Source organism: Rhodanobacter sp. FW101-FHT13A11 (assembly GCF_058790335.1).
On the sequence record NZ_JBYTCN010000004.1, the window covers coordinates 57,672 to 167,157 of the forward strand.

Below are 109,486 nucleotides of genomic sequence, written 5' to 3' on the forward strand. Positions count from 1 at the left end.
ATGGACTTCTTCGGCGGCTTCAACGGCACCGGCGCCTACAGCCAGCAGCAGGCGACGCCGCGCCTGCGCCAGGCCTACATGGACCTGACCAACCCTGAAACCGGTACCACGGTGCGCATCGGCCAGCAGTGGGACCTGATGTTCCCGATCGACAACTCGCCCACCTCGCTGGCGCACATCGCGTTCCCGCTGGGCTTCGGTTCCGGCTACGGCGGCTGGCGCTTCCCCGGCGTGGTGGTGATGCAGGACATCAACCACGGCAGCACCGGCGCGCAGTGGCGTATCGACGTGGCGGCGTTCGAGGGCAACTGGAGCGGTCCCGGCAACAACATCAACTACCTCACCGCCGGCAACGCCGGTTTCCGGCCGCAGATCGAGGCGCGGCTGCACGTGCAGGACAAGAACTGGCTGGCGTACTTCGCCGCTCACTACAGCAAGGTCGACCTGCGCGGCGTGGATGGCAACGCGCCCACGCCGATCCGTTCCGAGGTGACCAGCGTGGGCTACGAGGTCGGCGGCCAGTGGAAACCCGGTCCGTGGACGTTCAAGGGGCTGGCCTATGCCGGCAATGGCCTCGGCGAGATCTTCGGCGCGATGTCGCAGTTCGGCGACATCAGCGAGCGCGGCGGCTTCGTGCAGGCCGGCTACAGCTTCACGCCGAACTGGAGCCTGTACGCGTTCTACGCGTACAGCAAGCCCGACAGCAAGGACGTGATCACCTGGATGGGCCATGGCGCGACCGGCCTGCTGCGCAACCGCCAGGCCGCATTGAGCCTGCAGTACACCGCCGGCTCCTACGACCTCAGCGCCGAATGGATGCACGACAAGATCGACTCCACCAGCAACGGCACCGACCGCAAGACCACCACCGGCAACCAGGTCAGCCTCAACGCGCTGTATCGCTTCTGAGGTTCATGGCGGCGTGCCTCGGCACGCCGCCGCCCAACCTCCCGCGAGACCGGGAGGATGACGAGGTGCGGCCCGGGGCAAGGGACGGTCCGCACCTTCCGACTTCTCCCCAGGGTTCCGGGCAGAGGCAATTCACTTATTTCGGGAGGGGAAACACATGGCCACCAATGCCATCGACGCCATCGGCAGCCGTGCCGACAACGCGCTCGACGTCAGCCACAAGCGGGTGATCCTGGCATCCAGCCTGGGCACCGTGTTCGAGTGGTACGACTTCTACCTGTACGGCTCGCTCGCCGTGATCATCGGCCACCAGTTCTTCTCGGGGTTGAACGAGGCGAGCCAGCTGGTGTTCGCCCTGCTCGCGTTCGCCGCCGGCTTCGCGGTGCGCCCGTTCGGTGCGCTGGTGTTCGGCCGGGTCGGCGACCTGGTCGGGCGCAAGTACACGTTCCTGATCACCATCGTGATCATGGGCCTGTCCACGTTCTTCGTGGGCCTGCTGCCCAGTTACGGCTCGATCGGCATGGCCGCGCCGGTGATCCTGATCGCGTTGCGCATGCTGCAGGGCCTGGCGCTGGGCGGCGAGTACGGCGGCGCGGCCACCTACGTGGCCGAACACGCACCGAAGGGCAAGCGCGGCCTGTACACCAGCTTCATCCAGATCACCGCCACCTTCGGCCTGTTCCTGTCGCTGCTGGTGATCCTGGGCTGCAAGTGGATGCTCGGCGACAAGTTCGACGACTGGGGCTGGCGCATTCCGTTCCTGCTGTCGTCGCTGCTGCTGGCGGTGTCGGTGTACATCCGCCTGCAACTAGCCGAGTCGCCGGTGTTCAAGCAGATGAAGGCCGAGGGCAAGCAGTCGAAGGCGCCGCTGACCGAGTCGTTCGCGCGCTGGGGCAACCTCAAGCTGGTGATCCTGGCCCTGCTCGGCGCCACCGCCGGCCAGGCCGTGGTGTGGTACTGCGGCCAGTTCTACGCGATGTACTTCCTCGGCAGCACGCTGAAGATCGATGCCACCACTACCCAGCTGATGATCGCCGCGGCGCTCGTGATCGGCACGCCGTTCTTCGTGTTCTTCGGCTGGCTGTCGGACAAGATCGGGCGCAAGCCGGTGGTGCTGGCCGGCTGCCTGCTCGCCGCGCTGACCTACTTCCCGATCTTCAAGGCGATCACCCACTACGGCAACCCGGCGATCGAGGCGGCCAGCGTGACGGCGCCGGTGCGGGTGCAGGCCGATCCCGCCGGCTGCAGCGTGCAGATCGACCTGATCGGCAAGAAGGTCTTCACCAGCTCCTGCGACGTGGCCAAGAGCTACCTGGCCAAGCGCGGCGTGCCGTACGAGAACGTCGTCGCCGCGGCGGGCACGCCGGCGGTCGTCTCGATCGGCGGCCAGCAGTTCCCCTCGTTCGAGGGCGGCGCCCTGTCCAAGGCCGATTTCACCGCCCGCAGCAAGGCCTTCGGCGACAGCGTCGGCAAGGCGCTTGCCGCGGCCGGCTACCCGGCCAAGGCCGATCCGGCGCAGACCAACAAGCCGATGCTGGTGCTGCTGCTGACGATCCTGGTGCTCTACGTGACGATGGTCTACGGGCCGATCGCCGCGTGGCTGGTGGAGATGTTCCCCACCAAGATCCGCTACACCTCGATGAGCCTGCCGTACCACATCGGCAACGGCTGGTTCGGCGGCTTCCTGCCCTCGGTGTCGTTCGGCATCGTCGCGGCCACCGGCAATTTCTACGCCGGCCTGTGGTATCCGGTGGCGATCGCCGCGATGACGTTCGTGATCGGCATGCTGTTCGTGCGCGAAACCAAGGACGTGAACCTGCACGACTGAACCCGCGTGTGCCACGGGGAAACGCAGCGGCCCGCGCCGCTGCGTTTTCCTTTGCCGCCATGGGCAGGATGAACCGTCAGGCGCGCTTGACCAGGCCGATCACCACCAGCAGCACGATCGCGCCAATCATCGCGTAGACGATGCTGGTGAGGATCGGGCCGCCGAGGCTGAAGCCGACGCCCAGCGTCGGCAGCAGCCAGCCGGCAAGAAACGCACCGATGATGCCGACCACGATGTTGCCGAGCAGGCCGAAGCCGAAACCACGGACGATCATGCCGGCGAGCCAGCCGGCGATCGCGCCGATGACGAGGAATATGATCAGGCCACTTGCCGTCATCGTGAACTCCCGTTTGGACAAAGGGGCAGGGTCGACGCGTCGTCCACCCAGGTCGCGGCCAGCGTGGGGGAGCCGGTGTGCAGCGATCGTGACGGATATGGAGGCATGATGTCGGTGGCCACGTGGCAAGCGACGGATATGGGAAAACCTGCGTGAAGGCGGCAGCAAGCTATGTCCATGGTGCCAGCCCGCAACCGTTGCTGGGCGACACCGTGGGTGCGCTGATCGACCGCATCGCCGCCGCCTATCCCGAGCGGCCGGCGCTGGTGGTGCGCGCGCAGGGCGTTCGGCTGAACTACCGCGCGTTCCATGCCGCGGTGGAGCGCGCGGCCGCCGGCCTGCTGGCGCTGGGCCTCGAGCGCGGCGACCGCGTCGGCATCTGGTCGCCGAACCGCGCCGAATGGGTGCTGCTGCAGTTCGCCGCGCCGAAGGCCGGGCTGATCCTGGTCAACATCAATCCGGCCTACCGCACGCACGATCTGGAGTATGCGCTGAACAAGGTGGCTTGCCGCGCGCTGGTGCTGCCGCGCCGCTTCAAGACCTCGCACTACCTGGACATCCTCGCCGAACTGGCGCCGGAACTGGCCGCCGGCGCGCCGGGCGAGTTGCACGCGGCGCGGCTGCCTGCGCTGCACGAGGTGATCCTGCTCGACGACGAGCCGGCGCCTGGCACGCGCGGCTGGCGGCAGCTGGTGGAGCTTGGCGATGCCGCGGCGCTGGCGCATCTGCACGCGACCGAACGCGAACTGGGCTTCGACGACCCGGTCAACATCCAGTTCACCTCCGGCACCACCGGCGCGCCGAAGGGCGCCACCCTGACCCACCACAATATCGTCAACAACGGCTGGTTCATCGGCGAGGCGATGCGCCTCACCGAGCACGACCGGCTGTGCATCCCGGTGCCGTTCTACCACTGCTTCGGCATGGTGCTGGGCAACCTCGCCTGCGTCACCCATGGCGCCTGCATGGTGATTCCCGGCGAGGGCTTCGACGCGCTGGCCACGCTGGAGACCGTGGCGGCGGAAAAGTGCACCGGCCTGCACGGCGTGCCCACCATGTTCATCGCCGAACTCGAGCACCCGCGCTTCGCCGAGTTCGACCTGTCCAGCCTGCGTACCGGCATCATGGCCGGCTCGCCGTGCCCGATCGAGGTGATGCGGCGGGTGGTCGGCGAGATGCACCTGGGCGAGATCACCATCGCCTACGGCATGACCGAGACCAGCCCGGTGAGCTTCCAGACCGTGCCCGACGATCCGCTGGAACGCCGCGTCGACAGCGTGGGCCGGATCCATCCGCAGCTGGAGGTGAAGCTGGTCGACGAGCGTGGGCGCATCGTGCCGCGCGGCATGCCGGGCGAACTGTGCACGCGCGGCTACTCGGTGATGCTGGGCTACTGGGAGGACGAGGCGCGCACCCGCGAGGTGGTCGACGAGGCGCGCTGGATGCACACCGGCGACCTCGCGGTGATCGACGCGGACGGCTACTGCCGCATCGTCGGCCGGCTCAAGGACATGATCATCCGCGGCGGCGAGAACGTGTACCCGCGCGAGATCGAGGAGTTCCTGTACGCCCACCCGAAGGTGCTCGACGTGCAGGTGTTCGGCGTGCCCGACGCGAAGTTCGGCGAGCAGGTGTGCGCGTGGATCCGACTGCGCGAAGGCGTCAGCGCCAGCGTGGCCGAGATCCAGGATTACTGCCGCCACCACCTCGCCTACTACAAGGTGCCGCACTACGTGCGTTTCGTCGATGCCTTCCCGATGACGGTGACCGGCAAGGTGCAGAAGTACCTGATGCGCGAGGCGATGGCCGCCGAGCTGGGGCTGTAGGAGCGCACCCTGTGCGCGATGCTCTTGGCCCGATTGACCTCAAAGCATCGCGCACAGGGTGCGCTCCTACCCGTCAGTACCTTACCGATCCGGGCGTTCGTGCTTCAGCGGCACCTTGCCCTCGCGCAGCCGCTTCAGGTCGTACTCGGACAGGCTGTCCCCGCGCGCGCTGCCGGCGATGCGCGCCTGCACGAAGGCCAGCGTGGTGGCGAAGACGCCGATCAGCCCGACCAGCAGCCAGAAGCCCCAGGCGCCGGCGCCGTGGCGGGTGAAGCACAGCATGAACGCGAACACGGTAAAGGCGAACAGCAGCCAGCGCATGAAGTAAGCCCCGACAGGTGAAAGCGCGCCGCCGGCAGCGGCGGACGGCCGCATCATAACGTCGCCATGGCGCGTCCGGCGCGCGCCGGATCACGCCGCGAAAAGATGTCGCGGCGACTGAGACGTCGCCGCGCGACACTGCTCCGATGGATCGCTCCTCGCCATTGCCGACCTCCCCGGAACAGCTCCCCGCGACGCGCCCGCTCAAGGGTCGCGGCGCCGCCTCCAATCCGGAAGGCCGCTTCGAAAGCATCCGTCACCAGGCCGAGGACGACGGCTGGCAGGGCGCTCTGCTGGACGAGGATGCACCGCGCCCGCGCACCGAGGTCACCGAGGAGCGCGCCAAGAGCGTGATCACCCGCAACGACTCGTCCGACATCGCCTTCGAGCAGGCGATGAACCCGTATCGCGGCTGCGAGCACGGTTGCATTTATTGCTTCGCGCGGCCCACGCACAGCTACCTCAACCTCTCGCCCGGGCTGGACTTCGAGACGAAGATCCGCGCCAAAGGCAACCTCGCCGAGGTGCTGCGCGTGGAACTGGCCAGGCCGGGCTACCGGGTCAGCCCCATCAACATCGGCAGCAACACCGACCCCTACCAGCCGATCGAGAAGAAGTGGCGGCTGACCCGCGCCGCGCTGGAACTGCTCGCCGAATGCCACCACCCGTGCACCATCGTGACCAAGAACGCGCTGGTCGAGCGCGACCTCGACATCCTGCAGCCGATGGCGCGCGAGAAGCTGGTGCAGGTGTTCGTCTCGGTCAACTCGCTGGACAACCACCTCGCCGCGAAACTCGAGCCGCGCGCCAGCGCGCCGCACCGGCGGATCCAGGCCATCGCCGCGCTCGCCGCTGCCGGCGTGCCGGTGGGCGTGCTGGCGGCGCCGATCATCCCGGCGCTGAACGACAAGGACATGGAAGCGGTACTCGAACGCGCGCACGAAGCGGGTGCGCGCTGCGCCGGCTACACCACGCTGCGCCTGCCGTGGGAACTGAAAGCCTTGTTCCGCGAATGGCTGGCCCTGCACGTGCCGCAGCGCGCCGAACACGTGATGAGCCTGGTGCGGCAGATGAACGGCGGCCGCGACTACGACAGCGACTTCCGCACCCGCATGCGCGGCCAGGGCGTGTTCGCCGACCTGCTGCGCCGCCGCTTCGAAGTCGCCTGCCGCAAGCACGGCTTCGTCCGCGCCCGCGAACTCACCCTCGATACCTCGCGCTTCGTGCCGCCGCGCAAGCCGTCGCCGCAGGGCGAGTTGTTCTGATGTTTGCCGATCAATCGATCTCGACACCGCGGTAGAAGCGCTTGTGCGCCAGCGCCAGCATCGCCCCGTCTTCATGAGTGTCGCCGTAGGCGTAGCACTGGTCGTAGGTGGCAAGGTCGTGGCGTTCGCACACGCGGCGAGCCTTTTCCTCACCCACACATTGGGCACCGTGGTAGCGGCCGGTGAGGCGCCCGGCGCGAGTTTCCATCGTGGAGCAGATCAATTCCAGGCCGTGCTGCCTGCACCACGGCGCGAGGTAGAAGTCGAGGCCGCCGGATACCAACACCACGATGTCGCCCTGCGCTCGATGCCAGGCGGTGCGCTGCATGGCTTCGGGGCGAAGCAGACCGGGCAGGAACTCGGCGGCGAAGCGTTCGCCGGCCGCATGGGCGTGCGCGGCCGGCACACCCCGGAAACCGAAGGCGGCGACGTGATGGCGGATGCGCGTGCCGGAGACAAGGCCCAGCTTGTAGCCGGCCAGCATCGGCGCGAACAACGGTGCGCCCAGCGCTCGTCGCAGCGGCGTCACTGCGCAGCGCATGAAGTCGCCGAAGGTCTCGCGCGTGGTGATGGTGCCGTCGAAGTCGAACAGGGCGAGGTTCATGGGATGTCGTCCGTGGCGTTGAAACCGGCGCCGATGGCAGGGAGGGAGGCGACTGGCCCGCGCGATGCGACCGCACGTCCACCCCTCCCGGTGGGAGACGGACACCGGCGTCTACTTGCTCGCCGGCAGGTACTTCGCGAACCACGCCAACGCCCGCTGCAGCACGTCGCGCTGGTGCGCGGGATCGACGAAGTGGTGGCCTTCGTTCGGGTACACCACCAGCGAGGTCGGCACGTTCTGCGCGCGCAGCGCATGCCACATCTCGAACGACTGCGGCGCCGGGCATTCGGCGTCGCGGTCGCCAACCACGATCAGCATCGGGGTTTTCACCTGCTTGATGAAATTTATCGCCGAGCTCTTCGCGTACACCGCCGGGTCGTCGTAGACGCTGGCGCCGAAGAACGGCGGCATCCACTGGTCGATCAGGTTCTGGCCGTAGTAGCTCTGCCAGTTCGAGATGCCGGCGCCGGCCACCACGGCGCGGAAGCGCTGCGTCTGCGTGGGCGCGAACATGCTCATGAAGCCGCCGTAGCTCCAGCCGGTGAGGCCGAGCCGCTGGTCGTCCACCGGGACCTTCTTCTCTACCGCGTCGACGCCGGCGAGGAGGTCGCGCAGGTCGCCGTGGCCGAAGTCCTTGCGGTTCGCCTGCACGAACCGCTCGCCCTGGCCGAAGCTGCCGCGCGGATTCGGCATGAACACGAAATAGCCCAAGGCCGCCAGCGGCGCGCCGCCGTAACCGACGCCGGGCCAGCGCGGGATCACCGCGCTGGACGGGCCGCCATGCACCACCACGATCATCGGGTAGCGCTTCTTCGCGTCGTAGTTGGCCGGATACAGCAGCCAGCCCTGCACGTGGAAGCCCTCGTTGTTCCACTCCACCGATTCGGCCTTGCCCCAGGCCGGTTTCAGCGCGGCGTTGAGCGCGGTGACCGCCGGCGGCGGCGTGCGGTCGAACGCGCCGGCGTGCACTTCGGCGGCGGTCGCGTAGGAGCTTTGCACGAACGCGATGCGCTTGAGGTCGGCCGACAGCGACATCGCCATCGACGCGCTGCCGTCGCCGATGCTGGCCGGCACCGTGAAGTGCACACCTTGCTGCTGCGCGCGGTCGCCGGTGACGGCGTAATCCGCCAGCTGGCTCTGGCCGTTGCTGACCTGGCTGACCAGCAGCGATTGCGGCCCGCTCCAACGCAGCCACACGGGCGTGACGCGGATGCCGGGGGTGAGTTCGACCGGCGTGCCGCCATCGGTGGCTGCCGCGTAGATGTCGCCGCCGGTGGCGCCCTGGTCGCTCATCAGGCCGCCGATGAAGGCGATCCGCGACGCATCCGGCGACCAGCGCGGCAGGGCGATCTGCAGGCCATGCAGCGAGCCGCTGGCGGCGTCGGCGGGATCGACCAGCACGCCGGCGTCGGCGCCGGGTTGCGCCGGCTGCACGTAGAGCTTGGCGATCCACCAGTTGTTGTCGCCCGGCGGCGGCGCGGCGGTGTAGGCGATGCGCGAGCCGTCCGGCGACCAGTCGAATTCGTAGGCGTACAGGCTGGCCGGCGTGAGTTCGTGCAGCACGCCACTGGCCATGTCGAGGCTGGCCACGCGCTGCACTTCCACCCCGCTCACGCCGATCTCGCCGGCGGCCGGCTTGGCCGCGGCCACCGCGCTGGCGTGGCGGGTGGCGCCGGGCACGTAGAGGAAGCCGAGCGACTTGCCGTCGGCGGTCCACTGCAGCGAACGCACGTAGCCTTGCAGCTCGGCCAGCCGCGCCGGCGCGCCGTTGCCGCGCGTATCGGCGAGATAAATGGCGTTCTGCATGACCTTGGTGCTGGTGAGGTCGACGTGGCAGTTGGCGATGAAGGCGAGGTGGCGCGAATCGGGCGCCCAGGCGATGCCGGATTCGGCGCACTCGCCCGGCTTGGCCGCGGCACTCACGCGATGCGCATGGCGACCGTCGGCGTCGGCCCGCTCGATCGCCGGCTTGCCGTCGCGCTCGATCACCCACGCCAGCTGCTTGCCGTCCGGCGAGATCGCCACCGCCTGGATCGACTGCGCCTTGCCCAGCTGGGCCAGCACCTGCTCGATGCGCGGGTCGACCGCAGGTGCGGCGGCGAAGGCGGCCGGCGCCAGCGCGAGGGCCAGCAGCAGCAAGGGAGCGGGCAGGTACGCGCGTTTCGACATGGGGGGATTCCGGTGTGGGGAAAACCCGACGCTACAGCCCGGGCATCATCCGCGCCAAGTGCGGGACGGCACGGCCGGCCGCGCTCAGCGCGCGGCGGTGGCGGCGGCCTGGCGCGTTGCCGTCAGCGCGGCGAGCTTGGCGCGGATCGCGGGGATCGCCGCCAGTGCGGCCTTCTCGCCGGCCAGGATGGCCTGGTTCTTCTGTTCGAAATCGGTGGGGCCGATGCCGCGCAGGTCGGGCCGGATCACCACGTCGGCGCGCGCGCTTTCCTGCGCGGCCAGCTGCCGGCCCATGATGGCGATGGACTGGCCGACGATGCCCACCATGCCTTGCGGGTTGCTGCCGTCCGGCGCGGCGGAGATGTCCACCGCGATCACGAAGTCGGCGCCGAGCTGGCGCGCCGCATCGATCGGGATCGGGCTGACCACACCGCCGTCGACGTAGTGCTTGCCGCGGATCTCGACCGGCTCGAACACGCCGGGAACCGCGGACGACGCGCGCACCGCGCGGCCGGTGTCGCCGCGCACGAACATCGTGCGCGCGCCGGTTTCCAGCTCGGTGGCCACTGCGGCGAACGGCAGCTTCAGCTGCTCGATCGGCTGCCTGTGCAGCAGCTGGTTGACGTAGTCCTGCAGCGCCTGGCCCCGCACCAGGCCGCCGGAAAACAGCCGCACGTCGCGGATCTTCGCCTCGTCCAGGCCGAACGCGGTCTGCTGCAGCGCGAACGGATCCATGCCGCTGGCGTACAGCGCGCCGACCACGCTGCCGGCGCTGGTGCCGGCGACCACGTCCGGGTGGATGCCACTGGCCTCCAGCATCTTGATCACGCCGATGTGCGCGAAGCCCTTCGCCGCGCCGCCGCCGAGCGCCAGGCCGATCTTCAGCTTCACCGGCGCCGGCGCCACGACCGGCGGTGGCGCGGGCTTGCTGGCGTGGAAACAGGCGCTCAACAGGAGCGCGGCAAGCACCGGCAGCAGGCGATGGAAGGGCATGTGGTGGTCTATTGGGAAGAGAGTGGTTGCGAGTCTATGGCTGGAACGTGGCGCTGACAGGGCACAGGACAGGCCGCGTTGTTGCTTTGGCTCCTGCCCCTGCTTGCCCCAAAGGGACTTCCTTAGGTCGCAGGGGGAGGCAGGCGACTGAAGGGAGTCCTTCAGGTGAGGGGGTGAAGCTTTTGATCTTGGCTCGAGGCGAAGAGCGACCCCACCCCAACCCTCCCCTGCTTGCAGGGGAGGGAGCAGAACTAGAGAGCAAAACGTCAGCCCAGCGCGCCGTCGGCCTCCCGGTGGTAGTGCGTGGCCAGCTCGACCTCCTGCTTCGAGCCGAGGAACACCGGCACGCGCTGGTGCAGGCCGGTCGGCTGCAGTCCCATGATGCGCTGGCGGCCGGTGGTGGCGGCGCCGCCGGCCTGTTCGACGATGAAGGCCATCGGGTTGGCCTCGTACATAAGGCGCAGCTTGCCGCCCTTGTCGACGATCTTCGCGTCCAGCGGGTAATAGAACACGCCGCCGCGGGTCACGATGCGGTGCACGTCGGCCACCATCGAGGCAACCCAGCGCATGTTGAAGTCCTTGCCGCGCGGGCCTTCCTTGCCGGCCAGCAGCTCGCCGATGTAGCGCTGCATCGGCGCCTGCCAGTGGCGCTGGTTCGACATGTTGATGGCGAACTCGGCGGTCTGCTCGGGAATGCGGATGCCGCGGCGGCTGAGGATGAAGCTGCCGACCTCGCGGTCCAGCGTGAACTCGTGGGTGCCGTGGCCGAAGGTGAGCACCAATACGGTGGACGGGCCGTACACCACGTAGCCGGCGGCGAGCTGGGTGGTGCCCGGCTGCAGGAAGTGCTCGGCCTTCGGTTCGGTCACGCCGTCCGGGCAGCGCAGCACCGAGAAGATGGTGCCGACCGAGATGTTCACGTCGATGTTCGAACTGCCGTCCAGCGGGTCGAACAGCAGCAGGTGCTGGCCCTTCGGGTAGCCGTCCGGGATCTGCTGCGGGTCTTCCATCTCCTCCGAGGCGCAGGCGGCGAGGTGGCCACCCCAGGCGTTCGCCTCCAGCAGGATCTCGTTGGAGATCACGTCCAGCTTCTTCTGCGCCTCGCCCTGGATGTTCATGCTGACGGAATCGGCGGTGCCGGCCATGCCCAGCACGCCGCCCAGCGCGCCCTTGCCGGTGGCCACGCCGATGCGCTTGCAGGCGCGCGCGACCACTTCGATCAGCAGCGAAAGTTCGGCGTTGATGTGGCCGGCGCGGCGTTCCTCGATCAGGAACTGGATCAGCGAGACGGGTTTCATGTCGGGTCCATGGCAAGAGGAAGCGCCATTGTCCCGGCTCCGGCTGAACGGTGCCAGCCCGGCGGCCCGCGCGCCCGCATCCGGCCCGGCTGCTGACATCACGTTGGCAGCAAGAGGTGGGCAAGCTGTACCTCCATAGCGGAGGGACACGACATGCGCGACACGGTTTATTTCCTGGTGTTCGACGGCTTCGCCGACTGGCAGGCCGCGCTGGCACTGTGCGAGATCCGCCGGCCCGGCGACTGGCAGGTGCAGGCGGCGGGCTTCTCGATGGCGCCGGTGGTCTCGATGGGCGGCCTGAGCGTGCAGCCCGAGCTGTCGCTGGCCCAGCTCGACCCCCGGCGCGCGGCCTTGCTGATCGTGCCCGGCGGCCACCTGTGGCAGCGCGGCGAGGGTGCGCCGGCGGTGGCGGCGATCCGCCAACTGCACGCCGCGGGCGCGCCGGTGGCGGCGATCGACAGCGGCGTGCTGGCGCTGGCCCGCGCCGGCCTGCTCGACCATTGCCGCCACACCGGCAACTGGAACGGCCAGATCGCGGCCCAGGTGCCGGGCTACGCCGGCGCCGACCAGTACGACAGCGAGGTGCTGGCGGTCAGCGACGGCGGCGTGATCAGCGCCAGCCATCTGGGCAGCGTGGAGTTCGCGCGCGAGGTGATCCGTACGCTGGACCTGTACAGCCCCGGCGACCGCGAGCACTGGTACCGCCTGTTCAAGCACGCCCAGCTGCCGCCGTGGTGCGTCGGCGAAGCCGTGGCGACGGCATGAGGAGCCCATCATGAAACCGATGCTGCAACGCGTACTCATGGCCTACCGCCCGCTCTATCTCAACGGCCTGCTGCTGGACGGGCAGTACAAGCTGCCCAAGGCGGCCCCGGCGGATGCCGCCGGCACCCCGCGTGCGCGCCGGCGCAGCCTGCTGGCCGCGCTGACCCACATCGTCTTCCACCCCCGCGGCCAGTGATGCCCGGGACCCGCCACGACGACCGGGCGCCGGCGCCGTACCTCCGATTCCGACCACGCCGACCCACGGGGTTTTCATGATCATCGACCACATCAGCCTGCCGGGCAGCGACCTCGCCCGCAGCTGCGCCTTCTTCGGCCAGGCGCTGGCCCCGCTGGGCATCGCCGTGGTGAAGGAATACCCCGGCGCGATCGGGATGGGCCGCGACGAGCCGGAGTTCTGGCTGGTCGAGGGTCCGGCTGCACCGACCCCGCTGCACGTGGCCTTCGTCGCCGGCAACCGCGCGCAGGTGGATGCCTTCCACACGGCCGCGCTGCTCGCCGGCGCCAGCGACAACGGCGCGCCGGGCCTGCGCACGCACTATCACGCGAACTACTACGCCGCCGTCGTGATCGGCCCGGACGGGCACAACATCGAGGCGGTCTGCCAGCTTCCGCAGGACTGAACCTCCACCTCGGCCAGGAGCACCCGGCATGGACACGACACCCCGCGTCACCTTCTTCCATTCGCCACAGAGCCGCTCCGCCGGCACCCGCGCGCTGCTCGAGGAACTCGGCGTCGACTACGACCTGCACGTGCTCAACCTGAAGGCCGGCGAGCAGCGTGGGCCGGCGTATCTCGCGGTCAACCCGATGGGCAAGGTGCCGGCGATCCATCACGGCGGCGCGCTGATCACCGAACAGCCGGCGGTGTTCATCTACCTGGCCGATCTCTACCCTTCGGCAAAACTGGCACCGCCGCTCGGCGACCCGCTGCGCGGGCCGTACCTGCGCTGGCTGGTGTTCTACGGCTCGTGCTTCGAGCCGGCAGTGCTCGACAAGGCGATGCAGCGCGAACCGGCACCGCCCTCGACCTGCGGCTACGGCGACTACGGCACCATGCTGAAGACGCTCACCGACCAGCTCGAACGCGGTCCCTGGCTGCTCGGCGACACGTTCAGCGCGGCCGACGTGCTGTGGGGTACCGCGCTGAACTGGACGGCGATGTTCAAGCTGGTGCCGGAGTTGCCGGTGATCCGTGCGTATATCGATCGGGTGCTCGCGCGCCCGGCGATGCAGCGCGCCGCGTCGAAGGATGCCGAACTGGCGGCCACGCAGGCAGCCTGATGCCGATCGGGCTCGGTGCGATGAGTCGTGACATTCGGCGCTGTTCGCCGCCGCCGGTCTCGGCGATGATGCACGGATGCGTCGAGCCGATCGCCTGTTCCTCATCATCCACGCCCTGCGTGGCCGGCGCACCGCGCTGCAGGCGCGCTCGCTGGCGCAGACGCTGGGCGTGTCGCTGCGCACGGTGTACCGCGACGTCGCCGACCTGCAGTTGTCCGGCGTGCCGATCGAGGGCGAGGCCGGCGTGGGCTACGTGCTGCGCAAGGGTTCGGACATCCCGCCGCTGATGTTCACCGCGAACGAACTCGAGGCGCTGGTGGTCGGCACGCGATTCGTGCAGGCCTTCGCCGGCGACAGGCTGGCCGGCGATGCCCGGGCGGCGCTGCTGAAGATCGAGGCGGTGCTGCCGCCGGAGCTGCGCGAGCGCGCCGCGCGCACGCGCATCTATGCGCCGGTCTGGCGCGACGAGTACAAGCTCGCGTTCGCCGCCCGCATCGACCGGCTGCATGCGGCCATCGAGGCGCGCCGGGTGCTGCAGCTGACCTACAGCGATGAAGGCGGCAACGTCAGCCGGCGCGAGGTCGAGCCGCTGTGCCTGGCCTTCTGGGGCGGCAAGTGGACGCTCGGCACGTGGTGCCGGCTGCGCGAGAATTTCCGCAATTTCCGCCCCGACCGCATCGACGAACTCGCCGAGACCGGCGAGGTGTTCGCCGACCGGACCGGCCGCAACCTGGACGCCTACCTGCAATCGATGCGCGGCTACTACGCCGGCATGGAATAGCCGTCCGTCCGCGCAGAAACTTGCGCGGCGCAGCGGGCTCTTATCGGCACGACCCGGCTCGGGTACGCTCGGCGGCACGGCATCTGCCCGGAGGAGTCATGCCATGTCGTCAGGCCTGCGTCACCCGTTGTTGTCGATCGCCCCGGCCAAGCTGCGGCCGACCCAGCTCACCGTAGGCCAGGCCGAGGTCGCGGGCAAGCGCGCGGAGTGGGAAAAGCTCGGCAGGAAGAAGCGCAAGGAGCTGATCCAGCAGCACTGGTTCCCCGGCGTGCTGGGGCCGAAGCAGCGCGTCTACATCGTCGATCACCATCACCTCGGGCTGGCCCTGCTGGAAGAGGGGGTGAACAGCGTGCCGGTGATGATCCAGCGCGATTTCTCCTGGCTGGAGCCGGACGTGTTCTGGCGCACGATGGAGTTCAACCGCTGGGCGCATCCGTACGACCAGCACGGCACCCGCGTCGACTACGCCGCGATCCCGGCCAGCCTCGCCGAGATGGCCGACGATCCCTACCGCACCCTCGCCGCGCGGGTGCGCACGGCCGGCGGCTGCGCGAAGGACGCCACGCCCTACGCGGAGTTCCTGTGGGCGGATTTCTACCGCCGCCGCCTCAAACTGCCGGGCGGCAAGGTCGGCGCGAAGGTGCTGCAGCAGGCCCTGCTGCTGGCGCACAGCCATGACACGGCGTACCTGCCGGGCTGGAGCGGGCTGATCGAATGAACGCGGGCCCGGCACCTGCGTCCGCGGCGGGTTCCACCTTCGGCGTCGATGTCCTGGCCGGCGTGTCGATCGCCGGCCTGCTGCTGCCCGAGGCGGTGGCGTACTCCGGCATCGCCGGGCTGCCGCCGCAGGCCGGCGTGATCGGCCTGTTCGCCGGCCTGGCCTGCTACGGCCTGATCGGCCGCAGCCGCTACGCGGTCGTCTCGGCGACCTCGTCCTCGGCGGCGGTGCTGGCGGCGGCGACGCTGGCGCTGGCCGGCGGCGACGGCGCGCAGCGCCTCGTCACCGCGGCGATGCTGGTGGTACTGGCCGGCGCCAGCTTCCTGCTGGCCGGGGCGGCCCGGCTGGGTGCGCTGTCGAACCTGATCGCGCGGCCGGTGCTACGCGGCTACGCGTTCGGCCTGGCCTGGGTGATCGCGGTGAAGCAGCTGCCGCACGTGTTCGGGGTGTCCACCCGGCACGGCGATGTCGCGCGGGTGCTGGTCGAACTGGTCGAACAGTTCCGGCAGTGGCAACCGGCCGCGATCGCCGCCGGCGCGGCCGCCCTCGGCCTGCTGTTCCTGTGCGGGCGGCTGCGGCGGCTGCCGGGCAGCCTGCTGGTGATCGTGCTCGGCATCGCCGCCTCCGGCTGGCTGGCCGGGCAGGGCGTGGCGCTGGTCGGGCCGGTGCATCTGGCCCTGGCGTGGACGGCACCGGCCTGGCCGGACTCGTCGCAGTGGCTGCCGAACGTCGAGCTGGCGGCGGCGCTGATGCTGATCCTGTACGCCGAGTCGTACAGCGCCATCCGCAGCTTCGCGCTGAAGCACGGGGACGAGGTGCGGCCGAACCGCGACCTGGTCGCGCTCGGCTTGGCGAATGTCGTCTCGGGCCTGTTCCACGGCATGCCGGTCGGCGCGGGCTACTCGGCCACCTCGGCGAACGAGGCGGCCGGCGCGCAGTCGCGGCTGGCCGGGCTGGTGGCGGCGGCCACCGTGCTGCTGCTGGTGTTGCTGTTCCTGCGCTGGATCGAGCGCATCCCCGAGCCGGTGCTGGCGGCGATCGTGATCCACGCGGTGAGCAAGTCGTGGCGGCTGGCGGTGTTCCGGCCGTACCTGCAATGGCGGCGCGACCGGCTGGTGGCGCTGGCCGCCGTGCTGGCCGTGCTTGCCCTGGGCGTGCTGAACGGCCTGCTGTCCGCGATCGCGTTCAGCCTGGTGCTGCTGCTGCGCCAGCTGGCGACGCCGCGGATCAGCGTGCTCGGCCGGCTCGCCGACAGCCACGATTTCATCGACACGAAGCAGCACCAGGCGGCGCGCGAGCAGCCCGGCATGGTGATCCTGCGGCCGGAGGAACCGCTGTTCTTCGCCAATGCGGAACCGACGCTGGCGCTGGCGCGCGAGCGGGTCGGCGAGCGCGGCGGCATCCGGGTGGTGGTGCTCAGCCTGGAGGAGTCGCCGGACCTGGACGGCACCACCGTGGAGGCGCTGGCGGATTTCGCCGCCTGGCTGGAGGCTCGTGGGATCGCCCTGCGCGTGGCACGATTGAAGGATGCCGTGCACGCGCTGCTGCTGCGCGCGGCCTTGCCCCAGCTGCCGCCCGCGGCGCTGGCCTATTGGAGCGTGGCGGATGCGGCCAAGCCGCCTGCCACGCCGTCACCGGCGGAAGGAACGGATTCGTGAGCATGGCAACGAGAATGGCGTGGCTGGGCCTGGGCGCGCTGGTCCTGGCGGTGCCGGCATGGGCCGGGCAGGACGCGGCGGCCCGCTTCCGGCAGATCTACCAGCAGGAATGGAGCTGGCGCAGCGCGCAGTCCGGCGTGCTCGCCTCCGGCGAGGCGCAGCCGAACGCTGGCCGGCTGGACAACGTCGACGCGGCCAGCCAGCAGCGCCGGCTGGACTACTGGCAAAAGGTGATGGAGCGGCTCGGCGCGATCGATCCGCAGCAGCTCTCCGCCGAAGACCAGGTCAACTACGCGGTGTACCGCGCGCAGATCCGCAACCTGCTCGCCGCGCAGCGGTTCAAGGCGTGGCAGATGCCGTTCAACAGCGACTCGGCGTTCTGGTCGGACATCGGCTACGTGCTGGGTGGTGACCGCCTGCGCACGGCCGACGACTACCAGCGCTACCTCGACCGGCTGGACCAGATCCCGGCCTATTTCGACCAGCAGATCGCCAACATGCGCGCCGGCCTCAAGCGCGGCTTCAGCGTGCCGCGCGCGGTGCTGCGCGGGCGCGACGCGTCGATCGCCGCGGTGGCCGAGCTGAAGGATCCGACCCGGAGCAGTTTCTACGCGCCGTTCAAGCAGTTGCCGGCGACGATCCCCGCCGACCAGGCGCAGGCGCTGCAAGGCCGGGCGCTGCAGCGGATCCGCGACGAGGTGATCCCCGCCTACGCGAAGCTGCTGGCGTTCTTCCGCAACGAGTACGTGCCGCGGGCGCGCACCACGCTGGCGGCCGAGGCGCTGCCCGACGGCAAGGCCTACTACCGCCAGCAGATCCGCGAGTACACCACGCTCGAACTCGACCCGGACGAGATCCACCGCATCGGCCTCGAACAGGTGGCGAAGATCCACGCGCAGATGCTGGAGGCGATGCAGGACACCGGCTACAAGGGCAGCTTCGCCGGCTTCCTGAAATTCCTGCGCACCGACCCGCAGTTCCACGCGAAGACGCCGGACGAACTGCTGATGCGCAGCGCCTGGGTGGCCAAGCAGGTGGACGGCCAGATGCCGCGCTACTTCGGCCACCTGCCGCGCGCGCACTTCACCATCCAGCCGGTGCCGGCCGACATCGCGCCGTACTACACCTCCGGCCGCGGCGGCGCCGACGTCTACCTGGTCAACACCTACGACCTCGGCTCGCGGCCGCTGTTCAACGTGCCGGCGCTGACCCTGCACGAGAGCTATCCCGGCCACGCGCTGCAGCTGGAACTGGCCGACGAGCAGCACGACCAGCCCGTGTTCCGTCGCAACGGCTACATTTCCGCCTACGGCGAAGGCTGGGGGCTGTACTCGGAATACCTCGGCAACGAGATGGGCATCTACCACACGCCGTACGAGCGCTTCGGCTACCTCACCTACCAGATGTGGCGCGCCTGCCGGCTGGTGGTCGACACCGGCGTGCACCACCTCGGCTGGACCCGCGCGCAGGCGATCGACTACCTCACCGTCAATACCGCGCTGTCCGCGCGGGAGATCGCCAACGAGGTGGACCGCTACATCAGCTGGCCGGGCCAGGCGCTGTCGTACGAGCTGGGCTACCTGAAGCTCCGCGAGCTGCGCGCGAAGGCGGAGCAGGCGCTGGGCGCGAAGTTCGACCTCCGCCACTTCCACGACACCGTGCTGCAGCTGGGCTCGGTGCCGCTGCCGGTGCTGGAGCAGCGCATCGGTCGCTTCATCGCCGAGGGTGGCCCGGAGCCGGACTACGGCTGCGACTGCGCGAAGGCGAGGGGCGTTTCAGGGCATTGAACCCGAAGCGGCGGCTCGCTGGCTTTTACTACATCTATGAAGTAATATTTCACACAACTTCACAGGGAGAGCGAGTGCCATGGCTGCTCATTCGACCCGCATCACCGAAGCCGCGCCACGGTATGCAGCGCCGGATACGCTCGCCGACCCGGCGCTGCGCGCGTTCTTCAAGCTTGCCGAGCACTGGAAGCTGCGCATCGCCGACCAGCGCAAGCTGCTCGGCGACCCGCCGGAATCGACCTTCTACAAGTGGAAGCGCCAGCAGGGCGGCGCCCTGGGGCGCGACACGCTGGAGCGGATCAGCTACCTGCTCGGCATCTGGAAGTCGCTGCAGATCCTGTTCCCCGACCCGGCCCAGGCCGATGCCTGGCTGCACAAGCCGAGCACGGCGCCGCTGTTCGGCGGCCACTCCGCGCTGGAGCGCATGCTGTCGGGCAACGTGGCCGACCTCTACGTGGTGCGCCAGTACCTGGACGCGCAGCGTGGCTGAGCGGCGCCGTGTCTCGCGTCGCACGCGGCGATACGTTTATCAGCGATGCTGCAACCCCTGTAGGAGCGCACCCTGTGCGCGATGCTCTTCGTCACGCCGCGAGAAAGGCATCGCGCACAGGGTGCGCTCCTACAAGGGCTCGCACAGCCCATGGAGAGCCGATGACGAGCGATCTGCCACCGCTGAAACGCATCCGCTGGAACCAGGCGTTTCGCATCGTACCCAGTCGGTTTCCGCCGATCGGCATCTATGACCGCGTGGCTGATCCGGCCGATCTCGATGCGGTGTTCGCGCTGGAGGCGATGACCAACCCGCGTCTGCGCCAGGAAGCCGGCGTACTACGCCAGGTGCCAAAGGAGCGGCGCCTCAGTGGGCCCGGCTCGACCCCGGTGATGGCCGTGTTCACCCATCTGAACCCGGAGGGCAGCCGCTTTTCCGACGGCACGTGGGGCGTGTTCTACGCCGCGCATGACGTGGCCACCGCGGTCGAGGAAACCGTGTACCACCGCGAGCGCTTCCTCGCCGCCACCGCCGAGCCGGCCTGCGAGATCCAGATGCGCTGCTACCGCACCGGCGTCGACAGCCGGCTGCACGACATCCGCGGCGGCTGGGTCGCCGCGCACGATCCGGACAGCTACGCCGCCAGCGTCATGCTGGCCCGTGAACTGCGGGGCGCCGACTCCAACGGCATCGTCTACGACAGCGCACGGCATCGCGGCGGCGAATGCCTGGCCGCGTTCCATCCCGACGTGGTGGCGCCGTGCGTGCAGGCGCAGCATTTGGTCTATCGCTGGAACGGCGCGCGCATCGCGCAGGTGCTGTCGGTTTCGGAATTGCCGCGGCCGCGCTAGCCTGCGGGCGGAACCGACGAGGCGAGCCGATGAAGATCCCGCGCAAACTGCTGCTGATCCTGTTGCTGTGGCCGTTGCTGGCGGCGGCGCGCGACAACCGCGAGAACGACCACGCGCAGTGGAACGCGGAGATCGCCGCGTTCCAGGCCGGCGACCAGGTACATCCGCCGCCGGCCGGCGCGGTGCTGTTCATCGGCAGCTCCTCGATCCGCATGTGGACCTCGCTGGCCGCGGATTTCCCGCGGGTGCGCACGATCAACCGCGGCTTCGGCGGCTCCGAGATCGACGACGCCACCTTTTTCGCCCAGCGCATCGTGGCGCCGTACCACCCGCGCGCGATCGTGATGTATGCCGGCGACAACGACCTGCAGGATGGCGACAGCCCGGCGCACGTGCGCGACGACTTCGCCGCCTTCGTGCGCAAGGCGCGCTCATTCGATCCCGGCGTGCCGATCGCGTTCATCGCGATCAAGCCCAGCGTGGCGCGCCGGGCGCTGCTGCCGAGGATCCGCGAGGCGAATGCGCTGGTGCGCCAGTATGCGGCCACCCAGCGCGGTGTCGCCTATCTGGATGTGTTCACGCCGATGCTCGGCAAGGACGGCAGGCCGCAGTCGCAGTGGTTCATCGCCGACGGCCTGCACATGAACCGCCAGGGCTATGCGCTGTGGGTCGAGGTGGTGAAACCGTGGCTGGACGCGACGCTGCGCTGACCCGGCGGCTCAGGTATCCGCGTTGGTGGCCCAGCCCACGCGATCGCCGCGAGTGAACACGCGATCGCCGCCCAGCACGTCGCCGGCCGCATGCACGGGCTGTTGCCTGAGCTTCGCGTAGATCGGCGTGAAGTCGGGATGCGTCGCCTCGAACAGCTGCTCGAAGCTGTCGATCACGAAGTAGGTCTGCTGGTAGGTGTCGATGCGGTAGCGCGTGCTCATCACGCGCTCCAGGCCGAAGCCGATGCGGTTCGGCGAGGGCGAGTCCAGGCAGTAGATCGACTCACCCTTGGAGCTGACGATGCCGGCGCCGTAGATGCGCATGCCTTCGCTGGTGTTGATCAGGCCGAACTCCACCGTGTACCAGTACAGCCGAGTGAGGTTCATCAGCGCCTCGGGGCCGATCGCGAACGCCTTCATGCCGCCGCGGCCGTAGGCCTGCATGTAGTCGGCGAACACCGGGTTGAGCAGCAGCGGCACGTGGCCGAACAGGTCGTGGAACAGGTCCGGTTCGCTGAGGTAGTCGAGCTGGTCGGGCTTGCGGATCCACCAGCTGACCGGGAAGCGGCGGTTGGCCAGGTGGTCGAAGAACACCTCGTCCGGCAGCAGGCCTTCCACCGCGACCAGCTCCCAGCCGGTGCTGGCGCCGAGCACCTTGTTCAGCTCGGCGAACTTCGGGATGCCGCCGTCGCCGAGGCCGAAGCGCTCCACGCCGGCCATGAACTCCTTGCAGGCACGCCCGGGCAGCAGCTCGCGTTGGCGCTTGAACAAGGTGTCCCACACCTCGTGGTCGGTCTTGCTATAGCTGGCCCATGGCTGCTCGACCACGCCGGTGGCGTACACCGGCACGTAGCCGCGGTCGGTCTGCTGATGTTCGACTTTGCGTGGCGTGTCCATGGGCTCGACTCCGGTGCGGCTTGGGGCAAGCCACAGCATACGGCGGTTTCGTCGCAGCAGGGTTGTTTTATTGCCTTGATTCGCCGGTTTAATGCACTATTCTTGCATCTGATAACGAAGCAATTGAGGTTTATTGCGCATGACGATGCTCGACCGTACCGACCTGCGCATGCTGGCCGTGCTGCAGGGCGAGGGCCGCATCACCAATGCCGAGCTGGCCGAACGGGTCAGCCTGTCGCCATCGGCGTGCCTGCGCCGGCTGCAGCGGCTGGAGGCGGACGGAGTGATCACCGGCTATGCCGCCCAGGTCGACCCGCAGGCGGTGGGGCTGGGCCTGCAGGCCTTCGTGCGCGTGCAACTGGTGAAGCACGAGGCAGTGGTGATCGAGCGTTTCGTCGAGCGCGTCAACGGCTGGGACGAAGTGGTGGCCTGCCACGCGCTCACCGGCGACATGGACTACCTGTTGCACGTCCACGTGGCCGACCTCAAGGATTTCTCGCGCTTCCTGCTCGACCACCTGCTGAACGCGGCGGGGGTGGCCGATGTCAACTCCAGCTTCGTGCTGCGCACGGTGAAGCGCTCGCCGTCGCTGCCATTGGCGCAGCTGGAGCGCTGAAGCTCAGGCGGCCTCGACGACCGGGATCAGCGGCGCGCCGTCGTGGCGCCGACGGATGCGCAGGGCGAGGAAGGCGGCAACGACGCCGGTGGCGCCGGCAATCACGAAGGGCGTGAGATAGCTGCCCAGCTGCACGCGCAGCACGCCGGCCATGAACGCGGCCACGGCGGCGCCGACCTGATGGCCGGCCACCACCCAGCCGAACACCACTGGCGCGTCGCGCTCGCCGAACGCATCGGTGGTGAGGCGCAGCGTGGGTGGCACGGTGGCGATCCAGTCCAGCCCGTAGAACACGCCGAACAGCGACAGGCTGTACAGCGAGAAATCGGAGTACGGCAGATAGATGAGCGATAGCCCGCGCAGGCCGTAATAGGCGAACAGCAGCTTGCGCGGATCGACGCGATCGGTGAGCCAGCCCGAGGCGGTCGTGCCGAACAGGTCGAAGATGCCCATCATCGCCAGCAATCCGGCCGCGCGCACCTCCGGAATGCCATGGTCGCCGCACAGCGCGATGAAGTGCGTGCCGATCAGGCCGTTGGTGGTGAAGCCGCAGACGAAGAAGGTGGCGAACAGGTACCAGAACGCGCCGCGCCGGCTGGCCCGCCGCAAGGTACCCAGGGTCAGCGCCAGCAGGTTGCCGCCTGGCGCCCCGGCGTCGGCCGGCTCGTCCGGACCGGCGCCGTAGCGGGTCAGGCCGATGTCGGCAGGCCGTTCCGGCAACAGCCACAGCACCAGCGGCACCAGCGCGGCACAGCAGGCGGCGATGGTCAGCACCACCGTGCGCCAGCTGGCGTACTCGGCGATGGCGGCCAGGCCCGGCAGGAAGATCAGGGTGCCGGTGGCGGTGCTGGCGGTCAGCAGGCCCATCATCAGGCCGCGATGGCTGCTGAACCAGCGGCCGACCACGGTGGCGCCGAGCACCACCGCGACGCAGCCGGTGCCGGTGCCGGACAATACGCCCCAGCTCAGCAGCAACTGCCATGGCCGGGTCATCGCGGCGCTGCCGGCGGCCGCCAGCGCCATCATCGACAGCGCGCCGAGCAACACGCGGCGGATGCCGAAGCGCTGCATCAGCGCCGCGGCGAATGGGCCCACCAGCCCGTACAGCAGGATGCCGACCGCGGCGGCGGTCGAGATGCTGTCCCGGCTCCAGCCGAAGGCACGGCCCAGCGGCAGCATCAGCACGCCCGGCGTGGCGCGCATGCCGGCCGAGACGAGCAGGGCGAGGAACACCACGGCGACCACCACGAACGCGTAGTTTTGGCCGAAGGGCCGTGAGCGGGGTATAGTCATGTTACCGACCGGTACGGGCAAGCGCGCAGCTTACGTACCGATCGGTAACATTGTCAACAGGCCAGGCCATGTCCCGTCGTTCCAAATCCGCCGCGGCACCTTCCGCCGACGCGCCGCGCCGCGCGGCGGACCGCATCCGCGATACCGCTTTCGAGCTGTTCTACCGCGAGGGTATCCGCGCCATCGGGGTGGAGGAGATCGTCAACCGCGCCGGCGTCACCAAGCCCAGCCTGTACCGCGCCTTCGAATCGAAGGACGAGTTGGCGGCGACCTACCTGCGCGATTACGACCTGCGCTTCTGCCAGCGCTTCGAGGCCGCGGTGGCCGACCATCCCGGCGACCCGCGCGGCCAGCTGATGGCCTACCTGGAGGGTCTTTCTACGCGCGCCGGCCGCGACGGCTACCGCGGCTGCGGGCTGACCAATGCGGTGATCGAGTATCCCGACCCCGGGCATCCGGCGCACCGGGTCGCGGTGAACAGCAAGCGCGCCCTGCGCGAACGCCTGCGCCGGATGAGCGAGGCGATCGGCGCACACGACCCGGCGGCGCTGGCCGACGGCCTGCTGTTGCTGATCGAGGGCAGTTACATCTCCGGGCAGACCTTCGGCGAAGGGGGGCCGGCGCGCGCCCTGGCCGGCGCGGCGCGGTGCCTGATCGACGCCAGCCTCGAAGGCTGAGCCGCGGGGTTCCGGGCGCCGGTTCCGCTGTCCGGCACGAGAATGCGCACGCGTACTGCCGAAGCGGAGTCGCATTGACGCTAAACTTGCCGGACTGATGAGCACCGATACTGCTTCCGTCCCCGAGCGCGACCCGCTGCGCCCGCTGCGTTACCTGTGGCGGGTGCCGCTGGTGCTGCTGCACATCGTGCTTGGCGTCGCGCTGTGCGCGCTGGTCCTCAGCTGGAACCAGCAGGCGGTGATGAAGGACGGCCGCGAGCCGTTCGCGCACCGCATGATCCGCTGGTGGTCGGTCAGCCTGCTGCGCATCATAGGCCTGCGCTCGGTGCGCTTCGGCCAGCCGCTGCGCGACCCGGTGCTGTTCGTCGCCAACCACACCTCGTGGATCGACATCGTGATGCTGCACAGCCAGCGCGCGGCCTGCTTCGTGGCCAAGGCGGAGATCGCCGGCTGGCCGCTGGTCGGCTGGTTGGCCAGCAACGGCGGCACCATCTTCCATCGCCGCGGCAGCAACCATTCGCTGTCCACGGTGATGCAGGCGATGGTCGAGCGGCTGCGCGCCGGACGTTCGGTGGCGGTGTTCCCGGAGGGCGGCACCGGCTACAACGGCGTGCTCAAGGTCTTCCACGCGCGCATCTTCCAGGCCGCGCTGGATGCCGAGGTGCCGGTGCAGCCGGTGGCGCTGCGCTTCGCCCGTGGCGGGCGCCGGGTGATCGACGCCGGCTTCCGCGAGAACGAGAGTTTCGTGCACAACATCGTGCGCATGCTGGGCGAGGCGCCGCTGGACGCCGAGGTGCGCTTCCTGGCGCCGGTGCCGGCCACCCCGGAGGCACGCCGGCGCATGGCCGAGCTGTCGCGCGAACGCATCGCCGCCGCGCTGGAAGACCACCCCGGATGAACCTGCTGCACGGAAAGGATTTCCGGCCACCCTGGCCGCTCACCAGCGGCCACATCCAGACCATGCTGTCCTCCAGCGGCGTGCGCCGCATGCTGCTGCCGCGCGCGGCAACGGCCGTGCAGCGCGGCGCCGAGGCGGTGGTGGTGGACGGCGGCGGCGGCGTGCGCCTCACCGGCGCGTATACCGCGCAGCAAACCCGGCCGCAGCCGCGCGGGCTGGCCGTGCTGTTCCACGGCTGGGAAGGCAGCGTCGATTCCACCTACGTGCTGCAGACCGGCAGCCGCCTGCTCGCCGACGGCTGGGACATCTTCCGGCTGAACTTCCGCGACCACGGCGACAGCCACGGGCTCAACGAGGCGCTGTTCCATTCCTGCCGCCTCGACGAGGTGGTGCACGCGCTGGGCGACGTCGCCGCGCGCTGGCCGGCGCGGCCGATGGCGCTGGCCGGCTTCTCGCTGGGCGGCAACTTCGCGCTGCGCGCCGCGATGCAGACCTCGCGGGTGGGCATCCCGCTGAGCTACGTGCTGGCGGTGTGCCCGATCATCGACCCCGGCGAGGGCCTGTTCTCGCTGGAGGAATCCGCGCCGTGGTTCTACCAGGCGTATTTCATGCGCAAGTGGCGCCACTCGCTGCTGGCCAAGCAGAAGGCGTTCCCGCAGCACCGGTACTTCGAGATGTCCGAACTGAAGCAGCACCTGCGCGGGCTGACCGAGTCGCTGGTGCTGCGGCATACCGACTTCAACACCCTGCAGCAGTATCTGGACGGCTATTCGGTGGCCGGCGGCATTATGCAGGCGATGCAGATTCCCGCCACCATCCTCACCGCGAAGGATGATCCGGTGATCCCGGTCAGCAGCTTCGAGAAGCTCGAGCTGCCGCCGAACGTCGAGCTGGACATCGCGCCGTACGGCGGCCACTGCGGCTTCATCCGCAGCTGGGGCATGACCAGCTATACCGACGACTACATCGCCACGCGCTTCAACGCGGTGGCGGGCGCCGGCACCATCGCCGGCTGAATCGGTGCGGCCCGCGCCGGCCGGGCATGTTGCGACGCGGTTTGACAGATTCGATTTAGATCGATACAAATCACGCCATACCGGCGTTCCTCCTTCCCGTTCCCGTCGCGTCGGCATCCGGCGCGAACGGCATGAAACGCCGCCACCGCCGCACCGAGGCAGAGGGCTGGCCGTGTCCGGATCGCCGTTGACGAAATTCGCGCATGCCGGCCGGAGCCTGCGGTGCGGGCTGTGGCTGGCTTGCCTGCTGCCGGCGCTGGCGATCGCGGCCGCGCCGGCGAGCTTCCAGAGCTCGTTCGAACCCGGGCAACCGATGCCCCCGGCCATGCCGGCCACGGCGCCGTTCTCCGTCGACGTGGCCGGCGGCCCCGGCGCGGCGGCGGCGCTCACCGCCATGCCCGGGGTCGGCTTCAGCGGGCTGCATTCGCTGCACTACCGCGGCGCGACGGACGGGCGGCAGACGCTGGCGCTGTACACGGTGAACCTGCCGGTGCAGGCGGATACCCGGCTGTCGTACCTGCTGTTCCCGGTCTCGAACGCGGGCGACCTGCGCAACCCGGCCAACTACGTGGCGGTGGACCTGCTGTTCGACGACGGCAGCCGGCTGTCCGCCCGCGGCGCGCTCGACCAGCACCGGGTCGGCGTCGCGGCGCGCGCGCAGGGCGAGGGCCGCACGCTGTATCCGGACCAGTGGAACTACCTTTCGATCGACGTGGGCGCGGTCGCCGCCGGGCGCACGATCCGGCGCATCGAGCTGAGCCACGACGGCCCCGCCACCCACTTCGAGGGTTACCTGGACGACCTGCGCATCGGCGCCGCGCCCGCCGACGCGCGCCGGCGCCCCAGCGATTTCGTCGACACCCGCCGCGGCACGAATTCCAACGCGCGCTTCTCGCGCGGCAACAACTTTCCCGCGGTGGCCGTGCCGCACGGCTTCAATTTCTGGACGCCGGTGAGCGACGCCGGCTCGAACTGGATCTACCAGTACCAGCAGCGCAACGGCGCCGACAACCGGCCGCGGCTGGAGGCGCTGGCGCTGTCGCACGAGCCGAGCCCATGGATGGGCGACCGGCAGACCTTCCAGCTGATGCCGGCCGCCGTGGCGCAGGGCGCGCCCAGCGCGAACCGCGCGGCGCGCGCGCTGAGCTTCAGCCATGCCAACGAGACCGCGCACGCGCACGCCTACCGCGTGGCGTTCGACGACGGCATCGTCGCCGAAGTGGCGCCGACCGACCACGCCGCGATGTTCCGCTTCACCTTCGCGGGCAACCGCTCGCAGCTGGTGTTCGACAACCGCGACGACCACGGCGGCATCGTGCTCGATCCCTCCGGCCGCCGCTTCAGCGGCTGGTCCGACGTGAAGAGCCGGCTTTCCGCCGGCGCCACCCGGCTGTTCTTCTACGGCACGGTCGACCAGCCGGTGCGCGAAAGCGGCCGGTTGACGGGCGAAGGCCGCGACCACGTGGCCGCCTGGTTCGGCTTCGACACCACGCGGCAGAAAGTGGTGCACCTGCGCATCGCCACCTCGCTGATCAGCCTGGAACAGGCACAGCGCAACCTGGCGCTGGAGATCGCGCCGGGAGACACGTTCGACGACGTGCGCGAGCGCGCGCAGGAACAGTGGGACGCACAGCTCGGCATCGTGCAGGTGCGCGGCGCCAGCCGCGACGAGCTGACCACGCTGTATTCCAGCCTGTACCGGTTGTTCCTGTACCCGAATTCCGCCCACGAGAACACCGGCACGGCGGCGCTGCCGCACTGGCGCTACGCCAGCCCGTTCTCTGCGCCGGCCGGCCCGGACACGCCCACGCAGACCGGCGCGCGCGTGGTCGACGGCAAGCCCTACGTCAACAACGGCTTCTGGGATACCTACCGCACCGCGTGGCCGGCCTACGTGCTGCTCACGCCGACGCAGGCCGGCGAGATGATCGACGGCTTCGTGCAGCAGTACCGTGACGGCGGCTGGATCGCGCGCTGGTCGTCGCCCGGCTACGCCGACCTGATGGTCGGCACCAGCGCCGACGTGGCGTTCGCCGACGCGTGGCTGAAGGGCGTGCGCAACTTCGACGTGCGCGCGTTCTACCAGGCCGCGCTGAAGGACGCCACCGTGGTCAGCCCGCTCGCCGGCACCGGCCGCAAGGGGCTGCAGCGCTCGATCTTCAACGGCTACACCGATACCGGCGTGGACGAAGGGCTGTCGTGGTCGATGGACGGCTACATCAACGACTTCGCGATCGGCAACCTCGCTGCCGCGCTGGCGCGGCAACCCGCCGCGGACGACCCGTATGCCGCGCGCTACGCCGACGACGCGGCGTACTTCCGCCGCCGCGCGCTCGGCTACGCCAACCTGTTCGACCCCGCCGTCGGCTTCTTCGTGGGCCGCGACGCGGCGGGCAGGTGGCGCTACGACGCGAAGGATTTCGATCCGCTGCGCTGGGGCGGCGACTACACCGAGACCAATGCGTGGAACATGGCCTTCCACGCGCCGCAGGACGGCGCCGGCCTGGCCGCGCTGTACGGCGGCCGCGCCGGGCTGGCGGCGAAGCTCGACGCGTTCTTCGCCACGCCGGGCGAGTTCCACGTCGGCAGCTACGGCGAGCCGATCCACGAGATGCTGGAGGCACGCGACGTGCGCATGGGCCAGTACGGCCACAGCAACCAGCCCTCGCACCACATCATCTACATGTACGACGTCGCGGGCCAGTCGTGGAAGGCGCAGGACAAGGTGCGCGACGTGCTGAGCCGCCTCTACACCGGCAGCGAGATTGGCCAGGGCTACCCGGGCGACGAGGACAACGGCGAGATGTCCGCCTGGTACCTGTTCAGCGCCGCTGGCTTCTATCCGCTGCGCATGGGCACGCCGGAGTACGTGATCGGCGCGCCGTATTTCCCGCACATGGACATCGCGCTGGAGAACGGCAAGCACCTGGTGATCGACGCGCCCGCGGTGAGCGACGCCAACCGCTACGTGCAGGGCCTGCGCGTCAACGGCCAGCCGTGGAACCGGCTGACCCTGCCGCACGCGCTGCTGGCGCAGGGCGCCACGCTGGAGTTCGCCATGGGGCCGCGGCCATCACGCTGGGCCGGAGATGAGGACGCGCTGCCGCCGTCGCTCACCGTGCGGGACAGGCCGCAGCCGCTGCACGACTTCACCGATGGCGGGCGGGGCAGCGCCCGCAGCGCGCCGGCCATCGCACGGCTGTCCGCGTTGTCCGACAACGATTCCGCCACCGAAGCCGCGCTGCCCGCCGCGGCGACCACGATCCGCTGGCATTTCGCGCAACCGCGCGAGGTCGCGGTGCTCACGCTCACCTCGGGCGCCGGCGCCGCGGCGCCATCCGGCTGGCAACTGCAGGCCTCCCGCGACGGCCGGCACTGGCGCACGCTGGATGCGCGGCAGCACGAGCGCTTCGCATGGCCGCAGCAGACGCGTGCCTTTGCCGTGCCTGCACCGGGCAGCTACACGCATTACCGGTTGCGTCTCGAACCAGCGACGGATGGCACGCCGCGTGCCCTTGCCGAAATCGAGCTGCTCGGAGCGGCGCCGCCGTAGGAGCGCACCCTGTGCGCGAATGCTCTTGGCTTCGCTCGACATCAGAGCATCGCGCACAAGGTGCGCTCCTACACGCGGCAACCGAGCGCCCGCTGGCGCATCCAGCAGGCGATGCTCATGCGGTTGCGCGTGGCCGGCAGCACCTCGTGCTCGAACTGCGCGGAGAGGAACAGCAGCAGGCTGCCGGCATGCGGAAGGATGTCGCGATGCGAGCCGCCCTCCAGGTACAGCCGCAGCGCGCCGCCGTCGGTCTCCTGCCAGTCCGCGTTGAGGTAGAACACCGCCGACACCACCCGCGCGTCGCTGTCGCGCAGGCGGTCGAGATGACGGGTGTAACCGGCGCCCGGCGGATACACCGCGTAGTGCGCCTCGCATTCGACCAGGCCCAGCATCAGCTCGCGGTTGAGCACGGTCCGCAGCGCGTCGAGGCGATCCATGAACGCCTGTTGCGCCGCGCTCATCGCCCCGGCCTGGAACCATTGCGTGCTGTCGCCGCGCAAGGGCGTGGCCGTGCGCGCGGCGCCCACCCGCGCCGGCGCCAGCCGGCGCGCCTCGTGCAGGGCGCGGCATTCGGCGGCCAGCGCCTGCGTCTGCGCGACCGGCAACAGGTCCGGCAGCACGCACCAGCCATCCGCGGCCAGCGCGTCCGCCGCGCGCCTGAATGCACTCGGGTCATCGTTCACCGCGCCAGTGTAACCACGCGGGGCCGCGCTATCGCTTGCGCAGCGGATCGAGCAGCGCGGACAGCCCGTTGTGGTCCAGCTCCAGCATCAGCGCCAGCAACCGGCCCAGCTCGCCCTGCGGAAGGCCCTTGCGCGCGAACCAGGCGAGGTAGGCGCCGGGCAGGTCGGCGATCAGCCGGCCCTGGTACTTGCCATACGGCATGCGCACGCTCACCAGCTTCGGCAGGTCATCCGCTTCCATCGTCGCCGCTCCCGCCGCGCTGCATCGCGGACAACTGCGCGCGGTCCGCGAACGGCTTGAACTCCGGCGTGTTGCCGCAGGAACCCGGCAGGAACATCGTGGCCTGTTCGCCCGGCCGGCCCTTGAAGTGGATATGCGGTTCCGCCATGCAACCACCCATCACGGCTTCACGAACCTCAACGTCATCCGGTCCGATTCGCCGATCGCCTTCATCTTCGCGTGCTCGCTGTCGGGCCCGGCCAGGTCCGGCGGCAGGCGGTGCACGTTGACGTCTTCCGGGTCGCTCGGGTTGGCATTGATCTGCGACACGCCGGCCACGCGGAAGCCGGTCTGGAGGGCGAGCGCGATCAGGTAATCCTCGGGCAGGCGGTGCAGGGCCTTGCTGCTGTCCGCGGCATCGGCGAACGGCTTGGCGCGGTGCTCGGTGACGCCGAACACGCCGCCGGGCTTGAGCACGTTGAATGCGGCCTGGAATACCGCGGCCAGGGTGGCCGGGCTGTGGTTGAGCCAGTCGTGCGTGTTGCGGAAGGTGAGCACCATGTCGGCGGAGTTGTCGGCGCCGAGGTTCACCGGGTCCGGCGGCGCGAACGGGATGATTTTCGCGATGTGCCCGTATACCGCCGGGTCGGCCTTGAGCTTGGCGGTGAATTTCGCGGCCGTCGGCGTCGTCGCTTCGATCAGGTGGCCATGCGCGTGGAGGAAGGGCGCGAGGATCTCGGTGTACCAGCCGCCGCCGGGCGACAGTTCGATCACCGTCATGTCCGGCCTGATGCCGAAGAATTGCAGGGTCTCGACCGGGTGGCGATAGGGATCGCGCGCCTGGTTGGCGGCCGAGCGCCAGTGGCCGTTCACCGCCTGCTGCAGCGCCGCGGTGGTGCTGTCGGATAGGCCGGCAGACGCGGCACCGGCGACGGCGGGAAGCAGCAGGGCGACGGCCAGCGGGACAAGCAGCTTGCAGGTGCGGCGAAACATGGTTCGACCCTCCTGACAATGGGCGTCCAAGACTACGCCGAAACGTGCGGGGCGGGCGTGTGGGCCATGCGTGCCTTCCCGATGCGCGGGCGATGCAGGTGGCGTCGCTTCGTGCTTCGCGCGCGCCGGTATACGCTGTGCATTCCCCACGATTGCGGAGCCTTGCCATGCGCCTGCTGCTGTCGTTGCTGCTGGCCCTGTCCCCGCTGCCGGCGCTGGCCGCGCCGCCGCTGGGCCGGCTGACCCTGCCTGAGGGTTTCCACATCGCGGTGTACTCCGACCAGGTGCCGAATGCGCGCGAGATCGCGCTGGGCGCGAAGGGCACGGTGTTCGTCGGCTCCAACGATGCCGGCAAGGTCTATGCGCTGACCGACAGCAACGGCGACGGCGTGGCGGACAAGGTGCGGGTGATCGCCAGCGGGTTGCAGCTGCCGGTGGGCGTGGCGTTCAAGGGCGGCGACCTGTACGTCTCCGCGGTGAGCCGCATCCTGGTGCTGCGCGACATCGAGAACCACCTGGACGATCCGCCAAAGCCCGCCGTGGTCACCGACCGGCTGCCCACCGAGACCTACCACGGCTGGAAGTTCATCGCGTTCGGCCCGGACGGCAAGCTGTATGTGCCGATCGGCGCGCCATGCAACATCTGCGATCCGGGCCCGGACCACGGCAAGCTGATCCGCATGAACGCCGACGGCAGCGGCTGGCAGGACGTGGCGCGCGGCATCCGCAACTCGGTCGGCTTCGACTGGCAGCCGGGCGCCCACCGCCTGTGGTTCACCGACAACGGCCGCGACATGATGGGCGACGACATGCCCAGCGACGAGCTGAACGAGATCACCCGCCCCGGCGAGCATTTCGGCTATCCGTACTGCCACCAGGGCGACACGCTCGACCCCGAGTTCGGCAAGGGCAAAAGCTGCAAGGATTACGTGCCGCCGGTGCTGAAGCTCGGCGCGCACGTGGCCGCGCTGGGCATGCGCTTCTACGAGGGCGGCCAGTTTCCTGCCGGTTACAAGGGCGCGATCCTCGTCGCCGAGCACGGCTCGTGGAACCGCACGAAGAAATCCGGCTACCGCGTGATGACCGTGCGCCTGAACGGCAGCAAGGTGGTCTCCTACGAGCCGCTGGTCACCGGCTTCGAGCAGGACGAGAAGGCCTGGGGCCGCCCCGTCGACGTACAGCCGCTGCCCGACGGCAGCGTGCTGGTCAGCGACGACCTGGCCGGGGCGGTGTATAGGGTGACGTACGAGCCATGAGCCCCATGTCATTCCTGCGCGAAGTGCGATTCCTGCTTTCGCAGGAATGACGAAAAAGGAGAGTGGCATACCCGTGAATCACCTACACCGCCGTCATTCCTGCGAAAGCAGGAATCGCATTACAACACTGGAGAAAACGCCATGGACAGGCGACAACCTTGCGTCTACATGCTGGCGAGCAAGAAGAACGGTGTTCTCTATATCGGCGTCACCAGCGATCTGATCAAGCGCATCTGGCAGCACAAGAACGACGTGGTGGAGGGCTACACCAACCGCTACGGTGTGCACACGCTGGTCTGGTACGAGCTTCACCCGACGATGGAGTCGGCGATCCTGCGCGAGAAGATGCTCAAGCGGTGGAAGCGCGACTGGAAGATGCGCTTGATCGACGAGGGCAATGCCGGGTGGCGGGACTTGTATCCGACTATTCTGTAGCCGTTGAAGTGCGATTCCTGCCTTCGCAGGAATGACGAAGGTGGGCGCAAGTCGCATCTTTTACCGTCATTCCTGCGAAGGCAGGAATCGCACTTCATACGCAACATGCAACCCGAGCGGAGACACACCATGCAACTGCGCAGCGACAATTTCGAGAACGGCCGGACGATCCCCGCCGAGTTCGCCTTCGGCAGGCGCGCCGATCCGGTTGCGCTGTCGGACAACCGCAGCCCGCACCTGGCGTGGAAGGACGCGCCGCCGGCCACCCGCTCGTTCGTGCTCACCTGCATCGATGCCGACGTGCCCAGCCGCGGTGACGACGTGAACCAGGCCGGCCGCACGGTGCCGGCGGATCTGCCGCGCGTCGAGTTCGTGCACTGGCTGATGGCGAACATCCCCGCGGAATGCGGCGAGCTGGCCGCAGGCAGCTGCAGCGACGGGATCACCGCGCGCGGCAAGCGCGAGCCGTTCGGGCCGCCGGGCAGCGTGCAGGGCGTCAACGACTACACCGGCTGGTTCGCCGGCGACGCCAACATGGGCGGCGACTACCTCGGTTACGACGGCCCATGCCCGCCGTGGAACGACTCGCTGCTGCATCACTACCGCTTCAAGGTGCACGCACTCAACGTGGCCGCGCTGCCGCTGGCCGGCGGTTTTTCGCTGGCCGAGCTGCGTGCGGCGATGGCCGGCCACGTGCTGGCCGAGGCGGAGCTGGTCGGCACCTACAGCCTCAATCCCGTGCTCGCCGGTTGAATGCAGGCCGGCGTATGCGTCGGCGTCGCGTGCACGATGAGGCGGGCACCCTTCACGTTTGCGTGCCGCGGGCTATGGATGAATGGCGACATGCGGCTTCCCCTGCAGCCGCCGTTCATCGCAAGAGGTCGTCCCCATGCTTCACTACGCCCTGGTTTTCCTGATCATTGCCATCATTGCCGCCGTGTTCGGTTTCGGCGGCATCGCGGGCGCCGCCACGGGGATCGCGAAGATCCTGTTCATCATCTTCCTGGTCCTGGCGGGCATCGCGTTCTTCCGTCGTGCCGGTTGACGGTCGTCGCGGCAACGCGGTTTCCCCATACTGAAGTCCTTCCGGAGCAAGCCATGAACAAGCAGGTCCAGACCCCTGAACAGTCCGCCGGCGATCGCATCGACGAACGCGCCGAACGGATCAAGCAGGCCACCTCCAGCGCCGTCGACAGCACCAGGGAAGCGGTGGAACGCGCTGCCGACCGCGTCGAGGAAAGCCTGCACCACGCCACCGACAAGGCTGCCGGCGCGGCGCACAAGGCCAGCGACAAGGCCGCGCAGGTCGGCGAGCGCAGCCGCGAGGTCTACGACGAGACGATCGATCGCGCCGACGCGTGGCTGGAGCAGGTGCGCGACTACGTGCGCGAGAAGCCGGTGCAGTCGGTCGCCATTGCGATCGGCGCCGGCTGGCTGCTCGGCCGCATCCTGCGACGTTGAGCGTCGCGGCGCAGGGGTCGGGCATGCATGACGAGGGTGAACCACCTCGCGCCGCGACGGCGCCGGAACCGGCTCCGTCATCGTCCGGGCTGCTGAAGGAAATCGGTCAGCTCGGCCATGCGGTCAGGCGTCTGTTCGGCGCGCAGATGCATTTGCTGGCGGCTGAACTGGGACTGGCGCGCAGCGCGGTGTCGTGGATGCTGCTGGCGGGACTGGCTGCGACGGTGGCCGGTGTCGGTTTCGGTCTGACCGTACTTGGACTGCTCGGCGTGGTGCTGGCGGCGTGGTTCGGCTCGTGGATCTGGTCGCTGCTGGTGCTGGCGGTGCTGCAGGTGCTGTTCCTGTTCGGTTCGATCCTGCTGTTTCGTCGCTGCATGCACTGGATGAGCCTGCCGGCCACGCGTGGCGAATGGCATGCGATGATGCGCGACACCTTGCGCAAGGCCGAGAGCGAGGTCGCGGCGGAGAGCCGGCAGGGCAACGGGGAGGAAGGTCGCTCGTGAGCGTTTTCGATCAGTTCGCCAAGGTGCAGGCGGCGCAATTGCGCATGAGCGCAGCGCGGCAGGAGTTGAGTACGCCCGCGGCGGCCCTGCTGGCACGCGGGCACGCGCATCCGTTGACGACGGTGGGCGTGGCGGCCGGTGCCGGCTTCGTGCTGGGCAGTCTCAAGGTGCATCCGCTGCGGGTGCCGGGCGTGGGTCCGCTGCTCAGCGGCGGACTGGCCGATGCGGTGGCCTTCGGCACGCGCCTGATCGCCGAGCTGGGCACGGCGGGTCTTGCCGGCGCCGGACGAGACACCCACGCACCCGGTGCGGAAGATGACGAGCGCTCATGAGCGAGCCCGAACCGTTCCGGCCGCAGGGTGATGCCGTGGGTGACGGCGACGTCACGTCGCCGATCCGGGTCGAGGAAGTCGCGCCGGGGTGCCCGCCGCGGCAGCTGGCGCGCGGACTGCAGGCGACGCGTGGCATCCGCCGGCACCTGCGGGCGATTCGCGGGTTGTTGAACGTGCTGCTGTTCCTGGCGTTGATGTACACCATCACGCTGACCAAGGCGCTGCTGATTCCGCTGGTGCTGGCGGCTTTCCTCGGGCTGGCCCTGAATCCGATCGTCGCCGCCGGGACACGCATCCGCCTGCCGCGCTGGCTGACCGCGAGCGTGCTGATGGTCGGCCTGATCGTCGGTATCGGCAGCGGCGTCGGCCTGCTGGCGCAACCGGCGGTCGGCTGGTTCCATGGCGCGCCGCAGGCGATCAGGAGTTTCGTGCCGAAGCTGAAGCACCTCACCCAGCCGCTGGAAGCGGCGAACCGCGCCACCCAGACCCTGGTCGGCGGCAACACCGGCACCATCCACGTGCCGGCCACGCCAGCTCCGCCGATGGCGATCAGCGCCTGGGACGTGGTCTCCACCACGCCCAAGGTGCTGGCCGCGGTACTCAGCGTGGTGCTGCTGGTGTTCTTCTTTCTGATCTATGGCGACACGATGTTGCGCCGGCTGGTGGAGATCACCCCGAGCTTCGGCTACAAGCGGCATGCAGTGGTGATTGTGCGCGGCATCCAGACCCAGGTATCGCGCTACCTGCTGACCGCATTGCTGATCAACGCGGGGCTCGGCGCGGTCACCGCCGGCATGCTGTGGCTGTACAAGGTGCCCGACCCGCTGCTGTGGGGCACGGTGGCGATGTTCGCGAACTTCATTCCGTACGTCGGGGCGATCGTCACCACCGCGGTGCTGGCGGTGGTGTGCATGCTCTATGCGAACGAGATGAGCCTGCACGTGTTCCTGCCGGTGCTGACCTTCGCCGGCATCGTCGCGCTGGAAGGCAACCTGATCACGCCGATGATCCAGGGTCGCAGCATGCAGCTGAGCCCGATCGCGATCCTGCTGTGGCTGCTGGTATGGAGCTGGCTGTGGGGCATTCCCGGTGCATTGCTGGCGGTGCCGATGCTGACCTGCACCAAGCTGATCGCCGAGCGCGTGCACAGCTGGCACTGGTTCGCGCTGATCGTGCAGCGCTGAGCAGCCACGATCGGGGTAACCTCACCGTGATGTGGCCTCACCGTCGCGGATGAACCGTGCGGTTGCCGCCGGGATGGCTCGAATCGCTGCCACGAGCAGCTGTACACAGACAGGGGGAACAACGATGGAAACCAGCAATACGATCCACCTTGGCCGCCGGCGCTTCCTGCAGGCTTCGGCCATGGGTGCGGCGGCGTTGTCGACGAGCCTGCTGGCAGGCGAGGCCATGGCCCGGCAGGGCGCCGACTGCGCCGGCTTGCCGCCTTCGATCATGGCGCTGCAGCCGGTGCAGTCGCAGATCGTCCCCATCACCGACGCCGAACGCAGGGCCCGCCTGAACCGGGCGCAGCAGCTCATGGCCGAGAACAAGATGGATGCCATCTTCATGGATGGCGGTGCCTCGCTGAACTATTTCACCGGCATGCACTGGTTCACCAGTGAGCGGACCATGGGCATGCTGCTGCCCCGGTCGGGGGACCCGATCTACATCACACCCGCATTCGAACAGAGCCGCGCGCTGGAGCAGATCAGGTTCGGTCACGACGTGCGTGCCTGGCAGGAGCACGAGAGCCCCTACGAGAAGATCGCGCAGGTCATGGCCGAGCTGCACGCGTCCACCGGAACGCTGGGCGTCGAAGACCAGGTACCGTTTTCCCGCGCCACCAACATCGGCAACGCGATGCCGCACGTGCGGCTCGTGTCCGCCATGCCGGTCACCGCCGGCTGCCGTTCGATCAAGAGTCCGGCCGAACTGGCCCTGATGCAGGTCGCCAACAACGCGACGCTGGCGGTGTACCACGCCGTGTGGAAGGCGCTCGAACCCGGCATGACGCAGCAACAGGTGCTGGACTGGATCGGCGCCGCCTACGGACGCCAGGGGCTGGTAGGCGAGGCGATCGTCAACGTCGGAAAATACACCGCCCAGCCGCACGGCTCGATCGCTCCGCAGAAGATCGTCGAAGGCACGGCAGTGCTGATCGACGAGGGCTGTTTCGTGGAAGGCTATCAGAGCGACATCACCCGTACCTTTGTCCTGGGCAAGGCCTCCGACAAGATGAAGAAGGTATTCGGCATCGTGCAGAAGGCGCAGCAGGCGGCGCTGAAGGCGGCGCATCCGGGCGCCACGATGGAGTCGGTGGATGCCGCCGCCCGCAAGGTGATTGTCGACGGTGGCTACGGACCGGACTACAAGTATTTCTCGCACCGCCTCGGTCACGGCATCGGCATGGACATGCACGAGTGGTACTACCTGGTGCGCGGCAACAAGCGGAAGATCCTGGCAAACATGACCTTCAGCGATGAACCGGGCATCTACATTCCCGGCGAGTTCGGCGTGCGGCTCGAGGACATCATGTATGTCACCGATGACGGTGCGCGCTGGTTCACGCCACAGAGCCCGTCCATCGAGCAGCCTTTTGGCTAGGCGTTCCGCCGGACGATCCCTTTGATCAAAACCGGAAGGGCAGGTGCCGGCCGGTACCAGCCACGGCAGCGCCACGCCGATCGCGATGGGGCAATCGCGAACGCGCTGGCGCTGGTTCGCGGTGATCGTGATGCACCGGGGTTCACCATGGGATCGCTTCGCCGTCGCGGAAGAAGCGTCCGGTCGGTGCCGGCACTGGCAGGCTGGCGGCCCACACGATGCCGGCGGCGCCGACGCTCACCGGCCGGCCGCCGGGGCCGCCGAGCTCGGTGGCGACCCAGCCCGGGCACACCGCGTTGACCGCGATGCCGCTGCCCTCCAGCTCCGCCGCCAGCGTGCGGGTGTACGCGTTGAGCGCGGACTTGGAGGTGCGGTAGCCCACGCAGTGGCCGCCGTTCGAATCGCTGGCGCCGCAGCCGCTGGAGACATTGACGATGCGGCCGTAGCCGTGCCGGCGCATCAGCGGCAGCATCGCGCTGCTCAGCCGCCAGGTGCCGAACAGATGGGTTTGCATCGCGTCCAGCGCCGGCGCGAGGTCGGCATTGCTGGCGCGCGCGTCGTGGTCGTAGTGGCCGCCGGCGTTGTTGACCAGCACGTCGAGCCGGCCGTAGGTCACCTCGATCCAGCGCGCCAGCGTGTCGACCTGGTCCTGGCGGGTCACGTCCAGTTGCACCGCGATCACCTCGCCGGGCGTGCCGGCCAGTTTGCGCGCCGCGTGCAGGCCCTTGTCCGGGTCGCGCGCGCCGAGCAGCACGGTCATGCCGTATTCGCTGAGCTGGCGCGCCACCTCGAAGCCGAGGCCGCGGTTGGCGCCGCTGACCAGCGCCACGCGATAGACCGGCGTCGCCGCCGGCAGGCGACGGGCCGGGCGGCTCATGGCGCGTCGGCCCGGGCCACCGCGCTGCAGCGCTCGTCGCCGCAGGCCTGCCAGCCGCCGCCGAGCGCCTTGTACAAGGCCACGGCGCGGGTGTTGATGGCCGCCTCGGCCTGGGCCAGGTCATCCTCGGCGACAAGCTGGGTGCGCTCGGCGTCCAGCAGTTCGAGGAAACCGGTGGCGCCTTCCTGGTAGCGGATGCGGGCCAGGTCGGCGGCGCGCTTGCTCTGCGCGCCCTGCTCGATCAAATGGTCGACGCGGATGCGCTGCTGGTTGAACCCGGTGACCGCGTTGTCGATGTCCTCGATCGCTTCCAGCACGCTGCGCTGGTAGTTCGCCTGCGCCGCATCGGTGCGCGCCTCGCTGGCGTGCAGGTTGGCGCGCACGCGCTGCACGTTGAGGCCGGCCCAGCTGATGCTCGGCGCCAGCGACCACGCGCGCGTCGCCGGGCTGCCGAAATCGTTGCTGCGCCCCGACAGGAAACCGAGGAAGCCGCCCAGCATGATGTGCGGGAAGAAGTCCGCCTTGGCCACGCCGATGCGCGCGGTGGCGGCGGCGTATTCGCGTTCGGCAATGCGTACGTCGGGTCGGCGCGACAGCACGTCGCCGGCGTCGCCGATCGGCAGGTTCGCCGCGATCGGGGTGAAGCTCTTCGGCGACACGTCGACGTCGAGTTCGCCGGGACGTTCGCCCAGCAGCACGGCGAGACGGTATTCGCTGGCGCTGGCCTGGGTCTGCAGCAACGGCAGCTGCGCCTGCACCGCGGCGAGGCGGGCCTTGGCGCTGGCCACGTCCTGCTCCGCGCCGGAGCCGAGCTGCTGGCGCACCTCGGTGAGGTGCACGGTCTGCTGCTGGTTGTCGATGTCGCGACGGGCGATGTCCAGCCGCAGCTGACTGCCGCGCAGTTCGAAATAGTTGCGTGCCACCTCGGCCAGCAGGCTGACCTGGGCGTCGTGCAACGCCGCCTCGCTGGCGCCGAGGTCGGCGCCGGCCGCTTCCACCGAACGGCGCACGCCGCCGAACAGGTCCAGTTCCCATGATGCGTCGAAGCCGGCCTGGTAGGTTGTCACCGTCCGGCGCTGGGTGCCGAAGCCGGGCTGCTGGCCGCGGCTGCGGGTGTAGTTCACGTCCGTGTCGATGGTCGGTAGCTGATCGGACTTCGCGCCGCTGAGCAGGGCGCGCGCCTCATGCAGCCGCGCCACCGCGATGCGCAGGTCCAGGTTGTTCGCCGCAGCGCGCCGGATCAGCGCGTCCAGCGTGGGGTCGTTGAACTGCTTCCACCATTCGGCCTGGAACTGGGCGTTGTTCTTCTGCGCCGCGTCCAGTCCCTGCAATTGCGGCGCGGCGGGTTTCGCTTCGTGGTAGTTCGGGCCCACGCTGGCGCAGCCGGCCAGTGCGAGGGCGGCGGCCAGCAACGACGCTCGAAGAACCACCATCGTCATCCCGGCGAAGGCCGGGATCGCACTTGCTCGTTTGTCGGGGTGCGTAGTGATGCGATTCCTGCCTTCGCAGGAATGACGAGCGGAGGTTTCCCGTGCGGTGTCGCGTGTGAGTGTTTTCATCAGTGGTTCTCCAGCGCCGGCAGCGCATGCGCGGCGGCGCGTTCGGCCGCGCGCGCCTCGCGGCGCTCGACCAGGGCGCGAATGACGACGTAGAACAGCGGCGTATAGATCAGCCCGAAGACGGTCACGCCGAGCATGCCGGCGAACACCGCCACGCCCATCGCGTGGCGCATCTCGGCGCCGGCGCCGTGCGAGGTGACCAGCGGCACCACGCCCATGATGAAGGCGAACGAGGTCATCAGGATCGGGCGCAGCCGCAGGTGCGCCGCTTCCAGCACCGCCTCGTGGCGGCTCATGCCTTCGTGCTGGCGTTCGCGGGCGAACTCCACGATCAGGATCGCGTTCTTGCACGCCAGCCCGACCAGCACGATCAATCCGATCTGGGTGAAGATGTTGTTGTCGCCGCCGGAGAGCCATACGCCAGCGATCGCGGACAACAGCACCATCGGCACGATCAGGATCACCGCCAGCGGCAGCGACCAGCTCTCGTACAGCGACGACAGCACCAGGAACACCAGCAGCACGCACAGCGGGAACACCAGGATCGCGGTGTTGCCGGCGAGGATCTGCTGGTAGGTCAGCTCGGTCCACTCGAAGCTGATGCCGTTCGGCAGGTTGTCCTTCGCCAGCTTTTCCATCGCCGCCTGCGCCTGGCCGGAACTGAAGCCGGGCGCGGGGCCGCCGTTGATCTCGGCGGTGGCGTAGCCGTTGTAGTGCTGCACGCGATCCGGGCCGGCGCCCTGCTGCACGGTGACGAACGAACCCAGCGGCACCATCTGGCCCTGCGCGTTGCGCGTCTTCAGCGCAAGGATGTCCTGCGGCGAATGGCGGAACGCCGGGTCGGCCGACACGTTCACCTGGTAGGTGCGGCCGAAGCGGTTGAAGTCGTTGACGTAGAGCGAGCCCAGGTAGGCCTGCATGGTCTGGTACACGTCGGCCAGGTTCACGCCGACGGTCTTGGCCTTCTCGCGGTCCACGTCGGCGTCCACCTGCGGCACGCTGATCTGGAAGCTGGAGAACAGCCCGGCGAGTGCCGGATCCTTGCGGCTGGCGGCGATCAGGTTCTGGGTCTGCTGGTACAGCTCGGCGAAGCCGCGGTCGCCGCGGTCCTCGATCTGCATGCGGAAACCGCCGATCGTGCCCAGCCCCATCACCGGCGGCGGCGGGAACACCGCGATGTACGCATCCTGGATCGCGGCGAACTTCTGGTTCAGCGCACCGGCGATCGCGCCGGCCGACAGCGATGCGTCACGGCGTTCCTCGAACGGCTTCAGCGTGACGAACACGATGCCGGAGTTGGTGGAGTTGGTGAAACCGTTGATCGACAGGCCGGGAAACGCCACCGCGTGCTCCACGCCAGGCTGCTTCAGCGCGATCGCGCCCATGCGCTGGATCACGTCCTCGGAACGATCCAGCGAGGCGGCGTCGGGCAGCTGCGCGAACGCCACCAGGTACTGCTTGTCCTGGCCCGGCACGAAGCCGGTCGGCACGTGCGAGAAGCCGAACCAGGTCAGCGCGATCAGGCCGGCATACACCACCAGCGCCAGCTTGCCCTTGCCGACGATGCGCTTCACGCCGCCGACGTAGCGTTCGGAGCCGCGATGGAACAGCTTGTTGAACGGACGGAACAGCCAGCCGAACGCGCGGTCGATCCCGCGCGTGAGGCGGTCCTTCGGCGCGTCGTGGCCCTTCAGCAGCACGGCGGCCAGCGCCGGGCTCAGGGTCAGCGAATTGAACGCGGAGATCACCGTGGAGATCGCGATGGTCAGCGCGAACTGGCGGTAGAACTGGCCGGTGAGGCCGCTGACGAAGGCGGTGGGAATGAACACCGCGCACAGCACCAGCGCGGTGGCCACGATCGGCCCGGTGACCTCGTGCATCGCCTTGCGCGTGGCTTCGCGCGGCGATTGGCCCAGCTCGATGTGCCGCTCGACATTCTCGACCACCACGATCGCATCATCGACCACGATGCCGATCGCCAGCACCAGGCCGAACAGCGACAGTGCATTGAGCGAGAAGCCGGCCAGGTGCATCACCGCGAACGTGCCGATCAGCGATACCGGCACCGCCACCAGCGGGATGATCGAGGCGCGCCAGGTCTGCAGGAACAGGATCACCACCAGCACTACCAGCAGGATCGCTTCCAGCAAGGTGTGCGCCACCGCCTCGATCGAGCCGCGCACGAACACGGTGGGGTCGTACACGATCTGGTAGTCGACGCCCTGCGGGAACTCCTGCTTCAGCTGCGCCATGGTGGCGCGCACCTCGTCGGAGATCTGGATCGCGTTGGAGCCGGGCCGCGCGAAGATCGGCAGCGCCACCGCCGGCTTGTTGTCGAGCAGGCTGCGCAGCGCGTAGTTGTTCGAGCCCAGGTCGACCTTCGCCACGTCGCCCAGGTGCGTCACGCCGCCGTTCGCGTCGGTGCGCACGATGATGTTGCGGAAGTCGTTCTCGCTGACCAGCCGGCCGCGAGTGTTGATGTTGAGCTGGAACGCCGAGTTGCCCGGGCCGGGCGGCGCGTTCAGCGCGCCGGCGGCGACCTGCACGTTCTGCTCGCGGATCGCGTTGACCACGTCGCCGGTGGTGAGCGAGCGCTGGGCCAGCTTCCGCGGGTCCAGCCACACGCGCATCGAGTACTCGCCGGCGCCGAAGATCTGCACGTCGCCCACGCCGTCGAGCCGGCCCAGCACGTCCTTCACGTGCAGCCGCGCGTAGTTCGACAGGTACAGCATGTCGTAGCGCTGGTCGGGCGAGGTGAGGTGCACCACCATGGTGAGGTCGGGCGAACTCTTCTGCGTGGTCACGCCGAGCCGCTGCACTTCCTCGGGCAGCTTCGGCAGCGCCTGCGCCACGCGGTTCTGCACGTCGACCTGGGCGGTGTCGAGGTTGGTGCCGAGCGCGAAGGTCACGGTCAGCGTCATCGCGCCATCGCTGGTCGCCTGCGAGGAGGTGTACAGCATGCCTTCCACGCCGTTGATCTGTTCCTCCAGCGGCGTGGCGACGGTCTCGGCGATCACCTTCGGGTTGGCGCCCGGGTAGGCGGCGCGTACCACCACGGTGGGCGGCACCACTTCGGGGTATTCGCTGATCGGCAGCTGGAACACCGCGATGGAGCCGGTGATCACGAACAGCAGCGACAGCACGGCGGCCATGATCGGCCGGTCGACGAAGAACTGGGCGATGTTTTTCATGGAGTGAATCCTCGACGAAGCCGTTTCGCGGCCTCGGTCTGCTTTGCTCCTCCCCCTGCATCGCAGGGGGAGGTGGGGAGGGGGTGACGCTCTTGCTCTTGGCTTCGCCGGAGGGCTTCACCCCTCCCCAGCCCTCCCCTGCCGCACGTCCCGCAAGGGGACTTTCTTCGGTCGCAGGGGAGGGAGCGGTGTTCAGCCTTGCGGGCGGCTCTGCGGAGCTGTCGTGCTGGCTTGCGCGGTGCGCGCATCGGCATCCGGCGCATTGCCCCGCTCGACCAGCGCCCTGTCGGCGGCGTCGAGGCGGTAGCTCATCGCCACCTGCTGCGGATTCACCTGGGCGCCGGGACGCACGCGCTGCAGGCCGTTGACGATCACCACGTCGTTGGCGTCCAGGCCGCTGTCGATCACGCGCAGGCCATGGAACAGCGCCCCGGTGTCGACCTTGCGGTATTGCACCTTGTGCGCCTTGTCCACCACATAGACGAACTGGTTGCCGAGGTCGGTGCCGACCGCGCGGTCGTCCACCAGCACGCGCGGGCGGGCCTGGCCGCTCTGCAGCTGCACGCGGGCGTACAGGCCGGGCGTGTACAGGCCGTCGGCGTTGTCGAACACCGCGCGCAGGCGCATCGTGCCGGAGCCGGCGTGCAGCTGGTTGTCGACGAAGTCGAGGCGGCCCGCGTGCGGGTAGCCGGTCTCGTCGGCCAGGCCCATCGCGGCCTCGATCCGCGCGTCGTGGCCGGCCTGCTTCGCGCCGGCGCGCAGGTGGTCGAGCTTGAGCCAGGTCTGCTCGTCCACGTCGAAGTAGACGTAGACCGGGTTCACCGAGACCACGCTGGTCAGCACGTCGTTGCTGGTGACCAGGTTGCCGGGGGTGACGCGGGCGTTGCTGACGCGGCCGTCGATCGGCGAACGCACCCGGGTGAAATCCAGGTTCAGCCGCGCGGCGGCGAGCGCGGCGGTGGCGGCGTCCAGCTGGGCCCGCGCACTTTGCGCGGTGGTGGCTTGGCGATCGGCTTCCTGCTGCGCGATGGCATGCTGGGCCAGCAGCATCTCGGCGCGGCGCTGGTTGGTTTGGGCCAGGCTCAGCTCGGCGCGGGCCTGCGCCTGGTTGGCGACCAGCCGGTCCACTTCCGCCTGGTACGGGCGGGCGTCGAGCTGGAACAGCACGTCGCCCTTGTGCACCAGCGCGCCTTCCTGGAAGTGCACCGATTCCACGAAGCCGCCGACCCGCGGCTGCACCTGCGACGTGTTGACCGCTTCCAGCCGCCCGGTGAACTCGGCGCTGTCGCTGACCTTGCGGGTCAACGCCTGCGCCACCGTCACTTCCGGCGGGGCGCCGGCGGCGGGGCCTTGCGCACGGCTGTCACCGCCGTGCAGCAGCATCCAGCTGCCGAGTGCGCCGGCCGCGACCAGGGGAACCAGCATCCATTGTTTTTTCATCACGCGCTCCCAAAACCTTGTAGACCAGGCACGGACTCCCGGCGAAGGGTCGAGAGAATAAGTGCACTTTCCGGTATAGAAAATCCGTTTCTTGCGCACTACACTCGTGCGCCGCAGTCACGAATCGACGAGGAATTGAAACAATGGAAGACTTTTCCGCCATTTCGACCTTCGTCCGCGTGGTCGAGGCCAAGAGCTTCGCCGCTGCCGCCAGCCAGCTGGGCATGACCCCGTCCGGGGTCAGCCGCGCCGTGTCGCGGCTGGAGAGCCAGCTCGGCGCGCGGCTGCTGTTCCGTTCCACCCGGTCGCTGCGCTTGACCGACGATGGGGCCGCTTTCCATGCACGTTGCAAGGAGATTCTCGCCGACCTGAGCGAGGCGACCGAGGCGCTGAACTTCGCCAACAGCAAGCCGACCGGCAAGTTGCGCGTGGGCATCTCGCTGTCGGTGGGCCGCGCGGCGGTGATCCCGCGGCTGACCGAGTTCGAGCAGCGCTATCCGGATATCCGGCTGGAGCTGTCGATGAGCGACTCGCCGGCGGATCTCAACGGCGAGGGCCTGGATTGCGCGATCCGGGTCGGCCAGCTGGAGGATTCCAGCCTGATCGCGCGCAAGATCGGCTACCTCAGCAACGTGGTGTGCGCCTCGCCCGAGTACCTGCGCAAGTATGGCGCGCCGCGCAGCATCGAGGATCTCAAGGATCATCGCTGCATCAACTACGTCTACCCGAACGGCCGTCCGCGCCAGTGGCAGTTCGACACGCCGGGCGGGCAGATGAGCGTGGACATCGACGCGCACATGCTGATCAACGACGGCGAGTCGGTGTTGCAGGCGGTGGCGGCCGGCCTGGGCATCACCCAGGTGCCGCGCATGCTGGCCGCGTGCATGCTGGAGAAGGGCATGCTCGAACTGGTGATGACCGATACCAACTCGACCGGCAAGCCGGTGTGGATCGTCTACCCGCAGAAAAAGCATCTGTCGGCCCGCGTGCAGGCCTTCATCGAGTGGGTGCGCGAGCTGTTCGACCGCACCAACCAGCCGGGCCAACACGCGGTCGGCGCGCTGAAGGCCGTGCCGAAGCCGGCGCCCAGGATGGCGCCGGTCGAGGCAGCATAGACGCCGCGCCTGGCCGCGGCCGGGCGTTCGGCCGCTGCCGGTTCAGGCGCCAGCCGGCACCAGCAACAGCAGCGCCACGCCGAACACGATGCGGTAGACCGCGAACGGGGTGAAGCGGTGGCTGCGGATGTAGCCGAGCAGCCACTTCACCGCGACGAAGGCGACGATCGCCGAGACCACGAAGCCCACCGCCAGCGCGGTCCAGTCCTCGTGCGCGGCGCCGCCGCCCTTCACCACCTTGAGCAGTTCGTAGCCGGTGGCCGCGTACATCGTGGGGATGCCGACCAGGAAGGCGAACTCGGTGGCCGCCGCGCGGTTGCTGGTGCCGAACAGCATCGCCGCGAAGATCGTCGCGGCCGAGCGCGAGGTGCCGGGAAAGATGCCGGCGACCATCTGTGCGATGCCGACCAGGATCGCCACCTTCCACGTCACCTCGCTGCGCTCGGGCTGGCGCGCGGCCAGCCGCTCGGCGGCGATCATCCAGAAGCCGCCGATCACCAGCGCCCAGGCGACCGGCGTCACCGTCTCCGGCAGCTTGAAGCCCAGTTTCACCGCCGCGAAGCCGATCCCGGCGGTGATCAGGAACGCCACCGCCAGCTTCAGCAGGTAGTCGCGGTTGGCCGGGTCGCGCCACTGCGTGAACAGCTGCCAGATGCGTTTCCAGTAGATCAGCGTGACCGCCAGGATCGCGCCGGCCTGGATGCCGATGTTGAACAGGTCCGAGCGCGCACCCAGCCCGAACTTCTCGGCGATCAGCAGGTGGCCGGTCGAGGAGATCGGCAGGAACTCGGTGATGCCTTCGATGATGCCGAGCAGGATGACGTGCAGCAGGTCGGTCACGGGCGGGTCCGTTGAAGGTGGAAACGGGCCGGCGGAAAGGTTCGCCGGCATGAAGCGCCATAGCTTACGGGTTTTGCCGCCGCAGGGAACGGTCGCCGCCGCGACGCACTGGAACAGTGCAAACCGGCCATGGCGGCGGGTGCCGATGGTGCTAACGCCGCCGCGCCGGCGCGGCGGCCGGCTGGCCGGGGCTGCTGCAGCAACGGTTGCGGCCCGTGGCACGTGCCTTGCTGAGATGGCTTGGGCGCCATGCATGCGCACGGCCCCGCGGCGACGGCATGCGGACGTCTGGACGTCTGGATGGCCATTGCCGAAACGCCACGCCACGAGGGGAACCAGTCACATGAGACGAAGCTCGATATCCGTGGTTGTCCTGCTGCTCGGCGTTTCCGGCCTGGTCCGCGCAGGCGGGGCCCCGGCCGGCACTTGGGTCGGCAATGCCGGCGCGGTCAGCGATTACCTGTTCCGCGGCCTCTCGCAGACCAATCGCCAGCCGGCGGTGCAGGCCGGCCTCGAATACGACCATGCCGGCGGCTGGTACGCCGGCGGCTGGGGCAGCAACGTGAGCTGGCTGTCGGATGCCTCGACCACCGCCGCGCCGATCTCCAGCAGCGTGGAACTGGACCTCTACACGGGCTGCCGCGGCAGCTTCGGCGGCGGCTGGAGCTGGGACGCGGGCCTGTACCGCTACCAGTACCCGGGCAGCTATCCACGGGGGTTCACCCGGCCGCACACCACCGAGGGCTATGCCGCGCTGGCCTGGAAAAGCGTGTCGCTGAAGTACTCGTACGCGTTCACCAACCTGTTCGGTTATGCCGGCAGCAGGCACAGCAGCTACGTGGACCTGTCGTGGAACCAGGAGTTCGCGCCGGGCTGGCTGCTCAACGCGCATGCGGGGCACCAGCACGTGGCGAACGTGCCGGGTGCGTCGTACAGCGACTGGAAGCTGGGCGTGACGCGCAACTTCGCCGGGCAGTGGTCGGTGGCGCTGGCCTATGGCGACACCGACGCGCGCCGCGCCGCCTACACCAACGCCGAGGGTCACTACCTGGGCCGCGCCACCGCGGTGCTGGGCGTGACCCGGTCGTTCTGATCCACCGCATCACCGTCATCACCTCCGGGAGTCACCCATGAAAATGGTCACCAGCATCATCCGTCCGTACAAGCTCGACGAGGTCCGCGATGCGCTCGCGCACGCCGGCGTCTCGGGCATCACGGTGACGGAAGTCCGCGGCTTCGGCCGCCAGAAAGGCCACACCGAGCTGTACCGCGGCGCCGAGTACGTGGTCGATTTCCTGCCCAAGCTCAAGGTCGAGGTGGTGGTGCCCGACGACCAGCTCGACGCCGTGCTGGAGGAGATCCAGCGCGCGGCCCGCACCGGCAACGTGGGCGACGGCAAGCTCTTCGTCACCGGCGTGGACCAGGTGATCCGCATCCGCACCGGCGAACTCGACGCCGACGCCCTCTGACCCGAATCCCGCGAGGTAGGCCATGAAAGATCTGACGTTGTTGCGCGGCATCCGCAGGTGGCTGCCGCTGTTGTTGCTGGGCCTGGCCGCGCCGGCGCTGCACGCCGCCACGCCCGCGCCGGTGGTCGACAAGGGCGACGTGGCGTGGATGCTCACCTCCACCTTGCTGGTGCTGCTGATGACGGTGCCTGGGCTGGCGCTGTTCTACGGCGGCCTGGTGCGCTCGAAGAACGTGCTGTCGGTGCTGATGCAGGTGATGACGGTGTTCTCGCTGCTACTGCTGTTGTGGGTGGCGTACGGCTACAGCCTCGCGTTCAGCGGCGGCGGCGCGGTCATCGGCAATTTTGACAAGCTGTTCCTGCGCGGGGTGACGAAAGACACGCTGGCGGCGACGTTCACCGCAGGCGTGTCACTGCCCGAGTACGTGTTCGTGGCGTTCCAGGCCACCTTCGCCGGCATCACCGGCGCGCTGATCGTGGGCTCGTTCGCCGAGCGGATGCGCTTCCGCGCGGTGCTGCTGTTCGCGGCGATCTGGTTCACCTTCGCCTACCTGCCGATCGCGCACATGGTGTGGGCCGGCCCCGGCGGCTACCTGTTCGCCAAGGGCGCGCTGGATTTCGCCGGCGGCACCGTGGTGCATATCAACGCCGGCGTCGCCGGCCTGGTCGGTGCCTACCTGGTCGGGCCGCGGCTGGGCATCGGCCGCGAGCCGATGAAGCCGCACAACGTCAGCTTCACCATGGTCGGCGCGGCGCTGCTGTGGGTGGGCTGGTTCGGCTTCAACGCCGGCTCCAACCTGGAGGCGAACGCGGGTGCGGGGCTGGCCTTCATCAACACCCTGCTGGCCACCGCGGCGGCGGTGCTGGCGTGGCTGGCGGCGGAGGCGGTGATGCGCGGGCACGCCTCGATGGTGGGCGGCGCCTCCGGCGCGGTGGCCGGCCTGGTCGGAATCACCCCGGCCTGCGGCACGGTGGGGCCGATGGGCGCGATCGTGATCGGCGCGCTGGCCAGCTTGTGCTGCGTGTGGGGCGTGACCGGGCTGAAGAAGCTGCTGCGCGCGGACGACGCGCTGGACGTGTTCGGCGTGCACGGCGTCGGCGGCATCGTGGGCGCGTTGCTGACCGGCGTGTTCACCGCGCCGGGGCTGGGCGGCACCGGTGCGGCGGACTATTCGGTGCTTCACCAGCTCGGCGTGCAGGCGCTGGGCGTGGGCATCACCGTGCTCTGGAGCGGCGTGGTTTCGGTGCTGGCCTACCTGGTGGTGAAGGCGGTATTCGGCCTGCGCGTGCCGTACGAGGCCGAACGTGAGGGACTGGACATTACCTCGCATGGCGAAAGCGCCTACGATGCGTGAGGCAGGCGATTGCCGGGTGTGATAGGCGACCCATGATGGTGCAATGCGCTAGACATCTTGCACCATCATGCTGCTCGCGGCGCCTGTCACCGCCGCCGTGGCATCCGCCAGGCCCTTGTCGGGCAAGGGTTCTGTCCGCTGGCATGGACCTTGCCAAAGACCAGTCACCATCCACCTTCGAGGTTGTCCCATGTCCGCCAACAAAGTGCTCGACCTGATCCAGGAGCATGAGGTCGAGTTCGTCGACTTCCGCTTCGCCGACATGCTCGGTACGCATCACCACGTCACCTTCCCGGCCCACGCGATCGACGAGTCGACGTTCGAGGACGGCAAGATGTTCGACGGCTCCTCGATCACCGGCTGGAAGGGCATCAACGAGTCGGACATGATCCTGCTGCCCGACCCGGACACCGCTCACCTCGATCCGTTCAGCTCGCACACCCAGCTGATCCTGCATTGCGACGTGCTGGAGCCGAGCACCATGCAGGCCTACGGCCGTGACCCGCGCTCGATCGCCAAGCGCGGCGAGGCGTACCTGAAATCCACCGGCATCGCCGACACCGCGTTCTTCGGTCCGGAGCCGGAGTTCTTCATCTTCGATTCGGCACGCTGGCAGAACGACCCGGGCCGGGTGTTCTACGAGATCGGCTCGGAAGAGGCGGCGTGGTCCTCGCGCTACAAGTACGACGGCAACAACAGCGGCCATCGCCCGGGCGTGAAGGGCGGCTACTTCCCGGTCAGCCCGGTCGACTCGCTGGGCGACCTGCGCGCGGACATGTGCAAGGTGCTGGAGTCGCTGGGCCAGAAGGTCGAGGTGCACCACCATGAAGTGGCGAACGCCGGCCAGTGCGAGATCGGCGTGAAGTTCAACACGCTGGTGAAGAAGGCCGACGAGCTGCTGACGATGAAGTACGTCATCAAGAACGTGGCGCACCAGAACGGCAAGACCGTCACCTTCATGCCGAAGCCGCTGGTCGGCGACAACGGCAGCGGCATGCACGTGCACCAGTCGCTGGCCAAGAACGGCGAGAACCTGTTCGCCGGCGACCTGTACGGTGGCCTCAGCCAGACCGCGCTGTGGTACATCGGCGGCATCTTCAAGCACGCCCGCGCGATCAACGCGTTCGCCAACTCCACCACCAACAGCTACAAGCGCCTGGTGCCGGGCTTCGAAGCGCCGGTGATGCTGGCGTATTCCGCGCGCAACCGCTCGGCGAGCTGCCGCATCCCGTACGTGGCCAGCCCCAAGGGCCGCCGCATCGAGGTGCGCTTCCCCGACCCGATGAACTCCGGCTACCTGGTGTTCACCGCGCTGATGATGGCCGGCCTCGACGGCATCATCAACAAGATCGACCCCGGCGCGCCGGCCGACAAGGACCTGTACGACCTGCCGCCGGAAGAGGAGAAGAACATCCCGCAGGTGTGCTCCAGCCTCGATGCCGCGCTGGAAGCGCTGGACAAGGACCGCGACTTCCTCAAGGCCGGCGGCGTGTTCACCGACGACTTCATCGATGCCTACATCGAAGTGAAGATGAAGGAAGTCACCAAGTACCGCGCCAGCACGCATCCGCTGGAGTTCCAGATGTACTACTCGCTCTGATCAAGGCCGGCTGCAAGCGCGCTGTCCGTGTGAACAAAGCAACGGGCGCCTCGGCGCCCGTTGTCGTTGGTGCAGCGGCGGGATCGCGTTCAGAACGTCACCTGCGTGTACAGGCCGATCACGAAGGCGTCGGGGATCTTGCCGGTGCCGTTGGGGCGGATGATGTACTGCAGGTTGGGGCGCAGCATGAGCCACGGTGCGATCTTCGCGCCGTAGTCCACTTCCAGCACGGTCTCGTAGGTCTGGATCGGCACGACGCCGGGCTTCACGCTGTCGCGGTCGCGCTGGTAGCGGGTCAGCCGCGGGTTGATCCGCGCCGAGGCCGCCATGAACGAGACCACGTCGTTGTCGCGGCCCGGGAAGGTGCCCTGGTAGTGGCCGCCGACGACCCAGAAGTAGCGGAAGCGTGCGGTGGCTTCGTCGCCCACGCCGGCCATCGCGCCGAGGGTGAGCCCGCGGTTGGTGTCGGGCCCTTCGCGATAGACCATCTTGTCGGCGATGAAGTAGCCGCCCGAGCGGCCGTCGTGATGTTCGAACGCCGCGCCGGTGAGGCCGGCGGGCCGGCCGTTGACGTCGCTGTACACATCCGGCGTGCCGGAGGTGTTGTAGTACGCGCCGAGCTTGAGATCGCCCGGCAGCTGTCCGCTGCCGCCGCCGGTGGCCCAGCCCACTTCGGCCGGCACGAACACGCCGCGGTGCTTGAGGCTGAGGTTCCAGCCCTGGTCGCGGTTGCCGCCGTTGGGGTTGTCGAGGTAGGCGCCGACGGTGGCGTAGAAGTCCGGTGTGACGTGCCACTTCACGTGTCCACCCCATTGCGCGGTGGGGAAGTTGTGTGCGCCGCTGTTGGTGGTCATCGCGTTGGCATGGCCGCAGATGATGCCGTTCTGGAAATTGCAGAACGCCGGCAGCCGCGCGAAGTCGTCGCCCACGGGCGACCAGCCCAACTGCAGGAAGATCCGGTGGTCGAGGAAATCCTGTTGCCAGTTCAGCTCGGCCAGGCGGAAGTTCTGGCCGGCGCCGTAGAGTTCCTGCACCGAGAACTGGTTGCCCAGCGCGTCATTGCTGAGGCTGCGGCCGCGGCGGTCGGTGACGGTGAACTGGATCTTCGCGTCGGGCACGCCCCACAGCTTGTCGAGGTCGAAGTCCGCGCCGAGGTCGAGCTGCTGGGTGTAGCGCGCGGTCTGGCGATGGCCGCCGGAAACGTTGCCCGCGCTCTCGGTGGTCCAGTGCGCGCGCAGGGCGATGCCGTCGCCCTGCAGCTGCGTGCGCGTGCCGCCCCAGTCGCCGGTTAGCGTGGGCCGCCCGAGCCAGCCGCCGGCCTGCTGCGCCAGGGCCGGCAACGTGCACAGCCACAACGCGCTGCCGAGCACCAGGCCGGGGATCGTGCAGGGTGGATGGCGCATGAGGGTCAGGCCTGGCCGGAGGAAGTCCGACGCCGCTTGCGCCGGCGCCACAGAACGAGGATGGCGAGGATCAGCACCACCACCACGACCATCGCCAGCCGGACCAGCGCGGCCAGGTGCGATGGCGCGGCGCCGGCGCGCAGGCTGGCGACCTGGGTCGCCGTGATCCGCGCGGCGGGATTGCCGTAGCGCAGCGTCAGGTAGTTGGCCAGGTTGGCGACCTGGTGGTCGGACAGCGCGTGTGCGAAGCCCGGCATGTGCACGCCGGAATCGTTGGTCCAGCGGATGCCCTCGAGGATCACCATCACCAGGTTGCCGGTATCGGCGCGCCCGGTGGCGGTGTTGTGGAACAGCGGCGGCAGGCCGCCGTCGAAGCTGCCTTCGCCGCTGGCCTGGTGGCAACTGGCGCAGTGGGCGTCGTACAGCTGCGCGCCGGTCCACTGCGCCGTGTCGTCGGGCAGGGCGGTGCCGCGCTGGTCGGCCATCCCGTCGAACGCGGCGCCCCAGCTGCCGACGGCGCGGGTGTCGGCCGGGTCGTGTTGCGCGGGCACCGTCTTCAGGTAGATGGCGATCGCCTGCAGGTCGGCGGGTTCGAGGTACTGCAGGCTGTGGTCGACCGCCTCGGCCATCGGTCCGGCCGCCTGCGCCTTGCCGCGGGCATGGCCGAGCTTCAGGTAGTCGACCAGGTCCTGTTCGTTCCAGCCGCCGATGCCGCTGTTCGCGTCGGAGGTGATGTTCGGCGCCCGCCAGGTGCCGACGGCGCCGCCTGCCAGTTCGCGCGACGACTGTTCGGCCATCAGCAGGTTGCGCGGCGTGTGGCAGGTGCTGCAGTGGGCCAGCCCGCGCACCAGGTAGGCGCCGCGGTTCCATGCCGCGCCCTTGGCCGGGTCGGGCGTGAACGGCTTGCCGTCGAGGAACAGCAGGTCCCACGCCGCCATCGACAGGCGGAGGTTGAACGGGAACGGCAGCCGGGTCGGCGCCGGCTTGCTGTCCACCGGCGCCACGCCATGCATGAAGTACGTGTACAACGCATGCACGTCGTCGTCGGTGACCTGCGCGTACGACGTATACGGCATCGCCGGGTACAGCCGCGCGCCGTCCGCGCGGATGCCCCGGCGCAAGGCATCGCGGAACTGCTGCTCGGTGTAGTGGCCGATGCCGGCCGTGGTCGACGGCGTGATGTTGGTACTGATGATATTGCCGACCGGCGTGGGCACCGTCAGCCCGCCGGCGTACGGCTTGCCGCCGGGCGCGGTATGGCAGGCCACGCAGTCGCCCGCCGTGGCGAGGTACTGGCCGCGTTGCAGCAGGGCGGCGTCGGCGGCGTGAACCGATGCGGCGACAAGCAGGCCGATCAGGGCGAGTAGCGGGAGGCAGCGGGCCGATGCGTTCATGTGAGGCTCGCCTCGTGGCTGGGATGCGCAGCAGCAGTGGTTGCGCGTGCTTCCTTCGCCGGCAGGATATGCTCGGCAGTGCGCAGCGCCAGCGCCACGCCGGTGAGCGTGGAGTTCATCGTGGCCGCGGTGGGCATCACGCCGGTGCTGCAGACGAACAGGTTCTCGTGGTCGTGCGTGCGGCCGAACGCGTCGACCACCGAGCTCGCCGGGTCGTTGCCCATGCTCATCGTGCCGGTGATGTGCTGGTTGTTGGCGAACTGGCCCTCCGCGCTGTAGCGCAGGCCGGTGCCGCCCATCAGTTCGGCGATGCGGGCGAAGTCGGCCTTGGACACGTCCGCGGCGCGGCGCGTGTAGTCGTCGATCGCGTAGTGCGCCTCGGGCTTGGGAATGCCCATGGCGTCCTTCTCCGCGCTGAGCGTGATGCGGTTGTCGGGATTGGGCAGCACCTCCAGCACGTTCTTCACGTTGACCTGGCGCGCGGCGCGCCAGCGCAGCTGCTTCTCGAACTCCGCGCCGTACACGCCCTCCTTGATCAGGTCGCCGGTGACGTTGAGCACCTGCGAGATGTTGGTGAAGTCCAGCCGGTACGGCGCGTGCTGCGAGCGGAACGCGCCGTCGCGCAGGGTGTTGATCGAACTGGGGCTCTGCGGGCCGCGGCCCAGCCACAGTTCCTCGTCGGCGTAGAAGGTGAGCGAGGTGCTGGGGTGGTCCATCAGGTGGCGGCCGACCATGCCGGAGCTGTTGGCCAGCCCGTTCGGGTACTTGTCGCTGGCCGACAGCAGCAGCAGCTTCGGGCTCTCGATGCCGTTCGCGGCGAGGATGAAGGTGGTGCCGGTGACGCGGTGTTCGCTCTTGTCCGGCGCGTAGTAGTGCACCGCCGCGATGCGCCCCTTGGCGTCGTGCTCGATGCGGAAGACCACCGCGTTGGGCACCACCTTCGCGCCGGCGGCCTCGGCCGCCTCCACCGCGTTGATGCCGAGGTATTGCGCGTTGACCGGGCAGATCGGCTGGCAGCTGTTGTTGCCCACGCAGGCGGGGCGGCCGTCGTAGCCGCGGCTGTTGCGCGCCACGGTGTTGGCGACCACCGGGTAGGCCGGGGCCAGCCGTTCGCGGAAGCGACGCATCGACCACGGCTCGGCCACCGGTTCCATCGGGAACGGATGCTGGCGCGGCGAGCCGGTGTTGTCGGCGCCGGCCACGCCGAGGATCTCCTCCGCCTCCTGGTACCACGGATCGAGTTCCTCGTAGCTCAGCGGCCAGTCCACGCCGACGCCGTACAGGCTCTTGATGCGCACGTCGTTCGGCACCAGCCGCCACGCCTGCGCGGCCCAGTGCCAAGTGGTGCCGCCGACCGCGCGGATGTATTCGGCCGGGTAGGGATACGGCCCGGCCTGCTTCAGGTAGCCGTTGTCCTGCGGCACGTAGATCGGATGCGGCGCCCACGGCGAGGGTGGGTACGGCGCCATCCAGTTGCCCTTGATCGGCGAGTTGCGGAACGCGGCGACGACACGGGCGCGTTCCAGCCGCGGCCCCGCCTCGAGGATCAGCACCGAGGCGCCTTGCTGTGCCAGCCGGCGCGCCGCCAGCGAGCCGATGATGCCCGAGCCGATCACCACGATGTCAGCCGATAGCTGTCCGGACATCGGATTGCACTCCTGACTAAAGGGGTTTGCTGGCCCAGCTGCCGTACGCGCCGTAGGCGTAGGTCGGCGGCTTCAGCACGTCGGCCACGATCACCGCGTTGAGCGCGGTCTCGTAGGCGACGCAGCGCGCGCCTTCGCCGCTGCCGACCACGCCGAGGGCCCAGGCGCCGAGGATCTGCCGTGGCAACGGCGCCAGCGGCGAATGCTCGCCGTCCAGCACGCCCTGCAGCTGTTGCGGATCGATGTGGCGTTCGTTGAGCAGGGTCAGCAGCGCCTGCACGTCGGCCGGAAAGTTCGGGTGCGCGGCGGCGAGGGCGTCGTAGAGGCGGGTTGCCTGTGCGGCATCCAGCGCCTGCCGGCCGACCAGGATCGCGGAGAGCGCGGTGAACGCGCCGCGGTCGGCATGCGGTGCGGGTTGCGCCAGCGCCCAGGGAATCAGCGAGGCGGTGTACGCGGTGAGCAGGCCCGCCAGCAGGCGGCGACGCGAGGGGTCGACGGGGCCGTTGCGGCGCGCGGCGACGCTGTCGGGTTCTTCCGGTGCCATGACCCTCCCCCTTGCGGATTGCCGTGCAGCTGGCGACTGGGACAGTCGCCAAGGCGGACCGACCTTACTCTGGTTACGGTGCAAGGCGACGTGAAGATTCGAGATGGTTGGGGGAATGTGGCGGAACGCATTGCCGCAAGAAATAACGGGATGCTGTCGACAGGCGTGGAGAGCGCCGAACCCTCGGCGGGTGTCGACCGCATTCGATGGCTATTCAGTGGGCGCACCGGCCGATGAAGAAGAAAAGACCATCCCGCAGATGTGCTCCAGCCTCGACGCCGCGCCGGAAGCACCGGACAAGGATCGTGACTTCCTCAAGACCGGCGGCGCGTTCACGGACGCCTGCATCGAGCTGAAGATGAAGGCGGCCACCACGTGCCGCACCAGTACGCATCTGCCGGTGTTCCAGATGTATTGCCCGCCCCGATCGCGGAGACATCGGGGGATTGAAAACGACGGGCGCTGCGGCGCCCGTCGTCTTTGGCGGTCGCGCGATAGGCGCCCCGTGGACCGGGGCGGCGGCCGGTCGCGTGTCTGCATGCTGAATCGGCGCGAGGCCTTGCGCGGCACCTAGGCGGGCCGTTGAAAGTCGATGTGCACGGCGAGGCCGGGTTCGCCATCGCCCAGGCTAACCGTGATCTCGTGCAGCTGGGCGACTGCGGTCACGAGCGCGAGTCCGAGGCCGCTCCCGGGCGTGCTTCGAGAGGAATCCAGGCGAACGAAGCGTTGCAGTACGCGTTCGCGCTCGTGCTTCGGGATGCCTGGTCCCGTGTCGCGAACAATCGCCCGGACACATCCGGGCATCGGCAGCAACGACAGAAATACGGGCGTGTGGGGCGGGGTGTGATGCAGCGCGTTTTCGACCAGGTTGGCGAACATCTGCGTCAACAGCATCGCATCGCCGCGCACAATCGCGCCCGGATGGACTCGGGCATGAAGACTGCGGCCCTGATCCTCGAATACGGGTGCGAAATCGCCGACCAGCACGCCAAGCAAGCCCGAGAGATCAACATCAGTGAAGTTTTCCTGCTGCTTCTGGTTCTCGATTTGCGCGATCCTGAGCAAAGCCGCAAAGGTAGCCAGCACATGGTCGACATCGGCCAAAGCCGTCGTGCAGGATTCCCGGTAGCCTTCGACGCTGGTGACCTGAAGCGTCGTGGCTTCAAGCTTGTGGCGCAAGTGCGTCAAAGGTGTACGCAGATCGTGGGCGATATCGTTGGAGACCTGGCGCATGCCCTCCATCAGTGACTGAAGTCGGGCCAGCATTCGGTTCAGCGAGCGGGCGAGGCGGTCGAATTCGTCGTCGCGATCCGTTATCACGATTCGCGTGCCCAGATCGCCCTTGACGATGTTCGAGGCGGCCTGAGTGATCGTCTCGACCTTGCTCAGGTAACTTCTGGCCGTAAGCACGCCACCGGCCAGTGCCAGCGCCACGGCCGCGAGCCCGGCCCAGATGAAGGACTGCAACAGGAGTTCATTCAGTTGGTCCGCCTGCAACGTCCCGCGGGCCACCGCCAGGATGTTGCCGTCCTCGAGACGGGACGAATTGATCAGAAGGTGGCCGGGCACGGAGCGCTTGCTGTCGATGTGGCGAAGTTCGTGCAACCTGGTCCAACCGAGTGACGGCGGCATCTTTGTCAGACTGCCCGCGATGCGATCGCCACGGGGGGAAAACAGTCCGTAGAAGAACGTTCCCTTTTGCGCATGAGCAACGGCTTTGTTGATCGAGGCCACGCGAATGCTGCCGGGCACGGCGGTCATTTCGCTCGATTCGTCGCTGATTTCCTGACGGAGTTGTGCGGTGACATAGCCGCTTACGGAAACCCAGGTAATCGCAAACAGCACGAGTGCCGCGAAGGCGAACGATGCGGCTTGCAAAACGCCGAGTCGAAATGCGGCGCTGTGCAACAGCCGAGAGATCTGCTCCTTGGTGCGGATGTTCACGATTCAGTGTCTGTCCGGCAAGCGCAGTATGTAACCTGCGCCCCGCACCGTATCAATGAGTTCGCCGCCGGGGAAGCCGCGGTCGATCTTGGCGCGAAGCCGGCTCATGTGCGTCTCCACGACGCTGGTCCGTGGATCGAATTGATATTCCCACACGTTTTCGAGCAGCATTGCGCGGGTGACGATGTGGCCGGCATGACGCATGAGGTATTCGAGCAGGCGGATTTCACGCGCCTGCAAGTCGATGACATGACCGCCCCGGCAGGCCTCGCGCTTGAGCAGATCCAGTTCGAGATCGGCCACGCGCAGCAACGTCTCCGAAGGCGCCACCATTTGCATCCGCCTTGCCAGTGAACTGACGCGAGCCGCCAGTTCGCTGAATGCGAAGGGTTTCGAAAGATAGTCGTCGGCGCCGGCATCGATGCCTTCGACGCGCTGATCCACGTCGCCCAACGCCGTCAGCATCAAGACCGGCGTAACCACGCGCGCCGACCGCAACGCTCTCACCAGGCTCATGCCGTCAAGTCCCGGCAACATGCGATCGATGACGAGTACGTCGTGTTCCTGCGATGAGGCGCGCTGCAACCCTTCCCGGCCGTCCATCGCCCGTTCGACCACATGGCCAAGTTTCGTCAGCTCCCTGGTGATATAGGCCTGGGTCTCGGCGTCGTCTTCGATCAGCAGGATGTTCATGAGGCGATTGCTTCGCTGCGTCGGGCAGGGCTATCCAAAGTGCGCTCAAGGGCCAGCCGGCATGGAAGCCGACTCCAATCAGACCCGCACGGCATGTGGAAGGACCGCCACACGCCCGTGGACCGGCCCGTTGAAGTTGGCGCGGTCCACGATGGCTGGCGCGGCCGGATACCGGCATGTCGTCCCGAATCCGATCAGAACTCGAAGCGCACACCTGCCATGTAGGTTATCCCATAGAACTCGCGCTGAATCGGACGGTCCGGAGTGCCCTGATAGAATGCATGGGGCGTATCGAGCAGGTTCTTGGCGTAGAAATAGATCGACCAGTCTGCCGGAAACTCGTAGCTGGCGCTGAAGTCCATCGATGTGCGGCGTGCATTGTAGATGTCGCTGGTGCGATCGGTGCCGATGCCGAACAGGTCGGACGATACCGAATAGGCCGCCAGGTTCAGCGAGAGACCAGCGCGCTTGTAGAAGATCGAGGCGTTCCAGGTGTTCTTCGATGTCGACGGGAGCAGCGAATACTCGCCGGGACGGATCTGGATGCGCGAATTGACCCAAGTGTAGTTGGCGCTGGCACCCAGGCCATCGAGCCAGCCCGGCAGGTTGCGGAACTGTTGAACCCAGTTCAGCTCCAGGCCGCGTGCGTATGCGGAGCCGATGTTTTCGAACGTGAAGATATGGAACGGCTGCGGACTGCCCGGGTACAGGTTGTTGTTCGGCAGTGTCTGGGTCGTCTCGATCGGGATGATGTAGTTGGAGATTTCCTTGTCGAACACCCCGGCGGACATGATGCCGCCACCGTCCAGGTAGTGCTCGACGCTGAAATCGAAGCTGTTGGCCGTCGCTGGTTTCAGCGACGGGTTGCCGGTGGTGACGATGCCCGAGCCCACGTCGATCGCCAGCGCCGGATTGGCCTGGTTGAAGCCCGGACGGCCAATGGTCGACGAATAAGCCGCGCGCAGGATCGTGTCGGGCGCCAGTTCATAGCGAAACTGGAGGCTTGGGAAGAAATTGTCGTAGTTGTGCTTGATGTTGATCGGATACGCGAATGGATTGCCGGCGGCGTCCATGCCGGCGGAGAATGCGCCGCTTCGATCATGCGTCTGTTCGAAACGAACGCCGGCGAGTATGCCGAGGTTGCCGTAGCTGCCCGTGTATTCACCGTAGGCCGCGGAAATGTCCTCATGCGCGTCGAGGTACTGCTGCTGGGCGCTCAATACATCGCCGGCCTCGATCGTGCCTTGGCCAAAGATGCCCCGCAAGGCGCCGGGGGCGATATCCACGCCGTTCTGATAGAGCCCGTCGTAGTAGGTTTCGTTGGAGCCGCTTGAGACGGCGGTCAAAGGCAGGGCAGTGGGATTGAGCGTGTACGGTTGTGCCGTCGTCCGCTTATGCCGCTGGCGCACGCTCAGGCCGAACCGCAGGTTTTGATCCGTCAGGCTCCCCCAATTCACCGGCGTATCGGAATTGATGGCGTACGACATTTCACGGTCGAAGTTGTACGCCGTGCTGTTGCTGAGGCTGGTCAGTGCGTAGTTGGCCGGATCGAGGTAGCCCGGCGCGTTCGAGAGCGTGTAGACGGGAACGTGGCCGGGACCCGTCGGGCCGTACGTGATTTGCCCCGCTGGCGTGGAGGGGGAGTTGTACGTGAACGTGGAGTTGTAGTCGAAGGGCTTCTTGTACGTGCCCTCGACGTAGGCGACGTGATAGTCCACGGTCGTGTCGCCCAGGATGTTCTTGCCGCCCAGCATGTAGAGTCGCTCGGTGGACGTTTCCTGCTCGTCGCGCAGCGATTTGGTGATCGCGCCAGGGAAAGAGAGGGTGTCCTGCAGCGTTCCGTTCGACAGCACCGTGGTGTTGCCGTCAGGCAGGATGTCCATGAACTGGCGCTTGTATCTTTCCGTGTAGCCCGCATCGAAGGCACGGAAATACCAGTCGTTGTTGTCATCGGGCTGATAGTCGATATCCATCGCGTAGCCGTGGCGCCGGCGATGCAGCTCGTAATCGCGCTGCTCGATATCGTTCACCGCCTGGTACGGATGCGCCGAATCGTTGAAATAGGCGGGCTCGACGTCATCGATGCCGCGTGAATCGTTGTGGCCCGATGCCGTCAGGACGATCGAGAAGGGACCGAATCGGCCACCCCCCACCAGCGAGAATTCGCTGATCGGCGTGCCGCGCAGCGGCTCGTAACCACCGCCCGCGCTGCCCTCGAAAAACGCGCCCTGCTCATCGGGGGCCCGTTTCGGCAGCACTTCGATCGTGCCGCCGAGGGCCTCCGCATCCTGGCGCGGCAGGTTCGACTTCGTCACCTTGACGGCGCCGATGAAACCCACCGGGATGGAATCCAGGGCCACGCCGCGATAACCGCCGAACGGCGAGGCATTGTTGGTGGGAAGAAGCCGGACACCAGCGTAGGTGGTGCTGTTCAGATCGGCGTCGAATCCACGGATATTGACGTAACGACCTTCGCCCTCGTCGGTTTCCAGCGAGATGCCGGGAATGCGGCGAACGGCTTCAGCGGCACTCACATCGGGCAGCGCCCGGATTTGTTCCTCGGTACGGATATTGATCAGGTTGGGCGCGTTTTCCTGCGTCTTGCGGGCAATGTCATCGGACGTGCGCGGGGCTACAACACTGACTCCCTGCAGGTCTTTTACTTCCTGCTTGGACTTCTGCCTGCGCTGGCGATCGGCGCCACTTGCGTTGGCAGTGTCGCCCGCTATCGGGCCGTCATGCGCCGGGGCCGGCGTATCCGACGCCGTAGTCGCAAAAGCAAGCACATCCGTCGGCGCGCTCAGTGCCCCGAGACACGAGAGGATGGTGCAACTAAGCAGGGCAACGCGTAATTTTGAACGGTGCATCGAGCTGGCCTCAATCGGGGAAAAACCATCCGTTCCACCGCGCGGAGCGTGGTGGGGCTGGGGAGTGGGAAGTCCCTCGAAGCTAGGTGGGGGCTGTGACAGACAAGTTGCTGCGCACTTACCGATCCGTAAGCTGCCGATGCGTGGTCCTTCTGGCTAGACTCGCCACCGGCGTATCAGTCAACTTGCGTAGCTGAGGATGATCAATTGAAGACAATGGCATGGGCTCTGGCCCTCGCGTGCATGGTCGTGGCTCCGTCATGGGCTGCCGCACCACCGTCGGGCAACTACCGGGTTACGCATCAGTACGCGCTGGGAGGATCGGGTGGCTGGGACTATTTGACGCTCGACCCTTCCACCAATCATCTCTTCGTCGCTCGCGACAATCGGGTCATGGTTGTCGACACGAAAAGCGGCAAGGTGGTCAAGGAGATCCCGGGGATGAAACACGCACATGGCGTTGCGCTGGTGCCGGATCTGCAGCGTGCCTACGTCACCAACGGGGACGCGAACGATGTCAGCGTCGTGGATCTCAAGACACTCGCCGTGGCAGGCAGCATTCCCGTTGGCGGAAAAGATCCCGACGCCATCATTTACGACAGCGCGACGTCGCACGTCCTGGCGATGAACGGGGACAGCAACAGCATAAGCGTGATCGATCCCAGGTTCGGCAAAGAGCTGCAGACCATCGCCCTTGCGGGCAACCCCGAATTCGCCACAAGCGATGGGCATGGAAACGTGTACGTCAATCTCGAGGACAAGGGCGAGCTGGCGCATATCGATACAAGGGCCAATGCCGTAAAGCAGACCTGGTCCCTGTCGCCATGCGAAGGCCCGACCGGCCTCGCACTGGACACGGTGAACCAGCGGCTGTTTTCCGTGTGCGCGAACGGATGGCTGATCGTCACGGATGCCGGCTCCGGCCATCAGGTCGCCAGGCTGCCGATCGGCAAGGCCCCCGATGCGGTCGCCTACGATGCTCGGACCCACACTGTTTTCAGTTCGAGCCGGGAAGGCGTGCTGGACGTGATCCACCAGGTGGACAAAGACCACTACTCCTCCGCAAAGGCCGTCCCGACGCTGAAAAGCGCGCGTACCTTGGCACTTGACCCCGCATCGCACGAGATTTTCCTGGTGGGCGCGAAGAGTGCGGTAAAGGGCAAGCCGGTAAGCGGATTCACGATGCTCGTTGTGGAACCGCATTGATCGACAAGTTTGCCGCATGACCGTTCTGCCCACCTGCCGGCCATCACACGGTCGCTTCACGGATGGGGGCTGGTGTCCGGTGCGGGTCCGGGCAAGGCATGCCGGGTGACCTGGCGCGCGAACCAGGGCATGCCTGGTTCGCGTCCCAAAAACAAGTTTGAACAAGGTTGGCCATTGCCCGCGCAAGCTTGGCGAGAATCGTACCGGCGCTCTTGTGCCGGACGAAAGGCCTGGGATCGGCGTTGCGCCGGTCGACGTACTCGCGAATGGATTGCTCCAGACCTGCCCGCGGGTGCGTGTGCTGGGCCTGATCCTTTGCTCGCTGATCTTGCCGGGAGAACGTTCGACCCGAGTGAGCCAAGGGGCACAGGCGGAGATGAAGTGCGCATGGAAACGCAGGCGCCTTGCGGATCGCCAGCCGTGCCATCAGCTCCGCGCGCCCCGCGTCGGTCACCACCAGTTCCGTTCATTCCCCAATCTGGTGCCACCTGTTTTTGAGACACCCCGCCAGGGGGCTTGCTGGTCCAACTGCCGTACGCGCCGCAGGCGAAGGTGGGCGGCTTCAGCACGTCGGCCACGCGAGGGGTCGGCCGGGCCCTCGCGGCGCGCGGCAACGCTGTCGAGGTCCTCCGGTGCCGTGAGTTTCCCCGTGGATGGGCGTGCGGCCGGCGACCGGGCGGGCTGCCGGTTCGGAAAAACCATGCCACCGGCGGTACAAGAAAGGTGATGGTCCGGAGCGGCCAGGGGCAAGGCGCGGACGGGGTGCCTTGCTGCAGGAAATAGCGGAAGGCCTTCCCTCATCGGGACCCGCGGGACACCCGCAACCGTGGGCAACCGCGTTTACCGTCCGGGCCTGCGGATGGATTGCGTGCCGTCGTCTCCAGGGTGATGATCGCAGCCGGATGACGTGTGTGACCGCTGGTCATCCGGCCATGTTGATGTTGCGAGGTTCAAGCCCAATCCCGGCATGCCTCCCGTCCTGGACGAGCCGGGATATTCAATCTGACGAGATCCGAGGAGAACGTCGTGGACAAGTTGATCAGCGTAGTGGCACGCCTCCTGATGGCGCAGCTTTTCATCATCTCCGGCTGGCAGAAGCTGACCGGGTTCAGCGGCACGGAAGGCTATTTGGCCTCGATGGGCATCCCCATGGTCGGCCTGGTGACGCCCCTGGTGATCCTGATTGAACTGGGTGGCGGGCTGGCCCTGCTGTTCGGTTTCAAGACCCGTTGGGTGGCGGCCGTGATCGCGTTGTTCAGCGTGGGCTCGGCGCTGGTCGCGCACACGCATTTCGCCGACCAGGCGCAGGCGATCAATTTCATGAAAAACCTCTCGATCGCCGGCGGCCTGCTGTGGTTCGTCAGGAATGGCGGCGGCACGGCAAGCGTCGACGCACAGATCGGAAGCAAATAGGGCGCAAGCCGGAGGAGCACGATGACCGTCGCCCGGCCTCCGCCGGGCGGCGGTCATCCGGTTTCCGGAGGCTCGCCTGCCCGGCGGTGGACGCTTTCCCGGAAAGCCCGGTGGGTCTGCGGCTTCACGAACAGTGCCACGACCTCCGGGTGGAGCCGGCGAATCCGCAGTTCGAGCGTGCGCACCAGTTCCTCGATGTCGGAAGCGCGGATGTCGTCGGCAAACGCCAGGCTGAGTGCGGCGACGATCTGGTTGGGCGCGAGCTGCACGGTGAGCAGCCCGTTGGCGCGGGAGACCGGGCCCTGCGCTTCCGCGATGCGCATGATCGAAGCGCTGAGGCGGCGATCGGCACGCTCGCCGATCAGCAGGCTCTTGCTTTCACGCGCGAGCAGGGCGGCGGTACCGGCGAGCACCAGGCCGATCAGGATCGAGGCGATGCCGTCGAATACGGGCGCGTCGAGCGTGGTGGCCGCGAACGTGCCGAGGGCGGCGATCGCGATGCCGAGCAGGGCCGCGCTGTCCTCGAACAGCACCATGAAGGACGGCGGATCCTTGCTGCGGCGGAAGGCTTCGTAGTAACCGAGCGGACCCTTGGCAGCCTTGAACTGGCGCAACGAGAGCAGCCACGACGTGCCCTCGAACAGGAAGCACAGGCCGAACACCGCGTAGCTCGCCAGCGGGTGGCTGATCGGCCGCGGCTGGCGGACATGCAGGATGCCCTGGTAGAGCGACACGCCCGCGCCGAGCGCGAACACCAGCAGCGCCACGATGAAGCTCCAGAAATACAGCTCGCGGCCGTAGCCCAGCGGATGCTCCGGGTCGGCCCGGCGTCGCGAGCGACGCATGCCGTACAGCAGCAGGATCTCGTTGCCGGTGTCGACGAAGGAATGCACCGCCTCGCTGAGCATAGCCGAACTGCCGGTCCATGCCGCCGCCACGGTCTTGGTGGCGGCGACCAGCAGGTTGCCGGCCAGGGCGGCATGCACGGTCAGGCGCGTGGACGGAGTCCCTGCCATGGCGGATCCGGCCATGCGCCCGCCGCGGTTTCGCTCAGCCCTCGCGCGGCAGCACGGTCAGCACGCGCTCGATGAACAGGTGCAGCTCCTTCATGTAGTTGCTCAGGAACTCGGCGGTGGATTCGTCGCTGACCGTGCCGTCTTCCGCGATCAGCCCCGGCTTGGACTGGATGTACGCCTCCATCGTGTTCATCAGCGGCGAGTTGCAGAAGCACAGCACGCCGCGCAGCTGCTGCTGGGCCACCGCGGTGCCGATCGCGCCGGGCGAGGTGCCGATCACGCCGGATGGCTTGCGCGCGAACGAGTTCTTGCCCCACGGGCGGCTGGCCCAGTCGATCGCGTTCTTCAGCGCACCGGGGATCGAGCGGTTGTATTCCGGCGTGACGAACAGCACCGCGTCGACGTCGGCGATCGCCTGCTTGAACGCGCGCGCCACCGGCGGGTAGTCGGCGTCGTAGTCGTAGCTGTACAGCGGCAGGTCGCGGATCGGGATCTCCACCAGCGCCAGCCCCGGCGGCGCGAGGCGGGTGAGCGCCTTGGACAACAGGCGGTTGATCGAGCCCTTGGCGAGGCTGCCGACGAGATAGCCGACTTTGTAGGTCTTCATGGGGGTTCCTCGGGAGTGGGTGGTGTCGCCGCGGAAGTGCGGAGGGGCCTTTCAGTGGCCGGTCGAATCGCCGCGACGGGCGGTTTCGAACAGGAACCAGGTGCGCCGCTCGGTCTCGTCGATCCAGTTCTCGATCAGGCTGGCGGTGGCGACGTCATGGCGCTCGTCGCAGACTTCATGGGCTTCGCGCAGGCGCGCGGCCAGCGCCTGGTTGTCCTCGCGCAGCTCGGCCAGCATGTCCTCCGGCTCGACGTACTCGGCGTCGTTGTTGGCGACCCGCTGCAGCCGCGCGACGTGCCCGATCGAGCGCAGCGTGGTGCCGCCGATCTTGCGGACGCGCTCGGCGATCGGGTCGGTCATCGCGAACAGCTGGTCGCCCTGCTCGTCGAGCATCAGGTGGTAGTCGCGGAAGTTCGGGCCGCTCATGTGCCAGTGGAAGTTCTTGGTCTTCAGGTACAGCGCGAACACGTCGGCGAGGATCGCGTTCATCGCGCCGGACACGTCGCGGGTGGCGCGCGCATCGAGATCGGTGGGCGTGGTCAGCGGCGCGCGCTGCCTGCGCAGCAGGGTGGCCTTGTCGGCGGCGGGTTTCTTCTTCATGGCGGGATCCTTGGGGGTGGGCTTGCCGGGGGACGGGTCCGGCACGGGATGAGGCGTCAGTAGCCGACGGTGAAGCGCTGCCGGGAATGCTTCGATGCCTCCAGTTCGTCGACCATGGCGATCGCGAAGTCCTCCATCGAGATCCAGCTGTGGCCGTTCGCGTCGGTGAGCAGCATGTCGCCGCCGAGGCGGAACCTGCCGGTGCGATCGCCGGGCACGAACTCGGCCGAGGGCGACAGGAAGGTCCACTCGAGATGCGGCTCCTTGCGCAGCGTGTCGAGGAAGTGGCGCCCGGCCTCCGCCTCCGGCTTGTAGGCCGCCGGGAAGCCGGGGGTGTCGATCAGCGCCTGGCCCGGCGCCATCTCCAGGCTGCCGGCGCCGCCGACTACCAGCAGCCGGGGCACGCCGGCCTGCTTCACGGCGGCGATCAGCGCCGCCGCATCGGACGTGGCGAATTTCGTGGCGCTGATGGTCGCGTCATGGCCGGCCAGCAGCGGCGCCAGTTGCGCCGGCCGGGTGGCATCGCCGTTCTTCAGCAGCAAATGCGGCCGTGCGGCCACGCCGCGGGTGTCGCGGGCGATGCCGGTGACCTCGTGCCCGCGCCGGAGCAGTTCCGCCAGCAGGCGCGAGCCGACGAGTCCGCTGACGCCGATCAGTGCGACTTTCATGTTTGTCTCCGCCTGGGCCGTGTCCGCCCCCGCAAGGTGATGTGCGCGTTGCCGAGCGCTGGTGCCGGGGTGCGACGGACCGGCGTGCGGGTTCCGGCAGGGCAGGTCTGAGGAATGGATGTCCGTTCGTCGACACCGGCGCTCACGTCAAGCTAACGCGTCGAATGTCATCACAGCGTGGATGCGTATGCTCGCGAGCATGCGCACGGGAATGCATGCAGGACATGCCATGAATGCACGTATGCCGACGGTCTTCCTCGGGCACGGCAACCCGATGAACGCGCTGCACGACAACGACTGGAGCCGGGCCTGGGCGGCGCTCGGCCGGCACCTGCCGCGGCCGCGTGCGGTGCTGTCGGTATCGGCGCACTGGTACCTGCCGGTCACCGCGGTCACCGCGATGGCGGCGCCGCGCACGATCCATGATTTCGGCGGTTTCCCGCGCGCGTTGTTCGAGGTGCAATATCCTGCGCCCGGCGACCCGGGCCTGGTGCGCCGCGTGCGCGAACTGCTGCAGCCGCTGGACGTGCGCGCGGATCTCTCGTGGGGGCTGGACCACGGCACCTGGTCGGTATTGCGCCACGTGTTTCCCGCCGCCGACGTGCCGGTGGTGCAGCTCTCCATCGACGAGTCGCAGCCGCCGGCGTTCCACTACGGGCTGGGCCGGCGGCTGCGGCCGTTGCGCGACGAGGGCATCTTGCTGGCCGGCAGCGGCGACGTCGTGCACAACCTGCACGCCTATGCCTGGGGCCGGCATCCGCAGGAGCCGTTCGACTGGGCGCGGCGCTTCGAGGCGCGTGCGCGCGAACTGATGCTGCGGGGCGATCACCAGGCACTGGTGGACTACGAGTCGCTGGGCGCGGACGCGGAGCTGTCGGTGCCTACGCCCGACCACTACCTGCCGCTGCTGTACGTGCTCGGCGCCAGCGACGAAAACGATGCGGTGACGTTCCCGGTCGAGGGCATGGACGGCGGCTCGATCTCGATGCTGTCGGTGCAGTTCGGCTGAACGCGCGCAGCCGGTTCAGGCCTGCCGGGCGATCACCCGGCCGATGCTGTGCACCAGCGAATCGAAGTCGCCCTGGTACAGGTAGCCGTTGACGTAGAAGCTGGGCGTGCCGTTGACGCCGCTGTGCACGCCGCCCATGAAGTCGCGGCGGATGCGGGCGTCGATGTCGGGGTCGCGCAGCGTGGCGGCGATCGTGGCCTCGTCCAGGTCCAGCGCGCGCACGCCGGCCTCCAGGCCAGCGGCGCCACGCGGGGCCCAGGCCGCCTGGTTCTCGTACAGCCAGTCGTGCATGGCCCAGAACCGGCCCTCGACCGCCGCGGCCTCGGCCAGCTCGGCCGCCAGCTGGGCGTACGGGTGGGCCTGGCCCAGCGGGAAGTGGCGGAACACGAACCGCAGGTTGCCGGCGTAGCGGTGCTGGATCTGCTTCACCAGCGGGTGGGCGCTGCCGCAGGCGGGGCACTGGAAATCGCCGTACTCCAGCAGGGTCACCACCGCGTGGGCGTTGCCCTGGACGTGGTCGTGCGCGGAGACCGGCACGGCCAGGATCGCATCCTCGTGCAGCATCACGGGGCCTCCTGCGCGCCGTCGGCGGGCAGCGTCTTCTGGATGTTGTTCGAGGGCAGCGCCTCGAGCGCCCTGACGATGCCGGCGGCGCTGGGGTTCACGCCCATCGGCGACAGGTAGCTCCAGCGGATCACGCCCTCGCCGTCGATCACGAACAGCGCGCGCTGCGCCAGGCCGCGCTGCTCGTCGTACACGCCGTACGCGCGGGCCACCCGGCCCTTGGGCTCGAAGTCGGACAGCAGCGGGAAGTGGTACTTGCGCTCGCGCGCCAGCGCGGCGTGGCTCCACACGCCGTCGACCGAGATCGCCAGCAATTGCGCGTTGAGGCGGGCGAACTCGTCGAGCAACTCGTTGTAGAGAGCCAGCTGGTCGCTGCACACCGGGCTCCAGTCGGCGGGGTAGAACGCCAGGATCACGTTGCGGCCGCGGAATTCCTTCAGCGCCACGCTCTGGTCGGGAGTGGCGTGCAGGGTGAATTCCGGGGCGGCGGTGCCGGCGGCAAGCAGGCTCATGGCGGGCTCGTTTCGGGCGTTGTCGATGGATGGGTCATCCGCGGGCTTCGCGATCGCGCTCTTCTTGCACGGTGAGCACGGCTTCGGGCGTGGTCTCCAGCCGGGCCTTCGGGATCGGCTTGCCGCTGAGGTCGGACAGGCCGTAACTGCCCTCGTCGATCTTCTGCAAGGCGCGCTCGATGTTCGCCACGCGGTGATCGTCCACGTCGTGCAGGGCCTGGTCGACTTCGCGCTGCGACAGATCCTGTGCGTCGTCCTCTTCTTCCTCGGCCTCGTCGCCGTGCTGCAGCCGGAATGCCCGCTTGCCGGCCAGGTCGGCCTCCTCGCCGCCCAGCAGCTGCTTGCGCAACGCCAGCAGGCGCAGGCGTTGCTGCTCGACGAACTCCCGGCTCAGGCCGGTGTGCCCCTTCGACGACATGGAATGCTCCTGACCGCGGCCCCGCTCATGGGCGCCCGGCTACATTGCGATCAGTCGGGTGAATGCGCTGTAAAAAATCGACTGGCGAACGGCCGCACGGTGTTGCGACGCCGGATCAGCGGGTGGCTTCCCGCATGCTGCGCAGATCCGCCACGGCCGACGCGGCGTTCACCTGGAGGACCCCGCCGGAAACCTTGCTGCTGCGTAGCAGGAGATCATGGACCGTGCGCGTCTCCAGTCCGGGCACGAGGGACAGCAGCAAGGCGGCGATCCCGCTCACGTGCGGCGCGGCCATGGACGGCCCGGAAGTGAAGTCGTAGCTGCCCCCGGGCTGGGTGGTCAGGATGTCGTTTCCAGGGGCGCTAAGCACGCCGGGCGGCGCCGTCGACGGGCCGCTCACGCGCACGAGGATGACCCCCGGCGTGGCGTCGGGGAATCCGTCGACGTTTCCCTCCGGCGGGATCGCGGCGACCACGATGCGGCCCTGTTCCAGGATCTGCACCAGCAGCAGGCTGAGCAGCGGGTCCGCGGGGCCGCCCAGGCTCAGGTTGACGATGCGCGCGTCGGTGTCGAGGATCGCCGCCAGCGCCTTGGCCAGCGTGAAGGAGTTGCAGCGTGCGCCGGCATGCGGCGCGGGCGGATACCAGCAGGCCTTGTAGACGCTGAGCGTGGCCTTGGGCGCCATCCCCACGATGCCCTGATGGTTGTCGCCCACCGCGGCGACGACGCCGGCGACTTCCGTGCCGTGGCTGTCGCGGTTGAACGCTGCCGCGTCGTCGTCGACCATGTTGTGCGCATCGTGGATGCGCCCCTGCAGATCGGGATGCGCCAGGTCGACGCCGGTGTCGACGATCGCGATGCGCACCCCACTGCCCTGGCTGAAATCGTGCGCGCGGGCGGCATCGGTTTCGACGAAACCGCGCTGCAGGCTGACGTAGGGATCGTTGTACCGGTGTCCGCCGCCGGGCCCCTTTGCATAGACGGCGTAGTCATGCAGCGGCTGCGCGAGCCGCACCCGGCGGTCCCCGGCGAGCGCCTTGAGCAGGCTGTCGCGGCTCGCGCCGGGCGGCGGCTGCAGCACGATGCAGTACAGGCCGAGGGCCTTGATCGGCCAGCCGGCGACCTCGCTGAACCGGTAGTTCTTCTTCAGCGCGGCCAGGGCGGATGCCGCCTGCTGGCCGGCGCCGTAGTACCTGGAAGGGGCATAGCCGAGCAGGCTGGAGCCGGCGTGCAGCGGCGGCGGCTCCAGCGGATTGGCGACGGCCAGGATGATGTCGCGCCGGCTGTCCATCGCGGACGCACTGGCGACCGCCATGCGGCCGCCGCCGGCGCGGTTGTCCGGGGTTGCCATCGGGCGCGTGCGCGCACATGCGCCCAGGGCAGCCGCCATCACGACCAGGAGGAGGGTGCCGTGCTTCATGGCGTGGCGGCGACGGGCTCCGCCAGCAGGATGCCTCGCGTGGTGCGCAACTGCTGCAGCGCGTGTTGCGCGGTCGAGGCAGGGCTCACCGGGGCGACCATGTACGCGCCGACGTCGTTGGGGCCGCCCACCACCTGCAGCCGCAGGGCATGCAGCAGCGCGTTCCAGTCGGCCAGCGTCATGCCCGCATCGGGCACGACGCGGATCGCCCCCGGGGTCGCCGCCGGCAAGATCTCCCGGGGTTCCTGGCTGAGCGTGCGATACGCGGGGTTGTCGCCCGCCGACCACAGCTTCACGCCCAGGATGCCGATGCCGAGCGCCTGCACCAGCACCGCGGCGGCCAGCGCCCGGCTCAGCCAGTTTCCCGCCCGCGAACGCGGGCGGGCTTCCTGCGGCTCGGGCGTGTCGAGGCGGGCCAGCAGGCGCCCCAGTCCGGCCTCGACGTCGACCGGAACCTCCGCCGGCAGCGACAGGGCGAGTCGCAGGCGGCTTTGCTGCGCGAACTCCGCACGGCACGCTTCGCATTGCGCCAGGTGGTCTTCCAGCCAGGCGCCCTGTTCCCGCGTGGCGCTGTCCTGCAGCACCCACGGCATCATTTCCCAGGCGCGGACGCAGTCCTTGCCCGAATCCATCGGGAACGTCATGGTGCGCTCTCCGTGTGCCTGGGGGAGTCGCCCGCCAGGCCCGGCAGCACGTTGCGCAGCTTGACCCGCGCGTGGAACAGGCGCGCCTTCACCGTACCCACCGGGCACTGCATGATGACGGCGACGTCGTCCAGGGTATGCCCCACGCCGTAGACCAGCTCGATCACGACGCGCTGGTCCGCCGACAGGCGTTCCAGCCCCTTGCTCAGCCAGTCGCGCAGCTCGCGATCCTCGTCGAGGTCGTGCGCCGGGGTGCGTTCTACATGCCGTGGGTCGTCTTCGACGGGTTCGTCGCCGTGCTGGCGCAGCGCCTTCAACCCGCAGCGATAGGCAATGCCCATCAGCCAGGTGGAGACGCGCGAATCCCCGTGGAAGCTGCCGGCCTTCTGCCAGGCGATCCAGAAGCAGTCGTTGATGACTTCCTCGATGACGTCGGCGCGCCGCGTCAGGCGGGTCAGGAAGCGGCACAGCCTGCCGTGGTAGCTGCGGTACAGGATCCCCAGCGCGACGCGGTCACCCGCCGACATGCGTTGCAGCAGCATGCGGTCGGTGACGTCGGAGTCGGTATCGTCGTCGTTCATGGCTTGGAGGAAGTACGCAGGACCGGACCCGGTCGCGAGGTAAGTACCGCAGCAGTGCAAAAAGGTTGCCTCCGGATCAGAAGGACCGCGAGACGGTGGCGACCCAGGGCGAGGCGTCCATGGCGTCCCATTGCCAGCGCGTCTCGGGGTCGGCCAGGATGCGGTCGAGCTCGATCCGCCAGGGTCCGTCGCTCCACGACAACCCCACGTGGCCATAAGTCCGGATGCCCGTGCCGACACGTTCATAGGCACCGGCATGATCGTACTCCCGTCGGCTCGCGTGACCGTAGCCGTAGGCGTCGTAGGGCGCAATCGGGAATTGCGCGGCACCCGCTCCGGCGGACAGGGAGACATGGTGCGCCAACGGCCAGTGGAAACTGATGTCCGCGGCGCCGCGCAGCCGGTGCCGCCCCTCGCTGCCGATGACATGGATGGCCGACAGGCCGAAGGTCAGCACGTCCCGATAGGTCCAGCCGAGTCCCGCTTCGGCGCGGTCGAAGGCCCTGGAGCGGGACGTGCCGGCATAGCGGTAGTAGAGCAGGTTCGCCTGCATCTGCCAGTCACCGGCAAGCGACCAGTGGCGGGACGCCTGGGCGAGGGCCACCACGAGACGACCTGGCGAGCGCACCTCGGCGCTGCCCGACAGGCCCAGCGACCAGCCGGCCGGAAAAGTCCACGAGGCAGCGCCCTGCCATAGGGGTGTCTGGCGGGTGATCGCCTGACCCCGGTCCACCAGCTGCGAGCTGAGGGCCACGGTGCCATTGAAGGTGGCCGACTGGGCATGCAGTGCCGGCGGCAGGCACGCGCCGACGAGCAGTGCCGCGAAGCCGGCCCGGATGGTCCGGCCGAAGCGGGCAGGGCGACGCCGCGCATGCGCCGCGGGCGGGTCAGGCGCCTGCGGCCCGCGCCCGCGGAACCGTGCCGGCCACGGCGCGGAGCGATCCGGTAACGCATGCCAGTGAGTCGTTGGACGCATCGGTTCGTGGTGGAACGGCCAGGGTAGACGGCGGCGGCGTTCGCGCTTTCCCGGGTGGGACGGCGCGGGGAGCTTCAGGCGGTCGGCACGGGCTGCAGCATGTCACGGATGGAGGGTGCCCAGGTACGAGACAAGATCGTCCGGATCCACGGAGCCGGCAAGTCCGTCGCGTGACGCTCCGCAGGTGCCTGCCGCCGCCGAGGCAACCTTTCGTTCGCCGGGCGGCACACAGACAGGTCGGTTCTCCTCGATGTCACCGCCGGGCCCGGAACATGGAAATCGAACGCATCCCGTTGCAGAAGCACGGCGACAGCCGCGGCATGCTGGTCGCCCTGGAACAGGATCGCAACGTGCCCTTCGTGATCCGGCGCGTGTATTACCTGTTCGCCACCCACGGCGGCGTGCATCGGGGCCGGCATGCGCATCGCCACCTCAACCAGCTGGCGGTGGCGGTGCGCGGCTCCGTCACCTTCCTGCTGGACGACGGCAGCGGGCCGGTGCAGGTGGTGCTCGACGACCCCTCGTACGGCCTGCACCTCGGCAGCATGGTGTGGCGCGAGCTGTACGACTTCAGCGAGGACTGCGTGCTGATGGTGCTGGCCGACCATCTGTACGACCCGGCCGACTACATCACCGACTACGCCGCGTTCCTGCGCGAGGTCCGCGGCCCGGTGTACCAGGAGGGCATGGCGGCATGCCAAAGCCTCTAGTCCTCGTCGGCGCGGGCGAGTTCGCGCAGATCGCCTGCGAGTACTTCGAACACGACAGCGACCATGACGTGGTCGCCTTCAGCGTCGAGCGCGACTACCTCGCGCAGCCGCTGCTGGCCGGCCGTCCGGTGGTGGCCTACGAGTCGCTGGAGGCGCACTACCCGCCGGGCGAAGTCGACGTGTTCGTCGCCGTGCCGGCCAGCCAGCTCAACCGCCTGCGCACGCGCCTTTACCAGGACGCGAAGCGCCGCGGCTACCGGCTCGCCACCTACGTCAGCTCGCGCGCCTTCGTGTGGCGCAACGCCGAGGTGGGCGAGAACAGCTTCATCTTCGAAGGCAACGTGGTGCAGCCGTTCGTGCGCATCGGCAACAACTGCGTGCTGTGGAGCGGCAACCACGTGGGGCATCGCACGGTCGTGCACGACAATGTGTTCGTCGCCTCGCATGCGGTCATCTCCGGCTACTGCGAGATCGGCGAGAGCAGCTTCGTCGGCGTGAACAGCACCTTCAACGATCACGTGAAGGTCGCCCCCGACAACGTGATCGGCGCCGGCGCGCTGGTCACCCGCGATACGGAACCGGGCCGGGTCTACGTCGGCTCGCCGGCGCATGCGGTGCCCGACCGGTCCAGCCTCGACGTGAGGCTTTGACGAGCGCATGTTCGCCTGGACCAAACGGGGGCTGGTCTTCGACACCGCGCGGCAGGGCGTGGGCGGCTGGATGCGCCACTCGGCGCTCACGCCGACGCCGTATCGCCTCGACGATGAGCTCATCCGCGTCTACGCGGGGTTTCGCGATGCCGACGGCGTCAGCCGGATCGGCTACGTCGACGTGCGGGCGGATGACCCCGCGGCGGTCGTGCGGGTCAGCGCCGAGCCGGTGCTGGACATCGGCCGGGGCGGCTGCTTCGACGACAACGGCGTGATCCTGGGCGACCTCGTCGATGCGCCGGGCGGCCTGCACCTGTTCTACGTCGGCTTCCAGCGCGTGGCCAGGGCCAAGTTCCTGGCCTTCAGCGGCCTGGCCGTTTCCGGCGATGGCGGCAACAGCTTCCGACGCGCGCAGGAAACCCCGATCCTGGATCGCGCCCCCGGCCGCAGCACCATCGGCGCGGTGCATTCGGTCATGTATGAGAACGGTTGCTGGCGTCTGTGGTACGCCGTGGGCGACGACTGGGAGACCATCGGCGGTCAGCCATTTCCGCGCTATCACATCCGCTATGCGGAGGCGGCCGATCTCGCCGCGATTCCGCGCGCGGATCATGTCTGCCTGCGGCCGCGGGGCAGCGAGTACCGCATCGGCCGGCCGCGCGTGTACCGGCGTGGCGGCCGCTACGTCATGGTCTTCACGCGGGGCAACGTCACCGGCGAATACTTTCCCGGCGTCGCCAGCAGTGATGACGGCATCGCCTGGGAACGCCACGACGAGACGCTGGGCATCGCGCTGTCCGCCAGCGGCTGGGATTCACGCACCCTCTGCTATCCCGCGCTGATCCGCGGACGCGACAAGCTGCTGATGTTCTACAACGGCAACGACATGGGCGTGGACGGCTTCGGCGTGGCCGAGGCCGACTACGGCGACGGTGGTGCCGATGTGCAGCGTTAGGCCCTACACCCCCGCCGACGTGAATGCGTGGGATGCGCTGGTCGGGCGTTCCCGCAACGGCAACCTGCTGCATCGGCGCGGCTACATGGATTACCACGCCGACCGTTTCGTCGACCAGTCGCTGATCGTCGAACGGCACGGCGAGGCCGTGGCGGTGTTCCCCGCGAACATCCGAGGCGAGGTGGTGACCAGCCACGGCGGCCTCACCTATGCGGGGCTGATCACCACGCACGCCTTGCGCGCCGAGTCGACGCTGGCCGTGTTCGAGCAGATCGCCAGCCACTACCGCGCGCTGGGCGTGGAGCGGGTGCTCTACAAGGCGGTGCCGCACATCTTCCATGCCTATCCGGCCGAAGAGGACTTGTATGCCCTGCATCGGCTGGGCGCGCGGCTGCAGCGCCGCGACCTCTCTTCGGTCATCGCGCTGCGCGAAGCGTTCCACTTCACCCAGGGCCGCCAGCGCGCCGTCAACAAGGCCAGGAAAGCCGGCATCGGCCTGCAGACCAGCACCGATCCGGCGGACTTCCACGCGCTGCTGACCGAGGTGCTGCACAAGCACGGCACCCGGCCGACCCACAGCCTGGCGGAGCTGCGCCTGCTGCAGTCGCGCTTCCCGCGGCACATCGTGCTGCACGAGGCGCGTCGCGACGGTGTCCTGCTGGCGGGCGTGCTTGCCTACGACCTGGGCAAGGTCGCGCACACCCAGTACATGGCCGTCTCGGAGGAAGGGCGGCGGCTGGGCGCGCTGAGCTTCCTGCTGGCGCAGCTGATCGGCGGCGTCTATGCGGGACGGACGTATTTCAGCTTCGGCGTCTCGACCGAACAGGAAGGGCGGGTGCTCAACGGCGGCCTGGTCACGCAGAAGGAATACTTCGGCGCCCGCGCCGTGGTGCACGATTTCTACGAGTGGCCGCTGTGATGGGGAGCGCGCTGATGGAAGCCGGCCTGGTGGACGTCCCGTTCCTCGACGTCAGGGCGATCAACGCGCGCCATGCCGACGAGCTGAAGGCGGCGGCCGCGCGGGTGATCGACTCGGGCCGGTACATCATGGGCGAGGAGCTGGCGGCCTTCGAGCGCGAGTTCGCCGCCTATTGCGGCGTGCGCCATGCCGTGGGCGTGGGCAACGGGCTGGACGCGCTGTCGCTGATCCTGCGCGGCTACCGGCAGCTCGGCGCGCTCGGCGAGGGCGACGAGGTCATCGTGCCCGGCAACACCTTCATCGCCAGCTTCCTCGCCGTCAGCGAGAACCGGCTGGCGCCGGTGCCGGTGGAACCCGATCCGCTGAGCTTCAACCTCGACCCGGCCCGCGTGGAGGCGGCGATCGGGCCGCACACGCGCGCGATCATGGCGGTGCACCTGTACGGCCAGCTGGCCGACATGCCGGCGCTGGCGGCGCTGGCCCGGCGGCACCAGCTGCTGCTGATCGAGGATGCGGCGCAGGCGCACGGCGCCGGCAGCGATGGCTGCAAGGCCGGCGCGTTCGGCGACGCGGCGGCCTTCAGCTTTTTCCCCGTCAAGAACCTGGGCGCGCTGGGCGACGGCGGCGCGGTGGCGACCGGCGACGCCCGGCTGGCGCAGCGGATCGCGGCGCTGCGCAACTACGGTTCCGAGGTGAAGTACCGCCACCTGTATCAGGGCGTCAACTCGCGGCTCGACGAGATCCAGGCGGCGATGCTGCGGGTGAAGCTGCGCCATCTCGACGAGGACGTCGCCTGGCGCCGCCGCGTGGCGCGCCGCTATCGCGACGGCATCCGCCATCCGCAGATCCGGCTGCCGCAGGTGGCGCACGAGGAGCAGCATGCCTGGCACCTGTTCGTGGTGCGCTGCCTCTGCCGCGACGCGCTGCAGCGGCATCTGCTGGCGCACGGCATCCACAGCCAGGTGCACTACCCGGTGCCGCCGCACCGGCAGCCGGCCTACCCGGCCCTGCACGATCTGCGGCTGCCGCTGACCGAGCGCCTGCACGAGGAAGTGCTGAGCCTGCCGATGGGGCCGACCCTGGGCGAGGACGCGGTGGAGCGCGTGATCGCCGCCTGCAACGCGTTTGCGTGTCCGGCATGAACATCGTCCGCGCCGGCTTCTATTCCGCGCTCGCCACTGGGGCGCGGCTGCTGGTGGCGCTGGTGGCGGTCAAGCTGGTGGCCTGGTTCGCCGGACCCGAGGGCGTGGGCAAGCTGGGCCAGTTCATGAGCCTGATGTCGCTGCTGGCCGTGCTCGCCGGCGGCGGCATCGGCGCCGGCATCGTGAAGTACGTTGCCGAATACCGGCACGATCCGCCGCGCCTGGCGCGCCTGCTGGCCGCGGCGCTGTGGTACGCGCTGTGCGCCTCCGTCCTGATGGGTTGCCTGGCGCTGCTGTTCAGCCGGCAGCTTGCCCTGTGGCTGCTGGACGATCCCGCCTACGCGGGCCTGATTCGCGTGCTCGCGGTGGCCCAGCTCGGCATCGCGCTGGTCAACTACATCCTGGCCGTGATCAACGGTTTCATGGACGTGCGCCGGCTGGCGCTGATCCAGGTGCTGGGCTCGCTGCTCGGCATCGTGATGGTGGTCTGGCTGGCGCGCTGGCTGCATCTGTACGGTGCCCTGCTGGCGCTGATCGTGGGCCAGCTGCTGTGGCTCGTGATCGGCCTGCCGGCGTGGTGGCGCAGCCCGTACTTCCAGCGCAGCATGCTGCGGCTGCGCTTCGACCGCGAGATGACCCTGCGGCTGGCGGCCTTTTCGGTGATGACGCTCACCGCCGCCCTGGTCTCGCCGCTGGTGAATATCGCGGTGCGCGACCATCTCGCGCTGCAGCTCGGCTGGGAGCAGGTCGGCTACTGGCAGGCGGTGAGCAAGGTGTCGGACGCCTACCTGCTGTTCCTCACCGCGGCCATCAACATCTACTACCTGCCCAAGCTCGCGTCGATCCAGGGACGCGCCGCGCTGGTGGCCGAGCTGCGCAACGCGTACCGCTACATTCTGCCCGTGGTGGTCGCGCTGGCGGCGGCGGTGTACGTGCTGCGGGAATGGGTGACGCGCCTGCTGTTCAGCGCGGACTTCGCGCCCGCCAATGCGCTGTACGGGCCGCAGCTGGCAGGCGACGTCATCAAGATCGCCTCCTTCATCCTTTCCTACGTGATGCTGGCCAAGGCCATGACGCGGCTGTTCGTGATCTCCGAGTGCGTGTTCGCGGCCAGCTACCTGGCGCTGGTCTACGCGTTCACCGCGCACTTCGGCCTGGTCGGCGCGATGTACGCCTTCGCCGCCAACTACCTCGCCTACCTCGCGTTCAACGTGCTGGTCGTGCGGCGCTACCTGGGAGGGCAGTGACGATGGCGCACGAAGTATCGAAAGGCGCGGCGCCGCCGCTGGTCTCGGTGCTCATCCCGGCGTTCAACCACGAGCGCTTCGTGCGGCGTTGCCTGGACAGCGTGCTGGAAGACCCCTATCCGGCGAAGGAGCTGATCGTCATCGACGACGGCTCGACCGACCGCACCGGCGCGCGGATCGCCGACTGGGTGGCCACGCATTGCATGGACATCCCCATCGAGTACGTGCGGCGGGAGAACCGCGGCATCGCCGCGACCCTCAACGAGCTGGCGGCGCGCGCGAACGGCGAGTTCCTGCGGCCGGGCGCCAGCGACGACTACCTGCTGCCCGGCGGCCTCGATGCCCAGGTCCGCTACCTGCAGGCGCACCCGGGCAAGGGCGCGGTGATCGGCGATTCGGTGGTGGTCGACCAGGACGGCAGGAAGCTGCACGACAGCGGCATGTGCGACCTGCACGGCGCCGACAAGAGCCTGTACCGCTCCGACGACGGCATCCGCCGCGCGGTGATCCGGCAGTGGGCGGTCGGCGGGCCGGTCGCGCTGATCAGGAAGAGCGCGCTCGACACCGTCGACCGCTGGAGCGAGGGGCTGCGCATCGAGGACTGGGACCTGTTCCTGCGCCTGGCCGCGCGCGACGCGCTCGGCTTCGTCGACGTCGGCGTCTGCGCATACCGCATGCACGAGGCGAACCTGAGCCGGACGCGGCACATCGAGACCCGCCTCGGCAACCTCGTCGAGTCGAGGCACATCGCGCTGCGCCGGGTCGGCCTGTTCGACGAGCCGTACCGGACCCTGCTGCGCGCGCAGTCGCATTACATCGGCGCCAAGATCTCGTTCCTGGAACGCAGGCCGGGGCCGTTGCTGCTGCACATGACGGCCTACCTGTCGCTGGTCGTGGCCGCCAGGGCCAGGCAGCCGCCGGCGGCCCACGGCGCGGAGGGAACATGAAGCGGCTGCTGCGCCTTCCCTCCACCTGGCTGGGCCCGCCGATCCTGTTCGCCTGCGGGCTGACCTGGCTCACCTACGATCTTTCCGCCGACTACCTGCAGGGCCTGCTGCTGCTGGCCGTGCTCGCGGCGGCCATCATCCTGTTCGACGTGCAGGCAGGGGTGCGGTTGCCGGAGCTGGCCCGGTTCCGCGTGCGCCATTACGCCGGCACCCGCGAGGCGTTCCTCGCGCTGTCGCTGGCCGGGCTGATCGTGGTGTTCTGCCTGCTCGACCTCGCGCTGTTCCCGATCCCGCTGTTCGACAAGCCGTCGGCCTATGCCTCGATGGACGGCGGCCGCGCGCACATCCGGCATGTTTCGGACATGTGCTGGGTGCTGCCGCCGATCGGACTGCTTTGCGCCAGGAGCCGGCGGCTGCGCATCGCGCTCATCGCCATCGGCTTCGTGTTTCCGGTGCTGGTGATCGACCGCAACCGGCTGTTCGCCACCTTCTTCTCGTTCGGGCTGGTGCTCGTGCTGCGCCGTGACGAGGCCAGGCCGCTGCCGTGGAGGACCCTGCTTGGCCTGGCGCTCGCCGGCAGCAGCATCTTCTCGATCCTCGGCATGCTGCGCTCCGGGCCGCTGGAGCACATCACGCTGCCGTTCAGCGCGACGTACCACGCCGCCCCGCAAGGCATCAAATGGCTGCTCCTGTATGCCAGCGCGGGTCCCTACAACTTCAGCGCGATCCTGGCCAAGGGCTACCGCAACGCCGACTTCCTGATCAACCAGCTGGTGCCGCTGCACGGCTCGGTGGCGACGGCCGGCACGGGCATCCCGCTGGATGCGCCGAACATCAACGTGGGCACCGAGTTCTTTCCTTTCCTGATGGCGTTCGGCCCGTTCGGCGCCGCGCTGGCGGTGTTCGCGCTGTACGCGATGCTGCTGTGGAGCGTGCAGCGGCTGCGCCCGGCGGTGCCGCTGTTTTCCCTGCTGATTTTCCTGCGCGTCGCCTACGTCTGCGTGATGTCGCCGTTCGGGCCGCAGGCCTTCACCTGGACCAACGCCGGCTTCATCGGCATCTGCCTGTTGCTGCCGGCCATGGCGACATGGCTGCCGAACCGGAGGGCGCCGGCCGTTGCGCCCACCCCGTCCCCATCTTCTCACCAGCGAGTAGCGGACCATGGAACACGATGAAATCTATCTGATCGACCTGTGGCGGATCTTCACCCGCGAGTGGAAGTGGTTCGTGCTCGTGCTGGTGCTGACCCTGGCCTGCACCTACGCCTTCGCGCACCTGGTGAAGCGCCAGTGGGAGGCGACCGCGTGGATCCAGATCGGCCAGGTCGGGCAGGTGCCGCCGGGCCAGGACCCGAAGGTCGAGCCGCTGCAGCGCGTGATCGAGCGGCTGCAGCTGGTGCCGTTCGAAAACGAGATCCTGCACGGTGCCGGCTATGCGAAGACGTCGTCGGTGGCCCAGCTTTACCGCAAGAGCCTGAAACTGGAGCCGCTGCTCTACGCGGGCTCGCTGGTCAAGCTGAGCGTGCGGGGCTACTCCCGGCAGCAGGCCAGCGAGCTCGCCGCGGCGACGGTCGCCCGGCTGCGCATGGTCCACCAGGGCCTGGAGGAGGCGCCGCTGCGGGCGGCGCGCGCGCGGCTGGCCCAGGTCGAGGTCGACCTGCAGACCGCCGAGGCCGACCGCGCCCACTATGAGCAGGCCGCCGCGCCGGGACACAGGGGCGGGACGGGCGGCAAGGACATCGCGGATCCGGTGCTCGCCAGCCTGCTGCTGGCCAACAAGAACGAGGAGATCCGCGGCCTGCGCCAGCTGCGGATCGATCTCGTCGAGCGCCTCGGACCTACCTACACCTACCAGACATCGATGATGTGGCCGGTCTATGTCCCCGACAAACAGGCGTTTCCGAACCCGGAGCTGACCTGGGGGATCGGCCTGCTGCTGGCGGTCTTCCTGGGTTCGTCCGCGGCCTTGGCGAGGAACGTCGCGCGGCGGCCTGCGCGGGGGTAGCCCGCTTTCGCCTGCGCCGGCCGGGCATTCAACCAAAGCGGCCCGTACCGGCACTCACCACGGTGGGCATGGAGACCCGGGCCGACCGGCGGCTGGCCCGGTCGTGGCGGCGAATCGCTGGCGGCATGGCGGTGGACGAGAGGTCGGCATGAACGGGCAGCACACACTTGAATGCGGGAGCACGGCCGGACCCGCCCCGGACGCTCGCCGGCCGTGTGCCGACCTGTCCCTGGACGAGGCGCAACTGCTCGACACGCAGCGCGCCTTCGACAGCGTCGCCGCCGATTACGACGGCCCGCGCGGCAACAACGAGCTGGTCCAGCGCATGCGGCTGGCCCTGTGGGACGCCGTGCAGGGCGAGTTCCCGACCGCCTCGCGCCTGCTCGACCTGGGCTGCGGCACCGGCATCGACGCCCTCGAATTCGCCCGGCGCGGCCACCAGGTCGTCGCCAGCGACTGGTCGCCGCGGATGGTCGCGCGCACCTGGGCACGCGCGGTCGCCGAGGATCAGCAGGCCCGCGTCAGCGCGATCCATCTCGGCATCCAGCAGCTCGACCGGCTCGACGACGCGTTCGACGGCATCTACTCGAACTTCGGCCCGCTGAACTGCGCGCCGGATCTCGGCAGCGTGGCGGGCGAATGCGCGCGCCTGCTGCGGCCCGGCGGCCGGCTGGTCTTTTCGGTGATGGGCCGGATCTGCCCGTGGGAGCTGGGGCACTACGCGCTGCGCGGCCGCTTCCGGCGCGCCGGCGTGCGCGCCGCGCGCGGCGCCACCGCGGTGGGCATGAACCGCCACACGATCTGGACCCGCTACTACCTGCCGCGCGAGTTCTACCGCGCGTTCGCCGGGCACTTCTTGCTGGCGGGCCACCGCGCGCTGAGCCTGTTCATGCCGCCGCCCTACCTGGTGGACTACTACCGCCGCCACCGCCGCTGGTGCGAGCGGCTGGGCTGGCTCGACGACCGCTTGGGCGCGCTGCCGCTGCTGCGCGACATGGGCGATCACTTCCTGATCGTGATGCGACGGCGCTGAGCGATGGACGTACTCCAGGCCGCGTTGGACGTCAGCCTGTGCCGCGCGGTGTCGATCGCGCCCGCAGGCGCCTCGCGCGCGCCGTTGCCGATCCGGGCCGGGCGGATCGGCTCCTCGCTGGCCGCGCGGGCCTGGCGGATCGACCTGCACGACCACCTGATCTTCCCCGGCATGATCAACGCGCACGAGCATCTGCACGTCAACGCCGTGCCGCCGCTGCGCACGGCGGCGCCGTTTCCCAACAGCTACGCCTGGATCGCGGCGTTCCAGGCGCACTTCAAGGAGCCTGCCGTGGCCGCCGCGCTGCAGGTGTCGAAGGCGCTGCGGATGCGCCACGGCGCGCTGAAGAACCTGCTCGCCGGCACCACCTGCGTGGCGCATCACGATCCCTGGCACCCGGCGCTCGACGCGATGGATTTTCCGGTGGCGCTGCTGCGCGATTACGGCTGGAGCTACGCGCTGGGCTGGCCCGGTTATGGTCCGCCGGTGCCGTCGAGCTTCGCCGCCACGCCCGCCGATCGCCCGTGGCTGATCCACCTGGCCGAAGGCACCGACGCGACGGCGCAGGCGGAACTCGATCAGCTGGACCGGCTGGGTTGCCTGGCGGCGAACAGCGTGCTGGTTCACGGCGTGGGCCTGCGCAAGCGCGACGTCGACCGGGTGATCGCCAGCGGTGCGGCGGTGGTCTGGTGCCCGACCAGCAACCGCACCCTGCTCGGGCGCTCGCTGGACCCGCGGCGGCTGTGCGCGGCCGGGCGCCTCGCGCTGGGCAGCGACTCGCGGCTCAGCGGTGCGCGCGACCTGCTCGACGAGATGCGCGGGGTGGTTGCCCGCGGCGAGCTCGGCCCCGCGCAGCTGCTGGAACTGGTGACCACCGCGGCCGCGCGCATCCTGCGCCTGCCCGGGCGCGGCAGCCTCGCGCCGGGCGCACGGGCGGACCTGGTGATCGTCGAGGACCGCGGCGGCGACGCGGAAAGCAGCCTGGCGGGCATCCGGCGCAGCGACATCCGCGCCGTGGTGCGCGACGGCGTTCCGCGCATCGCCGATCCGGATTTCGCCGAATGGTTCGCGGCCGCCGGCGTGGACGCCGTGCCGGTAACGCTGGACGGCAAGCCGAAACTGCTGGCCGGGCCGCTGGCCGAGCCGGCGCTGCTCGCGCTCGAGCCCGGGCTCGAGTGTGAGCGGGTCGCCGGGCACAGCGGGCGCGCGTGTGGTGCCACCGTCGAAGCCGGGTGCTACTGATGTCCGGCCCCTCCATGCTCGAACCACGCGCGGCCTACGCACTGTGGGCGCCCAGCTATCCGGCGCATGCGCACAATCCGGTGATGCAGGCCGAGGAGCGCGCGATGCTCGGGCTGATGCCCGCCGCATTGCACGGACAGGCGGTGCTCGACGTCGGCTGCGGCAGCGGGCGCTACATGCTGCATGCGCTGCGCCGCGGCGCGGCACGCGTGGCCGGCGTGGATCTTTCGCCGCAGATGCTGGAACGCGCCGGCGCGGAACTGGGTGCGCTGCACGCCGACGCGCCGGTCGCGCTGGTGCAGGGCAGCCTGGCCGCGCTGCCGCTGCCGGATGCCCGGGCGGACCTGACGGTGTGCGGCCTGGTCGTCGGACACCTCGACGACCTTGAGCAGTCGCTGGCCGAGCTGTGCCGGGTGACCCGGCCCGGCGGCACGCTGCTGTGCAGCGACGTGCATCCGATCGGGCATGCGCTGGGCTGGCGGCGCGATTTCAAGTCCGGCGGCCTGAGCTACGCCGTGCGGCACACGCCGCATCTGTACAGCCACTGGCATCGCGCCTGCGCGGTGCTCGGGCTGCGCATCGAGCGCGTGCTGGAACCCATGCTCGACCCGGCCGATATCCCCGCCGGCGCGCACTTCGACCGCAGGGCGCTGGAGGTTCCCGTCGCGCTGGTGTTCCAGCTGCGACGGACGCCTGACGCCGCCTGCCTGCAGGCCTGCCCATGACCCGGCCGCGCACCTTGCTGATCAATCCCACCATCACCTCGCGTACCAGCGCGCGGTTCCCGCTGGCGCTGCTGCACCTGGCGGCGGCGCTAGACCGCAGCGGCAGCAGCCGGATCATTGACGGCAACGTGGACCGCGACTTCGTCAACGACACCCTGCGCGCGATGGAACAGGAGCGCTTCGACGCCGTCGGCATCGGCGTGATGGGCGGCCCGCAGGTGGCGCCGGCGATCGCCGTGTCGCAGGCGATCCGCGAACGCTTTCCTGCGCTGCCGATCATCTGGGGCGGCTACTTCCCCACCCTGCACACGGAGGCGACGCTGGCCGCGCCCTACGTCGACTACGCGGTCCGCGCGCAGGGCGAGGAGACCCTGTCGGAGCTGGTCGCCACGCTTGGCGGCAGCGGCCCCGCACTGGAACGGATCGCCGGGCTGTCCTGGAAGAACGCCGGCACGGTGGTGCACAACCCGGCCCGCCGCATCATGCGCAACGACCCCGCGGGGTTGCTGCCCTACGACAAGCTCGGCGATCCGCGCCGCTACCTGGCGCGCACCTACCTCGGCCAGCGCACCGTCGCGCACCAGGCGGCGATCGGCTGCCGCTACCACTGCACCTTCTGCGGCGTGGCGGCGATGTTCGGCGGCGCCACCTTCCTGCCGGCGGCCGCGCGGCTCGAGCGCGAGCTGAGCTATCTCAAGCACGAGCTGGGCGCCGATGCGGTGCAGTACTTCGACCACAACTTCTTCGACCGCGAGGCGGACATGGTGCCGCTGCTCGAAGTGATGGCCCGGTTCGAACTGCCGTGGTGGTGCTTTGCCCGCGCGGACGCGTTGCTGAAGCTGTCGGAGCGCTCGTGGGAACTGGTGCGCAAGAGCCGGCTGCGGATGGTCTACATCGGCGCGGAATCGCCCAGCGAGCAGATGCTGCACGACATCCGCAAGGGCACGCGCCCGGACCAGACCCTGGCGGTGGTCGAGCAGTGCCGCCGCTACGGCGTGATCCCCGAGCTGTCGTTCATGGTCGCGCCGCCGGAGAACACCGAGGAAGAGACCGAGCGCACCTTCGAGTTCATCCGCGAGCTGAAGCGGATCAATCCGCAGACGGAGATCGTCATCTACGTCTACACGCCGCTGCCGGAGCACAGCCGCCACGAAAAGGACCGCAGCAAGCGGCCGGGCGCGCCGCTGCTCGACCTCGACGGCGAACCGGTGGTGTTCCCCACCACGCCGGACGAGTGGACCCGGCCGCGCTGGGTCGACTACGCCTGCCACGTCGATGCGCCCTGGCTCACCGACCGGCTGCGCCATCGCATCAACGACTTCGTCACCGTGCTGCGCTGCCGCTATCCCACGGTGCAGGACCTGCGTGCGCCGCCGTGGGCCAAGCGCAACCTGAGCGCGATGGCCGGGTGGCGCTACCGCTTGCGCAAGTACGATCGGCCGTGGGAACTGAACCTGGCGAACCGGCTGGTGCGCCTGCGCATGCCGCAGGTATCGGGCCTCTAGGCGTGGGGACCACAGAAATGTTCGAGGCGAAAAGTTCTGGCTGCGAGGACAGTTTTTCGACGATTCGCCGGCCCATGGTGGTTCCATGGGCCAAGAGGCGGCGGAAAAATGGACCGTAGGCAGGACTTTGCAGCCCGGACAGTTTCTGTGGCCCGCGCGCCTAGGCCTGCGCCGGCCGTGCACGTGGCGCAGATCAATTTCCTGCCGCTGCCGGCGGGCCTCGCCTCGGCCGACGTCTTCGAGCAATGGCCTTCGCTGGCCGATGTCGCCGAAGCGGCGGCCAGTGCCGGCACCCGCGTGTCGGTGATCCAGCTGGCGGCACGCCAGGAGTGCGTGATGCGCAACGGCATCGACTACCGTTTCGTCACGGTTCCCGGCGCCGACCGGACGCGCCGCCTCGCCGAGGTGCTGGACGAGGTCAGGCCCGATGTGCTGCACGTGCATAGCCTGGGCTTCGCCGCCGATGCATTCGACCTGGCGCAATGCCTGCCGCAGCTGCCGATCGTTTTCCAGGACCATGCCGACCGGCTGCCGCGCTGGTGGCGGCGGCCGTGGTGGCGGCGCCGGTATGCAGCGGCCGCGGGCGTCGCCTTCACCGCGTCCGAACTGGCGCAACCGTTCACCCGCGCCGGCCTGTTCGGGCCCCATACGCGGCTGTTCGCGATACCCGAATCCAGCAGCCGCTTCACTCCGGGCGATCGCGCCCGCGCCCGCGCCGAAACCGGCCTGCACGGCGATCCCTGCGTGCTGTGGGTTGGCCATCTGAACTCCGGCAAGGATCCGCTGAGCGTGCTCGACGGCGTGGCCCAGGCCGTGCCGCGCCTGCCCGGCCTGCAGCTGTGGTGCGTGTTCGGCAACGCGCCGCTGCTCGACGCGGTACAGCAGCGCATCGCGCGCGATCCGCGGCTGGCCGGGCGCGTGCATCTGCTCGGCAAGGTGGCGCATGCGCGGGTCGAGACGCTGCTGCAGGCCGCGGACCTGTTCGTCGCGGGCAGCCATGCCGAGAGCTGCGGCTATGCGCTGCTGGAGGCGCTGGCCTGCGGCGTGGCGCCGGTGGTCACCGACATCCCCGCGTTCCGCATGCTGACCGGCGACGGCCGCGTCGGTCGCCGGTGGCCCTGCGGCGATGCCGCGGCGCTGGCCGAGGCGCTGGTCGATGTCGCGGCGAACCGGCCATCGCCGGCACAGGTGCGCGCCCACTTCGACGCCACGCTGTCGTTCGCCGCGCTGGGCCGCCGCTGGGCGGAGGCCTATGCGCAGCTGCTTGACGACCGGCAGCGGAGGGCGGGATGAAACTCGCGCTGGTGGTGCCGGGCGGGGTGGATCGCAGCGGCGAGTTCCGCGTGATCCCGGTCTTGCTGGCGCTGATCGGGCGGCTGGCGCGCGCGCACGACGTGCATGTCTTCGCCTTGCATCAGGAGGCGGTGGCCGGTTGCTGGGAATTGGCCGGCGCCACCGTGCACAACATCGGCGACGGCTGGACCCGGCTGCGCGCGATCGCGGCGATCCGTGCCGAGCATCGCCGCGCGCCGTTCGATGTGATCCAGGCGATCTTCTCCGGTTCCTGCAGCCTGGTCGCCGTCGCCGCGGCGAAATGGCTGCGGCGGCCGAGCCTGGTGCATGTCGCCGGCGGCGAGCTGGTCGCGCTGCACGCGATCGGCTACGGCGGCCGGCTTAAATGGAAAGGGCGGCTGCGCGAGGCGGTGGTGCTGCGCGGCGCCGATGTCATCACCGCGGCCAGTGCGCCGATCATCGATTCGCTGCACGCGCTCGGCCTCAAGGCCCGGCGCGTGCCGCTCGGCGTCGACCTGCGGGCCTGGCCGCCGCTCGCGCCGCGCGAGCGCGGCGCGAAGCAGGCGCGGCTGATCCACGTCGCCAGCCTCAATCGCGTCAAGGATCAATCCACCCTGCTGCAGGCGCTGGCGGTTCTGGCCGAGGCAGGACTGGACTTCCGGATGGACATCGTCGGCGAGGACACGCTGCAGGGCGAAATGCAGCGGCTGGCGCGCCGGCTTGGACTGGAGCAGCACGTGCGCTTTCATGGGTTCAAGACCCAGCGCGAATTGCGCCCGTTCATGGATTCCGCCGACCTGCTGGTGATGTCTTCGTTGCACGAGGCTGGCCCGCTGGTCCTGCTGGAAGCCGCGGTGGCCGGCGTGCCGGCGGTCGGTACCGCGGTTGGCCATTTCGTGGAGTGGTCGCCTTCGGCAGCCTTGGCCGTGCCGGTCCAGGACTGGGCTGCATTGGCGGACGCCATCCGCCAGGTGCTTGCCGATGAGGGATTGCGGCTCCGGCTGGCTGGGGAAGCGCAGCGTCGCGCAATGCTGGAGGACGCCGATTGCACCGTTCGAGCATTTCAGATCTTGTATCCGCAGCTTTCCACTTTCGCGGCACGGTGAAGCAGGCATGTTGAACTCGACTGACCGGCGCATGCCGTCACTGGACGGAATCAGGGCGATCTCGATTCTGATGGTGTGCTACGGACACCTCAGCGGCACGCGGTATTTTCCCGTCTCGACCGCGGCATACGGCCGCTGGTGCGGCGATGTCGCCCATCTCGGTGTGCTGGTGTTCTTCGTGATCTCCGGGTTCCTCATCACCTCGCTGCTAATGAGTGAGCGCGAGATGACGGGGGCCATCTCGCTGAAGCGGTTCTACTTGCGCCGGGTATTGCGCATCTTTCCGGCGTTCTATGCGTTCATTCTGGTCATGGCGATCGCGGCGCTGTCGGGTGCGGTACCTCTGACCGGCCGGGATTTTGCCTACGCCCTCACCTACACGGTCAATTTCCAGCCAAACCGCTCCATGCAAATGGGACACCTTTGGTCGCTGTCGATCGAGGAGCAGTTTTATCTGCTGTGGCCGTTGATGCTGCTGGTCTTGCGTGAACGGCGCGCCTTGATCGTCGCGGTCGCGGCGATCTTCACGGGCCCGTTGGTGCGCGTGGCCATCCGCGAATGGATGTTCCATGTTGATCCCCATTTGCCCGGCGGCATGCTGACGATCTTCCCGGCGATGTTCGATTACCTGGCCGCGGGTTGCGCCTTGGCGCTGCTGCGACCGTGGTTGCTGACCCGGACGTGGTACCTGCGCCTGACCGCCAGTCCCTGGCTGGTGCTGGCGATACCTCTGGTGCTGCTGATCAATCGCATGGGCAGCCATCCCGTGGCGATCCTGCTGGGGTCGCCGGTGCTGAACGTGTGCGTCGCGTTGCTGATCGAGTCGAGCACGCGCCATGCGAGTTCGTTGGCCGGACGCTTCCTCAACTGGAAACCGATGGTGTTTCTCGGCGTGCTGAGCTACTCGCTGTACCTGTGGCAATTGCCTTTCCTGGATCACCGCTCCAGCGCATGGGTGAATGCGTTTCCGCAGAACCTGATGTTCGTTTTCCTCGCGGCGCTGGCATCGTATTTCCTGATCGAGCGCCCATTCGTCCGCCTGCGCGGAAGATTGCGGCGCGGCACCGGGCTGCCTGCACGCGCGCGAGGCATCGTCGATGGGGAGAAGACGGCACTTGAATCGGCGGTGCCGGCCGCAAGCCGTGGGCACGGGTGAATGATGGACGGAAAGACACAGGCCATGGCCGGAATGCTCGGCGATACCCCGCAACGCGATTACGCGGAGAAGCTGCGGCTGTTCAACGCTTTCGCCCGACCCGAGCTGTGCGAGGCGATCGACGCGTTGTCGCTGCCGGCGGGTTCGCGCGTGCTCGACGCCGGTTGCGGCACGGGCGAGGCGGTCGCCTGGTTCCACGCGTCGATGCGGGGCCGCGCGATGGTGGTGGGGATGGATCTGGCGACCGCGCATGTCCTTGCCGCTCGCCGTAGCGCGCCGGCCGGCGCGCCGATCCTGCAGGCGGACATGATGCAGCCGCCCCTGGCGGACGGCAGCTTCGATCTCGTCTGGGCCGTCAATGCCATCAATCATCTGCGCGATCCCGTCGCCGGCGTGCGGGTCCTCTCGAAGCTGCTGCGCCCGGGCGGGCGCCTCGTGCTGGGGCAAAGCTCGCTGGTGCCGGACATGTACTTCGCGTGGGACGCGCGCCTCGAAAAATGCGTCAACGAGGCGGTACGGGCGTATTACCGGGAGCGTTACGGCCGCAGCGAGCGCGAATTCGCCGCGGTACGTTCGCTCGTCGGATGGTTGCAGCAGGCCGGACTGCGGGATGCGACCGTGCGAACGCGGATGATCGAGCGCATGCATCCGCTCACGGACGCGGACGAGCGTTATCTGTTGGAGTGCATCTTCCGCGATTCGTGGGGGGAACGCCTGCAAAAGTACATGGACGCGGAGGATTTCGACGAGCTGGTGCGCCTGTGCACGCCCGACGATGAACGCTACGCGCTGCGACGCCGGGATTTCCATTTCCTGCAAAGCCTCACGATCGCGGTGGCGACGAAATAGGAAGCCGTACCTCCCCATTCGCCGCCATCGCTCCTCCCGGGCGGCGCGGGCTAGACCTCCGTAAACGGCATGCCCTGCCGGCGGCGATAGGCTTGATGGAAGCCGGCCGTGTGGTGAAGTTGCATGCCCGCCGCCGAGTTTTCGTCGGAAGCAATACGGCAAAGGAAAAACGTGTGCGGGCCGATCTCCTGGCTGTGCACGATGGCCAATTCCCGGATGCGCAACGCCGCGGCCACCGCGGGAATGCCGAACTCCCGCGACAGTCGTACCGGGAACGGAAGCTCGTTCCAGTCCGGCAGCGGCTGCTTGTGATGCTCGCTGAGCTTGTACACGGCCGCCTTCATCGTCGCGGGGACGCCGGACAGGGCAACCCTGCGCACGTCGCGCATGACCGGTACGGAGACGTTGGTGCTGCGCAACGCGAGCGAAAAAAATCCGCTCCGCTGCAGCGGGCCGATCAGGTCCATCGGGAAGATGTTCCGGTGGCCCGGCGCGTCGACCGAGACCAGGACGACCGGCCGCGGGCACAGGTAGGCGATCATCAGCTGCTGCACCGCCGCTGGCTCCAGCGCGGAGTGGGGCGACGAGCGGTTTTTCCGCATCAGGCGGTTCTGCAGCCATGCGTTCCACGGGCGCCGCGGCCAGCCCAGACAGCGGTGTTCGCCGGCGGCGACGCGGTAGAGGGCGAGCGAGGCCGTTCCGGCCGCGACGGAGACTGTCTGCTCCAGGTGCAAGACGCCGAGCAGCCTTCCCGTGGCGCTGTCGACGTACTCGAGCAGGGGGTGCGGGCCGGCCTCGACACTGGTCGCGATCATGAGCGGCTTGAGCGAGGCCACGGTATGGTCCGCCGTGACGTCTGCCGCGTTGCCGCCCCAGCGCAAGCTGGCGCTGACCGCCTGCTGCGGGGGCGCAACGGCCACCACCGACCATTGCGGCAGGGGACGCACGAACGGCCTTATCCAATCCTTCCACATTTCAGATCCGCCGAAAGAGCAGGAACATGTAGAGCTGGGTGATCCATCCGAAACCGCGCGGCACGAGCCGTTCCAGCCGGAAATACGGCGCCGCCGCCTGCGCCACGACACGCGGCGCAAAACGGTGGATGCGGCTTTCGCTGGGGATGGCGTAGCGACCGGTTCGCGCGAGGTTCATGACGTTCGCCCGCCACCAGCGGTAGCGCGCATCACCGAGGTAGTAGGGGTTGAGCATGCTGGCCAGGACGAAACCGCCCGGGCGGACCACGCGCGACAACTCTTCGAAAAGCGCTGCGTGATCCGCGAAATGGTTGAGTACCGCGAAGTCCGCCGTGACCGCGTGCACCTTGCACGCGAGCGGCGACGCCACCGCGATGATGCTCCTGCGGGCGAGTTCGCCGTGGCAGTACTGCGCCAGGTACTCGTGCATCGCTTCCGCAGGTTCGTACACGAAAGTCAGGTGTCCGCTGGCGGCATACGCCTTGGCGTCGATGCCGGTGCCGGCACCGAAATCCAGCACGTCGGCTCCCGCGGGCAGCAGGTCCAGCGCCAGCTTCTGGAACCGGCCGCGCACCGCCCGGTCCCGCTGCGAGGCCAGGATGACTTGGTGGTACTGCTCTCCGCTGTGCACGTCGCCGACCGCCTTGCTGACCAACCCGCTGGCTGATGCCCGTCGCCGAAGCCCGCGCGTCGGGCAGGCGCCAGACCCTATCTCGAAATGACCAGGGTGAGTTTCTTGCTCGTCTTTGGAGCGAGAGGTTCCAATGCCGCGCGTACCACGTACATGGTGTCCATCCGCGGCACCGGCCGGGTAAGCCAGGTCAGGATGCGCCGGTGGTGCGGCGAGGTGACCCAGCTTTGCCCCTGCAGCCAGAGCTGGGTGCGCACCATGTCGGCGCGCTCCTGGCGTGCTTCCTGCGGCGGGCTGACACGATTTCTGAGGTAGCGTCCCGCTTCACGGACGGAGCGCGACCACTCGATCCCGGCGAATGCATGCAGCCACAGTTCCGAGCACGAAACCCGGGTCAGGGTTTGCCGGTGCGAGATCGTCCGCAGCAACGGCGGGCAGTCGCGTTCGAGCCGGGCCAGTACGGTGGCGGGAATCGCTTTCGGATAGTGGCGCGCGACCAGCCGCAGTGGCGGCAGCGCCCACCACGGCGGCTCGGCGGCATCGCCGTCCCACAGCACGTTCCAGTCGTCGTCGGCCATGCGCGCCGCCAGCAGCGCGATGTCGTGCAGGTGCAACAGGCGCAGGCTGCGCCCGCAGATATTGCCCGCCGCATGCAGCAGCAGGTGGCTCATCAGGGCGCCGTTCGATGGATAGTCGTTCAGGCCGGGTCGCGGCTCGCGCGGATAGACCCGCGCGGTGATGTCGACGGCGGATACCGGCAGCCGCTCCTGAATGCGGGTATGCAGCTCGATGTTGACCGGCGTATCGCGGTGCTCGCCCAGTCCGGCGTAGGGTTGGCCGGTGGCCGGCTTGAACACCCGGTGCTTCCACTGCGCGAACGACTCCACGTAGCCGAGCTGCAGCAGCAACCGGATCGCCGCGGCGGCATCGTCCTCGCGCACCAGCAGGTCGATGTCGGCCATCGGCCGTTCGCCCGGTGCGTAGATCCCCCGCGCGTGCAGCGCGGCACCCTTCAGCGGCACCAGCGCCAGCCCGGCGGCGCGGGCGTCGGCGTCGATGCGCTGCAGCAGCGCCGCAATGCGCCGATGACGCAGCTCGACGTGCTCGCGCTGGCCCGCCAGGAAGCGCCGCCACGACAGGTTCTCCCACTCGCAGCATCGGCACAGCAGTGGCGACACGCCATGCGCGACGGCGACGGCGGTGGCCAGCCGCCAGTCGAGTTCGCTCCACGCCGGCGTGGCGCCGCCCGGCTGCGCCAGCTCCACGGCGAGTGCCTCGGTGGTGCGGCGCAAGCCGTGCCGGACGATCCTGAGTGGCGGCAGCATGGCGCGGTCAGTGCAGCTGCAGGGCGATGTGCCGCGTCGACTCCGCTGGCGGCGAGGTGGCGTCCTTGTTGCGGTGCACGCCTTCGCGCGCGATCAGCGAATCCCATTGCGCATCGAGCGCGGCGCGGCGCGCTGCCTGTTCGGTGGGCTCCGCCTGCTGGATGGCGACCTGATCGTGCAGCAGGTCGCGCACGTGGCGGTAGAAGTCCGTGTCGTAGGCGCCGCGAAACATCATGGCCAGGTCGCCGCTGTCCTGCCAGTGCGTCTTCTGACCCAGCTGGGCCTTCACCTGCTCGTAGAACTTCGTGCCCGGCAGCGGATAGGACACGCTGACGCCGATGTCGTCCGGCGCGGCCCGCGCGATCAGCTCGCGGGTTGCCAGCAGGTCGGCCAGCTGTTCGCCGAGATAACCGAGCTGGATGAAGAAGCCCACGCGAATGCCGTGTTCGCCCAGTCGGGTGCGGGCGGTGACGAGGTCGGCGACCTTGGTGCCCTTGTTCATCGCGTCCAGCACGCGCTGGCTGCCGCTCTCCGCGCCGATCCACGCCTCCGCGCAGCCGGCCTGGCCGAGCGCGGCGGCCATGCGCTCGCTGATCAGGTCGGCGCGAGTCTGGATGGTGAACGGCACCGGTCCGTCGGCGGCGTGCAGGTGCGCGGCGAACTCCGCCACCCAGTCGACGCGGAAGCCGAAGATGTCGTCGGCCAGCCAGATGTGGTCCGGCTTGAACGTCCGTTTCAGGTAGCTCATTTCCGCGGCCACGTCCTCGGCGCTGCGCTGGTTGTAGTGGTTGCCCCAGATCGGTTTGGCGCACCAGTGGCAGCGGAACGGACAGCCGCGCGACGCCGCCATGTTGAGGCTGAAGTAGCCGTGCCGTTCGTGCCACATCGCGCGGTAGCGTTCGACGTCGACCAGGTCCCAGGCGGGGTGGCCGACCAGTCGCGGGTCCGGCGGCAGCGCGCCGGGCCGGGTCAGTTGGGTCTGCCCGTCGACCAGGGTGGCGACGCCGCCGAGGCCGGCTGCCCAGCCGTCGCCGTCGGCCTCGTTGCGCTGCAGCCGCCCGATCAGTTCGACCAGGGCGGCGATGCCTTCGCCCACCAGCACGGCGTGCGCGCCTGCGGCGAGGAACGCATCCGGATGGTCGGAAGCGTCGGAGCCGGCGACGATCACCCGCGCGCCGCCGGCGCGTGCCGCGGCGATCATCTGGCAGGCCGCCTCGCGCATGCGGCCCAGGCACATCTTGGTCAGGAAGTTGAAGTTGTCCTCGTACAGAACCACCACGTCCGGCCGGGTGGCCTGCAGGGAGGCCTCGAAGTCGCCGACGCCGTCGGCGAGCATCGCGTCGAACAGGCTGACCGCGTGCCCCATCTGCCGCAGCAGCGCGGCGACCTGGATCGTGGCGAGCGGCGGATACGGCTTGCCGCGCTCCCACTGCTTCGGGTCGAACCGCAGGAAGTAGGAGTGGCCGACGTGAATCCTCAGCATCTCGGAATAGCCTCGATCGTAGCCATGGGGCCGACATGCGGCGCCCTTGCCCGACGCTGCCTGACGTAAGTGCCCCGACGCCGACCTTCGGTTGCCTCGTGCGGCAAAAATATTCGGGCCGCGCGCACGACGGCGGCCGCGCGGGCACAACCTTTGTCGCTGGGGGCCGCACTCACCAACAGGCGTGTTCGCACGCACGGCGCCCTGCGATCAACCACGGCGGAACCCGCAATCGGTGACGATGACCCTGAACCCACCCCGTGGTGCCCTGGACGCCGCTGCCGATCCGTTCGGCGAGCGCTCGCGCGAGCAGATTTCGCTGTGCCGGCAGATCATGGGCGGCCGCTTCCGCTTCGAGAGCGCCAGCGCGGCGCTGCTTGACCTGGTCGAGGCCGCCTATGCCGGCCTGCCGTCGCATCGCTTCCCGATGGTTCCGCCGGAGTTCCACATCGAACTGCGCCTGCTGCCGCGCCGGGCGATGCCGCCTGCCGCCGAGCCGCCGCCGGTGCGGATGCAGTCCGGCGCCGGACTGCTTTGCGGCGTGATGGACGCGTCGAACTACGTGGTGCTGGCGCCCGCGCAGCGCCAGGCCCTGGTGGTGGCTTCCGAAGACATGCTCGATCGCCCCTACCACCTGCGCTACGAACTCATCGAGTTCGCCGTGTTCACCCTGGCCACGCGCGGGCTGGGCCTGGTGCCGCTGCACGGCGCCTGCGTCGGCCGGCAGGGACGCGGCCTCCTGCTGCTGGGGGGCAGCGGTTCGGGCAAGTCGACCCTCGCCTTGCACAGCCTGTTGCAGGGCCTGGATTTCCTCGCCGAAGACGCGGTCTTCGTGCAGCCGGACAGCCTGCTCGCCACCGGCGTCGCCAACTACGTGCACGTGCAGGCCGATGCGCTGCGCTTCGTCGACGACGAGGCGGTCCGCCGCTGGATCGGCGGGGCACCGCGCATCCGCCGCCGCAGCGGCGTCGAGAAGTTCGAGGCCGACCTGCGCCAGGGCCCTGGCCGGCTGGCCGCGGCGCCGCTGCAGCTGGCTGGCGCAGTGTTCGTTTCCGGCCGGCCGGCCGACGATCCCGACATCTTGTTGAGCCCGGTCCCGCGGGGCGAAATCGCCGCACGGCTGGCGGCCGATCAGCCGTATGCGGCCGGCCAGCCGGGCTGGCATCGCTTCGAACAGCAGCTGGCCCGGCAGGGGGTTCATCAATTGCGCCGCGGGCGCCATCCGCGGGCCGCCGTAGACGCGCTGCGGCAGTTGCTCGACTGAGGCATTCGCGTGCCCGCGGCGACGGTGCAGGCACAACCTTTTCGGCCGCGCATCGCACTTACCGATATGCCAAATTCCGGGTCGGCAGAAGCGGCAGGTGATGGTGCGCAGGGTCTGCTGCGTTCGCTGGCGCGCACGCTCACCGGCGTCGAGCGGGTGGAAACGGTCGCGTACGTCGTGCTGTCGCTGAGCGCGGCGTTCGCCGGCAGCCTCGCGGCCCTGCTGCTGGTGCCGCTGGTGCAGCCGGGACAGGCGTTGCCGTTCGGCGGCGTGCTGCTCGACCCGCGCCGCAGCGTCGAGACGCAGGCCGCCGCCTTCGCCGCCGCGACCGGCGCCTTCGCGCTGCTGCGCTGGCAGGCGGCGCGGATGGGCGCGTGCCTGGTCGGCCGCTACGGCATGCACCTGCGCCGCGCGGTGCACGCGCGCCTGATCGAGGCACCGCTGACCTCGCTGGCGGATGCGACGTCGGCGGAAATCGCCAACGTGCTCACCCACAACGTCGAACTCATCGTGCAGGGCTTCAGCGCCTTGCAGCAGTTGCTGATCGCCGGCGTCAGCGCTGCCGTCAGCCTGGGCTTCGCGTTCTGGGTCTCGCCGCCGCTGATGCTGGCGACGCCGGTGCTGGTGGGCTTGGGGCTGCTGGCGTCACGCGCCTACGGCCGCGAGCAAGCGCTGGTCGGTCGGCAGTACGTCGCCGACATGACCCGATTGTTCTGGCACAGCGAGGACTTTCCGCGGCGCCTGCGCCACGTCCGCTCGTTCGAGCGCGAGGCGGCGGAGCAGGCGAGTTACGGCGCCATCTCCGCCCGGCTGTGCGATGGCTACCGGCGCCAGCTGGAGCTGGTGGCTTCCGGGCGACTGATGCTCGAACTGCTGGCGGCGGCCGGGATCGCCGCGCTGTTCGTGCTTGCGCATCGCTGGCACGGGGTCGAGCAGTCCGCGCTGATCGCGGTGTGCCTGCTGCTCGGGCGCCTGCTGCCCTACCTGGTGACCACGCGGCAGAGCTTCCAGCAACTGCGCTCGGCCGCGCCGGCCTTCGAACTGTGGCAGCGCTACGTGAGCCTGGAGTCCGTTCGCCCGTCTGCAGTGCCCTCGTCCACGGGCACGTCAAGCGCTGCGCTGCACATCGAGCGGATGCGGCTGACGCCGCCGCCCAGCGGGCTCGAGGTCGGCGAGCTGGTGCTGGCGCCCGGCGAACTGACCCTGATCAGCGGCGACTCCGGCATCGGCAAGAGCAGCCTGGTCGACGTGCTGGCCGGCATGATGGCGCCCGAAGTTTTCTTGGCGCGCCGCGACGGCCGGTCGATCGGTTTCGACGCGTACCGCGAGCTGGTGCGCCACGGCGCCTACGTCAGCCAGAACGTGCGGCCGTGGCAGCAGTCCGTGCGCGAATGCCTGCGGTGGGCGGCGCCCGAAGCCACCGACACGATGTTGCGCAGCGCGCTGGCCGACGTCGGTCTCGACCGGCGGCTGGCCGATTCGCCGCGCGGCCTCGACACCGCACTGCACAGTGCGTCGAGCCGGCTTTCCGGCGGCGAACTGCAGCGCCTGCTGCTGGCCCAGGTCATCCTGCGCCGGCCGTTCCTGGCCGTGCTGGACGAGGCCACCAGCGCACTCGACGCGGCCTCCGAGACCGCGGTGCTCGCGGCGATGCGCCGCCGCCTGCCGCAGACGATCCTGATCGTCGTGTCGCACCGGCCCGGCGTGGCGGCGATCGCCGACCAGTGCCTGACCATCGGCACCGACCTCGTCACCACGGTGGCCGGAAGGCCGGCCTGTGCCGCAGTGGCGGCCGGCTCATTGGGTCGCAGCGAATGAGCGCCGCCGGTGATCCCGAACTCGAAGACCGCGCAGGGAAATCACCCATGCAGTCGGTGCGGTCAGGCATCGATCTGCTCGAGGGGGATGAAGAAAGGCCAAACGTTGGTACAAAACCCGAGGAAAAGGCTACTGGAGCTACCTGTCATACATGCAGAACTGGGGCGCGCAGCGAAGTTTATCCATCAGCGTGACACGGGCGCCTGTTGATTCGACGGGGGTCTCGGAATGCCAGCCATGAATGGATGGGCTAGTGGCGATATCGGCGTATCAGTCAGCATGCAGCGAAGCGATCAACGGGCATGAAACGCTGCCACGCTGTGTGCAGCACTGCTCGACCAGGGCCGATAGTGCTGTCTTCATGCGGGTGAGGTCGGCCAGGCGTGCACGCACGTCAGCCAGCCGCAATGCAGCCAGTTCGGCAGCTTCGCTGCAGTGGGTGCCGTCGTCCAGCTTCAGCAACTGCGACACTTCCTCCAGGTTGAACCCGAGGCGTTGCGCTGATTTGATGAACTTCACCCGGGCTACGTCCGCGCTCCCGTAGCGGCGAATGCCGCCCAGCGGCCGGTCCGGCTCAAGCAGCAGGCCCTTGCGCTGGTAGAACCGGATTGTCTCGACGGTGACCCCGGCGGACTTGGCGAAGGCGCCGATCGGCAGGTTGTTCCGCTCCGATTTCATGCGCTTGACTCCGTACTTGACTACGGGAATACGGTATCGCATCGACGACAAACCCGAAAGGAGGGAGCTGCATGTCCGAATCCGCACACCGCAAGGGCGCACTGGCCTTGGGCGGCCTGGCCGCGATCCTGGCCTCCACATGCTGCCTTGGTCCCCTGATCCTGGTCCTGCTGGGCTTTTCGGGCGCATGGATCGGCAATTTGACCGTACTGGAGCCGTATCGGCCGCTCTTCATTGTCGTGGCGGTGGGGCTGTTGTTCTTTGCGTACCGCCGCATCTTTCGTCCCACCGCTGCCTGCCGGCCCGGTGAGGTGTGTGCCATCCCCCAAGTACGGGCAACCTACAAGATCGTCTTCTGGGTCGTCGTCGCGCTGGTGCTGGTCGCGCTGGCGTTTCCCTACGTTCTGCCACTGTTCTACTGAAGGAGACATCTCATGAAAATGCTTTCTATGCTCATCGTCCTTGCCGCCGCCGTCAGTGCGCCTGCATGGGCGGCCACGCGGACCGCCACCCTGTCGGTGCCCGGCATGACGTGCCCCGCCTGTCCGGTCACGGTCAAGAAGGCGCTGTCCAAGGTACCCGGTGTCGAAAAGACCCAGATCCTTCTCGAACAGCGCCAGGCCGTCGTTACCTATGACGATGCCAAGACCAGCCTCGCCGACTTGACCAGGGCGACCACGGATGCCGGCTACCCGTCGACGCAGGTGCGCTGATGGCCTTAGCTCGCGCGCGTGGCCGACAAGGCTGGCCTGGTCGGCAGCGTCGTTTCGGCGGCATCCTGCGTGAGCTGCTTCCGGGCAGTGGCAAGCCTGGGGGTGGCGGCGGGACTGGGTTCGCTGCGTCCATCGGGCCACCGCTCCGGCTGGCTGCTGTATCCGGGGCTGGCGCTGATGGCGGGGGTATCGATCTTCGACCTGTTGCGGCCAGCAAGAGTCTGCGTGGTACCCCGGGCCGGCAAGTGCTGATTTCCATGTGCGGCCCCCAAACACGGGAGCGACCCACCAGAGCTGAATTTGCATGACTGAAACATACGGTTTGAACAAACAGGCGCTCGAGGTCAGTGGCATGACCTGCCAGGCGTGCGCTCGCCACGTGCAGGAGGCGCTGTCCAGCGTGGATGGCGTGACCAGCGCAAGCGTGGACTATCCGGCGGCTACCGCCCAGGTGGTGGCCGGTGCGGCTCTGTCCGTCGCCGCGCTCAATGCCGCACTGCCGCCACCCTATCGCGTACGAGCGCTGGCACCGTCGCCGGCCGTGGATCACGCGGCAAGGCATGGCGGGCCCGTGGCCGGCCATGACGCTCGTCTGCGTGTGGCGGTGATCGGCACCGGCGGCGCAGCAATGGCTGCGGCGCTCACGGCCGCCGAGCGCGGCGCGCAGGTGACGGTGATCGAACGCGGCATCGTCGGCGGCACCTGCGTCAACATCGGCTGTGTGCCTTCCAAGATCATGATCCGCGCTGCTCACGTCGCTCATACCCGCCGTCACAGCGCGTTTGACGGCGGCATCGACGCCCATGCACCGGCGATCCGCCGCGACGTGCTGCTGGCCCAGCAGCAGGCGCGGGTGGAGGAGCTGCGCCACGCCAAGTACGAGCGCATCCTCGACGGCAATCCGGACATCACTCTGTTGCGCGGCGAAGCGCGCTTCGTCGACGGCCACACGTTGGGCGTGCGCCTGGCCGAAGGCGGCGAGCGTACGCTGGCGTTCGACCGTTGCCTGATCGCCGTCGGCGCGCGGCCGGCCGTGCCGCCGATCCCGGGCCTGGCCGGTACGCCGTACTGGACCTCCACCGACGCGCTGGCCGCCGATCACATTCCCAGGCGCCTGCTGGTACTCGGCTCGGCGGTGGTCGCCGCGGAGCTGGGCCAGGCTTATGCGCGGCTGGGCAGTGACGTGACGGTGATCGCCCGCAGCGAGCTGTTCTTCCGCGAGGACCCGGCCGTCGGCGAGGCGATCGGCCGGATCTTTGCCGACGAGGGTATCCGCGTGCTGCGTCAGACCCAGACCCGCGCGGTGCGCCATGAAAACGGCGAGTTCATCCTCGACACCAGCGCCGGCCAGCTGCGCGGCGATGCGCTGCTGGTGGCAACCGGCCGCACGCCCAACGGCGACACGCTGGAGTTGGCCAAGGCCGGCGTGCGCGCGGCGGAAAGCGGTGCCATCGAAGTCGATGCGCAGCTGCGCACTTCGGTGGCGCACATCTACGCCGCCGGCGACTGTACAAACCAGCCGCAGTTCGTCTATGTCGCCGCCGCCGCCGGCACCCGCGCTGCCATCAACATGACGGGGGGCGATGCCCGTCTGGATCTTTCCGCCATGCCGGCCGTGGTGTTCACCGAACCGCAGATCGCCACGGTGGGGCTGAGCGAGGCCGAGGCGCGCCTCAAGGGTATCGAAACCGATAGCCGCACGCTGAGCCTGGACAACGTGCCGCGGGCGCTGGCCAACTTCGACACGCGAGGCTTCATCAAGATCGTGGTGGAGGCGGCCAGCGGCCGGCTGATCGGCGTGCAGGCGGTGGCCGACGGGGCCGGCGAGCTGATCCAGACCGCGGCCATCGCGTTGCGCGCAGGCATGACGGCGGCCCAGCTGGCCGACCAGCTGTTCCCGTACCTGACCATGGTGGAAGGACTGAAACTGGCCGCGCAGACCTTCAGCAAGGACGTCAGGCAGCTTTCGTGCTGTGCAGGTTGATGGAGGCCTGCCACGAAGGGCCTCCCCGGGCGGCCCGGTACCCGTTCGGTTTCGCCATGCGCAGCGGGCTCGGCACCGACGCAGTCCGCCACGGTCGTCGTCCATCGGTTCGAGGATCGGACAGCCATGGCGGATCAACGCTGGAGCGGCGGCGGCAGATCCTGCCCGTGCACCATTGAGCCCATGACGGGGCCGACCACGGCAGCGTCCCGCTGCGACGTGTATCGATCGAAGCCATTGACCGTGACGGGCTTGATGACGGCGAAGCCGGGCGAAACCTCAAAGTCGCACGGTACGGACAGGCCGTGGCGGCGGATGTGCAGCGGCTCTTGCGCGCGGTCCATACAGTTGCCTGGCGCACCAGCAATGCCGGCGATCAGCGGGGTGGTCATTCACGGCTTGTCCGTACCGTCGGTGCGCTCTGGCCGGGCATTGATCGGATAGCTGTGCACCGGCCCGCGAAATGGCTGCCAAAGCATGCGGTCCAACCGCAGCTCGCACGGGTCGCGGAACTGATTGATACCTATCGTCATACCGATCTGGCCGTCCCGCGGCTGGGCGCAGTAGGTGCCGAAGAGGCGATCCCACCAGGGCAGGTTGAAGCCGAAGTTGGAGTTGGTCTCGTGCGGATACCAGGAATGGTGCACGCGGTGCATGTCCGGCGTGACGAGAAGCCAGCGCAGCACGCCGTCCAGCCGCTGCGGCAGGCGAACATTGCCGTGGTTGAACATGGAGGTGGCATTGAGCAGCACTTCAAAAGCCAGCACGGCTACTGCCGGCGCGCCCAGCGCCGCGATCACACCTAGCTTGATGACCAAGGAAAGCACGATCTCGAACGGGTGGAAACGTGCGCCGGTGGTCAGGTCGAATTCGAGGTCGGTGTGGTGCACCCGGTGCAGTCGCCACAACAGCGGCACTGCGTGAAACATCACGTGCTGCAGATAGACGGCCAGATCCAACAGCAGTACGGACGAGACCAGAGCCAGCCCGTCGGTTACTCCCAGCGCCTGAAGCAACCCTCCGCCATGGGCGGCGGCAAACAAGGCGACACCGACCGCCGCGGTGGGGAAAATCAGCCGCACGAGCACGCTGTCGAGCACGACGATGCCCAGATTGCCGGGCCAGCGCTTCCATCGGCCGATGGCTTGGCGTCGCCTTGGCGCCAGCACTTCCCATAGCGCCATCACGGCGAAAATGCCGGAAAAGGCGCCGAGCCGGATCGCGGGTTCGTGGATGAGTAGAAACCGGGTCATGGTTGGGAGCTCCGATCAGAAGGTCCGGCGAATCGGTTTCGCCCCGATTGGATCCGGCGTCTCGCCTGCCGGCTGGATAGGGTGGATGGCATGTGCCGTGCGGCCAGCCCTGTGCATGTGGATCCCGATTTTCGCGACGAGGTCACCCGGCCTCGTCAGAGTCTGATCCGACCTGTCGAGAGATCAGGCCGAGGTTGGCCACGGTAAACGGGGTCAATACATTCATGGCGATCTTGATCGCCAACGGCAGATCCCAAGGCCCGGCCAGCAGCTGCCCACCGACATTGAAAGCGCTCAGCCAGATCCCCACGAGCAGAGCCACCATGCAGGTTCGTTTCAGATGGGGCGGATGCAGCACGATTGCCCGGGTTCGGCGCAGGGTGATCATGATCCTGTTCATCCGGCGATCCGACATGGAACGATGCGCGATGGCACGACGTGGGCGAGCGGCCATGGCGGCGACGGAACCGGAAGGCGGTCGGACATCATGCAGTATTCCTCCGGATCGACATGTCGTTTGCGGAACATTTTCCGTGTTCCGGGCCACAGCCGCCAGCTCAGGGCGGGGCGTGCCGATCGGGGAGCGGTGCGCCCCGCGGGGCATCATGGGTCCGTGCACCGGCGGCGGGCGATTCTCTCATCTGGCGTAACCTGCAACCTCTTGCGCGTCGGCTTCGACGCCCAAACCCAACGCGATCCGGTTGACGAAATTGAAATAGGCGGTGACCAGGTTGATGCGCAGTATTTCCGCGTCGGTTAGACCTTCGGCGCGCAACGCGCCTACCTGTTCCTCGTCCATCGTCGAGGGAGAGACGGTGAGCCTGCGCGCGTAAAGCAGCATCGCGCGCAGCCGCGGCGCAGCGAGCCGGTCCGGCGCGTCGCGCACCGTAGCCAGCATCCCTTCGTCCTTCTCGTAGCATCGAAGCGCCTCCAGATGGTGCGCCACGCAGTAGGCGCAGCCGTTGGCGGCCGAAACCGTGACCGCGATGGCCTCACGCTCGCGCCGGCTCAACGGACCGGCCGAGAACATCAGGTGCATGTAGAGATCGAGATGATGCTGCAGCCCACCCGGGTCGAGGCTGTGCGCGCCGAGGATACGTGCCACCTTGCCGCGCTGCGCCTTCACGGCATCATGGATCTGCCGCAGCGGGCCTTGCGCTTCGCTGTCGGGGATTTCGCTGATCCAGCCCATTCAGGCGCCCTTTTGTCCGGTGTTGCGGATGGCATCGACGGCGGTCGAGGCTTCGATACGTGCCAATGCCTGACCAAGGCCGGACACCGCCGGTACATCCATCCAGGGGTATTCCCGCGGCAGTCCGGCGCGGTTGATCCAGAGTGTGCGCCATCCGCACGATGCGGCACCGGCCGCGTCCCAGCCGTTGGACGAATGGAACGCGATGGATGACGGGACTGCCCCGAACGCCTTCGCGGCTGCGGCGTAGACCCGTACATCGGGCTTGAACATCTCCAGTGCATGCACCGAGTAAACGATGTCGACCAGATCATCGAGACCGGCCGCAGTCAGCGCCGTGTTCAGCATGGCCGTGGTGGCATTGGAAAATACCGCCACGGGCAACCCCAGGCGACGACAGGCGCCAAGCGCCTCGCGCACGTCCGGATAAGCATCCAGCTTCCGGTAGGCGTCGAGCAAAGCTTGCCGAACCACGCTGTCGCGGCGACCGAACGAGGCCAATGCATGGTCGAGCGCCTCCTCGGTGACCTGCCAGAAATCGGCGTACCGCCCCATCAGGCTACGCGTCCAGCTGTATTCAAGCTGCTTCTGTCGCCACAACGTTGATATGCGTTCGGCGTCCGGGCCAACGATCCCGGCCAGGCGGGCCATGGCCGAATGCACGTCGAACAGGGTTCCGTAGGCGTCGAAGACCGCGATGGCCGGAGGTGCTGTGTTCACCCTCTGTACGTCAGGAATATCGTGGTCATGGATGGGCATGGCGGACACCGTCGACGGTAAACCCATCGCTGTCGCGCAGCAGGTACAGCGCCACGCACGCTGCCAGCATGGGCCATGCCGTGAAGAACAGCAGGTTGGCGCCTTCGTGGGGATGCAGGTACTGGTGCCACGACGACAGCGTGGAGCCCGCGTGCAAGAGCACTACGGCGCCATAGGAGAAACGGCGCAAAATCCCCATGACGAAGGCCAGCAGGAGCAACAGTTCAAGCGCGCCCAGGATGGTGAACGCCGAGGCACCTAGTCCTGCCACGGCGTAGAAGCGCTCGAATACACCGGCGGCGTGCCCGGGCCGGATGAACTTGTCCAGGGCCCACATCAGCATCACCAGGAACACCGTCAGCCGCAACCCAAGCAGGGACAGGCTCAGACGATTCGTGAAGTTCATGGGATGGCTCCTCGGCAGGTAGATGTATCGGTAGAGTGCGGCGGAGCACGGCTTCGTTGCCGGGCACCTCGAATAACCGTTTTTGCGCGTCATGCCTGATTCCACCGGGTGGAACGGTCCTCCTAGCCCCGCTCCACCAGGACTTCGCTGATCTGGATCACCGGGGCAACATCGGTGAAGTTGCGCAGATCTTCCAGCAGTTCGGCGGCGTGCGGCCCGAAGCCGTCCTGGAACGCCTCCACCGAGTCGCAGAAGATGTGGCTCATGCCGAGATAGGTCGGTGCCGTATCGGGCGATCCGCCGGCCAGCCCTTTGTCGATCGAGTAGTACCTGCAGCTCTCGCCCATGCGGCGCTTCACGAGGGGCATGTGTGTCTCGCGGTAGTACGCATGGTCGAACCTGGCTCCAGGGGCGTACGGGTACATCACGCTTGCTTTGATCATTCGTGCTTCCTAGGAAGGGCGGGCAGTGCGGCACGCGCGGATGGCACTGCCCAATCGGAGTGGTGGCGATCGGGTTGACCGACCTGTCCACATAACGGCGTTCGGGTACCGCGCTTACGCTGGGCGATGCCAGGCTTCGCTGGAGAATTCCTTGTTGGTCAAGGTCCCGGTCAAGTGGTTGGCGTAGTTGCTCAGCGTCTTCATGCTGACGCCCAGCACGACTTCCAGCGCCTGCTGATGGGTGAACCCGGCCTTGAGAAAGGCTTCCAGCGGCGCCCCCGCGACCCAGCCGCGCTCCTTCACCATGCTGCGGGTGAACGAGGACAGCGCCTGCAGCCGCGCGTCCGGCACCATGGTGCGGTTTCGCAACGCATCGACGACGTCATCGGGAGCCTTGGCCACCTTGCGCGCGATCATCGAGTGGGCGGCGACGCAGAATTCACAGCCGTTCTCCACGCTGGCGGTCAACAGCACCACCTGGCGTTCCACCGGGTTGAATGACGTCTTGTCGAACTGCGAAGACAGGCCGAAATAGGCCTCCAGCGCCGCTGGCGCATTGGCGAGGTTGGCATACAGGTTGGGCACGAAGCCCATCTGCTTTTGTACGCCCTGCAGCAGCGCGCGCGCCGCCCCGGGAGCCGTGTCGGGAGTTTGCAAGGTGAATTCGCTCATGGGTCATACTCCTTGGTGGTTGGATGTGCGGCCGATCGGACGTCGCGTCGGCCCCGGGCATACTTTGACAACCGGCCGGGGCGGCAGCCATGCCCGCAGCGCGCGCATGCTTGTCTCTGCGTCTTGATCTGGAGCTGCCGTGGACGAACTGAGCGAATTGATGCGCCATCTGCGCCTGCAGACACGCGTGTTTCATCGGACTGCCCACTGCGGGCAGTGGACCCTCGACGGTGAGTACGAGCGCAAGGCGATGTTCCATCTGGTGGCTGGTGGCTCCTGTGTGCTGCGCACGGACGATGGCGCGGCCGAGGTGGCGCTGCAGGCCGGCGACGCGGTGTTGTTCATCCGCCCGCAGGACCACTGCCTGATCGCTCCGCGTGACGCTGACGATACCGTCGCCACGCTGCTGTTGTGCGGTTACTTCGAGTTTGACTCGCCACTGGCCGAAGTGTTGCTGGCTTCATTGCCGGCGCAGATGCTGCTTCGACACAACCCGACGCCGGAGAATATGGCGTCCGGAGCGCCGGCGGCGCTGCTGCAGTTGATCATCGCCGAGGCCGAGCAGAACGGCCCCGGCGCCATGCTGCTGATGGACAAGCTGTCCGATGCGCTGTTCATGTACGCACTGCGACAGTGCGTGACCTCGGGCACCGTGGAACGGGGGTTGTTGAGCGCGATGTCCGATCCTTCCCTGGGTGCGTCGCTGCTGGCCGTGCATCATGATCCGCAGCATCCCTGGACGGTTGCCGCCCTCGCCGACACCGCACATTTGTCGCGAGCCGCGTTCGCGCGACGGTTTGTCCAGGCGGTCGGGGTCACTCCCATGGACTACGTCACCGGCCTGCGCATGCAGCAGGCACAGTCGGCGCTGGCCGAGCGTGGCGTCAGCGTGGCCGAGGCGGCGGTGATCGCCGGCTATGCGACGGAGGCCGCGTTCAGTCGCGCCTTCAAGCGCATTCACGGGCGTTCGCCGGGCGCCTCGCGGTCGTCGTGAGGCGCCAATGAATCCGATGGGCGGTTTGCCTGCTCTATGCGGGTGAGGGCGTTGCACAGCGGCAGAGGGAGTTCACCGCCATCCCCCCGTGCTCACGGACTGTGAATTCCGAGCCTACCGGACCCGCTGTGCGCGCCCTCGCTCATCGTGGGTCGTCTGATCGCGCTGGCGGGGCCGGACACTCGATGCACGATGGACTGGGTACCACGCGCTCATGGAAAGGCTTCGAATGCAGCCCGACTACGTGGCGGCCCGCCGGCACCAGGGAGGAGATTTCGACCGCAGTGTCTGGGTCGCTGCGGCAGGCATTCGTCTGCCGGAGCTCTGGCACCACATGTTTTTCAGCTTTCAGCTGGGGGCGGCGGCGCCACGAACGAAAGCCTTGAGCAGCACCCAGCAGTTTGTGAGCTCGCTGGGCTGGTCCCGGCACGGCTTCGCCATCCTGATAAGGCATGTCTCCAACGGCGGCACGCGGAAGCCGAATCTCGGCGAGACCATGCTGCTGGTCGGCGTGGGCATGAAGACGCCATGACGAAACACATGAACCGCCGTGATGCCGATGCGTGAAGATTCTTCGCGATGTGCCCGCCGCGGTGAATCCTTTGGGTTGCCCGTCGACTCTACGAAGCAGGCTTCGCTCGATGGTCGGGTGGCGAGGGCCATCCCTGGGACTACTCGTCCGCCGGCCGGTATGCTGCCTGCGCAGGATCTTCCGATCGGGTATTGACTGATTTGAGGGTGATTGCGTCCGTCGGAAGTACGAGTGCGCCGAGCGCCGCCGGGAAGGATCAAGGCGCGTATGCCATCCGGCAGTGGACCGTGGACGCCGAATGGTGCGCCGTCATCGAGGAGAAGTGTCATGCGTGCCGTGTGGAAAAACACCGTCGTTGCAGAAAGCGCCCATACGATCGTGGTCGAGGGCAACCACTACTTCCCGCGCGAATCGCTCAAGCGGGAGAACTTTCGCGAAAGCGACCACCATTCGGTGTGCCACTGGAAAGGCACGGCCAGTTACCTGGATGTCATCGTCGAGGGTGACGTCAACTCCGACGCCGCCTGGTACTACCCGGACCCGAAACCGGCGGCTGCCGAAATCCGCGGTCACGTCGCGTTCTGGCGAGGGGTCAAGGTGGAGTCCTGAAAGGGAACATGCGCAAGGAGGCATCATGGCGGATGCGGGTGAAGGGCCTGCCACGGGGGACGCGACGCACAGCCTGTTGCGCAACCTGTCCCGGCTCTTGTTGCTCGGCTTGCTCCTGGCCGCACTGACGGGTTGCGCGACGCGCGCGTGGAATACCCGGATCAAGCCGGTCGGAGTGGAGGATCGCTACGAGTTCGGGACGCGCTTTCCGCACGCCATCCGGGATACCTTCGTCGTACTCGCCTTTTCCGGCGGCGGTACCCGTGCGGCCGCCTTCAGCTATGGCGTGCTGGAAAAATTGCGCGATACCGAGGTGATGGCAGGAGGGCAGCGGACGCCCCTGCTGAATCTGGTGGACGTGATCACGTCGGTTTCCGGCGGGAGCTATACGGCGGCTTACTACGGACTGTTTGGCGACCGCATCTTCCGTGACTTCCGGTTCCGGTTTCTGTACCGCGACTGGCAGGGCGAGCTGCTGGGCCTGCTGTGGCGCCCCGATCACCTGCTATCGATCGCCGGTCGCCATTACAGTCGCAGCGACCTGGTGGCCGCCTACCTCGATCGCACTTTGCTCGAAGGGAAGACCTTCGCTGATATGTCGCCGGCCGGATTGCCGATGATCATCCTCAACGCGAGCGACCTGAACAACGC

Annotated in this window: 113 protein-coding genes (2 of these 113 only partly in view); 65 read left to right on the forward strand and 48 right to left on the reverse strand. The window is 68.4% G+C overall.

The genetic code is table 11. The annotated features are described in order from the left end of the window. On the forward strand, positions 1-909 hold the 3' portion of the coding sequence (locus AC3WRN_RS06140; protein WP_492622299.1) for a hypothetical protein. The gene continues 468 nt to the left of window position 1, outside the view; 909 of the gene's 1,377 nt are visible here — the last part of the coding sequence; the start codon falls outside the window, past its left edge; it ends in the stop codon at positions 907-909. A gap of 157 nt (positions 910-1,066) precedes the next feature. Continuing rightward, positions 1,067-2,737: an MFS transporter gene (locus AC3WRN_RS06145; protein WP_068093708.1), complete on the forward strand. Its 1,671-nt coding sequence runs from the start codon at positions 1,067-1,069 to the stop codon at positions 2,735-2,737. Positions 2,738-2,813: 76 nt separating this feature from the next. Here AC3WRN_RS06145 and AC3WRN_RS06150 read toward each other — a convergent pair whose 3' ends face one another. After that, the gene (locus AC3WRN_RS06150) at positions 2,814-3,074 is read right to left on the reverse strand and encodes a GlsB/YeaQ/YmgE family stress response membrane protein (RefSeq protein ID WP_068093710.1); all 261 of its coding nucleotides are present in this window, start codon (positions 3,072-3,074) and stop codon (positions 2,814-2,816) included. Between the two features lie 152 nt (positions 3,075-3,226). Here AC3WRN_RS06150 and AC3WRN_RS06155 point away from each other — a divergent pair, with 152 nt between their 5' ends. After that, positions 3,227-4,900 (forward strand): AMP-binding protein, encoded by a 1,674-nt coding sequence (locus AC3WRN_RS06155; RefSeq protein WP_492622300.1) that lies wholly within the window; start codon positions 3,227-3,229, stop codon positions 4,898-4,900. A gap of 81 nt (positions 4,901-4,981) precedes the next feature. On the opposite strand, the gene AC3WRN_RS06160 is transcribed toward AC3WRN_RS06155, so the two are convergent. After that, positions 4,982-5,221, reverse strand: coding sequence for a hypothetical protein (locus AC3WRN_RS06160; protein ID WP_492622301.1), 240 nt, complete (start codon positions 5,219-5,221; stop codon positions 4,982-4,984). Positions 5,222-5,367: 146 nt separating this feature from the next. Here AC3WRN_RS06160 and AC3WRN_RS06165 point away from each other — a divergent pair, with 146 nt between their 5' ends. Then, positions 5,368-6,486: a PA0069 family radical SAM protein gene (locus tag AC3WRN_RS06165; protein ID WP_492622302.1), complete on the forward strand. Its 1,119-nt coding sequence runs from the start codon at positions 5,368-5,370 to the stop codon at positions 6,484-6,486. Between the two features lie 10 nt (positions 6,487-6,496). On the opposite strand, the gene AC3WRN_RS06170 is transcribed toward AC3WRN_RS06165, so the two are convergent. The 4 genes from AC3WRN_RS06170 to AC3WRN_RS06185 all read right to left on the reverse strand — a co-directional run bounded on the left by AC3WRN_RS06170 (position 6,497) and on the right by AC3WRN_RS06185 (position 11,550). Beyond that, positions 6,497-7,090 (reverse strand): HAD family hydrolase, encoded by a 594-nt coding sequence (locus tag AC3WRN_RS06170; RefSeq protein WP_492622303.1) that lies wholly within the window; start codon positions 7,088-7,090, stop codon positions 6,497-6,499. A 111-nt stretch (positions 7,091-7,201) separates the two neighbouring features. Next, positions 7,202-9,259, reverse strand: a complete 2,058-nt coding sequence (locus tag AC3WRN_RS06175; RefSeq protein WP_492622304.1) for a S9 family peptidase — start codon at positions 9,257-9,259, stop codon at positions 7,202-7,204. An 84-nt stretch (positions 9,260-9,343) separates the two neighbouring features. Then, positions 9,344-10,252, reverse strand: a complete 909-nt coding sequence (locus AC3WRN_RS06180) for a patatin-like phospholipase family protein (protein ID WP_068093729.1) — start codon at positions 10,250-10,252, stop codon at positions 9,344-9,346. A gap of 266 nt (positions 10,253-10,518) precedes the next feature. Then, positions 10,519-11,550, reverse strand: coding sequence for a class 1 fructose-bisphosphatase (locus tag AC3WRN_RS06185; RefSeq protein ID WP_068093732.1), 1,032 nt, complete (start codon positions 11,548-11,550; stop codon positions 10,519-10,521). A 153-nt stretch (positions 11,551-11,703) separates the two neighbouring features. On the opposite strand from AC3WRN_RS06185, the gene AC3WRN_RS06190 reads away from it, so the two are divergent. From AC3WRN_RS06190 to AC3WRN_RS06240, 11 genes are all read left to right on the forward strand, one after another. Continuing rightward, the gene (locus AC3WRN_RS06190) at positions 11,704-12,315 is read left to right on the forward strand and encodes a DJ-1/PfpI family protein (RefSeq protein ID WP_068093734.1); all 612 of its coding nucleotides are present in this window, start codon (positions 11,704-11,706) and stop codon (positions 12,313-12,315) included. Positions 12,316-12,325: 10 nt separating this feature from the next. Continuing rightward, positions 12,326-12,511 carry a hypothetical protein gene (locus AC3WRN_RS06195; RefSeq protein ID WP_068093736.1) on the forward strand — a complete coding sequence of 62 codons (186 nt, stop codon included), beginning with the start codon at positions 12,326-12,328 and terminating at the stop codon, positions 12,509-12,511. 76 nt (positions 12,512-12,587) lie between these two features. Beyond that, entirely contained in the window at positions 12,588-12,956 is a 369-nt protein-coding gene (locus AC3WRN_RS06200) for a VOC family protein (RefSeq protein ID WP_492622305.1), read from the forward strand. 28 nt (positions 12,957-12,984) lie between these two features. Continuing rightward, positions 12,985-13,617: a glutathione S-transferase family protein gene (locus AC3WRN_RS06205; protein ID WP_492622306.1), complete on the forward strand. Its 633-nt coding sequence runs from the start codon at positions 12,985-12,987 to the stop codon at positions 13,615-13,617. A 76-nt stretch (positions 13,618-13,693) separates the two neighbouring features. Further along, complete coding sequence (locus AC3WRN_RS06210; RefSeq protein WP_068093742.1) at positions 13,694-14,398, forward strand: helix-turn-helix transcriptional regulator; 705 nt, start codon at positions 13,694-13,696, stop codon at positions 14,396-14,398. A gap of 103 nt (positions 14,399-14,501) precedes the next feature. Continuing rightward, entirely contained in the window at positions 14,502-15,116 is a 615-nt protein-coding gene (locus tag AC3WRN_RS06215; protein ID WP_492622307.1) for a ParB-like protein, read from the forward strand. Then, positions 15,113-16,774: a SulP family inorganic anion transporter gene (locus tag AC3WRN_RS06220; RefSeq protein WP_492622308.1), complete on the forward strand. Its 1,662-nt coding sequence runs from the start codon at positions 15,113-15,115 to the stop codon at positions 16,772-16,774. Before AC3WRN_RS06215 ends, AC3WRN_RS06220 begins: the two co-directional genes overlap by 4 nt. A gap of 14 nt (positions 16,775-16,788) precedes the next feature. Then, entirely contained in the window at positions 16,789-18,561 is a 1,773-nt protein-coding gene (locus tag AC3WRN_RS06225; protein ID WP_492622468.1) for a DUF885 domain-containing protein, read from the forward strand. Positions 18,562-18,640: 79 nt separating this feature from the next. After that, positions 18,641-19,051 carry an MbcA/ParS/Xre antitoxin family protein gene (locus AC3WRN_RS06230; RefSeq protein WP_068093755.1) on the forward strand — a complete coding sequence of 137 codons (411 nt, stop codon included), beginning with the start codon at positions 18,641-18,643 and terminating at the stop codon, positions 19,049-19,051. Positions 19,052-19,212: 161 nt separating this feature from the next. Continuing rightward, entirely contained in the window at positions 19,213-19,902 is a 690-nt protein-coding gene (locus tag AC3WRN_RS06235; protein ID WP_492622309.1) for an RES family NAD+ phosphorylase, read from the forward strand. 29 nt (positions 19,903-19,931) lie between these two features. After that, complete coding sequence (locus AC3WRN_RS06240; RefSeq protein WP_492622310.1) at positions 19,932-20,612, forward strand: SGNH/GDSL hydrolase family protein; 681 nt, start codon at positions 19,932-19,934, stop codon at positions 20,610-20,612. A gap of 9 nt (positions 20,613-20,621) precedes the next feature. Here the strand turns inward: AC3WRN_RS06240 and phhA are convergent, their stop codons facing one another. Then, positions 20,622-21,509 (reverse strand): phenylalanine 4-monooxygenase, encoded by an 888-nt coding sequence (phhA, locus tag AC3WRN_RS06245; protein WP_492622311.1) that lies wholly within the window; start codon positions 21,507-21,509, stop codon positions 20,622-20,624. A gap of 139 nt (positions 21,510-21,648) precedes the next feature. On the opposite strand from phhA, the gene AC3WRN_RS06250 reads away from it, so the two are divergent. After that, the gene (locus tag AC3WRN_RS06250) at positions 21,649-22,125 is read left to right on the forward strand and encodes an Lrp/AsnC family transcriptional regulator (protein WP_492622312.1); all 477 of its coding nucleotides are present in this window, start codon (positions 21,649-21,651) and stop codon (positions 22,123-22,125) included. Between the two features lie 3 nt (positions 22,126-22,128). Here the strand turns inward: AC3WRN_RS06250 and AC3WRN_RS06255 are convergent, their stop codons facing one another. Further along, the gene (locus tag AC3WRN_RS06255) at positions 22,129-23,418 is read right to left on the reverse strand and encodes an MFS transporter (protein WP_492622313.1); all 1,290 of its coding nucleotides are present in this window, start codon (positions 23,416-23,418) and stop codon (positions 22,129-22,131) included. A gap of 68 nt (positions 23,419-23,486) precedes the next feature. Here AC3WRN_RS06255 and AC3WRN_RS06260 point away from each other — a divergent pair, with 68 nt between their 5' ends. The 4 genes from AC3WRN_RS06260 to AC3WRN_RS06275 all read left to right on the forward strand — a co-directional run bounded on the left by AC3WRN_RS06260 (position 23,487) and on the right by AC3WRN_RS06275 (position 29,562). Continuing rightward, positions 23,487-24,095: a TetR/AcrR family transcriptional regulator gene (locus AC3WRN_RS06260; protein ID WP_492622314.1), complete on the forward strand. Its 609-nt coding sequence runs from the start codon at positions 23,487-23,489 to the stop codon at positions 24,093-24,095. A 97-nt stretch (positions 24,096-24,192) separates the two neighbouring features. Continuing rightward, a complete protein-coding gene (locus tag AC3WRN_RS06265) occupies positions 24,193-24,993 on the forward strand; it encodes a lysophospholipid acyltransferase family protein (protein ID WP_492622315.1) in 801 nt (266 codons plus the stop codon). Continuing rightward, complete coding sequence (locus tag AC3WRN_RS06270; protein ID WP_492622316.1) at positions 24,990-26,009, forward strand: YheT family hydrolase; 1,020 nt, start codon at positions 24,990-24,992, stop codon at positions 26,007-26,009. Before AC3WRN_RS06265 ends, AC3WRN_RS06270 begins: the two co-directional genes overlap by 4 nt. 325 nt (positions 26,010-26,334) lie before the next feature. Continuing rightward, the gene (locus tag AC3WRN_RS06275; protein WP_492622469.1) at positions 26,335-29,562 is read left to right on the forward strand and encodes a GH92 family glycosyl hydrolase; all 3,228 of its coding nucleotides are present in this window, start codon (positions 26,335-26,337) and stop codon (positions 29,560-29,562) included. Between the two features lie 68 nt (positions 29,563-29,630). Here AC3WRN_RS06275 and AC3WRN_RS06280 read toward each other — a convergent pair whose 3' ends face one another. Genes AC3WRN_RS06280 through AC3WRN_RS06295 form a run of 4 tightly spaced genes read right to left on the reverse strand, consistent with a single transcriptional unit; the run spans position 29,631 to position 31,458 of the window. Continuing rightward, positions 29,631-30,245: a 2OG-Fe(II) oxygenase gene (locus tag AC3WRN_RS06280; protein WP_492622317.1), complete on the reverse strand. Its 615-nt coding sequence runs from the start codon at positions 30,243-30,245 to the stop codon at positions 29,631-29,633. 28 nt (positions 30,246-30,273) lie between these two features. Next, a complete protein-coding gene (locus AC3WRN_RS06285) occupies positions 30,274-30,486 on the reverse strand; it encodes a DUF3820 family protein (protein WP_492622318.1) in 213 nt (70 codons plus the stop codon). Continuing rightward, entirely contained in the window at positions 30,473-30,634 is a 162-nt protein-coding gene (locus AC3WRN_RS06290) for a hypothetical protein (protein ID WP_492622319.1), read from the reverse strand. The genes AC3WRN_RS06285 and AC3WRN_RS06290 overlap by 14 nt, the downstream gene beginning before the upstream one ends. A gap of 11 nt (positions 30,635-30,645) precedes the next feature. Beyond that, entirely contained in the window at positions 30,646-31,458 is an 813-nt protein-coding gene (locus AC3WRN_RS06295) for a class I SAM-dependent methyltransferase (RefSeq protein WP_492622320.1), read from the reverse strand. A gap of 167 nt (positions 31,459-31,625) precedes the next feature. On the opposite strand from AC3WRN_RS06295, the gene AC3WRN_RS06300 reads away from it, so the two are divergent. From AC3WRN_RS06300 to AC3WRN_RS06340, 9 genes are all read left to right on the forward strand, one after another. Beyond that, the gene (locus tag AC3WRN_RS06300; RefSeq protein ID WP_492622321.1) at positions 31,626-32,714 is read left to right on the forward strand and encodes a PQQ-dependent sugar dehydrogenase; all 1,089 of its coding nucleotides are present in this window, start codon (positions 31,626-31,628) and stop codon (positions 32,712-32,714) included. 141 nt (positions 32,715-32,855) lie between these two features. Beyond that, positions 32,856-33,149, forward strand: coding sequence for a GIY-YIG nuclease family protein (locus AC3WRN_RS06305; RefSeq protein ID WP_068093784.1), 294 nt, complete (start codon positions 32,856-32,858; stop codon positions 33,147-33,149). A gap of 129 nt (positions 33,150-33,278) precedes the next feature. Continuing rightward, positions 33,279-33,902: a YbhB/YbcL family Raf kinase inhibitor-like protein gene (locus AC3WRN_RS06310; protein WP_492622322.1), complete on the forward strand. Its 624-nt coding sequence runs from the start codon at positions 33,279-33,281 to the stop codon at positions 33,900-33,902. 136 nt (positions 33,903-34,038) lie between these two features. Beyond that, positions 34,039-34,194: a DUF1328 domain-containing protein gene (locus AC3WRN_RS06315; protein ID WP_082823579.1), complete on the forward strand. Its 156-nt coding sequence runs from the start codon at positions 34,039-34,041 to the stop codon at positions 34,192-34,194. 53 nt (positions 34,195-34,247) lie between these two features. Continuing rightward, positions 34,248-34,610 (forward strand): ElaB/YgaM/YqjD family protein, encoded by a 363-nt coding sequence (locus AC3WRN_RS06320; RefSeq protein ID WP_068093790.1) that lies wholly within the window; start codon positions 34,248-34,250, stop codon positions 34,608-34,610. A gap of 23 nt (positions 34,611-34,633) precedes the next feature. Further along, positions 34,634-35,113 (forward strand): ABC transporter ATP-binding protein, encoded by a 480-nt coding sequence (locus tag AC3WRN_RS06325; RefSeq protein WP_492622323.1) that lies wholly within the window; start codon positions 34,634-34,636, stop codon positions 35,111-35,113. Further along, positions 35,110-35,445, forward strand: a complete 336-nt coding sequence (locus AC3WRN_RS06330) for a glycine zipper domain-containing protein (RefSeq protein WP_492622324.1) — start codon at positions 35,110-35,112, stop codon at positions 35,443-35,445. Before AC3WRN_RS06325 ends, AC3WRN_RS06330 begins: the two co-directional genes overlap by 4 nt. Further along, positions 35,442-36,629 carry an AI-2E family transporter gene (locus tag AC3WRN_RS06335; RefSeq protein WP_492622325.1) on the forward strand — a complete coding sequence of 396 codons (1,188 nt, stop codon included), beginning with the start codon at positions 35,442-35,444 and terminating at the stop codon, positions 36,627-36,629. Before AC3WRN_RS06330 ends, AC3WRN_RS06335 begins: the two co-directional genes overlap by 4 nt. A 49-nt stretch (positions 36,630-36,678) precedes the next feature. Next, positions 36,679-38,052, forward strand: a complete 1,374-nt coding sequence (locus AC3WRN_RS06340; RefSeq protein ID WP_492622326.1) for a M24 family metallopeptidase — start codon at positions 36,679-36,681, stop codon at positions 38,050-38,052. 142 nt (positions 38,053-38,194) lie between these two features. On the opposite strand, the gene AC3WRN_RS06345 is transcribed toward AC3WRN_RS06340, so the two are convergent. The 4 genes from AC3WRN_RS06345 to AC3WRN_RS06360 form a co-directional block, all read right to left on the reverse strand. Next, positions 38,195-38,929 (reverse strand): SDR family NAD(P)-dependent oxidoreductase, encoded by a 735-nt coding sequence (locus tag AC3WRN_RS06345; RefSeq protein WP_068093802.1) that lies wholly within the window; start codon positions 38,927-38,929, stop codon positions 38,195-38,197. Further along, positions 38,926-40,368, reverse strand: coding sequence for an efflux transporter outer membrane subunit (locus AC3WRN_RS06350; protein ID WP_492622470.1), 1,443 nt, complete (start codon positions 40,366-40,368; stop codon positions 38,926-38,928). Before AC3WRN_RS06350 ends, AC3WRN_RS06345 begins: the two co-directional genes overlap by 4 nt. Before the next feature lie 119 nt (positions 40,369-40,487). Further along, positions 40,488-43,679, reverse strand: a complete 3,192-nt coding sequence (locus AC3WRN_RS06355) for an efflux RND transporter permease subunit (protein ID WP_492622327.1) — start codon at positions 43,677-43,679, stop codon at positions 40,488-40,490. Positions 43,680-43,871: 192 nt separating this feature from the next. Next, the gene (locus tag AC3WRN_RS06360) at positions 43,872-45,119 is read right to left on the reverse strand and encodes an efflux RND transporter periplasmic adaptor subunit (RefSeq protein ID WP_492622328.1); all 1,248 of its coding nucleotides are present in this window, start codon (positions 45,117-45,119) and stop codon (positions 43,872-43,874) included. A gap of 143 nt (positions 45,120-45,262) precedes the next feature. On the opposite strand from AC3WRN_RS06360, the gene AC3WRN_RS06365 reads away from it, so the two are divergent. Next, complete coding sequence (locus AC3WRN_RS06365; RefSeq protein WP_068093814.1) at positions 45,263-46,234, forward strand: LysR family transcriptional regulator; 972 nt, start codon at positions 45,263-45,265, stop codon at positions 46,232-46,234. Between the two features lie 42 nt (positions 46,235-46,276). Here AC3WRN_RS06365 and AC3WRN_RS06370 read toward each other — a convergent pair whose 3' ends face one another. Beyond that, entirely contained in the window at positions 46,277-47,074 is a 798-nt protein-coding gene (locus AC3WRN_RS06370; protein WP_492622329.1) for an undecaprenyl-diphosphate phosphatase, read from the reverse strand. Positions 47,075-47,417: 343 nt separating this feature from the next. Here AC3WRN_RS06370 and AC3WRN_RS06375 point away from each other — a divergent pair, with 343 nt between their 5' ends. From AC3WRN_RS06375 to glnA, 4 genes are all read left to right on the forward strand, one after another. Then, positions 47,418-48,167, forward strand: coding sequence for a TorF family putative porin (locus tag AC3WRN_RS06375; protein WP_492622330.1), 750 nt, complete (start codon positions 47,418-47,420; stop codon positions 48,165-48,167). 37 nt (positions 48,168-48,204) lie between these two features. Further along, on the forward strand, positions 48,205-48,543 hold the full coding sequence (locus AC3WRN_RS06380) for a P-II family nitrogen regulator (protein WP_492622331.1): 339 nt from the start codon (positions 48,205-48,207) through the stop codon (positions 48,541-48,543). A gap of 22 nt (positions 48,544-48,565) precedes the next feature. Then, positions 48,566-49,897: an ammonium transporter gene (locus tag AC3WRN_RS06385; protein ID WP_492622332.1), complete on the forward strand. Its 1,332-nt coding sequence runs from the start codon at positions 48,566-48,568 to the stop codon at positions 49,895-49,897. Between the two features lie 190 nt (positions 49,898-50,087). Beyond that, positions 50,088-51,497, forward strand: coding sequence for a type I glutamate--ammonia ligase (glnA, locus tag AC3WRN_RS06390; RefSeq protein WP_068093831.1), 1,410 nt, complete (start codon positions 50,088-50,090; stop codon positions 51,495-51,497). Between the two features lie 89 nt (positions 51,498-51,586). Here the strand turns inward: glnA and AC3WRN_RS06395 are convergent, their stop codons facing one another. The 4 genes from AC3WRN_RS06395 to AC3WRN_RS06410 are packed head-to-tail and all read right to left on the reverse strand — an operon-like array spanning position 51,587 to position 56,484. Next, complete coding sequence (locus tag AC3WRN_RS06395) at positions 51,587-52,900, reverse strand: carbohydrate porin (protein ID WP_492622333.1); 1,314 nt, start codon at positions 52,898-52,900, stop codon at positions 51,587-51,589. 5 nt (positions 52,901-52,905) lie between these two features. After that, complete coding sequence (locus AC3WRN_RS06400) at positions 52,906-54,294, reverse strand: c-type cytochrome (protein ID WP_492622334.1); 1,389 nt, start codon at positions 54,292-54,294, stop codon at positions 52,906-52,908. Further along, positions 54,291-55,940, reverse strand: coding sequence for a GMC family oxidoreductase (locus AC3WRN_RS06405; RefSeq protein WP_492622335.1), 1,650 nt, complete (start codon positions 55,938-55,940; stop codon positions 54,291-54,293). Before AC3WRN_RS06405 ends, AC3WRN_RS06400 begins: the two co-directional genes overlap by 4 nt. 16 nt (positions 55,941-55,956) lie before the next feature. Next, a complete protein-coding gene (locus AC3WRN_RS06410) occupies positions 55,957-56,484 on the reverse strand; it encodes a sugar dehydrogenase complex small subunit (RefSeq protein WP_492622336.1) in 528 nt (175 codons plus the stop codon). 190 nt (positions 56,485-56,674) lie between these two features. On the opposite strand from AC3WRN_RS06410, the gene AC3WRN_RS06415 reads away from it, so the two are divergent. Further along, positions 56,675-57,058: a hypothetical protein gene (locus AC3WRN_RS06415; RefSeq protein ID WP_492622337.1), complete on the forward strand. Its 384-nt coding sequence runs from the start codon at positions 56,675-56,677 to the stop codon at positions 57,056-57,058. Here the strand turns inward: AC3WRN_RS06415 and AC3WRN_RS06420 are convergent. The 3 genes from AC3WRN_RS06420 to AC3WRN_RS06430 form a co-directional block, all read right to left on the reverse strand. Beyond that, the gene (locus AC3WRN_RS06420; protein WP_492622338.1) at positions 57,055-58,428 is read right to left on the reverse strand and encodes a sensor histidine kinase; all 1,374 of its coding nucleotides are present in this window, start codon (positions 58,426-58,428) and stop codon (positions 57,055-57,057) included. The two genes, AC3WRN_RS06415 and AC3WRN_RS06420, sit on opposite strands and share 4 nt — an antisense overlap. Positions 58,429-58,431: 3 nt before the next feature. Next, positions 58,432-59,121: a response regulator gene (locus AC3WRN_RS06425; RefSeq protein ID WP_492622339.1), complete on the reverse strand. Its 690-nt coding sequence runs from the start codon at positions 59,119-59,121 to the stop codon at positions 58,432-58,434. Between the two features lie 194 nt (positions 59,122-59,315). Further along, positions 59,316-61,988 carry a TonB-dependent receptor gene (locus AC3WRN_RS06430; RefSeq protein ID WP_492622340.1) on the reverse strand — a complete coding sequence of 891 codons (2,673 nt, stop codon included), beginning with the start codon at positions 61,986-61,988 and terminating at the stop codon, positions 59,316-59,318. 216 nt (positions 61,989-62,204) lie between these two features. On the opposite strand from AC3WRN_RS06430, the gene AC3WRN_RS06435 reads away from it, so the two are divergent. Both AC3WRN_RS06435 and AC3WRN_RS06440 read left to right on the forward strand, forming a co-directional pair. Beyond that, positions 62,205-63,194, forward strand: a complete 990-nt coding sequence (locus AC3WRN_RS06435; RefSeq protein WP_492622471.1) for a YncE family protein — start codon at positions 62,205-62,207, stop codon at positions 63,192-63,194. 1,026 nt (positions 63,195-64,220) lie between these two features. Beyond that, complete coding sequence (locus AC3WRN_RS06440) at positions 64,221-64,607, forward strand: DoxX family protein (RefSeq protein WP_068093857.1); 387 nt, start codon at positions 64,221-64,223, stop codon at positions 64,605-64,607. A gap of 53 nt (positions 64,608-64,660) precedes the next feature. Here AC3WRN_RS06440 and AC3WRN_RS06445 read toward each other — a convergent pair whose 3' ends face one another. From AC3WRN_RS06445 to AC3WRN_RS06460, 4 genes are read right to left on the reverse strand one after another with little or no spacing between them, the layout of a single operon-like run. Beyond that, positions 64,661-65,623: a cation diffusion facilitator family transporter gene (locus AC3WRN_RS06445; protein ID WP_068093858.1), complete on the reverse strand. Its 963-nt coding sequence runs from the start codon at positions 65,621-65,623 to the stop codon at positions 64,661-64,663. Between the two features lie 34 nt (positions 65,624-65,657). Then, a complete protein-coding gene (locus AC3WRN_RS06450) occupies positions 65,658-66,230 on the reverse strand; it encodes an NADPH-dependent FMN reductase (RefSeq protein ID WP_492622341.1) in 573 nt (190 codons plus the stop codon). 51 nt (positions 66,231-66,281) lie between these two features. Then, a complete protein-coding gene (locus AC3WRN_RS06455; RefSeq protein ID WP_068093862.1) occupies positions 66,282-66,830 on the reverse strand; it encodes a Dps family protein in 549 nt (182 codons plus the stop codon). Between the two features lie 56 nt (positions 66,831-66,886). Continuing rightward, positions 66,887-67,498, reverse strand: coding sequence for an NAD(P)-dependent oxidoreductase (locus tag AC3WRN_RS06460; RefSeq protein ID WP_492622342.1), 612 nt, complete (start codon positions 67,496-67,498; stop codon positions 66,887-66,889). 229 nt (positions 67,499-67,727) lie between these two features. Between AC3WRN_RS06460 and ygiD the strand changes: the two genes are divergently transcribed. Next, on the forward strand, positions 67,728-68,507 hold the full coding sequence (ygiD, locus tag AC3WRN_RS06465; RefSeq protein ID WP_492622343.1) for a 4,5-DOPA-extradiol-dioxygenase: 780 nt from the start codon (positions 67,728-67,730) through the stop codon (positions 68,505-68,507). A 15-nt stretch (positions 68,508-68,522) separates the two neighbouring features. Here ygiD and AC3WRN_RS06470 read toward each other — a convergent pair whose 3' ends face one another. From AC3WRN_RS06470 to AC3WRN_RS06500, 7 genes are all read right to left on the reverse strand, one after another. Next, entirely contained in the window at positions 68,523-69,071 is a 549-nt protein-coding gene (locus AC3WRN_RS06470) for a DsbA family protein (protein ID WP_492622344.1), read from the reverse strand. After that, the gene (locus AC3WRN_RS06475) at positions 69,071-69,583 is read right to left on the reverse strand and encodes a redoxin domain-containing protein (protein ID WP_492622345.1); all 513 of its coding nucleotides are present in this window, start codon (positions 69,581-69,583) and stop codon (positions 69,071-69,073) included. Before AC3WRN_RS06475 ends, AC3WRN_RS06470 begins: the two co-directional genes overlap by 1 nt. Before the next feature lie 34 nt (positions 69,584-69,617). Next, positions 69,618-70,001 (reverse strand): TraR/DksA family transcriptional regulator, encoded by a 384-nt coding sequence (locus AC3WRN_RS06480; RefSeq protein ID WP_492622346.1) that lies wholly within the window; start codon positions 69,999-70,001, stop codon positions 69,618-69,620. 115 nt (positions 70,002-70,116) lie between these two features. Further along, positions 70,117-71,421: a S8 family serine peptidase gene (locus tag AC3WRN_RS06485; RefSeq protein WP_492622347.1), complete on the reverse strand. Its 1,305-nt coding sequence runs from the start codon at positions 71,419-71,421 to the stop codon at positions 70,117-70,119. Further along, positions 71,418-72,065 carry an anti-sigma factor gene (locus tag AC3WRN_RS06490; RefSeq protein WP_492622348.1) on the reverse strand — a complete coding sequence of 216 codons (648 nt, stop codon included), beginning with the start codon at positions 72,063-72,065 and terminating at the stop codon, positions 71,418-71,420. The genes AC3WRN_RS06485 and AC3WRN_RS06490 overlap by 4 nt, the downstream gene beginning before the upstream one ends. Beyond that, complete coding sequence (locus tag AC3WRN_RS06495) at positions 72,062-72,646, reverse strand: RNA polymerase sigma factor (protein WP_492622349.1); 585 nt, start codon at positions 72,644-72,646, stop codon at positions 72,062-72,064. Before AC3WRN_RS06495 ends, AC3WRN_RS06490 begins: the two co-directional genes overlap by 4 nt. 76 nt (positions 72,647-72,722) lie before the next feature. After that, entirely contained in the window at positions 72,723-73,622 is a 900-nt protein-coding gene (locus AC3WRN_RS06500; RefSeq protein ID WP_492622350.1) for a hypothetical protein, read from the reverse strand. 272 nt (positions 73,623-73,894) lie between these two features. On the opposite strand from AC3WRN_RS06500, the gene AC3WRN_RS06505 reads away from it, so the two are divergent. The 17 genes from AC3WRN_RS06505 (at position 73,895) to AC3WRN_RS06585 (ending at position 91,105) form a co-directional block, all read left to right on the forward strand. Next, positions 73,895-74,332, forward strand: coding sequence for a sugar 3,4-ketoisomerase (locus AC3WRN_RS06505; RefSeq protein WP_492622351.1), 438 nt, complete (start codon positions 73,895-73,897; stop codon positions 74,330-74,332). Then, entirely contained in the window at positions 74,317-74,982 is a 666-nt protein-coding gene (locus tag AC3WRN_RS06510; RefSeq protein WP_063089809.1) for an acetyltransferase, read from the forward strand. Before AC3WRN_RS06505 ends, AC3WRN_RS06510 begins: the two co-directional genes overlap by 16 nt. Positions 74,983-74,989: 7 nt before the next feature. Beyond that, positions 74,990-75,937 carry a glycoside hydrolase family protein gene (locus tag AC3WRN_RS06515; protein WP_492622352.1) on the forward strand — a complete coding sequence of 316 codons (948 nt, stop codon included), beginning with the start codon at positions 74,990-74,992 and terminating at the stop codon, positions 75,935-75,937. Then, the gene (locus tag AC3WRN_RS06520) at positions 75,924-76,856 is read left to right on the forward strand and encodes a GNAT family N-acetyltransferase (RefSeq protein WP_492622353.1); all 933 of its coding nucleotides are present in this window, start codon (positions 75,924-75,926) and stop codon (positions 76,854-76,856) included. The genes AC3WRN_RS06515 and AC3WRN_RS06520 overlap by 14 nt, the downstream gene beginning before the upstream one ends. Positions 76,857-76,870: 14 nt before the next feature. After that, entirely contained in the window at positions 76,871-77,998 is a 1,128-nt protein-coding gene (locus AC3WRN_RS06525; protein WP_492622354.1) for a DegT/DnrJ/EryC1/StrS family aminotransferase, read from the forward strand. Continuing rightward, positions 77,995-79,245, forward strand: a complete 1,251-nt coding sequence (locus AC3WRN_RS06530) for an O-antigen translocase (RefSeq protein WP_492622355.1) — start codon at positions 77,995-77,997, stop codon at positions 79,243-79,245. The genes AC3WRN_RS06525 and AC3WRN_RS06530 overlap by 4 nt, the downstream gene beginning before the upstream one ends. 2 nt (positions 79,246-79,247) lie before the next feature. Continuing rightward, positions 79,248-80,192, forward strand: a complete 945-nt coding sequence (locus AC3WRN_RS06535; RefSeq protein WP_492622356.1) for a glycosyltransferase family 2 protein — start codon at positions 79,248-79,250, stop codon at positions 80,190-80,192. Then, the gene (locus AC3WRN_RS06540) at positions 80,189-81,367 is read left to right on the forward strand and encodes a hypothetical protein (RefSeq protein ID WP_492622357.1); all 1,179 of its coding nucleotides are present in this window, start codon (positions 80,189-80,191) and stop codon (positions 81,365-81,367) included. The genes AC3WRN_RS06535 and AC3WRN_RS06540 overlap by 4 nt, the downstream gene beginning before the upstream one ends. Then, positions 81,354-82,196 carry a Wzz/FepE/Etk N-terminal domain-containing protein gene (locus AC3WRN_RS06545; protein WP_492622358.1) on the forward strand — a complete coding sequence of 281 codons (843 nt, stop codon included), beginning with the start codon at positions 81,354-81,356 and terminating at the stop codon, positions 82,194-82,196. The genes AC3WRN_RS06540 and AC3WRN_RS06545 overlap by 14 nt, the downstream gene beginning before the upstream one ends. Before the next feature lie 148 nt (positions 82,197-82,344). After that, positions 82,345-83,229 (forward strand): class I SAM-dependent methyltransferase, encoded by an 885-nt coding sequence (locus tag AC3WRN_RS06550; protein WP_492622359.1) that lies wholly within the window; start codon positions 82,345-82,347, stop codon positions 83,227-83,229. 3 nt (positions 83,230-83,232) lie between these two features. Next, positions 83,233-84,471 carry an amidohydrolase family protein gene (locus AC3WRN_RS06555; RefSeq protein ID WP_492622360.1) on the forward strand — a complete coding sequence of 413 codons (1,239 nt, stop codon included), beginning with the start codon at positions 83,233-83,235 and terminating at the stop codon, positions 84,469-84,471. Continuing rightward, positions 84,471-85,196, forward strand: a complete 726-nt coding sequence (locus tag AC3WRN_RS06560) for a class I SAM-dependent methyltransferase (protein ID WP_492622361.1) — start codon at positions 84,471-84,473, stop codon at positions 85,194-85,196. The genes AC3WRN_RS06555 and AC3WRN_RS06560 overlap by 1 nt, the downstream gene beginning before the upstream one ends. Then, positions 85,193-86,701: a B12-binding domain-containing radical SAM protein gene (locus tag AC3WRN_RS06565; protein WP_492622362.1), complete on the forward strand. Its 1,509-nt coding sequence runs from the start codon at positions 85,193-85,195 to the stop codon at positions 86,699-86,701. The genes AC3WRN_RS06560 and AC3WRN_RS06565 overlap by 4 nt, the downstream gene beginning before the upstream one ends. A 177-nt stretch (positions 86,702-86,878) precedes the next feature. Next, complete coding sequence (locus AC3WRN_RS06570) at positions 86,879-87,994, forward strand: glycosyltransferase family 4 protein (RefSeq protein WP_492622472.1); 1,116 nt, start codon at positions 86,879-86,881, stop codon at positions 87,992-87,994. Further along, positions 87,991-89,100 carry a glycosyltransferase family 4 protein gene (locus AC3WRN_RS06575; RefSeq protein WP_492622363.1) on the forward strand — a complete coding sequence of 370 codons (1,110 nt, stop codon included), beginning with the start codon at positions 87,991-87,993 and terminating at the stop codon, positions 89,098-89,100. Before AC3WRN_RS06570 ends, AC3WRN_RS06575 begins: the two co-directional genes overlap by 4 nt. Positions 89,101-89,107: 7 nt before the next feature. Beyond that, positions 89,108-90,256, forward strand: a complete 1,149-nt coding sequence (locus tag AC3WRN_RS06580) for an acyltransferase family protein (protein ID WP_492622364.1) — start codon at positions 89,108-89,110, stop codon at positions 90,254-90,256. Between the two features lie 24 nt (positions 90,257-90,280). Next, on the forward strand, positions 90,281-91,105 hold the full coding sequence (locus AC3WRN_RS06585) for a class I SAM-dependent methyltransferase (protein ID WP_492622365.1): 825 nt from the start codon (positions 90,281-90,283) through the stop codon (positions 91,103-91,105). Between the two features lie 50 nt (positions 91,106-91,155). Here AC3WRN_RS06585 and AC3WRN_RS06590 read toward each other — a convergent pair whose 3' ends face one another. Genes AC3WRN_RS06590 through AC3WRN_RS06605 form a run of 4 tightly spaced genes read right to left on the reverse strand, consistent with a single transcriptional unit; the run spans position 91,156 to position 95,518 of the window. Continuing rightward, complete coding sequence (locus tag AC3WRN_RS06590) at positions 91,156-92,079, reverse strand: flavin reductase (RefSeq protein ID WP_492622366.1); 924 nt, start codon at positions 92,077-92,079, stop codon at positions 91,156-91,158. 1 nt (position 92,080) lies between these two features. Then, positions 92,081-92,734 carry a class I SAM-dependent methyltransferase gene (locus tag AC3WRN_RS06595; protein WP_492622367.1) on the reverse strand — a complete coding sequence of 218 codons (654 nt, stop codon included), beginning with the start codon at positions 92,732-92,734 and terminating at the stop codon, positions 92,081-92,083. 53 nt (positions 92,735-92,787) lie between these two features. Continuing rightward, entirely contained in the window at positions 92,788-94,035 is a 1,248-nt protein-coding gene (locus AC3WRN_RS06600; RefSeq protein WP_492622368.1) for a nucleotidyltransferase family protein, read from the reverse strand. 7 nt (positions 94,036-94,042) lie between these two features. After that, complete coding sequence (locus tag AC3WRN_RS06605; RefSeq protein WP_492622369.1) at positions 94,043-95,518, reverse strand: B12-binding domain-containing radical SAM protein; 1,476 nt, start codon at positions 95,516-95,518, stop codon at positions 94,043-94,045. A gap of 241 nt (positions 95,519-95,759) precedes the next feature. Here AC3WRN_RS06605 and AC3WRN_RS06610 point away from each other — a divergent pair, with 241 nt between their 5' ends. Together AC3WRN_RS06610 and AC3WRN_RS06615 are read left to right on the forward strand one after the other, a co-directional pair. Next, positions 95,760-96,782 carry a serine kinase gene (locus AC3WRN_RS06610; RefSeq protein WP_492622370.1) on the forward strand — a complete coding sequence of 341 codons (1,023 nt, stop codon included), beginning with the start codon at positions 95,760-95,762 and terminating at the stop codon, positions 96,780-96,782. Between the two features lie 66 nt (positions 96,783-96,848). Further along, entirely contained in the window at positions 96,849-98,600 is a 1,752-nt protein-coding gene (locus tag AC3WRN_RS06615) for an ATP-binding cassette domain-containing protein (RefSeq protein ID WP_492622371.1), read from the forward strand. 270 nt (positions 98,601-98,870) lie between these two features. Here the strand turns inward: AC3WRN_RS06615 and merR are convergent, their stop codons facing one another. Next, positions 98,871-99,278, reverse strand: coding sequence for a mercury resistance transcriptional regulator MerR (merR, locus tag AC3WRN_RS06620; RefSeq protein WP_068093930.1), 408 nt, complete (start codon positions 99,276-99,278; stop codon positions 98,871-98,873). Positions 99,279-99,349: 71 nt separating this feature from the next. Between merR and merT the strand changes: the two genes are divergently transcribed. From merT to merA, 4 genes are read left to right on the forward strand one after another with little or no spacing between them, the layout of a single operon-like run. Next, positions 99,350-99,700 (forward strand): mercuric ion transporter MerT, encoded by a 351-nt coding sequence (gene merT, locus AC3WRN_RS06625; protein WP_492622372.1) that lies wholly within the window; start codon positions 99,350-99,352, stop codon positions 99,698-99,700. Positions 99,701-99,712: 12 nt separating this feature from the next. After that, entirely contained in the window at positions 99,713-99,991 is a 279-nt protein-coding gene (gene merP / locus AC3WRN_RS06630; RefSeq protein ID WP_492622373.1) for a mercury resistance system periplasmic binding protein MerP, read from the forward strand. A gap of 18 nt (positions 99,992-100,009) precedes the next feature. Beyond that, positions 100,010-100,243 carry a hypothetical protein gene (locus AC3WRN_RS06635; RefSeq protein WP_492622374.1) on the forward strand — a complete coding sequence of 78 codons (234 nt, stop codon included), beginning with the start codon at positions 100,010-100,012 and terminating at the stop codon, positions 100,241-100,243. Positions 100,244-100,295: 52 nt separating this feature from the next. Continuing rightward, the gene (gene merA / locus AC3WRN_RS06640; protein WP_492622375.1) at positions 100,296-101,975 is read left to right on the forward strand and encodes a mercury(II) reductase; all 1,680 of its coding nucleotides are present in this window, start codon (positions 100,296-100,298) and stop codon (positions 101,973-101,975) included. A gap of 134 nt (positions 101,976-102,109) precedes the next feature. Here the strand turns inward: merA and AC3WRN_RS06645 are convergent, their stop codons facing one another. The 8 genes from AC3WRN_RS06645 to AC3WRN_RS06680 all read right to left on the reverse strand — a co-directional run bounded on the left by AC3WRN_RS06645 (position 102,110) and on the right by AC3WRN_RS06680 (position 106,700). Continuing rightward, positions 102,110-102,367, reverse strand: a complete 258-nt coding sequence (locus AC3WRN_RS06645; protein ID WP_492622376.1) for a hypothetical protein — start codon at positions 102,365-102,367, stop codon at positions 102,110-102,112. Continuing rightward, positions 102,368-103,228: a sterol desaturase family protein gene (locus tag AC3WRN_RS06650; RefSeq protein ID WP_492622377.1), complete on the reverse strand. Its 861-nt coding sequence runs from the start codon at positions 103,226-103,228 to the stop codon at positions 102,368-102,370. Between the two features lie 142 nt (positions 103,229-103,370). Next, positions 103,371-103,616: a hypothetical protein gene (locus tag AC3WRN_RS06655; RefSeq protein WP_235604373.1), complete on the reverse strand. Its 246-nt coding sequence runs from the start codon at positions 103,614-103,616 to the stop codon at positions 103,371-103,373. Positions 103,617-103,865: 249 nt separating this feature from the next. After that, positions 103,866-104,420 (reverse strand): peroxidase-related enzyme, encoded by a 555-nt coding sequence (locus AC3WRN_RS06660; protein ID WP_492622378.1) that lies wholly within the window; start codon positions 104,418-104,420, stop codon positions 103,866-103,868. Beyond that, entirely contained in the window at positions 104,421-105,179 is a 759-nt protein-coding gene (locus AC3WRN_RS06665) for a haloacid dehalogenase type II (RefSeq protein ID WP_068093963.1), read from the reverse strand. Then, complete coding sequence (locus tag AC3WRN_RS06670) at positions 105,166-105,585, reverse strand: hypothetical protein (protein WP_068093967.1); 420 nt, start codon at positions 105,583-105,585, stop codon at positions 105,166-105,168. The genes AC3WRN_RS06665 and AC3WRN_RS06670 overlap by 14 nt, the downstream gene beginning before the upstream one ends. 122 nt (positions 105,586-105,707) lie before the next feature. Then, on the reverse strand, positions 105,708-106,028 hold the full coding sequence (locus AC3WRN_RS06675; RefSeq protein ID WP_068093970.1) for an EthD family reductase: 321 nt from the start codon (positions 106,026-106,028) through the stop codon (positions 105,708-105,710). Positions 106,029-106,142: 114 nt separating this feature from the next. Beyond that, positions 106,143-106,700: a carboxymuconolactone decarboxylase family protein gene (locus tag AC3WRN_RS06680; RefSeq protein WP_492622379.1), complete on the reverse strand. Its 558-nt coding sequence runs from the start codon at positions 106,698-106,700 to the stop codon at positions 106,143-106,145. A gap of 139 nt (positions 106,701-106,839) precedes the next feature. Here AC3WRN_RS06680 and AC3WRN_RS06685 point away from each other — a divergent pair, with 139 nt between their 5' ends. The 4 genes from AC3WRN_RS06685 to AC3WRN_RS06700 all read left to right on the forward strand — a co-directional run. Further along, positions 106,840-107,694, forward strand: a complete 855-nt coding sequence (locus AC3WRN_RS06685; RefSeq protein WP_492622380.1) for an AraC family transcriptional regulator — start codon at positions 106,840-106,842, stop codon at positions 107,692-107,694. 229 nt (positions 107,695-107,923) lie between these two features. Next, a complete protein-coding gene (locus AC3WRN_RS06690; RefSeq protein WP_492622381.1) occupies positions 107,924-108,226 on the forward strand; it encodes a hypothetical protein in 303 nt (100 codons plus the stop codon). Between the two features lie 327 nt (positions 108,227-108,553). Further along, on the forward strand, positions 108,554-108,835 hold the full coding sequence (locus tag AC3WRN_RS06695) for a DUF427 domain-containing protein (protein ID WP_492622382.1): 282 nt from the start codon (positions 108,554-108,556) through the stop codon (positions 108,833-108,835). 25 nt (positions 108,836-108,860) lie between these two features. Further along, positions 108,861-109,486, forward strand: the 5' end (the start) of a protein-coding gene (locus AC3WRN_RS06700; protein ID WP_492622383.1) for a patatin-like phospholipase family protein. It continues 799 nt past the right edge of the window; 626 of the gene's 1,425 nt are visible here — the first part of the coding sequence; it begins with the start codon at positions 108,861-108,863; its stop codon lies off the right edge, out of view.

Excerpts from the sequence above, each read along its gene's own strand:
- AC3WRN_RS06170 (WP_492622303.1), bottom strand. The coding sequence starts at position 7,090 with ATGAACCTCGCCCTGTTCGACTTCGACGGCACCATCACCACGCGCGAG.
- AC3WRN_RS06505 (WP_492622351.1), top strand. The coding sequence starts at position 73,895 with ATGGAAATCGAACGCATCCCGTTGCAGAAGCACGGCGACAGCCGCGGC.
- AC3WRN_RS06600 (WP_492622368.1), bottom strand. The coding sequence starts at position 94,035 with ATGCTGCCGCCACTCAGGATCGTCCGGCACGGCTTGCGCCGCACCACC.
- AC3WRN_RS06495 (WP_492622349.1), bottom strand. The coding sequence starts at position 72,646 with ATGAACGACGACGATACCGACTCCGACGTCACCGACCGCATGCTGCTG.
- AC3WRN_RS06305 (WP_068093784.1), top strand. The coding sequence starts at position 32,856 with ATGGACAGGCGACAACCTTGCGTCTACATGCTGGCGAGCAAGAAGAAC.
- AC3WRN_RS06240 (WP_492622310.1), top strand. The coding sequence starts at position 19,932 with ATGAAGATCCCGCGCAAACTGCTGCTGATCCTGTTGCTGTGGCCGTTG.
- AC3WRN_RS06540 (WP_492622357.1), top strand. The coding sequence starts at position 80,189 with ATGAAGCGGCTGCTGCGCCTTCCCTCCACCTGGCTGGGCCCGCCGATC.
- AC3WRN_RS06385 (WP_492622332.1), top strand. The coding sequence starts at position 48,566 with ATGAAAGATCTGACGTTGTTGCGCGGCATCCGCAGGTGGCTGCCGCTG.
- AC3WRN_RS06460 (WP_492622342.1), bottom strand. The coding sequence starts at position 67,498 with ATGAAAGTCGCACTGATCGGCGTCAGCGGACTCGTCGGCTCGCGCCTG.
- AC3WRN_RS06430 (WP_492622340.1), bottom strand. The coding sequence starts at position 61,988 with ATGCACCGTTCAAAATTACGCGTTGCCCTGCTTAGTTGCACCATCCTC.
- AC3WRN_RS06285 (WP_492622318.1), bottom strand. The coding sequence starts at position 30,486 with ATGGAAGCGGATGACCTGCCGAAGCTGGTGAGCGTGCGCATGCCGTAT.
- AC3WRN_RS06400 (WP_492622334.1), bottom strand. The coding sequence starts at position 54,294 with ATGAACGCATCGGCCCGCTGCCTCCCGCTACTCGCCCTGATCGGCCTG.
- AC3WRN_RS06510 (WP_063089809.1), top strand. The coding sequence starts at position 74,317 with ATGCCAAAGCCTCTAGTCCTCGTCGGCGCGGGCGAGTTCGCGCAGATC.
- AC3WRN_RS06665 (WP_068093963.1), bottom strand. The coding sequence starts at position 105,179 with ATGCCCATCCATGACCACGATATTCCTGACGTACAGAGGGTGAACACA.
- AC3WRN_RS06405 (WP_492622335.1), bottom strand. The coding sequence starts at position 55,940 with ATGTCCGGACAGCTATCGGCTGACATCGTGGTGATCGGCTCGGGCATC.
- ygiD (WP_492622343.1), top strand. The coding sequence starts at position 67,728 with ATGAATGCACGTATGCCGACGGTCTTCCTCGGGCACGGCAACCCGATG.
- AC3WRN_RS06185 (WP_068093732.1), bottom strand. The coding sequence starts at position 11,550 with ATGAAACCCGTCTCGCTGATCCAGTTCCTGATCGAGGAACGCCGCGCC.
- AC3WRN_RS06650 (WP_492622377.1), bottom strand. The coding sequence starts at position 103,228 with ATGACCCGGTTTCTACTCATCCACGAACCCGCGATCCGGCTCGGCGCC.
- AC3WRN_RS06220 (WP_492622308.1), top strand. The coding sequence starts at position 15,113 with ATGAACGCGGGCCCGGCACCTGCGTCCGCGGCGGGTTCCACCTTCGGC.
- AC3WRN_RS06355 (WP_492622327.1), bottom strand. The coding sequence starts at position 43,679 with ATGAAAAACATCGCCCAGTTCTTCGTCGACCGGCCGATCATGGCCGCC.
- AC3WRN_RS06395 (WP_492622333.1), bottom strand. The coding sequence starts at position 52,900 with ATGCGCCATCCACCCTGCACGATCCCCGGCCTGGTGCTCGGCAGCGCG.
- AC3WRN_RS06210 (WP_068093742.1), top strand. The coding sequence starts at position 13,694 with ATGCGTCGAGCCGATCGCCTGTTCCTCATCATCCACGCCCTGCGTGGC.
- AC3WRN_RS06350 (WP_492622470.1), bottom strand. The coding sequence starts at position 40,368 with ATGACGATGGTGGTTCTTCGAGCGTCGTTGCTGGCCGCCGCCCTCGCA.
- AC3WRN_RS06235 (WP_492622309.1), top strand. The coding sequence starts at position 19,213 with ATGACGAGCGATCTGCCACCGCTGAAACGCATCCGCTGGAACCAGGCG.
- AC3WRN_RS06260 (WP_492622314.1), top strand. The coding sequence starts at position 23,487 with ATGTCCCGTCGTTCCAAATCCGCCGCGGCACCTTCCGCCGACGCGCCG.
- AC3WRN_RS06670 (WP_068093967.1), bottom strand. The coding sequence starts at position 105,585 with ATGAACTTCACGAATCGTCTGAGCCTGTCCCTGCTTGGGTTGCGGCTG.
- AC3WRN_RS06530 (WP_492622355.1), top strand. The coding sequence starts at position 77,995 with ATGAACATCGTCCGCGCCGGCTTCTATTCCGCGCTCGCCACTGGGGCG.
- AC3WRN_RS06265 (WP_492622315.1), top strand. The coding sequence starts at position 24,193 with ATGAGCACCGATACTGCTTCCGTCCCCGAGCGCGACCCGCTGCGCCCG.
- merA (WP_492622375.1), top strand. The coding sequence starts at position 100,296 with ATGACTGAAACATACGGTTTGAACAAACAGGCGCTCGAGGTCAGTGGC.
- AC3WRN_RS06345 (WP_068093802.1), bottom strand. The coding sequence starts at position 38,929 with ATGAGCCGCCCGGCCCGTCGCCTGCCGGCGGCGACGCCGGTCTATCGC.
- AC3WRN_RS06660 (WP_492622378.1), bottom strand. The coding sequence starts at position 104,420 with ATGGGCTGGATCAGCGAAATCCCCGACAGCGAAGCGCAAGGCCCGCTG.
- AC3WRN_RS06360 (WP_492622328.1), bottom strand. The coding sequence starts at position 45,119 with ATGAAAAAACAATGGATGCTGGTTCCCCTGGTCGCGGCCGGCGCACTC.
- AC3WRN_RS06675 (WP_068093970.1), bottom strand. The coding sequence starts at position 106,028 with ATGATCAAAGCAAGCGTGATGTACCCGTACGCCCCTGGAGCCAGGTTC.
- AC3WRN_RS06645 (WP_492622376.1), bottom strand. The coding sequence starts at position 102,367 with ATGACCACCCCGCTGATCGCCGGCATTGCTGGTGCGCCAGGCAACTGT.
- AC3WRN_RS06425 (WP_492622339.1), bottom strand. The coding sequence starts at position 59,121 with ATGAACATCCTGCTGATCGAAGACGACGCCGAGACCCAGGCCTATATC.
- AC3WRN_RS06605 (WP_492622369.1), bottom strand. The coding sequence starts at position 95,518 with ATGCTGAGGATTCACGTCGGCCACTCCTACTTCCTGCGGTTCGACCCG.
- AC3WRN_RS06555 (WP_492622360.1), top strand. The coding sequence starts at position 83,233 with ATGGACGTACTCCAGGCCGCGTTGGACGTCAGCCTGTGCCGCGCGGTG.
- AC3WRN_RS06310 (WP_492622322.1), top strand. The coding sequence starts at position 33,279 with ATGCAACTGCGCAGCGACAATTTCGAGAACGGCCGGACGATCCCCGCC.
- AC3WRN_RS06475 (WP_492622345.1), bottom strand. The coding sequence starts at position 69,583 with ATGAGCCTGCTTGCCGCCGGCACCGCCGCCCCGGAATTCACCCTGCAC.
- AC3WRN_RS06585 (WP_492622365.1), top strand. The coding sequence starts at position 90,281 with ATGGCCGGAATGCTCGGCGATACCCCGCAACGCGATTACGCGGAGAAG.
- AC3WRN_RS06255 (WP_492622313.1), bottom strand. The coding sequence starts at position 23,418 with ATGACTATACCCCGCTCACGGCCCTTCGGCCAAAACTACGCGTTCGTG.
- AC3WRN_RS06150 (WP_068093710.1), bottom strand. The coding sequence starts at position 3,074 with ATGACGGCAAGTGGCCTGATCATATTCCTCGTCATCGGCGCGATCGCC.
- AC3WRN_RS06205 (WP_492622306.1), top strand. The coding sequence starts at position 12,985 with ATGGACACGACACCCCGCGTCACCTTCTTCCATTCGCCACAGAGCCGC.
- AC3WRN_RS06445 (WP_068093858.1), bottom strand. The coding sequence starts at position 65,623 with ATGGCAGGGACTCCGTCCACGCGCCTGACCGTGCATGCCGCCCTGGCC.
- AC3WRN_RS06615 (WP_492622371.1), top strand. The coding sequence starts at position 96,849 with ATGCCAAATTCCGGGTCGGCAGAAGCGGCAGGTGATGGTGCGCAGGGT.
- AC3WRN_RS06545 (WP_492622358.1), top strand. The coding sequence starts at position 81,354 with ATGGAACACGATGAAATCTATCTGATCGACCTGTGGCGGATCTTCACC.
- AC3WRN_RS06250 (WP_492622312.1), top strand. The coding sequence starts at position 21,649 with ATGACGATGCTCGACCGTACCGACCTGCGCATGCTGGCCGTGCTGCAG.
- AC3WRN_RS06290 (WP_492622319.1), bottom strand. The coding sequence starts at position 30,634 with ATGGCGGAACCGCATATCCACTTCAAGGGCCGGCCGGGCGAACAGGCC.
- AC3WRN_RS06470 (WP_492622344.1), bottom strand. The coding sequence starts at position 69,071 with ATGCTGCACGAGGATGCGATCCTGGCCGTGCCGGTCTCCGCGCACGAC.
- merR (WP_068093930.1), bottom strand. The coding sequence starts at position 99,278 with ATGAAATCGGAGCGGAACAACCTGCCGATCGGCGCCTTCGCCAAGTCC.
- AC3WRN_RS06515 (WP_492622352.1), top strand. The coding sequence starts at position 74,990 with ATGTTCGCCTGGACCAAACGGGGGCTGGTCTTCGACACCGCGCGGCAG.
- AC3WRN_RS06200 (WP_492622305.1), top strand. The coding sequence starts at position 12,588 with ATGATCATCGACCACATCAGCCTGCCGGGCAGCGACCTCGCCCGCAGC.
- AC3WRN_RS06225 (WP_492622468.1), top strand. The coding sequence starts at position 16,789 with ATGGCGTGGCTGGGCCTGGGCGCGCTGGTCCTGGCGGTGCCGGCATGG.
- AC3WRN_RS06485 (WP_492622347.1), bottom strand. The coding sequence starts at position 71,421 with ATGAAGCACGGCACCCTCCTCCTGGTCGTGATGGCGGCTGCCCTGGGC.
- AC3WRN_RS06215 (WP_492622307.1), top strand. The coding sequence starts at position 14,502 with ATGTCGTCAGGCCTGCGTCACCCGTTGTTGTCGATCGCCCCGGCCAAG.
- AC3WRN_RS06535 (WP_492622356.1), top strand. The coding sequence starts at position 79,248 with ATGGCGCACGAAGTATCGAAAGGCGCGGCGCCGCCGCTGGTCTCGGTG.
- AC3WRN_RS06230 (WP_068093755.1), top strand. The coding sequence starts at position 18,641 with ATGGCTGCTCATTCGACCCGCATCACCGAAGCCGCGCCACGGTATGCA.
- AC3WRN_RS06435 (WP_492622471.1), top strand. The coding sequence starts at position 62,205 with ATGGCATGGGCTCTGGCCCTCGCGTGCATGGTCGTGGCTCCGTCATGG.
- AC3WRN_RS06315 (WP_082823579.1), top strand. The coding sequence starts at position 34,039 with ATGCTTCACTACGCCCTGGTTTTCCTGATCATTGCCATCATTGCCGCC.
- AC3WRN_RS06300 (WP_492622321.1), top strand. The coding sequence starts at position 31,626 with ATGCGCCTGCTGCTGTCGTTGCTGCTGGCCCTGTCCCCGCTGCCGGCG.
- AC3WRN_RS06195 (WP_068093736.1), top strand. The coding sequence starts at position 12,326 with ATGAAACCGATGCTGCAACGCGTACTCATGGCCTACCGCCCGCTCTAT.
- AC3WRN_RS06275 (WP_492622469.1), top strand. The coding sequence starts at position 26,335 with ATGCCGGCCACGGCGCCGTTCTCCGTCGACGTGGCCGGCGGCCCCGGC.
- AC3WRN_RS06410 (WP_492622336.1), bottom strand. The coding sequence starts at position 56,484 with ATGGCACCGGAAGAACCCGACAGCGTCGCCGCGCGCCGCAACGGCCCC.
- AC3WRN_RS06590 (WP_492622366.1), bottom strand. The coding sequence starts at position 92,079 with ATGTGGAAGGATTGGATAAGGCCGTTCGTGCGTCCCCTGCCGCAATGG.
- AC3WRN_RS06145 (WP_068093708.1), top strand. The coding sequence starts at position 1,067 with ATGGCCACCAATGCCATCGACGCCATCGGCAGCCGTGCCGACAACGCG.
- AC3WRN_RS06165 (WP_492622302.1), top strand. The coding sequence starts at position 5,368 with ATGGATCGCTCCTCGCCATTGCCGACCTCCCCGGAACAGCTCCCCGCG.
- merT (WP_492622372.1), top strand. The coding sequence starts at position 99,350 with ATGTCCGAATCCGCACACCGCAAGGGCGCACTGGCCTTGGGCGGCCTG.
- AC3WRN_RS06525 (WP_492622354.1), top strand. The coding sequence starts at position 76,871 with ATGGAAGCCGGCCTGGTGGACGTCCCGTTCCTCGACGTCAGGGCGATC.
- AC3WRN_RS06450 (WP_492622341.1), bottom strand. The coding sequence starts at position 66,230 with ATGAAGACCTACAAAGTCGGCTATCTCGTCGGCAGCCTCGCCAAGGGC.
- AC3WRN_RS06695 (WP_492622382.1), top strand. The coding sequence starts at position 108,554 with ATGCGTGCCGTGTGGAAAAACACCGTCGTTGCAGAAAGCGCCCATACG.
- AC3WRN_RS06320 (WP_068093790.1), top strand. The coding sequence starts at position 34,248 with ATGAACAAGCAGGTCCAGACCCCTGAACAGTCCGCCGGCGATCGCATC.
- AC3WRN_RS06690 (WP_492622381.1), top strand. The coding sequence starts at position 107,924 with ATGCAGCCCGACTACGTGGCGGCCCGCCGGCACCAGGGAGGAGATTTC.
- glnA (WP_068093831.1), top strand. The coding sequence starts at position 50,088 with ATGTCCGCCAACAAAGTGCTCGACCTGATCCAGGAGCATGAGGTCGAG.
- AC3WRN_RS06490 (WP_492622348.1), bottom strand. The coding sequence starts at position 72,065 with ATGACGTTCCCGATGGATTCGGGCAAGGACTGCGTCCGCGCCTGGGAA.
- phhA (WP_492622311.1), bottom strand. The coding sequence starts at position 21,509 with ATGGACACGCCACGCAAAGTCGAACATCAGCAGACCGACCGCGGCTAC.
- AC3WRN_RS06180 (WP_068093729.1), bottom strand. The coding sequence starts at position 10,252 with ATGCCCTTCCATCGCCTGCTGCCGGTGCTTGCCGCGCTCCTGTTGAGC.
- AC3WRN_RS06340 (WP_492622326.1), top strand. The coding sequence starts at position 36,679 with ATGAACCGTGCGGTTGCCGCCGGGATGGCTCGAATCGCTGCCACGAGC.
- AC3WRN_RS06455 (WP_068093862.1), bottom strand. The coding sequence starts at position 66,830 with ATGAAGAAGAAACCCGCCGCCGACAAGGCCACCCTGCTGCGCAGGCAG.
- AC3WRN_RS06500 (WP_492622350.1), bottom strand. The coding sequence starts at position 73,622 with ATGCGTCCAACGACTCACTGGCATGCGTTACCGGATCGCTCCGCGCCG.
- AC3WRN_RS06270 (WP_492622316.1), top strand. The coding sequence starts at position 24,990 with ATGAACCTGCTGCACGGAAAGGATTTCCGGCCACCCTGGCCGCTCACC.
- AC3WRN_RS06565 (WP_492622362.1), top strand. The coding sequence starts at position 85,193 with ATGACCCGGCCGCGCACCTTGCTGATCAATCCCACCATCACCTCGCGT.
- merP (WP_492622373.1), top strand. The coding sequence starts at position 99,713 with ATGAAAATGCTTTCTATGCTCATCGTCCTTGCCGCCGCCGTCAGTGCG.
- AC3WRN_RS06190 (WP_068093734.1), top strand. The coding sequence starts at position 11,704 with ATGCGCGACACGGTTTATTTCCTGGTGTTCGACGGCTTCGCCGACTGG.
- AC3WRN_RS06295 (WP_492622320.1), bottom strand. The coding sequence starts at position 31,458 with ATGTTTCGCCGCACCTGCAAGCTGCTTGTCCCGCTGGCCGTCGCCCTG.
- AC3WRN_RS06550 (WP_492622359.1), top strand. The coding sequence starts at position 82,345 with ATGAACGGGCAGCACACACTTGAATGCGGGAGCACGGCCGGACCCGCC.
- AC3WRN_RS06335 (WP_492622325.1), top strand. The coding sequence starts at position 35,442 with ATGAGCGAGCCCGAACCGTTCCGGCCGCAGGGTGATGCCGTGGGTGAC.
- AC3WRN_RS06365 (WP_068093814.1), top strand. The coding sequence starts at position 45,263 with ATGGAAGACTTTTCCGCCATTTCGACCTTCGTCCGCGTGGTCGAGGCC.
- AC3WRN_RS06380 (WP_492622331.1), top strand. The coding sequence starts at position 48,205 with ATGAAAATGGTCACCAGCATCATCCGTCCGTACAAGCTCGACGAGGTC.
- AC3WRN_RS06610 (WP_492622370.1), top strand. The coding sequence starts at position 95,760 with ATGACCCTGAACCCACCCCGTGGTGCCCTGGACGCCGCTGCCGATCCG.
- AC3WRN_RS06160 (WP_492622301.1), bottom strand. The coding sequence starts at position 5,221 with ATGCGCTGGCTGCTGTTCGCCTTTACCGTGTTCGCGTTCATGCTGTGC.
- AC3WRN_RS06325 (WP_492622323.1), top strand. The coding sequence starts at position 34,634 with ATGCATGACGAGGGTGAACCACCTCGCGCCGCGACGGCGCCGGAACCG.
- AC3WRN_RS06480 (WP_492622346.1), bottom strand. The coding sequence starts at position 70,001 with ATGTCGTCGAAGGGGCACACCGGCCTGAGCCGGGAGTTCGTCGAGCAG.
- AC3WRN_RS06580 (WP_492622364.1), top strand. The coding sequence starts at position 89,108 with ATGTTGAACTCGACTGACCGGCGCATGCCGTCACTGGACGGAATCAGG.
- AC3WRN_RS06560 (WP_492622361.1), top strand. The coding sequence starts at position 84,471 with ATGTCCGGCCCCTCCATGCTCGAACCACGCGCGGCCTACGCACTGTGG.
- AC3WRN_RS06375 (WP_492622330.1), top strand. The coding sequence starts at position 47,418 with ATGAGACGAAGCTCGATATCCGTGGTTGTCCTGCTGCTCGGCGTTTCC.
- AC3WRN_RS06575 (WP_492622363.1), top strand. The coding sequence starts at position 87,991 with ATGAAACTCGCGCTGGTGGTGCCGGGCGGGGTGGATCGCAGCGGCGAG.
- AC3WRN_RS06175 (WP_492622304.1), bottom strand. The coding sequence starts at position 9,259 with ATGTCGAAACGCGCGTACCTGCCCGCTCCCTTGCTGCTGCTGGCCCTC.
- AC3WRN_RS06680 (WP_492622379.1), bottom strand. The coding sequence starts at position 106,700 with ATGAGCGAATTCACCTTGCAAACTCCCGACACGGCTCCCGGGGCGGCG.
- AC3WRN_RS06655 (WP_235604373.1), bottom strand. The coding sequence starts at position 103,616 with ATGATCACCCTGCGCCGAACCCGGGCAATCGTGCTGCATCCGCCCCAT.
- AC3WRN_RS06520 (WP_492622353.1), top strand. The coding sequence starts at position 75,924 with ATGTGCAGCGTTAGGCCCTACACCCCCGCCGACGTGAATGCGTGGGAT.